The following is a 113,558-nucleotide window of genomic DNA, read 5'->3' as shown; positions in this document are numbered from 1 at the left end:
GTCCGCTTGGGAGCGGTTGCCTGCTGCCGATGCAATGATCGTCGCTGTGCCTCATCAGGCCTATCGCAGCAAAGCCATGGCCGCGATGCATGAAAAGCTGCTGCCCGGTGCTTGTGTGGTCGATGTCAAATCGGTGCTGAATCGCAACGAGTACGAGGCTCAGGGTTATCACTTCTGGCGGCTGTAGCCGAGCGGGCCTCCGGCGGCTGCAATAAGCCCGCTGGCGGCGGCGGTACCGACCGCCTGTTGCCGGCTGACCGAGCCGAGTTTGCGTTGGGCATTGAGCAAGTGAAAGTCGATGGTTCGCTCGGAGCAAGTAAGGATGTGGCTGATTTCCCAGCTGGTTTTGCCGGCACTGGCCCAGTACAGGCATTCCATCTCTTTGGGCGTCAAGTCCTGGCGCACCGATGTACCAGCGTGCAGTTGGTAGCGCAAGCCGGCCAGCAGGTAGGGCACCAGCATGAACAACTGGCTTATTGCCGGGTTGGAGAGGTCTGTTTGTTCTGCGGCTTGGCTGTCGTCGAATGCCACGCTCAAGGTCCCTCTGAACAGTTCGTAGCGCAGCGGTATGCTCACGCCGCTGCGTAGCCCGAACTGTTCACGCTGTTCCCAGAAATGCCGCGATCGGCCGCGTGCCCGTCGACGTTCGGCTGTCCAGAAAATCGGTATCAGTTCCCGACGGCAGTGCTTGAGTATAGGGTCTATTTCGATGAGCCCCTCGCTGCAGTAGTGCTCCAGCCATTGCTTGGGAAACGTCGTGATAACGCCGTGCAACGGGTTTGCGTCCAGTGGGCGGGCAGGACCCAGGCTGATCAAATAGCTGGCGAAACCCAGTTTGCGTAATACCTTTTTCAGTAGGCGCTCCCAGTCACAGTGATTGGTATCCTTGGCGAGGCTCATGAAAGTGGTCAATGATGAAGAAACCTCGGCCTGCCCGAGGGCAGAAACCGATGCGGTGTATTTGTCCATAAACATTTCGCTCCTGTTGATACCGCATTGGTCCGGCTCCCACATGGATATCGCCCAGTTACACGGCGTGTCCTGCGTCTGCGGGAATGCCATGGTTCGACAGGGCGGCATCGACCACTGCACGAACCATGGAACACCGTCTGGTTTTCCGGGGAATGGGGCAGGTCCGGCCCTCAGGCAAGAGGCACCAGAGCCTGGCCGTTTTGCAGGTCAGCCCAGGTACTGCCTGATGAAGCTTCGGAACAAGTCCAGGCCGTTTTCCGTGAGGATGCTTTCTGGGTGGTACTGAACGCCTTCGATTGGCAACGTGCGATGACGAACGCCCATGATGTAGCCATCGTCGGTGGACCTTGAGGTCACTTCCAGGCACTCGGGCAGGCCTTGCTCTTCGATCATGAGGGAGTGATAGCGTGTTGCCTTGATCGCACGACCATGGGTATGGGCGTACACCCCTTTGCCATCGTTTTCTATCTCGCTCACCTTACCGTGCATGACATGCGCAGCGCGGCAGACTTGGGCGCCGAACGCCAGCCCCAGGGCTTGGTGGCCGAGGCAGACGCCGAGTAGCGGCAGGCGCCCCTGAAAATGCTCGATCACTTCGATGTAGCCAACATCCGCAGGGTGCCCAGGGCCGGGGCCCAGTACACAGAAGTCCGGCGCGAAGGCCTCGATCCGCTGGATCAGGTCAGGCTGGTCATGGCGCTCGACGCGAGTTTCCAGCCCAAGCTGTTCAAGGTACTGGCTGATGATGAAGACAAAGCTGTCGTAAGCATCGATCAAAAAGACTTTCACAGTGCAATCTCCTTGCCGGTCACTGCGCGGTAAACGGAACCCATCTTGTAAAGCGTTTCCTTCCACTCCATTTCGGGCGTCGAGTCGGCTACCACGCCTGCGGATGCACGCAGGTGGTAGGTACCCTGGTCATGTACGGTTGAGCGAATGCACAGTGCCGTGTTGACACTGCCATCGAAGCCGATCAGGCCCAGGGCGCCTGCATAGATACCCCTACGGTTGCTTTCCATGGCTTCGATCAGTTCCATCGCCCTGACCTTGGGGGCGCCTGACATGGTCCCGGCCGGGAATGACGCCTTGATCACGTCGTAGGCATCCAGGCCAGGTCGCAGGAGCCCGCGTACATTCGAAACCATGTGGTACAGGTGCGAATATTCTTCCACCAGCATGAACTCATCGACTTCCAGCGACCCTGCCTGGCATACCCGGCCAATGTCGTTGCGGCACAAGTCGATGAGCATCAGGTGCTCCGCACGCTCTTTTTCCGAACGGGTAAGCTCCAGAACCAGCTCGGTCGGTTCGACACCGGGTTTCTTGCCCACCGTTCCGGCGATGGGGCGCATTTCAATCAGGTCGTCCTTGATCCTGACGAACAGTTCGGGGCTGGCGCCGATCAAGTCGATACCGCCGACATGTGCCAGGTACATGTAGGGAGACGGGTTGCGCGTGCGCAGGCTCTTGTAGACATCAAACGGTGTGACCTGCGAGCGAATGCGGATCTCATGGCCCAGTTGGATCTGATACACGTCCCCGGCACGGATATGCTCCATGGCCACTTCTACCCGCTGGTTGAACTGTTCAGGGGTGACTGTTCGGGTCTCTTCGAATACTTGCGGGTAATGGGGCTGCTCCTGCGAGCTGGCAGGTGCAGGGGCCTGCAGGAATGGATAAGCCCCCAAGCTGCGTGCAGGCCACAGCGGGTTGTTGTTGATCAGGGTTTCAACCGTGCCATTGCTATGGAAGTAGACCAGTGTCTGGTAAACCGATAAGGCTATGAGCGGATAGTCATGGGTCTGTTCGGCCAGATCTGGCAGGCGCTCGATGAGACGTACACTGTCGTACGAGAAATAGCCGAAATAGGCGAGGCTGTGGGCCGCGCCCGGGGAGGGCAGGAACAGGTTCTGGATGTAGCGAAGCAGATCCCAGGCGGCTTCGCGGTCCTGTAATTCGATCTGCAAATTCGGGCTGATATTCAGGCCGTGCTGGCGCAAGCAACCATACAGATGTTCGCAGAGTTCAGGCTGGCCGCGAAGGTAGGCGTGCCGTTCGTCGATACAGACTTCAAATAGTGGTTCCAGGCCAATGATGGTAGCGCGTCGGTCACGGCTAGGGCCGGAGAGCGACTCAAGAATGAACACCGATTCACGACCGAGTTGCGCAAGGGCATGCGCATAAATACCAAGTGCATCGGTAACACGACGTTCTCCATGCCGAAGAGTAGTCACGCGGAGCAAATTATTATTCACGGTTATTACCATTTTCAGGGTGCAGTGGTTCAGGCGTTTTCAATAGAAAACACCAAGGGATATAAAGTGCTAGGGCACTTTAAATGGGTTTGAAAGTTATGTTCCGGATACCAGGCGGCCGCTGTCGCTGCCACGCGTCGCGCAGCCTGTCAGGCACGTGGACGAATAGCCGGCAGGGCTAAAATGCGGTTGCCAGGGTTCGGAAGAAAAAGATCAGAGGGCGGCTGTCAGACAGCAGGCACTGGTCTTCGCTGTATTAGCGACGCCAGGTATTGCTTTTGAAAATGGCCAGGACGGCGCGAGAGCAGCTAATTGGGTAGCTGTGGGAGGAGCGGATAGCAGAAAGGTGATAGTACATGTTTAGACATCCCAGTCTTGGCTAAGCACTGCGGTAGAAGACCACAGTGCGTTGAAACTACCAGCGTGTTTGTACAGTGTCAACTGTTGCCTCATGAATCATCAGGCAGGCCGAAACTATCGAGCCGAAATAATTGGCGCAATAAATAATTCCAGGTCGCGTATGGCACGGTGCCATACCAAGATTCGAACGTGCGCGCAACTGTGGAATAGCGCAGCTGGGTAACTGCAAGTTCAACCACTAAGGTACCGGTCGCTGAGTTGCAGTCCCCCTCAACCGGAGCGCCTGAGATGAAAGAACAGCTGGACACCTTCAAGAAACGCTACGACCCGATTCACCACGCCTACTGGACCGACACCCTGACCGATGCCGCCTTGGCCGAATGGCATCAGCAACAGCTGCGTGAGGTAGTCGATCACGTCAAGCGTAACTCATCTTTTTACGCCCGGCACCTTGCCCAGGTCGATGCTTGCAACCTGTCTTTGGACGAGTTGACGACCTTGCCTTTCACTACCAAGGATGACTTGCGCGAAGCGGGCTTCGATATCCTCTCGGGGCCACTTGAAGATGCGATCTTCTATTACGAAACCACCGGCACCACCGGCCCGGCGACACCATGTCCGCGGGATCGGAAAGAAAGCCATGCCAGCAACCGTCAATTGGCCATGGCCTATCAGGCCGTGGTGGAAAAGCACTTTCCGGGTGAGAAAACTGTGGTTGGCATCATGGGGCCGACCGAAGTCCACTCCTTTGGCGATACCTTGGGCGATGTCTGCACCCAACTCGACCTGTGTAACGCCAAGCTCTGGCCACACTCGCCGGTAATCGGCTGGCCCAAGGCATTGCAGTTGTTGAAGGATCTGCGCATCGGTGTGCTCGCTTCGGCGCCTGGCCTGTTGTTGGCCATGGCCAAGGAGGCCGAGCGACAAGGGTTGAACCCGCGTGAAGACTTCAGCCTGCGCGCTTTCATGATGAGCGGCGAACTGTGCACACCGGCGCTGAAGAACAACCTTTTCAGCCTGTGGGGAGCAGAAGCCTACAACAGCCTGTACGGCTCGCAAGAAGCGATGATCATAGCGGCTTGCAACGCCAATGATCAGTTGGTGCCGCATCGTCTGAACTACCTCATCGAGGTGCTGGACCCGGTCTCCGGCCAGAGTCAGGGTGCGACCGGGGAGGGAGAACTGTGCGTGACCATGCTGATACCCGGCAGCAAACCGCTCATCCGTTACCGCACCGGTGACCTGGTATCGATCCAGTCGCGCCCGGGCTTTGCACAGTCCATGCGCCAGGTCATCAAGGTGGTCGGGCGCGTCAAGGATGCAGTGCAACTGAATGACCGCGCGTTTTCCGCTGCGCAGATTGAGCAGGCCCTGCTCGAAGGGGTCGAGCAGTGCCTCGGCTACCAGGTCGTCCTCAGCCGTGCCAATGATCGCGATACCGTCATTGCCAAACTGGAAATGTCGCGTTTCTTCGAAGGCGATCGGGGGCGCTTGGTACTGCTTGTCAAAGAGCGGCTGCGCGAGCGCCTGGGGGTCGAAGCCACAGTCATGGTCGTCGATGACCTGGCCGAGCATGTGAACCTGGGCAGCTGGTTCAGCTGGAAAGAGGCCCGCATTGTTGATCAACGCAAAGGTCGGTGAGTGCAGCCATGGGCCTGTCCGTACGTGTGATCGATTCCGCCAGCGAGTTGTTCGAAGCCGTCAGGCAGCTTCGGGCGCGCTATCTGGGGGAAAACCCTGCGCAAGAAGACGATTACGAGCGGCGCGAAGCGCTGCGCGACGCACTTTCCTACCACCTGGTGTATCTGGATGACGGCCATGTGGTCGGTACGCTGCGGGCCACCCCGTTGGGCCATGGCCTGAGTTTTGCCGAGCGGGCGGTTGATGTGCGTGCGCATTTCCCGATGCCCACTGACGCCTTCGACGCTAATCGCCTGGTGCTGGACGAGCGTTACCGCGGCGGCCGGCACCTGCGCATTTTCTTGCTGCAAGCGGCGATCTGGCTGAAGGCCAACACTCACTTGCGATTCATTTCGGCGCTATGCCGTGGCCAGTTGGCTGCGCTGTATGTCGGGCTCGGCGGGCGAGTGCTCGTGAATGACGTCACCTGGGCCACGGAGCAGGCCGAGCGCCGCTACAGCCTGGTTTACCTGGAACTCGAACATGTTTACCACACCGTCAAAGGAGTCAATTGAAATGCAGGCATTCTTCAAGGAACTCGACGCCATCGTCGAAGCGGGCTGGGCCCAGATCAAGCAAGGTGATTACTGGAAGTTCAGCCTGGCCAATGCCACGCCGCCAGCGCTTTACCAGCAGGTGATGCTGCAGGTGTTCCACTACACCCGCTACAACTCGGTAAACCAGGCCGCCTGTGCATTCAGCGCCGACCCGGAGCAAACCACCTTACTTCGTTTCGTCTACAAGCATGCGCTGGAGGAGCTGGGCCATGAGCGCATGGTGCTGCGTGATCTAGAGGCTGTCGGGCTGTTGCCACAGCAGATGCCGGCGCCGCTGGCACCCACCCAGGCACTGATCGCATTTCTCAACGACGTGGCGATCCGCAAGGGCCCGATCGCCCGACTGGGCTACAGCTACTGGGCCGAGGACGTCTATGAGCATATCCAGCCGGTGCTTGAACGCTTCCGCAACGACTTGAAGCTCAAGGACGAGCAGATGACCTTCTTTGTCGCGCATTCGACCATCGACGAGAAGCACTCCGAGGAAGTTCGCGTGGCCATGGAGCGTGCGGTGAAGACCGAGGAAGACCGCCGCCAGATCAAGGAGGTTGCCCGTGTCACCTTGTGGCTGACCGGGCAACTGCTGGAGGAGGCCCTGCGTGCCTATCTGGCGGGCGAGGACAACATGAGAGAGGCTTCCTGAGTGATGAAACTGGCCGTCATAGTCGGGTCAAGCCGGCCTTGTGGTGTCAGTGCACGGGTGGTGGCGCTTGTGCGCCGCCATTTGGGCGAGGAGGCTAAGGTCGATGAAATCTGGCTGAAGGATTATCGCATCGACTACTGCGATGCGGATAACGCCTGTTCCATAGAGGACTGCGCCGTACCCGATGATGTCGGGCAACTGGTGGCGCGACTAGACAGTGCGGACGCATTGCTGTACGTGCCGGTCATGCATGCCTATGGGCTCAACAGCCGCTTTCAGGCCTTTCTCGAGCGGGTGGGGTATGGCTTCATGCGGCCCCGTGAGCGCCCCTTGCGGGACAAGCTTGCCGCCATTGCGGTGGTCGGGCGCCGCTATGGTCATACGGCAGTGTTTTCGCAGGTCGTGCTCAACGTACTGCTGAACAAGATGATCCTGGTCGGTTCGGGGTTCCCGCCATGCTTCCAGACCCAACTCGCACATGACCCTGAAGCCGAACAGGCGCTCTGCGAAACCCTTGACCGGCTTACTGAACACTACCGCAGGCTCAACTCCGCCTGGCGCCCGCAAGGCAGGGTGCCAGGCGTGGTACGCCCGATACAATTCTTGAAGGGATGATCGTCATGTCATTGAAAGACTCCATGCTCGCCTTGCTGGTCGCCTTCCTCTGGGGAGCGCAAGTCACTGCGGTCAAGATCGGCGGTGCCGAGTTGCCGCCGATCCTCATGCTCGCCATGCGTTACGCCATCATGGCCCTGTTTCTATTTCCATTTCTGCGACGTTGCAAGCGTGCGCAAATGGTGCCGATGACGGTGATTGCCACAGTGACGGGCACGTTGCACTTTGGCCTGCTTTACTGCGGTATTGCTCGCGTCGATGCTTCGACTTCAGCGATCATCTATCAGTTGGCCACGCCATTCACCTTGATCCTGGCCTGCGTCCTGCTTGGTGAGGCCCTGAAACTCAAAGTGGTGGCCGGTATTGCCTTGGCATTCTGCGGGGTGCTGGTGCTGCTCGCCAGCGATGCCACTACGGCCTCGCTGACCGGCATGTTGCTGGTGGCGTTGGCGGCATTGGCTTTTGCCACTGGTTCGGTTTTGACCAAGCGCATGGGGCCGCTGGACCCGCTGGGACTCAGTGCCTGGACGGCTGTGGTCGCGGCGCCCCAGTTACTGGTCTGGTCACTGGTCCAGGAAGGGGGGCAGTGGTCGGCGGTGGCCAATGCGAGCACCGAGGCCTGGTTGGCCATGATCTACACAGCGCTCAGTGGTGGCTTGCTGGGGTTCGGCCTGTGGTTCTGGTTGCTGGGTCGCAACAGCATGCAACAGTTGACTCCGTACCTGCTGCTGGTACCAGTGTTTGCCATCGCCGTAAGCCAGGCACTGCTTGCCGAGGGCCTGGGGCCACGCCTGTTGCTCGGGGCCGTGTTGACGTTGCTGGGTGTTGCGCTCTGCCAGGTGCGCCTGCCAACCCGTAATATCCTGGCGGTCGCAGGCAGCGCGGAGCGGGAGGCGGTCGATGAACGTCGTTGATCATTTGTTGCTCGCTGGCCTGCGCAACCTCAATCGCTGGCGCTTTGCCCTGAAACTAAGGCGCCACGGCCGCCTGGCCTATCTGGAGAGTGCTCGGCAAGAAGGCCCGAGCCTGGTGTTTCTGCATGGCCTGGGGGCTAGTAAGGATCAATGGGGGCCAGCGGTGTACCAGCTCGCCCGCAAGCACCATTGCCTGTTCATCGACCTGCCAGGGCATGGCCAGTCCACGTGCACAGCCCTGCAGGGGCTGGGGCCGCAGGCAATGCTGGCCGAGGTTGAAAGCTTGCTTGATCGGCTGTCGGCACGCCCTGTTGTCTTGATTGGAAGTTCGTTGGGCGGTTGCCTGGCAGCGCTTTATGCTGCCATGAAGCCGGAACGGGTCGAGCGTCTGGTACTCCTGGCACCGGCCGGGCTGGGTGAGGCAGCATTGGGACCGGTGTTCCAGGCCAGTCTGCGGGACGGCCAGGACGGTAGCTTTGGCTATCGAACGGTCGAAGAGATGCAGCGCTTCTGGCGCTTGTTGTTCGTACGACCGCCCCAGGTTGCCGGCCGGCTTGCCTGTGCACTGGCCGCCAGCGGCCGTGCCCGCTACGCGACCTTGCAGAAGGTGGTAGCCGATACCCGGCACGAAGGGCTGGACGTGCTGGTCGGACAGTTACCGAGCATCGCTTGCAGGACACTGGTTATCTGGGGCCGCGACGATCAGGTGTTTTCCATCGCCGTGCTTGCGCCGCTGTTACGTGCCTTACCCAACGCCAGCAGCCATGTGATCGAGGGCACCGGACATGTGCCGTACCTGGAGCGTGGCGGCGAGGTGGTAGCAGCCATCACGCGCTTCATGGGCGGGCCCTGCGCGCTGGAGGCAGGCCGATGCTCGAAGTGATTGTGGGTAATCGCGGGCAGATGTGCCCCTCAGTGTTTTCGGCGTTGACACGATACCGCTATGAGGTGTTCGTCGAACAGATGGGGTGGGCCTTGCCCTGTGCCAAAGGGGAGGAAGTGGACCAGTTTGATCGGCCAGACACTGTCTACGTGCTTGCACGGGATGCCAGTAGGGAAATTGTGGGATGCGCACGGTTGATACCAACCGATCGCCCGTTTTTGCTGGGTGAAGTTTTCCCCTACTTGATGGGTGACACGCCTCTGCCATCCTCCAGGCGGGTTTGGGAGTTGTCGCGTTTTTCCAGTCGGCGCTTGTTGCCCCGTCGCGTGAAGTCGGTCCAGGTTTGGCATGAGACCACATCGTTCGTACGCAGCGTAATGGGTGTGGCAAGCGCGCTGGGGGCCAAGCGCCTGATCGCGTTCAGTGCGCCCGGCAATGAACGCTTGCTCAAGCGTATGGGGGTCAGCACGCAAAGAATTGCGCAGCCTCAGCTGGTACAGGATCTGCCGGTGGTGCCATTCTGGATCGACATCGACCGGCATTCGCCTACCAGGGCTTGACGGCAGCGATATAACCATTGTGGAAGACACGGTGTACTCCATCATCCCAGGCATAGGTAGATCACCCGTGGGTTCACCATCAATGGTAACAATGTCCGCTTCGCTCGGTGGTAGACAAACCTGCTCTCCCGGTCTGCCCTGAACTTTCGTAGGTCGCGGCGCATCAAGCCGTCGACCGCGCCGGTGATCACAGCAAGGAGGAACAGTGGGGTGGGTGAACAACTCGTTCACTCGGCTACGCAACCTGAGTCGCTCAACGTCTGGTGTTCGCCGCCTGAGACGATGTGCGTAGTAGCCCGAACGGGCGACCTCAAATGCCTTGCACAAGCAGTCAACAGGCTCATGGACGCTTAGCTGATTGATCAGCGCGTACGCTCGAGATCTTCCGACATCAAGAGCGCGGTAGCCTTCCTAAGAAACACCGTAAGCGTCCATCGTAAGGAGACGACCCTACATGAAGGATATGCCCAGCATCCCACTGATTATCCTCGATGTTCAGGATGCTATCGATCAGCCTATTTGGAATGGTAAAAGCCACCCTGGCTATTTGTCCGTAATCCAACGCCTTCTGCGGCACTGGCGATCAAATGGCTGGCCTGTCCTTCATGTGAAGCATGATGAAGAGAATCCCACCTCCACACGTGTGTAGACGTTAGCTACACGTGCTGGTACCGTCGCTGTGTGGAGACCGCTCCGCAGCTATGGAGAAATCGTCATGTCGGCTCAAATCAAAGAGCGTGAAAAGCCCGTACCGATCAACATGCGAGTGGATACCAGGAAACGCAGCCTGATCGACGCGGCTGTAGAGCTACTGGGAACGGACAGAACCAGCTTCATCCTGGATGCCGCCTGCCGCCGAGCAGAAGAGGTGATCATGGACCGCCAGCTGTTTCTTCTCAGCGACGAAGCCTTCGACCGCTTCGAGCAGGCACTGGAGCACAACGCGTTGAAGGATAACAAGTGCCTACAGAAACTCATGTCCAAACCCGCTCCGTGGAGCTGAGCAAGCCCGTCAAGCTGAGTGAAGTTCATGACTTTACTGGTTTTGACTGTGGTGAACGCTCTATTAACGAGTACCTGCACAAGCAGGCAAGGAAGGCCCAGCAAGAAAAGCTGGCTGTGGTGTATGTGACGTGCTTCAAGGGTACCTGCCAGGTGGCAGGGTTCTACACCTTGTCCAGCGGCTCGATTGCGCGGCAGTCTGTGTTGCCCCGGAGACTGCAGCGCAATACGCCGACTTCACACCCGGCTACCATTTTTGGTCGGATGGGGGTGACCCTTGTGGCTCAAGGCTACGGGTTTGCCGAAGGATTGCTGCAGGATGCGATTATTCGGGTCATGGCGTCTACGGAGGTGGTGGCTTCTTCGGCGATTCTGGTTCATCCGCTTGACGAAGCGCTTGCCGATTTCTACGCCCGTGGGGCCGGTTTTGTTCGCTGTCCCGATTTATCGCCGCTGACAATGATGTTGTCCTTGCGCTAGGGCGCAGCAAGCGGGCAGGCCAAGGCGCACGACTTCGGCACTGCCTAGCGACCCGCCGCCGATACCCAGTCGTCCGACGTCAGCAGCGCTGGCTAGATAGACCCTGTCCCCGGCGTGGTGGCGCCGGGGCTTCGTGAGGTGCCAGGCAATTCCCTAGAAGCTGTACTTCACATTGACCATCAGGTTACGCGGCGCCCCCCAGAAAACCGTACCGTAGTTGCCAATGCCACTGTAGTAGTGCTTGTCGAACAGGTTATTGACGTTGAGGGTTGCCTTCAGATTGCGGGTAAAGTCATAGCCACCCACCAACCCCACCAGCGCGTAGGACTTCTGTTCAAACTTGGCAGTCGGGTCGTCGATCGCGTACCAGTCCTCATCGCTTGGCTTGAAGAAGGTCGCACTCTGCCAATACGCATTGCCGCCCACGGTGAACTTGTGCCAATCGCCCTGCAGGCGGTAGTTGGTCGCCAGCTTGAGCAGATGCTGCGGTTGGTTGGTTGCCACGCGCTGGTCATCAGCATCGTGGGATTCGGCGAAGGTGTAACCCGCCATCACTTGCAGGTCCTTCATCAGTTCGCCGTTTACTTCCAGCTCGACGCCGCGGGTGGTGACGCCTTGCGCCGCCCGGTAGGCGCTGCCGCCACTTGGCGTGGTGCCGCCGGTGAGCACAGCGAAGTTGTCCTGCTTCAGCTCGAACAGGGCCACGCTGGCATTCAGGCGGTTTTCGAAGTAGGCGCCTTTGATACCGATTTCATAGCTTGCACCGGTAAGTGGGTCGATAGGCTTGCCGTCCGCGCCGAGGCTATACGCCTGCGGTTTGAATACGTCGGTGTAGCTGGCATACACGGTGTGGTACCGGTCCAGGTCGTAGGTGACGCCAGCGTAAGGCACGATTTCGCTGGAGTTGGTGGCGCTGGCCGGGAGGCGGCGACCGATGGCGTTGATCGTGTCGATGTCCCATTTGTAGTCGACGATCCGTGCCCCCAGGATGACGGCCAGCGCGTCGGTAGGTTTCAGGATGGTTGCCGCAAAGCCCACCTTCTGCCGCGCCTCGATATCGAAGGTGGACCACCATTCGAAGTTGGTCGGGGTATCGCCGTAGCCGTCCCACTGGAATACATCGTCGATGACGCCATTGGTCACGCCATCATCACGCTTGGAGGTGGATTTGGTGTGGGCGATGCTGTAGCCGAACACGGCTTCATGCACGCGCCCACCCAGCGAGAACGGGCCGCGAGCATACAGGTCCAGGCCTTTTTCCTTGCTGGTGGTGTTGAATTTGCTCGCGGTGCCGTTGTTGTTCACGGCGCCGGTTTCGGGGTCGATGTTGCCGCCGACAAAGCCATGAGAAATGCTGCCGTCTGCCTGAATGGCCTCGCTGCTGATGCCCGAGATCAGCTCGCGCGAGCGGTAATCACGGCTGCTGAGTACGCCTTTGAGTACCCAGTCGTTATCGAAGGTGTGGGCAAGTTCTGCAAAGGCGCGCTGGGTTTCCTGATTGCGCCAGGTCCAGCGGTCGGCGGCGTTGGTGTCACGGTCGAACTTGACGGTACGGCCATCGAGAAAGAACGCGGGCAGTGCGCCGGTGGTGCTGCCGTTGTCGTAGTTTTTCTGCACGTCGTAGCCAAGCGTGAACAAGGTGTTCTCGCTGAGGTCGGCCTCCAGCACGCCATACATGGTGTTCTGCTCGCCGGTCAGGTACTCGACGTAACTGTGTTGGGATTGGGTGCCAGCCACCATGCGGCCACGGATATTACCGCTGTCGGTCAATGGGCCGGCAAGATCGAAGTCGGCCTGGTATTTGTCCCAGGACCCGGCGCCTGCGCCGATACGGCCCTGCAGTTCGGCAGTGGGGCGCTTGCGCACCAGGTTGATGACCCCAGAGGGGTTGCCGGCGCCGTTGACCAGGCCGGTTGCGCCCTTCAGTACTTCGACCCGGTCATAGACCAGGCTGTTGCCGATGCTGTAGTTGTCGCGCAATGAGCCGCCGTCGGAGGACAGGCTGGGCACACCATCGAACTGGTAGTTATCCAGCTTGAAACCGCGCGAGTAGAAGGTAAAGGCTTCGGAGCTTTCCTGGTTGACCGTGACACCGGGCGTTTGCTTCAGGACTTCGGACACACTTTGCAGGTTCTGGTCGTCCATCTGCTGGCGGGTGACCACGCTGATCGACTGCGGGGTTTTGCGCAGGCTCAGGTTCAGCCGCGTGGCGGCGGCGGTTTCGCCGGTGGTGTAGGAGCCGCTTCCCTCGGTGGTCAGGCCCAAACCTTCTCCCGTGATGCTGGTTGCGCCCAGCTGCAGTGCCGAGCCAGCATCAACCTGGCTCACCAGCACATAGTCGTTGCCCACACGCTGGGCCTGCAACCCACTACCGGCCAGAAGTTGGGCAAACCCCTGTTCGATATTGAAGCGGCCGTGCAGCCCGCTGCTCTGCCGACCCTGGGTCAGCGCCGCATCGAACGACAGCAGCACCCCGGCCTCGCGGGCGAAGCGGTTCAAGGTCGTCATCAACGGCCCTGGGGCGATGTCGTAGACGCGGCTGGCCTGTTCGGCGTGGGCCTGGGCGCCCGGCGACAGCAGCGGGGCGAGTAGCCCGGCATGCAGTGCGATGGCGCTGCCAAGCAGCAGGGACGTGAGGTGTTTTTGGCGTGGGTGTGGGCAGCTTGTTGTTCTAGGCATGACAGCTCCTTCAAATGCCTGTTTGGGCGGTTTGCAGGAGAGCTCGAACGAGAGAGGCCAATCCGACAATGCGGCTGAGAAATATTTTCACCTGACGCTGTTACGTGGCAGGCATCAGCCTGACCCAGTAGCGCGTCCAGGTGCTGATCTTCAGCTGCAGCGCCTCGGCGATCGCTACCAGGGCGCGGTCGGTGTCGTCCAGTGGATACACCCCAGCCAGACGCAGCCCGGCCACATCGTCACTGCAACTCAGCACGCCGGGGCGGTAGCGCTGCAGTTCGGCCAAGGCGCGGCGCAGCGGCCAGCCGTCGAGCACCAGCTGACCATCACGCCACGCCGTGCGAGCCAGGTCGGCTGGGCGTGGCTCGGGCAGCGGGCCGTTGTCGAAGGCCAGGGCCATCCCTGCGTCAACCCGCACCTCGCGGGCGCTCGCAGCGTTGCGCACCGCAACGGCGTGTTCGATAACGGACAGCTCGGTGCAGTCGGCATGCAGGCGTACGGTGAAATCAGTGCCCAGGGCGCGCATGTCGCCATGCACCGTGCGCACACGCAGCGGGCGAGAGTCAGCGGCGGTGTGTACGGCGATTTCGCCTTCGATCAGGACGATCAGGCGCTGCTCTGCACTGTAGCGGATATCCACCACAGAGGCTGTATTGAGCGTCAGCCGCGTGCCGTCCTGCAGGGTCAGGCTGCGGCGTTCGCCGGTCGCAGTACTCACATCGGCCAACCAGATGGGGGCGTTGCGGTACCCGGTCCAGGCTACCCCGGCCAGCCCCACCCCGAGCACCAGCGTCTTGAGCACCGTACGCCGTCCCGTCCCGATCTGGCCTGCGGCAAGGGTGTGCCGTGCCAGCGGGCCATGCACGCCGGCAAGGCCTGCCTGCAACTGCTCCAGCCGCCCCCAGGCCCAACCGTGCAAGGGTGACTGCTCGAGCCAGGCTTGCCACTGTGCCCGGGCTTGCGCGCAGTCAGGTGCTGCCAGAAATCGCGCATGCCAGTGTGCCGCTTCGCGCAGGGCCTGGCGCTGGTCGGAGGGGCTCACAGTTGTGCATCGAAAGCGAACAGCAGGCAACGTTCGGTGGCCTTGGCCATGTACTTCGTCACCGAACTGACCGACACACCCAGGCGCTGTGCGACCTCTGGGTAGGTCAGGCCATCGAGTTGCACATACAGGAAGGTATCGCGCACTTTCTGGCCCAGCCCGTCGAGCATGGCGTTCAACTGCATCAGGGTTTCCAGCATCAGCAGGCGTTGCTCGGGCGAGCACTCTTCGAGTAATGGCTGGCTGCCGAGGAACTCCAGGTAGGCTTGCTCAAGGTTGCGTCGGCGCAGTTGGTCGATCATCACCCGCCGCGCCACGGTGGCCAGAAAGCTGCGAGGCTCTGCCAACGGCTGGCGTAGCGCGCTGCTGATCAGGCGCAAGAAAGTGTCCTGGGTAATATCGGCCGCCCGGTCTGCATTACCCAGGCGCCTACGAATCCAGCCTTGCAGCCATTGGCTGTGGTCGCGGTACAGGGCGTGCATCTCATCATGCCGGGCTGATGCGGGCGGCTGCGGGTAGGGCACCTGGATCTTCCTGATTATAAAGTGCGGATAAGAATTGATCGCAATTATAGGGCTATCAGGATGCTTTGCAATGTCAGTGATTTTGAGGAACTGAGCTGCAGGGGGCGTACCAAGGGGCAGCAGAATCGACGTGCAGATGTTGCTGCTTCTTGGGCAGGAACGGTGTATCAAGCGTGCCCAGTGCTATCGAAACCCAGTCGGCAAACTCACCTTCGGAGCGTGACCAGAACAAGGTCGAGCCGCACTCTACGCAAAATTCCCGCACCACCGTCGGCGAAGACGCATAGGTCTTGATACTGGTGGCGCCACGAAGGATGCGCAGCATGCTACGCGGAACGCTGCCGTATGAAGCGAATGCTGCCCCGTGCCCTTTGCGGCACTGGCTGCAATGGCAGTGGCTCACAGCTTTTGGCGTGGTAAGCAGCAGGTAACTGACCGCTGCGCACAAGCAGCTTCCTTGGTATGACTCTTTCACTGGCGCTTCCGTGCAGGTGGAAAACGCCAGCGTAACCGCCCCGGCGTGATCAGTCGACCGTGGCACGCCTGCTTCGCTGTCAGCACGGTATTGATAACGAGCATGCAAAATTATTGTTGAGCCGGTGCATCCAGAACGGCACCCGATGGGTAGTTCTTATCAGGCAGTCGGTGATTGCCTGACCCATGACCCCCACGGAGTTCGCCCCATGATCATCAAGCCCGCTTTCTCCCTGCTCGCCGCCTGTCTTTTACTCGCGTCTGCACCCGCCCATGCCCAGTCGGGCGTCCCGGAGGCGGTCAAGGTTCCCGATGGCCACGCCATCATGCTGGAAACCGTCGGTGTCGGTGAGATCACCTACGAATGCCGCGACAAGGCCAATGCGCCAGGCCAGACAGAGTGGTTTTTCGTCGGCCCCAAGGCGGTGCTCAACGACCGCAGCGGCAAGCCTGTGGGTGACTATTTTGGTCCTCCGGCCACCTGGCAGGCCAAGGACGGTTCGAAAGTGACCGGCACCCAGCTTGCCGTCGCCCCGGCGGCCAAAGGCGATATCCCGTATCAACTGGTCAAGGCCAACCCTGCCGAGGGCAAGGGCGCAATGCAGGGGGTCAGCTACATCCAGCGCCTGGCGACGCGCGGTGGGGTAGCGCCTTCCATGGACTGCACGGCACAGAGCAAAGGGGCGCAGCAGACAGTCAAGTACCAGGCGGATTACGTGTTCTGGTCAGCCAAGTGAGGAGGGCTTGAGCAGCACACCAGCGATTGATCATCTACGCTGCTGGACGTGCCCCAGGCCGGTAAGCCAGGGCACCGTCCAGGTTTCATGATGAAGGAACGCCCCATTTTGAATTCGCCCGTTGTTCCATTTGATTTCGAGGGCTGTCTTGCCGCTTGCGCCCAAGGAGACCGCCACGCCTTGCAGGCGCTCTATGAACATGAGGGGGCACGTTTGCTGGGCGTCGCACGGCGCATCGCGCGCGACCAGGCGAGCGCGGAGGACATCGTTCACGATGCCTTTGTGCGTATCTGGACACGTGCTGCCAGCTATGACCCAGCGCGCGGTTCAGCACGGGGCTGGGTGTACAGCATCACCCGTCACCTGGCGCTGAACTTCGTGCGTGACAGCCGCTGGGAAGCCGAGCTGGACGAGCCTGGCATGGGCGCGGCTGTCACACTGGCCCCGGAGCTGGACGACCTGCAACTGTGGTCAGGCTCGGCGAAAATCTATCGCTGCCTTGAGCAACTGCAACCCGCTCCCCAGCGTTGCATCCTGCATGCGTATGTGGACGGTTGCAGCAATGCCGAAATCGCAACCCTGCTGGGTGCGCCGTTGGGCACTGTTAAGGCATGGATCAAGCGAAGCCTGAAGGCCCTGCGGGAGTGCATGACATGAAGCGTACCCCAGGTGATGACAGCGCCGATGACCTGGACGACCTGGCAGCCGAGTATGTGCTGGGTACCTTGAGTGGCGAGCAGCGTGCTGCCATGCAGGACCGTTTGAAAACGGAGCCGGCCGTACGAGCCGCGGTTGATGCCTGGGAGGCGCGACTGCTCGAACTGACCACGCAGGTTGAACCCATCACCCCAAGCCACCGCTTGTGGGGCCGGATCGAGCGCAGCCTTGCAGAGGCTTACCCGCCCAGGCATCCACGCGCTGGCTGGTGGCAGCGGCTTGGACTCTGGCAGGGCTTGAGCGCTGCGGGGCTTGCAGCGAGCTTGCTTCTGGCCTTTGCGCTGTTGACCAAGGCGCCGCCTGTGACCACCTACATGGTGGTGCTCGTAGCGCCGTCGGGCCAGGCCCCGGGGTGGGTAGTGCAAGCCAACGATGCGAGCATGATCGAACTCATCCCGCTTGGCGTGGACGATGTGCCCGAAGGCATGACCTTGCAGTTCTGGACCAAGGGCGAGCAGTGGCGCGCACCTGTTTCGTTGGGCTTGGTCAAACCGGGCGAACAGTACCGCGTGCCGCTGACGCGCCTCCCTGCGCTTGAGCCCAATCAGTTGTTCGAGCTGACCCTTGAGAAAGCGGGGGGCTCTCCCACGGGGGCGCCAACGGGCCCGGTGAAGTTCATCGGCCGCGCAGTGAAAGTAATATGACGTAGGCGGGCCCCAGGCAATACTGATTTGCTTGGCCGACCGATGACTCCAGCTTTAAAGTCAACTCAGGGTCGATAGCATTTTTAGGGGGTGGGTTATGAGAATAGGTGAACTGGCGAAGATCAGCGGATTGGCGCCGTCACGCATCCGCTTCTACGAGGCCAGCGGCTTGATCAGATCTGTCGAGCGCAAAGCAAATGGCTACAGGGACTACGCGCCTGATACCCAGTGGGTTCTGCAGATCATCACCGGGGCGCAGGCGGCGGGTTTTTCATTGGAAGAAATCCGCCAACTGATGCCGATGAATGCCAGCGGCTGGCAGCACGATGAGTTGCTCAGCGGCCTCAAGCAGAAGGTTGAGGAAATCGGCGTTCTACAGCAACGGCTAGCCCAGAACAAAGCGCAACTTCTGCTCGTCATCGAGGGTATTGAGGGTAAACCTCAAGGTATGGCGTGTGCGGAAAATGCGCAAATGTTGATGAATCGTTTACGTGAAGAAGGGGTTGGCCAAGCTTCAGGCAAGCGTTCGGTGAGTCCTTCCTTGAGAAAAAACGCTCGCCAAGGTTCCGAGGCCTGACAGTCTGCCCCCCAAAAAAAAGGTCTTGACCTTAAAGTTCACTTTAATCTTATGGTGGCCTCATACCCAGTTGAGGACTGCTCCATGAATGTGTTCGACACCCTGATACTTCCCAACGGTTCGACCATCAAGAACCGAATCGCCAAAGCCGCCATGGAAGAGAACATGGCGGACGCCGATCAGGCGCCTTCCGAAGCACTGATGCGCCTCTATCAAGCATGGGCCGACGGTGGTGCCGGCCTGATCATCACCGGCAACGTGATGGTCGACGGCCGCGCCATGACCGGACCGGGCGGCGTGGTGTTGCAAGACGATCAGCACCTGAACAAGTTCAAGCGCTGGGCGCGTGTGGGGCGATCCGGCGGCGCGCAGTTCTGGTTGCAGATCAATCACCCAGGCCGGCAGATGCAGGCCAACCTTGGGCAAAAAACCTGGGCACCTTCAGCCGTGCCGCTGGAGCTTGGCAAGCTTTCCAAACGTTTTGTCACGCCGTATGCAATGACCCCTGGCGTGATCGAAGAGGTTATCCAGCGCTTTGCGAATACCGCACGCCTCGGCGAACGCGCAGGGTTCACCGGCGTGGAAATCCACGCTGCACATGGCTATTTACTGAGTCAGTTCCTGTCGCCGTTGACCAACCAGAGGACGGACGAGTGGGGCGGGGCTCTGGAAAACCGGGCACGCCTGTTGCTCGAAATCGTCAAGGCGGTCAGGGCTGTGGTTTCTGCGGATTTTGCGGTGGCGGTCAAGCTCAACTCTGCAGACTTCCAGCGCGGAGGATTCACCGCCGATGACGCAAAAAGGGTGGTTGGGTGGCTCAACGACCTGGGCGTGGATATGGTGGAGCTGTCGGGAGGCAGCTACGAAGTACCGGCCATGCAAGGTGACGCGCGCGATGGCCGGACCCTGGCTCGCGAAGCATATTTCGTCGAGTTTGCCCGTGATATCCAGACGGTCGCCAGGATGCCGGTGATGGTCACCGGCGGTATACGTCGCCGCCCGGTGGCCGAAAGCGTCGTGCAGCGGGGTGTGGACATGGTGGGCATCGGAACCGCGTTAGCCATCGACCCGCATTTGCCTCGTGACTGGCTGCAGGGCAAGGACAATGCCCCGCAGTTGCCGCCGATAACCTGGAAAAACAAAGCCCTTGCCGCCTTGGCGAACATGGCAGTAGTGAAGTATCAATTGCGCAAACTCAGTCGAGCCAAAAAGCCCGACCCCAGCGTTTCACCGTTACGCGCGCTGATCCTTCAACAACTCGCCATGGCCTTTCGCACTCGTCAGTATCGGAGATGGATAGAAAAGGCTTCGCGTAATGGCTTGGGAGACGCAGGGTGAGCATGCGATAGAACACTCCCCGATGGCCTCAAAATGCGACTGACCTACGATGCTCAGCCGTTGCAACCACCTTGCCGCGCTTGAGCACCATCAGCCGTGTCGGCAGGTCGAGAATGACATCGGCCACAGCCCGGCAATCGATCATCACCAGGTCGGCATCATTGCCCACCGCCAAACCGTGGCGTTTCAAGCCCAAGGCTTTGGCAGGGTTTGTCGTGAGCATCGCCAACACGGTGGCCTGATCATCCGCGCCGCCCAAGTGGCACGCGGGAATGGCCAGTTGCGCAATGTGCAGCAGGTCGCCAGTGCCATACGGCGTGAATGCGTTGCGTATGTTGTTAGTGGCCAGGCAAACCGTCACACCGCCGTCGCGCAGCGCACGCACCGGTGTCAGGGTGCGTCTTACATTGTGACTGTCACCCCGAGCCCCCAGGTGCAGGTCGGTGGCGGGCAGGCACATCACGCTGATGTCGGCCTCACGTAGCAACGCAATCACCTGTGCCTGTCGCGCTGGCGAGGCGGCGGCCAGGCTGGTCAGATGCCCAACGCAGACCCGTCCTTGGTAGCCTTCGGCAATGGTGCGACGTGCCACGTACTCGATGGTCATGTGCTCGGCGTCATCGGCGAAATCCTGGTGCAAGTCGATGTCTTTGCCGTAACGCTTGGCCAAATCAAAGACGAAATCAATGTGCTCCAGCGGCGACACGTCGTTGTAGGGAATGCCGCCCACCACATCGGCGCCCATCTCCATTGCCTGGGCCATCATGGCCTGCATGCCAGGCAGCTTGAGAATGCCTTCTTGCGGAAAGGCCACGACCTGGATGTCGATTGCCTCTCGGAACTGCTCGCGCAACTCCAGCACCACTTCGAGCCCGGTGAAGCCTTGGGCGGGGTCGAACTCGGCATGGGCACGTACATGCGTGGTACCGGCCTGAACCAGTGCACGCAGCACCTGGATCGAACGTTCGCGGATATCCTCACGGGTCAGTGTGGGCTTCAGTTCGGCGGTGACGGCGATCGCTTCCTTCAAGGTGCCGGAACGGTTGGCCTTGCGGTGCATCACGTTGGCTTTTTCCAGGTGCAGGTGGCCTTCGACAAACCCGGCAACAAGCACTTTGCCGTCGCCTTGGATTTCGTGCGCTGCGGTGGTGGCGATGTGTTGCGCGATCTCGGCGATTCTGCCTGCTTGCACGGCCACATCTACCAGTGGCTGGGTGTCGTCAATGCGTACATTGCGAAAGATAAGGTCCATCAACTTCAGTCCTCATATAGAGTGCTGCCGCGCTGCGAAGGCCGGGCTCAGTTATTCGAGCAACCATTGCCCATCACGCGGTACTCAAGCACATGCTCATTGCCTTGGGAGTCTTCGTACGTCATGCGAGCGGGTACCACCTCGCAGACATCAGGTACCTGGCTCATGGAAATGACGCGAGCGATATCGAGGTGCCGGGAGTAGCTGTATTGTTCAACCGGTGCCTGCTCGACCTGTTGCTCGACGTCGGTCGCCATCGCCACGTTGCACAGCCCGCCTAGTATCAATGCGAACAACGCTTTCAATTTTGATCACCTTCAGGTTGTGGCTCGGCCGCAACATTGCGGCCGAGCCCATGTGTTGCAGCCAGATCAGAACGGTTTGGTGGGCAGGTATTTGCCATCCAGGGTGATCACCGCGCGCGAGCCACCCTCGGGGTCTTCGACTTTCTGGATGTCCAGCTTGAAATTGATGGCACTGATGATGCCGTCGCCGAACTTTTCATGAACCAGCGCCTTCAAGGTGGTGCCGTACACCTGCAACATCTCGTAAAAGCGGTAGATGGTCGGGTCGGTCGGGACGCCATTTTGAATGCTGCCGCGCAGTGGCACGGTCTGCAGCATTGCGATGCCGTCCGCGTCGAGGCCGAGCTTGTCACCTACCACCTGGGCGGCGCTCGCCGGCAACGGGTGCTGGCCCAGCAGTGCTGCGGTGACGAACGCTTCGGACAAGCCGGTGCCTTCGGTGATCTGGGAGAACGACAGGTCTTTGCGGGCTTTGGCCAGAAGGATGACTTCGCTCAGGGCAAGGCGGGCGTTCTGGCTGATTTGCGATTGGATCATGTTGTTTCTCCTTGGTTGAAAGATGTTCAGGCAACACGCTTGGGTTGATGGGAAACGGCGTGTACTTCGGGGTTGTGGGCAAGGGATACGAATGTGCCGGTACTGCCATCGAAGGCTTCGATCAGCCCGCTTTCGATGTCGTAGATCCAGCCATGCAATGTCACGCGGCCTTCTTCCAGGGCCAGGCGCACCGAGGGGTGGGTCTGGATGTTGGCAAGCTGGGCGATCACGTTTTCGCGCACCATGGCCTCGACCTTGGCCTGCGGGCCGAAATGGTTGCGGGCTTCGTTTACCACTCGTGCGGAATCGGCGTAGCGCAGCCAGCCGGCCACTGCGGGCATGTGGTCCAGGCATTTGCAGGTGGCGATGGCCGTCATGGCACCGCAATCGGAATGGCCGCAGATGACGATGTCGGAAACCTGCAGGGCCGCCACAGCGTATTCCACCGAGGCCGATACGCCTCCAGGCTCGGGGCCGTAGGACGGCACGATGTTGCCTGCATTGCGGATGACGAACAGGTCTCCGGGTTCACGCTGGGTGACCAGCTCCGGCACCAGGCGGCTGTCGGAGCATGAAATGAACAGGGCACGTGGGCTTTGCTGGCTGGCCAGGTCCTTGAACAGTTTGACGCGCTCGGGGTAGGCCTCTTTCTGGAACTTCAGAAACCCGTCGATGATGTCTTTCATGGTTGACTCCTTGAATGACGCGATGTGTTGAAGCAAAGGTTACGCAGCCCTTTAAATAAGGTAAAAGTCTGATTTATGATCTGGTAGATCAGTTAATCTTATAGGTGCGTCCATGCTTGCCCGACACATCCAGTACTTCATCGCAGTGGCAAACCATCTCAGTTTCACCCGCGCCGCAGCGGCGCTGCATGTGTCTCAACCGGCCTTGTCGCAGCAGGTCCGGCAGCTGGAAGAGAGCCTCGGCACAACCTTGTTCGATCGCTCCGGCCGTACCACGCGGCTGACGGATGCCGGCGAGGTGTATCTGCGCTATGCCAAGCGGGCCGCGCAAGAACTGCAGGAGGCAAAACGAGCCATTGATGACCTCGGCGATCTGAGCCGCGGGTCACTTAGGGTGGGGGTAACGCCGACATTCACCAGCTATCTCGTGGGCCCGCTGGTTGAAGCGTTCCATGGCCGCTACCCGAACATCACGCTGGTGGTGCGAGAGATCGCCCAAGAGGCGATGGAAGAATTGTTGTTGGCCGACGAGGTTGATGTGGGCATAGCGTTCGACAACGGCCATCATCTGGACCTGGACGCCCAAGCGCTCCTGGTCGAAACCCTCGCGCTGGTGGTAGGCAAGCAGCATCCCCTCGCCACGACGGCCAGTATTGGCCTGGAGGCGTTGAACTCAGAATCGCTGATACTCTTGAGCGCCGAATTTGCCACGCGTGAGCAGATCGACAGCTATTGCCGCCAGCACAACATTCGGCCTCACGTACAAGTGGAAGCCAATACCATCAGTGCGCTTATCGAAGTGGTTAGCAGGACCAAGCTCTCGACCTTGTTGCCGGCCACTATTGCCCTAGCTCACTCGCAGTTGGTCGCTATCGAGCTTGACCAGCAGCGCTTGCAGCGCACTGCTGTTCTGATGCAACGAAAAGGGGTTTATCAAACGGCTGCAGCGAGAGCCTTTGTCGAACTGGCAATGAAAGTGGCCAAGCAACTTGAGGCGCCCGGCTGCTCCGCCCGGTTGATGTAGAAGGGCGCGATTGGCTGTTATCGACCCCAAGCAGACATCCGGCTGCTTCTTCAACTGGGAACCTAATAACGGAAAGCCAACACTTCTCCTGCTGCGATGCGTGAGAAAACAACGTGAGGATCTGTTTGGCACCAGTATCTAAAGAAAAAAAGGAGAGGTTCATCCTCTCCAAAAACCTGCGTCACTGGGCTCTCAATTGGTAACACCAGTTTGGGCGCCTCCCATTGCTGTGCGAGAACACCAATTGGTTGGCCTGACGCGCAGATAATCCAGGTAGCTTCATCTCCACTGATGCTGGGCAGGTAGTGCATGGTCTGTATGGCTTCTAACGCTGTACGCAATGTTGCAGTCGGATCCAGCTTGACTGAGTTGGCATGGCTGATCAGATCGTCACCCGCGTGGACGCTCTCTCGATCAATGGCAAGTATCAGCATCATCACCCCCTGAGAAAATTGTATTCAGACTAAACAGCGTATGGGGCTGAACGGGGAGCTGTCCACAGTCTGCTTTTGGCCGTTTAGCGACCGTTGCTCAGACAAGCCATCCTTTTCCTTCCAGACATGGAGGATATGTCATGAGCATCATTGCTACCCGCAGCCGTCAGCCCTGGAACAAAGGAAAATTGGTCGGGCAGAAACCCCCGCTAAGACTGAGAAATATCTGGTCTATCCGGGTAAGGCTTCACATTGCAGAAAGAACTCGGGATCTGGCTCTCTTCGATCTGGCCATCGACAGCAAGCTTCGAGCTTGCGACTTAACCAAGCTCCGCGTGCGCGACGTCGCCAACGGCGAGCACGCATCATCACGAGCCATGGTCATGCAGCAGAAAACGCAGCGGCCTGTGCAGTTCGAGATTACTGAACAAACACGGTCTGCTGTCGCAGCCTGGATACGTCAGGCCAAGCTACGCAGCGAGGACTGCTTATTCCCTAGCAGACTGCATACCTCTGACCATCTATCCACTCGGCAGTACGCTCGTATAGTCAAAGGCTGGGTGAAAGCCATTGACCTTGATCCAGCCATGTACGGCACTCATACGATGAGACGTACGAAGGCATCACTGATCTATCGCAGGACGAAAAACCTGAGGGCGGTTCAACTGCTGCTCGGCCATACAAAGCTGGAGAGCACCGTTCGATATTTGGGTATTGAGGTCGATGACGCTCTGGAGATGGCGGAACAGACTGAGGTTTGACAATGCATAGCGACGGTCGAGATCAGACCGTCGCTAATCGACCCATTGCAGACATTCATCCGGCATCCTCATCATTGCGAATGATTCTCACAGTCAGTATGCTCACTCCACAAAAAATGGATGTCACCTCTCTCGGAGCGCGCAGTGGCCGACAAAATGGAGCAGTTGTTTCGCCTTTACCACCGCGAACTCCAGCAACTCGCCTACCGTCGTCTCGGTGATCGTGATCTGGCTGCGGACCTGACCCAAGACACTTTCCTGCGTTATGTGAGCCTCGACCGCCAAGCACGGACTCAGAGCATCAGCAATCCGCAGTTCTTCCTGATCCGGGTGATGCGCAACCTGATCATCGACTTTTGTCGCAGCCGTTCGCGGCGTGGTACTCAGGCATCGTTGCACGATCTTCAGGATGAGTTGCTCGACTCCAGTCCGGGGCCAGCTGAGCTTCTGCTTTTGCGCGAGCAGTTGCGCCTGCTGCACAACGCTTTGGACGAGTTGCCCGAAAAATGCCGCCACGCACTGTTGCTCAACCGCATCGACGGGCTGGGGCACACGGAAATTGCCGAACGGCTTGGCGTTTCACCGAGCATGGTCAGCAAGTACATCATGCGGGCGTTGAGTCACTGCGCCAGCCGCCTAGTGCTGATGGAAGACTAAGTGAACGTGCCTGATTTTCAAGCCACACAGTCTGCCCTGCGCGAACAAGCCTTGCAGTGGCTGGTCGACCTGCACTCGGGCGACAAGCAGAAGGTCGACTGGGAGGGTTACCTGCAATGGTGCGAAACCTCGCCGGAGCATCAGCGGGCAGCACAGGCGGCTGAACGGCTGTGGGAGCAGTTGGGTAGCGCCCTACAATGCCCCGTATCACGCCCCCAGCGCCTGCCGGTTTTGGGCTTGGTGCTGGCGGTGGGACTTGCCTGCGGGCTGACATGGCATGCAGCTGAGAACGGCTGGATGGCGGACCAGCGCACGGGAGTGGGTGAACGCCGTACGCTGCAACTGGCGGATGGCTCGCGCCTGGAACTGGCACCGCAGACGCGAGTGGACGTCGATGTGGATGGATCGCGGCGAGTGCTGCGACTTTATAGCGGCGAGCTGTACGTGCAGGTCGCTGCTGATCCAAAGAGGCCTTTCGACGTCGAGGCGGGCGAGGGGCGCATGCGCGCATTGGGCACCGCTTTCGATGTGCGTCGGCAGGACAGCAGTGTCCATCTGGTGGTCACTGAACATGCGGTGCGGGTAGACGTGCAAGCCAACGATGCCGTGCAAACGGCTGAGGTTCAGGAAGGGCAGGCGCTGGACTATGACGACAACGGCGTGTCCCAGCCATACGCAGTAGACGCGAGTGCCGAAACTGCCTGGCTGCATGATCGTCTCGTCTTCAACAACCGCACGCTTGGTGATGTGCTTGACGCCATGAAACCTTATCACTCAGGGCTGATCTGGATCCGCGACGCAGAGCTGCGCCAATTGCCGGTGACCGGCATCGTCGGCACCAATGACTTGCCGGCACAGTTGCAGCTGTTGCAACGCTCGCTCCCTGTGCGGATTCGCCAACTGCCCTGGCTGACCGTCATCGAACGCGACAACACCAGGGTGCGTGTGTCTCGCTGAAAATTTTTTGCTATCGCGCTGTCGGCTTTTTGCAGCCTGTCGTCTTTTCCTGTCGAGAGTGATTTTTATTTCGCTGATTTCAGCAAGGGGAGACACATGCAGCACTTGATTCGCCGGACAGCCCTGAGCCTCGCCATTACCACCATTGCCGCCTTTGCCATGACTACTGCGACGCAGGCGGCCGAACGCACTCAGAGCACGCTCCACACCTTTAACATTGCTCCAGGTTCGCTGGACCAAGCTTTGACGCGTTTTGCCGACCAGGCAGGTCTGAGGCTGATGGTGGCCAGCGAGGTACTGAAGGGGCAGGAGAGCAAGGGATTGAGCGGGCAGTTCAGCGCCGGTGAAGGGGTTCAGCGTTTGCTCGGTGGAAGCGGACTGAAGGCGAGTTTCAACGGTGACATCCTTTTGATCGAAAAAGTCCAAGTCGGCGACAAGGCCCTGGAGCTGGGTTCGACCATCATCCAAAGCCAGGGCCTTGGACTGACGACAGAAAATACCGGTTCCTACACCGCAGGCGCTGTATCGGTTGGGGGTAAAACTCCCGTGGCGCTGCGTGAGATTCCCCAATCGGTCTCGGTGTTGACCCGGCAGAACATCGAGGATCAGGGCATCACCAACATGGAACAGGCGCTGGATAAACTGACCGGCATCACCGTGGTAGGCGGCAACGGCGTAGATACCAAGTTCTACTCCCGTGGTTTCGAGGTCACCAGCGTGCAGACTGACGGCGGTGCTCCGGCGATCCGCCAGCAGAACTATCAGTCGTTGCCAGACATGGCCATGTATGACCATATCGAGATCCTGCGAGGCTCTGATGGCCTGTTCAGCGGGACCGGTGAGCCTGGCGGCACCCTCAATCTGGTGCGTAAGAAGCCATTGGCGTTCAACCAGCTCAAGACCACTACCTCGGCGGGCAGCTGGGACAACTATCGCCAGGAGGTCGATGTCACCGGGCCGCTCGGTTTAGATGGTCGCTTGCGTGGGCGAGGTGTGGTCGCCGTCGAAGATCGCGATTATTTCTACGACACCACCAACAGCAAGAAAGAAATCTACTATGGGATCCTTGAAGCCGACCTCACACCGGATACGCTGCTGACGTTTGGCGGCAGTCACCAGTGGCGCAAGATAAAGGGTTACTGGGACAGTGGACTGCCTCGGTACAACACTGGCGACGACATTGGTTTGTCCCGCGACACATCACTGGGCGCGGACTGGTCCACAGCAAACTACGAAACCAACGAGCTGTTCGTCAAACTGGAGCACGCCTTCAATGAAGACTGGAAGGTCAACGGCAGTTATACACGTTACAGCCAAGACATCACCCAGAACATCGGCCAGGCAACCGGTACCCTCGACAGCACGACTGGAAGAGGCTCGCTGTTCTCACGCTGGGGGCGCAATTACACCATTGACCAAGACCTTTACGACGCCAACGTCTCCGGGCGTTTTCGTGCATTCGGCCTGGAGCACGAGGTGCTGTTCGGTATCGACCATCAGGAAACCCGGCGCGGTTTCGAGTCATTCCGTCTAGGCATGGCCAACATCCCGGTCGACCCACGTCAGGACGACATCAGCAATCAGCCTGAAGGTGCCATGCCTGGGATGTACATCAACTTCCCCGCATGGAACCAGCGTAAGAGCGGCGCCTACGCTACCCTGCGCGCGCAGCTGGCCGAGCCGTTAAAACTGATTGTTGGTGCGCGTTATTCGGACTACGACGACAACATCACCAGCGTGACGCCATCCGATGGCCAAGTTTACCCTACCGGCGGCAAGGAAAGCGGGGTGATCACCCCGTTCGGTGGGCTTGTCTACACTCTGAACGAGCAGTGGTCGGTCTATACCAGCTACAGCCAGATTTACACCCCGCAGACCAACTACTTGGGCACCGATCACCAGTCGCTCAAGCCTATGACGGGTGATACTTATGAGGTGGGCACTAAAGCCGAGTTGTTCGACAAAAAAGCCAACCTCTCGCTGGCGGTCTACTACACCAAGCGCGAGAACGAGGCCATGCTGCTCAATTCCGAAACCGTGATCGGCAACCCATGCTGCTACGAAGACGGTGGCAAGATCGTCAGCAAAGGCTTCGATGCCGAGATCACCGGCGAGCTTCTGCCGAACTGGCAAGTCGGGGCAGGTTACACTTTCAATATCAACGAGCAGGTCAAGACCGGCACAGCGTCCAACCGAGGCAAACCGCTGAGCACTCAAACACCGAAGCATTTGCTCAAGCTGTTCACCAGCTATCGCCTGCCAGGGGATCTGGACCACTGGAAGCTTGGCCTCGGCGCCAATATCCAGAGCCGAAACTACGTCAGCGGAACCTCTTCTGTAAAGGATGCGTTCGGAAACACCGTCACCACCGTGAATCCATTCGAGTACGAGCAGCCAGGCTATGCCGTGTGGAACGCTCTGGTCGATTACGAAATCGACAAGCACTGGACGGCATCGGTTAACGTCAACAACATCTTCGACAAGAAGTACTACCAGACCGTGGGAACCAACGCGATGAACAATTGGTACGGTAACCCCCGTGAATACCTGTTGACCTTGCGTGGTACGTTCTAAGCCCGATCTGTAGGCCTTAATGCAAGCGTTTGATATGGGGCGATACTGCCGGTCGACAATGACCACCATCTACCCATAGTGGACGCTTGCTACGCTGTCGAGTCATTCATTCATTCTTGTTAAAGACCCTTCTTGCAGCGCACTCCCTAGCGATTCCCATCCATATGTCCTTATTGGGTTTCAGCTCCGGATAAGTCTGTACCGCAACATCCACTGTGCCCGCCAGAACGCTTGCCATCATATTGCCGAACGTTTTTTTAGCCCAGCATGGTCCTCTTCAGATGAATGCAGCAACGCCACTGTTAAGGGCAGCAGTGGCGTCGATACCTGCGTCAAGAAGAGCCTTCGCCGCGTCTCGAGACAAATCCATCAGCATTTCACCCTCTTTTGGAATGTATGAACGACACGAGACGCAGAAGCCGCGCTTTTTTTCAGAATTGTCGGTGCATTGCACGTGCAGATGAAAGAGAAAGCTTTCTAGCGGCAAGAAGGTGAAATCGGAGCGACAGTCCGCTTTGGGTCGATAGCAGCCCTGACCGCTAACGCCCCATAGCGCAAATCCGGTGACGTTCCATGACCTGAATGCCCTGTTCTGTCAGCGTTTGGCGCACACCCACCTGGTAGCTTTCTATCGCGCCACGCAGCCAGATTTCAAACTTTTGGCTCGCGGGGGAACTTGGCCTTTTGGGTTTGAAGAGGGTGTAGTTCTGCGCGCTAACCAGGCCGAGTGGGTAGGGCACGATCAGCTCACCTGCGCGAATGGCAGGCATGGCCAGGAAGCTGTCGCCGATGGTCAGGCCACCCCCAGATGCCGCGACGGACAGGCACAGGGTGGTTTCGTTGAACATCGTCTGCTGGCGTCGTGCGCCGCCGGGGTCGAGCCGGGTCAGGGCGCACCATTCCTCCCAGATGTCGTAGTTGGCATCGATCAGGTACGGCGCATCGCAAGGCTTGCGGCCTTCGCCTAGGTAGGTCTGGGCGAAGTCGCGGGTGCAGACCAGCAGATCGATCCAGCGGCACAGCTCGGACGCTTCCAGCCCGCCACCGACCTTGGCGCCATGCATGCCATAGAAAATACGGAAGTCGAAATCTTCGTCGAGGCGGAAGGTCGCGTTTTTTTCTGCGGTGATCTCCACGGATATTCCAGGGTTGGCGACCAGGAACTTTCCGACCTGGCCGGCCAGCCAGCTCGAGGCGAAGTCACGGCATACCAGCACCCTCAGCTGTTCGCCCTGGCGTGCCCGGCGACTGATGGTGTCAGTGGTCAGCTGGATCAGCTCGAAGGCTTGTTGCAGGGCCACGAACAGCTCGCGACCGGCCGGTGTCAGGCGGATCACATTGCCGGTACGCATCAGCAGGGAGCAGCCCATGTCGCTCTCCAGTTGCGCAACCTGCTTGGACACTGCGGGGCGTGTGACATGCAGTTCTTGTGCGGCGCACGAAATGCTGTTGAGCCGGGCAACGGCCTCGAAGGCTCGTAGCGCGGTCAGGGACTGGTGCTTTCTCAAGGAGGTGGCTCCGTAACCTGAGGTGACGCAGGCAGAAATCTTGTCACTTGTCTGCATGGAAGCCCGACCCTAGCCTGACTGTCAATCTCAACACGCAAATCCGAGGCTCCATCATGCTCCTTCCGATCCGTTTTTCTTCCACTGGTCCCGCAGGCTGGCAACAATTGCCGAACCAAGCCCTTGAGCATGCCGAGCTAATCGAAGGCCGGCCGATGGGCCTTGACCATGCCTACTTCAGCCGTGGCGAACCGCCGGTGAAATCGGGTATCTGGCGCTGCGAGCCGTATACCGAGCGCTACGAAAGCTACCCGGCCGACGAGTTCATGGTGGTGCTGGAGGGCGAGGTCACGCTGGAGGCGGAAGGCTTCTGCGAAACCTATACCCAAGGTGACTCCTTCCTGGTGCCCAAGGGCTTTCGTGGCACCTGGCGCCAACCAGTGCCGATGCTCAAGTTCTACGTGATCGTCGGCTAGCCAGCCCAGGCCACGCCGCCACGCCTTCAACCCAACCCAGACCCCGAGCCTTGGGCCGGCATTGCCGCGCGAGGTGGGCGGGTCTGTCTCCAGCTATACGACGGTGGGGATCAGTACCATGTCGAATCCTGAGCAAACAGCGTTTTCCAGCCCGCACGACGAAGGGCGCTATGACTACATCATCGTGGGCGCCGGCGCCGCCGGCTGCGTGTTGGCCAATCGCCTTGGCGAAGACCCTGGTGTGCAGATACTGGTGATCGAAGCCGGTGGCAGTGACAACTCGGTCATCGTGTCGATGCCCGCCGCGCTTTCGATCCCAATGAACACCAAGCGCTTCAACTGGGGCATGAAGACCGAGCCGGAGCCTGGCCTGGATGGCCGACAGGTGAACCTGCCCCGTGGCAAGGGGCTGGGCGGCTCCTCGTCGATCAACGGGATGTGCTGGGTGCGCGGCAACCCGATGGATTACGAACTGTGGGAAGCGCTGGGGGCCGAGGGCTGGCGCTGGTCGAACGTGCTTCCTTACTTCCAGCGGCTGGAAAACGTCGAGGGCGGTGGGCTGCTACGCGGGACCCAGGGGCCGATGCGCATCAGCCGGGGGCTTCAGACCAACCCGCTCTACCAGGCCTTCGTCGAAGCCGGCAACGAGGCGGGGTACGCCGTCAGCGACAACATGAACAGTCGCCAGCACGAGGGCTTCGGCCCGATGGAGATGAACGTCGGCGACGGACGTCGCATGAGCGCTGCGCGTGCCTATCTGCGGCCAGCCATCGCCCGCGGCAATGTGCGTGTGATCAAGGGCGGCCTGGTCGACCGGGTGATGTTCGTAGGCCAGCGCGCCAGTGGCGTGGTGTTCTCGGTGGCCGGCAAGCCCGCCAGCGCCATGGCCACGCGGGAGGTGATTCTGTCGGCGGGCGCCATCATGTCCCCGGTGATCCTCAAGCGGTCAGGCATCGGCCCGGCGCAAGAGCTGGCGCAGCATGGCATCGCGGTGATCCACGACGCGCCTGAAGTGGGCGAGAACCTGATGGACCACATGGAACTCTACCTGCAAATGGAGTGCACCCAGCCGGTCAGCCTGTTCCCTACCCAGAGCCTGCTGGGCAAGGCCAGGATCGGGATCGAGTGGCTCGCCACCCGGCGCGGGCTCGGGGCGACCAACCACTTCGAGAGCGGCGGACATATTCGCAGCCGGGCGGGCATCGTTTATCCGGACATCCAGTTTCACTTTCTTCCGTTGGCCATCTCCTATGATGGGCAGACGCTTGCCAAAGGGCATGGTTTCCAGGTGCATGTGGGCACCAAGCGCTCCAAGAGCCGGGGTTGGGTCAGGCTGCGTGACGCCCTCCCGCAGAGCATGCCGCGGGTACGCTTCAATTACATGACCCATGCCGATGATTGGGCGGAGTTCAGGGCGTGCGTGCGCCTGACACGGGAGATCTTCGCCCAGCCGGCCTTCGCGCCCTATCGGGGCCGGGAACTGGCGCCAGGCGCGGCGGTGCAGGACGATGCCGCCATCGATGCGTTTCTCAAGCAGAAGCTTGAAAGCGCCTACCACCCTTGCGGTACCTGCCGCATGGGCAGCGACGCCGCCGCGGTGACCTTCCCGGATGGCCGGGTACGCGGGGTCGACGGGCTGCGTGTGGTGGACGCCTCGCTGATGCCGGCAGCCACCGCTGGCGACTTGCAGGCACCCACCCTGGTGCTGGCCGAGCGATTGTCCGACCTGATCCGAGGTCGTCACCTGCCGGAGGCGCAAGGGGCCGCGTTGTTGGCCGATCCGCAATGGGCCACCCGGCAGCGCGGGCCTGATATCTCCCGCGACTATGCCCGTGAACGCGACCGGTTGGCCGCCGCGCTGCTGGCCAATGCCAAGGGGCAACCGCTGCCGATGGGCGCCGGTTGAGTCAAGGCACCTGGCCCATTACCGCCATCGAGCTGTAAGGGAGACCAACGAGCGCTCGATAAATGCAGCATCAATGATGCACCCCTGATCAATCTCACCCAGGAAAACAAGAAAATGAGAATGACATCCAATGGGCAAAGTGCCTCGGTGAGGCCCGCGATCGCGCGGGGCCGGTCCGATGGTGCGGAACGGCGCTCCGTAGATTTCGTGCCGGTGTCTGAGCGTCACGGCAGCGTGCGACATCTCGGTGCGGTGTGGATCGTTGCCAACATCAACCTGACCGCAATGGCGACCGGCGTCACGACACTGGCGCTGGGTGGCCCCCTGTTCTGGACGTTGGTCGCGACCGTGTGCGGCTCGCTGTTCGGCACGCTTTTCATGGCGCTGCATTCCTCGCAGGGGCCGCACTTGGGCCTTCCGCAGCTGGTTCAGTCCCGGGCGCAGTTCGGCTTCTTCGGCGCCGCGATCACGGTATGGGTCTTCGCCCTCGTCAACTACTTCAACTACAACGTCGCCGACGCGATCCTGGCGGGGTCAAGCCTGCATTTTCTACTGGGGATTCCAACCGCCTGGGGGTTCCCGATCGCAGTACTGTTCGCCGGCACCCTGGCGTTGTATGGCTACCGCTGGATCCACCGGGTCAACCGTTTCCTGGTCGTTCCGCTCGGTCTGACGATCGTGGTGCTGACCTTCGCCGCGGTGGCACGCAGCACGATTCCTGCGGGTGTGTTCGAGCCTGGCCCTGTCGAATGGCATGCCTTCGCCACCACCTTCGTCATCGTGGCGGGCTTCCAGCTTGGCTGGGCGCCCTACGTGTCCGACTACTCCCGCTACCTGGCCCCCAGCGTTTCCACGCGCTCGTCGTTCCTGTGGACCTACCTGCCGTCGGCGATCTCGGCGCTCTGGGTGATCGGCCTGGGCTCCTTGCTCGCGGCGGCCACGCCCGGCGCCACAGTCATCATGGCGATCGCGCACGGTGGCGATAGCCTGTTCCCAGGGGGCGGGCACCTTGCGGTCGCGCTGCTGTTCCTCGGCTTGCTGGTGGTGATGGCGCTCAATGCCTATGGCGGCAGCCTGACCCTGATCTCGATCGTCGACTGCTTCCGCCGGGTGCGGCCGTCGCTGGCCATGCGAGCTGTCACGATCGTTGCGATGACGCTGTCGGTATGGGTTGTCGCGGCAATGGTCGGAGAGGACCGGTTCAACGTGTTCTACGGAAACGTCCTGGTATTCCTTGCCTACCTGTTCACACCCTGGACGGCCATCAACCTGGTGGACTTCTACCTCGTGCGCAAGGGGTGCTACTCGATCCGCGAACTGTTCAACCCCGCAGGGATTTATGGGCGATGGGGATGGCAAGGCAATGTCGCCTACCTCGGCGCGCTGGTGGTGATGGTCCCGTTCTTCGTCACGGCGCCCTATACCGGATGGATCGCACGGCAAATGGGGGATATCGACCTCTCGATGTTTATAGGTCTGGTGGCTGCCAGCGCATTTTATCTTCTTACTTCTCGAACCCTTGATCTGGGCAACGAACGTCGCCTGGTGGAAAAGGAACAACAGGACAGCGAGCGATGAACATGAAAACAACCGGCTGGATTTGGGACGAACGCTTTACCACTCACGATACCCGGGCCTGGAGCCTGCCTTGGCAGGAGCCGATCGACCATCCCGAGAAGGGCGATACCAAGCGCCGCTTCGCAAGTCTGGTCACGCGCAGCGGCCTTGAGCAGCAGCTTGTTTCGCTGCCCTTCAGTCCGGCGTCGCAGGCCGACCTGCTGCGGGTGCACACGCCGGCGTATGTCGATCGGATCCTGAATCCGACCGGCCCGGCCTGGAGCGATGCGGGCGATGGTGAGACGCCTGTGGGGCCTGGTTCGGCGGACGTCGCCAGGCTCGCGGCAGGTGCTGTGATCGCGGCGTGCGAAGCGGTCGTGGCGGGTACCGTGAGCAACGCCTACGCACTCATTCGCCCGCCAGGGCACCATGCGGTTGCCGACCAGGGTATGGGTTATTGCATCTTCCACAACACCGCGGTCGGCATCCGCCATCTCCAGCACACTGGCGCGGTGGCACGTGTCGCGATCATCGATTGGGATGTTCATCACGGCAACGGGACCGAGACCCTGTTCTACGACGACCCGTCGGTGTTGACGATCTCCCTTCACCAGGACGGTCTCTACCCCATCGGGCGGGGGAAGGTTGACGACATCGGCGCAGGCGCAGGCATCGGCGCCAACCTCAACATCCCGCTTCCGGCAGGATCTGGGCGAGGTGCATACGTGGGCGCGTTCGAGCGTGTGGTCATCCCTGCGATCCGCCGCTTCCGGCCGGACCTCATCGTGATCGCGAGCGGCTTCGACTCGGCGGCAATGGACCCCTTCGGGCGCCAGCTGCTGCACTCTGAGGCCTATCGTGAGCTGACGACACTGGTGATGCGCCTGGCCGATGAGGTGTGCAAATCGCGGGTTGTGGCCGTGCACGAGGGCGGCTACGACCCGCTCATGGGGCCGTTCTGCGGGCTCGCCGTGGTCGAGACTCTTGCCGGGCGACGCACGGCCGTCGAGGACCCTTGGATCGGCACGGTCGTGAACCTGCCGGAGCAAGCCTTGTTGCCCCACCATGACGCGGCAATACGCGCGTGCGAGCCGCTTCTGGCGGGAGTTCCGGCTGGTTGCGAACCTGCCCGATGAGACTGAGCGTAGGTGCCTGAAGTAGGATCAACGGATGTGTCATCACCCCTGCATGAGATCATGCAGGGGTGTTGTTCCATAGCGAGGTTCCCCTCCCCAAAATCAAAATGACGCGGCGTGGCATCAGACGTTGCAACGAGTTCGCCATCGACCCTGGCGAGCACGCCTGCGCCGATGATTTCGCTGACGCTCATGGCCGACCCTCGGGACATCGAGCCTGGCACTTGAAGCGCTATGCTCAGTGCGAACGGATGGACGCCTGGGTACGTATGCTGCGCCTGATGGACAAGCCTGAAGAGATAGCGGCCCTTGCCCGCGTCTATGAGCGCGAGATTCTGTACCGCGTGTTGCAAGGCCCGCATGGCTGGATGCTGCGGGAGATAGCCGCGCCGGATACAGCCCTGGCGAGGGTAAGCCAGGCTATTCAGTTCATACGCCGTGACTTTGCGCAGGCGATCAGAGTTGAAGAGCTTGCACAGCGGGCGGCCATGAGTGTTTCAGCGTTCCACCGGCACTTCAAAGCCGTCACCAACCTGAGCCCGCTGCAGTACCAAAAGCGCGTGCGCTTGCTTCAGGCCCGCACCCTCATGGTGGCCAATGCCAAAAGTGTGATGGCGGCGGCGTTCGAGGTTGGGTATGAGAGCCCCACGCACTTCAGCCGGGACTACGTGCGCCTGTTCGGCTTACCTCCGGCCAAGGACGCGGCACGCATCATGGAAGTGAGCAGGTCTCCAGGTCATTGACCAGTGGTGGATCAGGTGGATCCCGGACGCAGCTCTCACAAAAAGTGCGCTGTGACCGTCTGCTTTGGTCGAAAGCAGCCACACGTGGCTGCTTCCAATCCCGGTCAGTGCTGCGCGCTATCTACCGCAATGCTTTCGCCGGACACTTCCTGGTACCTGGCGCTGCGATTGGCAAGGGCGTAATGAATCAACCCGCCCAAACCAGCTCCGAAGAACCAGGAGAACTGCGACAGCGTCTCGAACGCCGGCACCAGTGCCAGCACGATGGCGATCAGTGCAGCGGGTATGAACGCCGCCACGGCGCGCAGGTTGATCCCGCCGCTGTAGTGATAGGCGCCCTCTGTGCTTTCGCTGTACAGCTGCGGCAGGTTCACCCGGCTGCGCCGTACCAGGTAGTAGTCGGTGACGATGATGCCGTACAGAGGGCCGAGCAGGGCGCCCAGGCCGCCGAGGAAATACACGATCACGGACGGGCTGTTGTACAAGTGCCAGGGCAGGATTACCACCGCGATCGCGGCGCTGAGCAAGCCTGCGCGGCGGAAGTTCAGCAGGTTCGGCGCCAGGTTGGCGAGCACGTAGGCCGGGGCGACGAAGTTGGCCATGATGTTCACTGCCACGGTGACGATCAGGAAGGCCAGGCAGGCCAGTACCAGGCCGGCGGTGTTGGGGATGGCGGCGACGATTTCGGTCGGGCCCTGCACCAGCTTGCCGTCGATGCTGAACTGCGCACCGGCGAGCACTACGGCGATCAGCGCGAAGCCGAGCATGTTCACCGGCAGGCCCCAGAAGTTGCCCACGCTGATGGTGCGCCGGTCCGGGCAGTTACGGGTAAAGTCGCAGAAGTTGAGAATCATGGTGCCGTACAGCGAGACCCACAACGCAGCGGCGCCAAGCACCTTCAGCCACATTGTGGAGCCGGTTGGTGCGTTGCCGCTCGACCAGGCAATCGACAGGCCACTGCGCCAGTACATCCAGCCCGCCAGGCAGGCGAAAGCCACCAGGATGATCGGCCCTGTGATGGACTCGAAGCGGCGCACCATCTCCATGCCGTAGGCGAAGATCGCCACCTGTACGCACCAGATGCCGAGGAAGGTGAGCCAGCCCAGGGTCGACAGGCCGAGGATCGAGTTCTGGTCGTAGGCCTTGAGGTCCGGTGCGATGGCGGTCAGCAGCACGCGCAGGACGACCGAGGCGAGGTAGGTCTGGATGCCGAACCAGGCGATGGCGATCACCGCACGGATCAGTGCCGGAATCTGCGCCCCATGAATGCCGAAGCTGATCCGGCACAGCACGGGGTAGGGCAGGCCGGTCTTCTGGCCCATGTAGCCGGACAGGTTCATCAGGCCGTAGATCACCAGCGCGCCGAGCGCGAAGGCGCCGAGGATCTGCGCGCCGCTCATGCCCAGGGCGAACAGGCCGATGGCGAAGGAGTAGTTGGCGATGTTATGCACATCGTTGGTCCACAGCGCAAACAGGCTGTAGCGCCCCCAGGTGCGATTTGCCGCGCGGGTGGGCGCCAGGTCGGCGCTGTACAGGCGGGGGCTCAACGCCAGCTGACTGGGCCCTGCCGTGTCGGCCGGGAGAGCATCGAGCTGGTCAACATCGGAACGTGAAATCGACGCCATCGGGACTCCGTGATGGTTGTGTACTTTTATTTTTGGTCTTGTATACAAACAAGATTCATACCAGCCCGCGCTTAAGGCGGGCTCCACGGATCTCTGGCCTTCGTTCGGCTTTTTTGCGGGATGATTTGCACGTTGAAGTGGGTATTTTGTGCACATTTAGTGTGCAAATTTGTTACCAGGCGCACCGGGTATGGGCGCGTGCTGGCCCTACAGCCTGGGCCGGCGTGTTGAACGGTTGGCTTTGCGGGGAGTGTTCCGACTAAGCTGGCGGCAGGGTTCTATGGAGGGCAATAGGATGTTGCATGTATCGCTTGGACTGGGTCTGTTACTCAGCGCTGCCTTGGTCGAAGCGGCTCCACTGCAGGTGCCCACACCGGCCGCACTCAGGAGCCAGCTTGAAAGCCTCAAGCCTGGCCAGTTTCTCTGGTACCCGCAGGTCTCGCCGGTGGGGCCGGTGACCGTAGTGGTCAGCCTTACCGAGCAACGTGCCTACGTTTATCGCAATGGCATTGCCATCGGCGTCAGTACCGTGAGCAGCGGCAAGCCAGGGCGGGAAACCCCCACCGGGGTATTCAGCATTCTGCAGAAGAAGGTCGAGCATAAGTCCAGCCTCTACAACAGCGCACCGATGCCCTACATGGAGCGCCTGACGTGGGACGGCATTGCCCTGCACGCAGGCCATCTACCGGGGTACCCCGCCTCGCATGGCTGCGTGCGGCTGCCGATGGACTTTGCCAAGAAGCTGTACGAAGTCACCGGTTTCAGTTCGACCACCGTCATCGTTTCCGATACCAGCAGTGCCCCGGTGGAGGTCTACCACCCCGGCGTGCTGGCGCCCACGGTCAGCGACGGCAAGGCCCAAGGCCCGCTGATGCTGAGCAACCAGCAGTTCTGGAACGACCCAGACCCCACGGCAGGGCCCCTGTCGATCCTGATCAGCCGCGCCGACCTGCGTGCCTACGTGTATCGCGGTGGCCAGTTGGTCGGCTCGGCGCCAGCATTTGCGCCTGCAGGCAGCCAGCACCGCAGTGGCATGGCGGTGTATTCCCTGCTGCAAAAACCATCCGCCCTGGCACTCGATGGCGCGCTACCCTTACGGTGGTCGGTGGTGGGCCTGAGCAACCCGGAGTACGGGAATACGCCCTATGAACAACTGGGGCAACTGAACATCAACCCGGAGTTTCGCCGTCATTTACGCACGGCGATGGACGTCGGCACGATGTTGGTGATCACCGACTGGGCGTCGACCCGGGAAACCCGCACCGAAGGAAAATTCACGGTGATCAGCACCGAAGGCAGTGAAGCATCCAAACCATTGGTCAAGAAGTGATCGGCTTTCCTGAGGTAATCAAGCAAAGTAGCCGCTTTTGGCTGCAAACAAGGCAACAAAAGACAGGTTTTCAACAGGGTATTCCATGTCGATGTTCGAACCATTGCGGGGAGCCTTGCGGCTCTCAGCGGCCAGTATTGGCCTGTTTTTCCTCAGCGCTTGGCATGCTGCCTACGCGCAACCCCTGCCTAGCGCTGCCGAGCTGCAGCAGTTGGCGCCTAACGCCAGCCTTTCGACCCTGGCCCTGGCACTCACCGCCTACGCGTGCGCCAGTCACAGCGACGCGGACAAGTTGCTGACGGTGATCGATTACTCCAAGGCTTCGCGTGACAAACGCCTGTGGGTGTTCGACCTGCGCGCCAGGAAGCTGTTGTTCGAGGAGTGGGTCGCCCATGGCAAGAACAGCGGCGCTGATGTGCCGACCACGTTCTCCAACGCGCCGAACAGCTACCAGTCCTCCATCGGCCTGTATGAAACCGGTCAGACTTACAGCGGCAAGCACGGCCGCTCGCTGCGCCTGCAGGGGCTTGAGCCGGGGTTTAACGACAACAGCATGTCGCGGGCGATCGTGATGCATGCCGCTGCGTATGCCGACCCCAAGGTGGTGCCCGGCCTCGGGCGCTTGGGGCGCAGCCAGGGCTGCCCAGCCGTTCGGCCGGCAATTGCCGGCAAGCTGATCGAGACGCTGCAGCGCGGCAGCTACGTGTTTGCCTATTATCCCCAGCAAGACTGGCTGAAGAAATCGCGTTTTCTTAACGCCCAGAGCTGTCCGCTCGTTAATCAATCGGTCGCCAGCAAGTAACTTGTCTCATTCCCTGGCTTGCGCGGCCCCTCGCAGGACCGCAGCAGCGCACACCACGGCCACAGGCATTTACACGCTGCGCGTCAGGCCGCCGTCTACCTTGATGTTCTGCCCGGTGATGTAGGCAGCGCCTTCGCTGGCCAGAAACGCGATGGTGGCGGCGATTTCCTCGCTGGTGCCATAGCGTTTGAGCGGCACGCTGTCGCGGCGTTGTTCGGTGGCCGGCAGGCTGTCGATCCAGCCGGGGAGCAGGTTGTTGATGCGCACGTTATCCCCGGCAAAATTGTCGGCGAAGATCTTGGTGAACGCGGCCAGGCCCGAGCGGAATACAGCAGAGGTCGGGAACAGCTCATTCGGCTCGAACGCCCAGGCAGTGGAAATGTTAATGATCACGCCCCCTTTTTGGCGCTGCATGTAAGGCGTGACCAAGCGGGTCGGGCGGATGACATTGAGCAGGTAGGTGTCCATGCCCTTGTGCCAGTCTTCGTCGCTGATCTCCAGGATCGGCGCGCGCGGGCCATGGCCAGCGCTGTTGACCAGCACGTCGATGCGGCCCCACTTTTCCACCACGGCGTCGACCAGGCGTTTCAGGTCATCAACTGACTGGTTGCTGCCGGTTACGCCAATGCCGCCAAGCTCGGCAGCCAGTGCTTCGCCCTTGCCCGAAGAGGAAAGGATGCCAACCTTGAAGCCGTCAGCGGCCAAGCGCCGTGCTGCTGCCGCGCCCATACCACTGCCACCGGCCGTGATAATCGCTACTTTTTCTACTGACATGCTGCCTCCAACGTGAACGGCTGATTGCTTAGGTGCAATCACCTTAGCAGCAGCCCCAGCGGTGAGGGAGGCACCCAAACTTTACCGTGGCAGTAGATTAACTATTGTCAGCCTGTTGCTTGAGCCAGCGCTGCACAACGCCTAGCGACTCAGGCTGCTGCAGCTTGCGTGGCCACACCAGATAGAACGACTTATCGAGCCTGAGCTGCTGACCGAAGACCTGCACCAGCCTGCCTGCAACGATTTCATCGCTGACGAACGCCAGGCTGGCCAAAGCAATGCCTTGACCACTGATGGCCGCGTCGATGGCCAACGAGGTCTGATTGAACCGCAGGTTTTTCGCAGTCGGTTGGGTGTGTTGCGGGAACACTGCAGCAAGGTACTGAGGCCAGAAATTATGGGCATCGTGCAGCATGATGAATTCTTGAAGCTGGGCAAAACTGGCAGGGGCATGAGTACCTTCAAACAGCTTTGGGCTGGCCACGGCGACGATGCGCTGCTCCATCAGCAGTTCGCTGTTCAAACCCACGCCGATTTCGGGCTTGCCATAGCGCACTGCGATATCCACGCCATCGGTGCTGAAGTGCGACAACCGATCTGTGGCCAGCACACGCAGATCGATGTCTGGATAGCTTTGCGCAAAGCTGCCCAGCCTGGGAATAAGCCACTTGGAGGCAAAGGTAGGGGTAACGCTGACGGTCAGGTGAGAGGTTTGTGGCCGTAGCAGGCGTGTTGCCTCATCGATCATCGCCAATGCGCTGCGAATGCTGGTGCTGTAACCCAGGCCCGCATCGGTCAGCGCCAGGCCCCGGGGCAGGCGCTCGAACAGGCGAAGGTTCAGGTTCGCTTCCAGCCCGCGTATCTGTTGCGCGACTGCTGCCTGGGTCACACCCAGCTCCTCGGCAGCCAGGCGGAAGTTCAGGTGGCGGGCAACCACTTCAAACACGCGTAACGCGTTAAGCGGGGGCAGTTCTGGGAAACCGTTTGGCATGACGAGGGCAATGGCCGGGCTGGGAAGATTCACCGCCGAGGCTACTCCCTGAGCACCTTTAAAGGAACCCGCGGCACCGTTGCCGATCCGGATCCTTGCCCCCAAACCCTCTGTTCGCTGCTGCACAAATTCAGGGTTCGGCTTGACTCGTGAAAATTTTCATGTAATTTTTCATGAAAAATAACTCTAAAAATTTCACGGCAACCCAATCGATGAAGATGCACGAAGAGGTTGAAGCCCTCGCGATCCTTATTCACGACCTGCGCAAATTCAAGAACCTGACCCTGGGCGAGCTGGCCGAGCGCATCAACCGCTCGGTGGGCTTTCTCTCTCAGGTTGAACGCGGCGTCTCGCGCCCTACCGTGGCGGACCTCACTGCCATCAGCGAAGCGCTCGGCGTATCGACCGCGTACTTCTACAACCTGAGCAAGCCCCGCAGCATTGGTTGGGTCACGCGCCCCCACGAGCGGCGCACGCTTTACCTGGAGTCGGGCATTACCGATGTGCTGGCTTCGCCCACCATTGCCGGTGCCTTCGCCATGCTCGACAGCCATCTGGAGCCTGGCGCCACCAGTGGCGAGGCGTACTTGAGTGACCGTTCCGAGCAAGGTTGTTTCGTGCTTGAAGGCGAACTCACGGTATGGCTGGACCAGGGTGAGGCCGTGACCCTGCAGGCCAACGACTGCTTCCAGGTGCAACCCCACGCGCAGTTCCGTTACGCCAACCTGACGGCAAAACCCACCCGCGTGCTCTGGGTCTTCAATTGAATTCGTTCACCTCACAAGGATAAGAAGATGAGTGTCATCTTTGCGGATCTGCTGGCTGAAGTGCGCTCGTTCCGAGCGGAGCACCCAGAAATTCGTTATGTCGACCTGATTGCGCTGGATATCCCCGGGCACTTCTACGGCAAGCGCTACCCCATGGACATGCTGGAAAAGGTTGCAGCCGGTGCGCCACTGAAGCTGCCGCAGAACTGCGTGCTGCTGGGCACCCAGGGTGGCCTCTACCCGATTGGTGACTACTGCTTTGCCGACGGTGACCCGGATGCTGCCCGGCGCCTGGTGCCGGGTACCCTGAAGCCGGTGCGCTGGGAAAATGAAGTGATTGCCCAGATGCTCATCACCTCCGACGGCACCGCCAAGCCTATCGAGTTCGAGCCCCGTGAAGTGCTGGCCCGCGTGATTCAGCGCCTGGCCAAACGCGGCATCCGCCCGGTGGTGGCCTTCGAGCTGGAGTTCTACCTGTTCGACCGCAAGCTCGACAACGGCCTGCCACAGTACCCACGCGACACAGCGACCGGGGACGAGGACGACCAGCCGAACATGCACATCGAGCGGCTGTCGCGCTTTTCGTCGGTGCTGCACGAGATGGTCGATGGCGCCAACGAGCAGGGTGTGCCGGCAAACGTCATTACCGCAGAGCTGGGCCCCGGCCAGTTCGAGATCAACTTTTCCCACAGCGACGATGCCCTGAGCGCGGCGGACTGGTCGGCGCTGTTCTGCCGCAGCACCCGTGGTATCGCGATGAAACACGGCTACCGTGCCAGCTTCATGAGCAAGCCGTACCTGGACGCGCCGGGCAGCGGCATGCATGTGCACGTCAGCCTGTATGACGCCGCCGGCAACAACATCCTGGCCGGCGCTGAACAACGCAAGCTGCGCCATGCGGTGGCGGGGTGCCTGGAGCTGCTGCCGCACTGCATGCCGATCTTCGCCCCCAACCACAATGCTTACCGGCGCTACGGCGCCATGGTGAACGCGGCGAGCAAGGCCAGCTGGGGCTTCGAAGACCGTGATGCGTGCATTCGCATCCCCGAGTCCGACCCACGCAACCTGCGCATCGAACACCGCATCGCCGGTGCCGATGCCAACCCGTACCTGGTGTTGGCGGCGATCCTGACCGGCATGGAGCATGGCCTGGACCGCGGCGTCGAGCCCATCGCCCCGCTGAACGAAAACCGTCAGAGCGGCATCGACTTCCCCAAGGATGCCCTCAGCGCCCTGGCCGCCATGCGTCACCACCCGGTGGTCAACGAAGGCCTGGGCAGTGAGTTCGTGATGGTCTATTGCGAAAACAAATACCAGGAGCAACTGGACTTCATGCGCCACATCGATGCCCGCGAATACCGCTGGTTCCTGTAGGTGCCGAAGTTCGCACTGCGACGCTGCACCCTCCCTTTCAACACAACGCGCAATATGGATTTGCCGGAGGAAGATATGCCACGTGTGCCCGTTATCGGCATTACCGCATGCACCAGCATGATCGAGCTGCATGCAACCCAGACCATCAGCGAGAAGTACGCGCGTGCGGCGGCCAAGGCGGCGTGTGGGCTGCCCATCGTGATTCCCAGCCTTGGTGAGTTGATGGGCAGCGCCGATATTCTCGACGTGGTGGATGGGCTGATCTTCACCGGTTCGCCGTCCAACATCGAGCCGTTCCACTACAACGGCCCCGCCAGTGCAGAGGGCACCCATCACGACCCGCTGCGTGATGCCACCACGTTGCCGCTGATGCGTGCGGCCATCGCCGCCGGCGTGCCGGTGCTCGGCATTTGCCGTGGCTTCCAGGAAATGAATGTGGCACTGGGCGGCACCCTGCACCAGAAGGTCCACGAGACCGGTGTGTTCATGGACCACCGCGAAGGCAAGGGTGAGCCCCTCGACAAGCAGTATGGGCCGCGCCACACCATGCATGTAGAGCCCGGCGGCCTGCTCGATCGCATGGGCTTGCCGGCGGTCTTCGACGTCAATTCCATCCATGGCCAGGGCATCGATGTACTGGCCCCGGGGCTACGGGTGGAAGCGCTGGCACCCGATGGCCTTGTGGAAGCGATTTCGGTCGAGAACGGCAAGGGCTTTGCCCTGGCCGTGCAATGGCACCCCGAGTTCCAGGTCATGGACAACCCGCATTACCTGACCATCTTCCAATCCTTTGGCAAGGCCTGCCGGCATCGCTCGGTACTGCGCCAGAGGCTGTTGCTGTCGGCCTGAACACCGACCGTTCCCAACTATAAAAAGTACCCGCGCAGCCTGGCTGCGCAACTTGATGGAGTAGAAGTCAATGAGTGATAAGAATTCGCAGACCCTTGCCTGGCAATCGATGAGCCGCGACCATCACCTGGCCCCGTTCAGCGATGTCAAACAACTGGCCGAGAAAGGCCCACGCATCATCACCTCGGCCAAGGGCGTGTACCTGTGGGACAGCGAGGGCAACAAGATTCTCGATGGCATGGCGGGCCTGTGGTGCGTGGCGGTCGGCTACGGCCGCGATGAGCTGGCCGACGTTGCCAGCCAGCAGATGAAGCAGCTGCCTTACTACAACCTGTTCTTCCAGACCGCGCACCCGCCTGCGCTGGAGCTGGCCAAGGCAATCGCCGACGTGGCGCCGCAAGGCATGAACCATGTGTTCTTCACCGGCTCCGGTTCCGAAGGCAACGACACCGTGCTGCGCATGGTGCGCCATTACTGGGCGCTGAAGGGCAAGAAGAACAAGAACGTCATCATTGGCCGCATCAACGGTTACCACGGGTCTACCGTGGCGGGCGCAGCCTTGGGTGGCATGAGCGGCATGCACCAGCAGGGCGGGGTGATCCCGGATATCGTGCATATTCCGCAGCCGTACTGGTTCGGTGAAGGCGGCGACATGACCGAGGCCGACTTCGGCGTGTGGGCGGCCGAGCAGTTGGAGAAGAAAATCCTCGAGGTTGGCGTGGACAACGTTGCCGCCTTCATCGCCGAACCGATCCAGGGCGCCGGTGGCGTGATCATTCCCCCGCAAACCTACTGGCCGAAGGTCAAGGAAATCCTGGCCAGGTACGACATCCTCTTCGTCGCCGACGAAGTGATTTGCGGCTTCGGCCGCACCGGTGAGTGGTTCGGTACCGACTACTACGACCTCAAGCCCGACCTGATGACCATTGCCAAGGGCCTGACCTCTGGTTACATCCCCATGGGCGGGGTGATCGTGCGTGACGAAGTGGCCAAGGTCATCAGCGAAGGCGGCGACTTCAACCACGGCTTCACCTATTCCGGCCACCCGGTGGCGGCTGCGGTGGGCCTGGAGAACCTGCGGATTCTGCGTGACGAGCAGATCATCCAGCAGGTGCACGATAAAACCGCGCCATATCTGCAACAACGCCTGCGTGAACTGGCCGACCACCCTCTGGTAGGCGAAGTGCGCGGCCTGGGCATGCTCGGTGCGATCGAGCTGGTGAAAGACAAGGTCACCCGTGCCCGTTACGAAGGCAAAGGTGTCGGCATGATCTGTCGCCAGCACTGCTTCGAAAACGGCCTGATCATGCGCGCCGTGGGCGACACCATGATCATCGCGCCGCCGCTGGTGATCAGCATCGAAGAGATCGACGAGCTGATGGAAAAAGCCCGCAAGTGCCTGGACCTGACCTACGAGGCTGTCCGCTGAAGACACCGGGGCTGCTGCGCAGCCCATCGCCGGCAAGCCAGCTCCCACAGGGACCGCGCTGTTCTTCAGACATGCGCTCTACCTGTGTGGGCTTTAGCCGTGAACACCGGCAAAGCCGGTACCATACACCGGGTTGGATTCTTCGCGGGTGAACCCGCTCCCACAGGGCCAGCGCAATGCTTGAGGTTGGCACCGTACTTGTGGGAGCCCGGCTTGCCGGCGATGGGCCGCAAGGCGGCCCCAGATTGCTTGCCTCACAGGCAGCAAATCCTTCAAGCAATTTGCTTTGTGAGATGAATCATGTACTTTTCAGGGCATTATTTTCCCGTCCGAAAGTCGCGATTCAACTATGAAAGTGCACGAAGAAATCGAAGGCCTGGCAGTACTGATTCGCGACCTGCGCAAGTTCAAAGGCCTGACGCTGGGCGAGCTGGCGCAGCGTATCGGCCGTTCGGTGGGTTTTCTGTCCCAGGTCGAACGCGGCGTATCGCGCCCAACCGTGGCCGACCTCACAGCCATCAGCGAAGAACTCGGCGTCTCGACCGCCTACTTTTACAAGCTGGACAAGCCCCGCGAGCTCGACTGGGTTACCCGCCCTCACGAGCGACGCACGCTGCACCTGGCCGGTGGCATCACCGATGTGCTGGCATCCCCCACGATAACGGGTGCCTTCTCCATGCTCGATAGCCACCTGGAACCGGGCGCCAGCAGTGGCGAGGAGTACCTGGACGACAGCTCGGAGCAGGGCTGCTTCGTGCTTGAAGGCGAGTTGACTGTGTGGCTGGGTGGCGGCGAGCCGGTCACGCTGCGCGCCAGTGATAGTTTTCAACTGCAACCCCACGCCAGTTTTCGCTACGCCAACCTCACCGACAAGCCTACCCGCGTGCTTTGGGTGTTCAGCTGAGAGGCGTTTGGATGCAGGTCACATAGGTAAGCTGTTGTCCCGCTCGACAAGAAACGACCCATCGCAGACTATCAGAAGCTTCCACAAGGATGCCCAGGAACGAATGCCATGGATTGCCTGCCGACGCTGTATACCGATCGCCTTGTACTCACGCCCCTGCGGCTGGAGGATGCACCTGCAATCCAGAAATTGTTCCCGCAATGGGAAGTTGTCCGCTACCTCGATCGTCGCGTCCCATGGCCATATCCGGAAGACGGTGCGCTGGTCTATGTGCGGGATATCGCCCTGCCTGCCATGGCTGCGGGCCGTGAATGGCACTGGATGATCCGCCTGCGCAACGAGGCTGAGTGCACCATTGGCAGCATCAGTTTGTATGAGCAGCCTGGAAACAACAGAGGCTTCTGGCTTGCGCCGCAGTGGTGGGGCATGGGCTACATGCGCGAAGCCTGCAGGGTCATCAACGCCTATTGGTTCGAGGCGTTGTCACGCCCGCTCATGCAGGTTCCCAAAGCCGTTGCCAACCATGCCTCGCGCAAGGTTTCAGAGCATGAGGGAATGCGCAGGGTGAGTACCCGCGATGGATATTCTGTTTCTGGGCCAATGCAGGTCGAGGTATGGGAGCTGACACGCAGTGAATGGTTCGACGGGTCGAAAAACCGCTCACTAGCTTGAGCATTCTGGTCACTCGACCAAGACAAGCCATCACTGGATGCCGTTCAGTGCGCCGCTACACAGGACGGGCGGGGTCAGTACTTCCAGGTCACCGAAGCCGTCAGGTTGCGGGGTGCACCGTAGCTGGCGGTTGTCGCGTTGTTGTACAGCGACAGCAGGTATTTGCGGTCGGTGACGTTGTTCAGGTTCAGCGACGTGCTCCAGTTGCTGTCAATGTCGTAGCTGGTCATCAGGTCAACCAGGCCGTAGGCGTTCTGGTGGATGGCGCTGTTGGTGTCGTTCTCGACGCCGGTCTGCCAGCTAACACGGGCGCCAACCTTCATCTGTGGCAGGGTCGGCAAGCGGTAAGTGACCATGCCGCGCAAGCTGTGGGCCGGCACATATTTGCGCGCACGCTCGCCGTTGTCATCATCAATACGTACATAGGTGTAGCCGGCGAGCAGGTCGAGGCCTGGCGCCACTTCTCCGGACGCCTGCAGTTCTACGCCGTGGCTCTTGAAGTCGCCCGGAGTGTAAACCTCCTGAACCCCGTCGAACCCGGCATCCACGGCCACGTTGCGCTGCTCGGTCTTGAACAGCGCAGCGGTCAGGTGCAGGCGCTCGTCCATCACGCTGCCTTTTACGCCCACTTCCATGCTCTTGCCTTCCAGTGGGTCGAGCAACTTGCCGTCGGTACCGACCACGTTGTACTGCGGGTTGTAGATCTTGGTCCAGCTGCCGTAGATGCTCCATGCCTCGTTCAGGTCGTAGACCAGGCCGGTGTAGGGCGTGACCTTGCCATGGGCGCGCGTGGAGTGTTCTGAACCGTAGCTCTCACCCTTACCGTCGGCGCTGAGCATGCGTGCACCGGCTATCCAGTGCAGGTTATCGGCCAGGCTGAAGCGCGCACCGGTGAATACGCTTTTTTGCGTGTCCTGGAAGTTCTGCGCCAGGTCGTCACTGGTGACGCCAAACGAGGGCATAGGCGTATTGCCCGCCAGGATGTCCGAGAACGAAGTGTTGAAGAAACTGCCATGCTCCAGGTCTTCGTCGTACTCCTGGCCTTTTTGGTGCGTGCGCCCGTACGCGGCCCCGAAGGTCAACTGGTGCTCGCGACCGAACAGGCTGAACGGGCCTTGCACCTTGGCCTCGCCCAGCAGCTGGTGAGCCTCGCTGCGGGTGTGGTTGGCATACGCGTCGGCTACATCACCAGAGACGCCACCTACATAAAGCATGTTGGTGTTCTGCTTTTCCTGCTGCCCGGTGGCCGTGAGCGTGGCGTTCCAGTCATTGCCGAAATCATGCTTCAGCTCGACGAAGGCTCGCTGGGTGTGCAGGTTCCAGTAGGTCCACGGCTGGCCGATGCTGTTGCTGCGCCCGCTGTAGTGGATGGCATTGCCGTCGTTGTCCACCAGTGGCAGGTTGCCCCAAGTGCTGCCGTTGGAATCACTGTTGTGCTGGGAGAAGCCCACAGTCACGGTGTCGGCGTCGGACACATCGAACGCCAGCAGGCCCGCAGCAACGTTGCGCTCGTGGCTGTAGCGGTCCATCCATGAGTTGCCCTTGTCGTGGGAGTAGATGAAGCGCCCGCGCACATTGCCGCTGTCGGTCAGCGGGCCCGCAACATCGACGTCGATACGGCGGCTGTCCCACGAGCCGACGCTGGTGTCGACCTGCGCCTGGAAGGTATCTGTCGGGCGTTTACGCACGAAGTTGACCGTGGCCGACGGGTTGCCGGCACCACTCATCAAGCCATTGGCGCCGTGCAACACGTCAATCTGCTCGTACTCGGCCAGGTCCTGGTCCCCTACCAGCGTGCTGCTTACGAAGGGCATGCCCATGCCGTCGTACTCGAAGGTGTCGATGTCGAAACCGCGCGAAGTGAATTCGGTACGGTCGGTTTCGGTTTGCTCGACGGTTACCGACGGTGCTGCGCGCAGTGCGTCCTTGATACCGGTGATCTTGAAATCGTCCAGCGCCTGGCGGGTGATGGTTGTCACGCCCTGCGGGGTCTGCTTGTCGGTCAGGCCCAGTTTGGTGGTGCTGGATGAAGCCCTGCCTTCGTAGCCCTGGCTCACGCCATCCACCACTTCGCTCGTGCTGTCGATCTGGGTCGCGGGCAGGGTGAGGTTGTCGGCGGCATGAACGACAGGCATGGCGCTGCATGCGCCGACCAGCAGGAGGCGGGCAGGGAGATGACGTTTCACGGGAAATTCCTGAGGCGGGGACTGGTAAAAGGGTTACAGATTTCGTGCGAATGAGAATCTACGTCAAATGAGAAGGTATATTGATAAATAATGTTTCATGCTTCTTCACTCTCGCGCGGTTGGGCCTCAATGGATGGCACATGGGAGTGGCGACCCCGGACCTTGCGCCGTAGCTGTGGGAGCGGGTTCACCCGCGAAGAATGCGACGCGGTGTATGACATCGGGTTGCCTAACGCAGACGCGTATATGGGCAGTCGCCAGCAACCATAAAAGCGTTGAGTCTTCGCCTGAACCCGTAGGCGTGCCGCTGGTCGCTTTGGCTTCGCAAACGGTAGATTCCATTCCGGTTTGTACGATAGTTTTCGTACTGGCAGCAATGATGTATGACAATCGGGTTCAGAGAGGCCCGGTGCGCAGAGATAGCTGCGCTTGAATCAGCGGGAGTACCCAGACCATGAAGATTCTGTTCGAAGGGGATAGCGGAAAAGCACTGTGCGAGCACTGCCAGGCAGTGGTGACCACTCGCTATGCCCGCCGGGATGTACCGTTCAGCGATGGCAAGGGTGTGGCCAGGGACATATTGGTGGGCGTGTGTACCCGTTGCGATGGCGTGGTCGCGCTTCCACCGCAATCCACACCAGCCATTCACGAGGCGCGCAAGCAGCAGCTCAAGTCTATCGAGGCACGTTTACCAGCGGTCTACCTGGATGTGCTGGATGCGGCTATGCATGCGGTCAGTCGCGAGGCGGGCGCCAATCTGCGCAAGGTGTTTCTTGCGTACTATTTTCAGCAACTGGCGCAGGTGCAGCAGGGTGGGCAATTGCAGGCTGCGCATCAAGCATTCGTCCAGGCCCTGGATGAACAGCGAGAGCAGCGTGGGCTCGCGCGTTCCAGTGCTACTCGACGGTTGTCGATGAAGGTCAACCCGCACATGGCGCAGGACATGCTTGCGCTGCAACAACGAACAGGCGTGAACCAGACCGAGTTGTTGAAGGCTGTAATCGCTCTTATCCAGGCGGATGTACTGGAAGAGCGGGACGAGGAAGTGATTCTGGCCCTGCAGCGGCTGGCGCGGTTGGCTTTGTAGTCAGGGTTTGATTGCGATCAAGGCCCTGATGCATGACGCTCACATCGGCATGCGCAAAAAACCGCTGAGCTAGTCGCAAGCGGCGATGTTGCGCAGGCAACAGTGATCCGACAGCGTGTTTGACCACATGCAGTCAACATCGGCGACCAATTCCACTAACCCGTTGAAAGTAAAGCAATCCAGCCGATGGCACGCTTGCTGCTCCTGCCTCCTTGCACCCCAAGGATTCTCAAGGAGCCTCCCCATGAGCCACGCCCCACTCAAGTTCGCCTACTGGGTCCCCAACGTCAGCGGTGGCCTGGTGGTCAGCACCATCGAGCAGCGCACCAGCTGGGACATCGACTACAACCGCAAGCTTGCGCAAATCGCTGAAAAAGCCGGCTTCGACTACGCCCTGTCGCAAATCCGCTTCACCGCCGGCTACGGCGCCGACAACCAGCATGAGTCGGTCACCATCAGCCATGCGCTGCTGGCGGCCACGGAAAAGCTCAAGGTCATCGCCGCCATCCTGCCAGGGCCGTGGAACCCGGCGCTGGCGGCCAAGCAGTTGGCCAGCATCGACCAGTTCACCAATGGCCGCATCGCCATCAACGTGGTGTCGGGCTGGTTCAAGGGCGAGTTCCACGCCATCGGTGAGCCGTGGCTGGACCACGACGAGCGCTATCGCCGTTCCGAGGAGTTCATCCGCACGCTCAAGGGCATCTGGACGCAAGACAACTTCACCTTCAACGGCGACTTTTATCGCTTCCGTGACTACAACCTCAAACCCAAGCCACTGCAGCAACCGCACCCCGAGATCTTCCAGGGCGGCAGCTCGCGGGCGGCGCGGGACATGGCCGCGCGGGTGTCGGACTGGTACTTCACCAACGGCAACAGTGTGGAAGGGATCAAGGCCCAGGTCGATGACATCCGCGCCAAGGCCGCAGCCAACGGCCACTCGGTCAAGGTTGGGGTGAATGCCTTCATCATTGCCCGCGACACAGAGGAAGAGGCGCGCGCGGTGTTGCAGGAAATCATCGACAAGGCCAACCCCGAGGCGGTGCGTGCGTTCGGCAACGAGGTAAAGCACGCCGGGGCTGCCAGCCCGGAAGGCGAGGGCAACTGGGCCAAATCCAGCTTCGAGGACCTGGTGCAGTACAACGATGGCTTCAAGACCAACCTGATCGGCACGCCGCAGCAAATTGCCGAGCGTATCGTTGCGCTGAAGGCAGTAGGGGTGGATTTGATCCTGTCCGGCTTCCTGCATTTCCAGGAGGAAGTGGCGTACTTCGGCGAGCACGTGTTGCCGCTGGTGCGTGAGCTGGAAGCCGGGCGCAGTGTAGACAAGGCAGTGGCCTGAGGCCTGTACCGAATGGCCGGGGGCGCTTTGCGCCCCTTTCCGGCCGGTACGGCGCCCGGCAAGGCTGCTCTCGCGGGGCATTAGCCTGGCTTATGCAGGGTAAGCAGATATCACTTTTCCAACGTCAGCTTTCAGCGGCATTCTGTTTGCTCCATACCCCGCACGAGCCTGCCAATGCCCTCCGTCACCCCGTCCATTGCCCCTGCCATTTCAGAACTTGCACCAGGCTTTCGTGCCCTGAGCATCGTTGCGCACGCCGCACCGATCCAGCAGCCACAGGTTGCCAGCCAGGCACTTGAGCAAGCTTGCACGACGGTGCTGGCGGGTGGTCCTGCATGGGCTGATGCGCACCTTGCGGCCTGGGCCGAAGTGTTCCAGGCCTTTGGCGCCAAACCCAAGCGTACACCGTGTTCTGCCGATGCCCTGCGCAAGCGTGTGCTGCGCGATGGCAGCATACCGGGCATCGACCCGGTGGTAGACCTGTACAACGCCATCAGCCTGCAGTACGCGGTACCCGTCGGTGGCGAGAACCTGGCGGCTTATTCAGGTGCGCCACGGTTGCTGGTTGCCGACGGCGGCGAGTTGTTCGACTGTTACAAGGATGGCGTGCTGGCCAACGACCCGCCTGCACCGGGCGAGGTCGTATGGCGTGATGACCATGGCGTGACCTGCCGGCGCTGGAATTGGCGCCAGGGGGTACGCACGCGGCTGGATGCCGATGCGCAGCAAATGTGGTTCATTCTCGAGAGCCTGCCGGCGATGCCGCTTGCTGCCTTGCATGAAGCAGGGGAACGGTTGGTGGATGGGCTGCGGCAGATGATGCCTGGGGTAGTCATCGAAGCACCTGTACTGCTCTGAAACCTCGCATACCGTGCAGGGGCCATAACACTTGGCGTCGGTTTCAGGATGCGCCTGGTCGTTCGCACGCAACCCCCTGGCGCCACAAGTGCCATGCTTGCAGGATGCCTTCGGACCAGCGTGCGCAGATGCGCGGCCGTGGGCAAGGAGGCCGTCGGCGCTGCGCAACCGTGACGTGGCCGACGCGCCGCAGCAGAACACGCTGGATACCTGCCCTCACAATAATTCAGGCGGGGTCCGTGATGCCGAGGTCCGCTGTATGCCTGATGAACTGCTCCACCTGCCTGTGATCCACCGTATTCTGGCCCGTGACAAGGCTACCCCCGGCGCCCTGTTGCCGATCCTGCATGCCATCCAGCACGACATCGGCTTCATCCCCGATGCCGCTGTGCCGGAAATTGCCCATGCCCTGAACCTCAGCCTGGCCGAGGTGCGCGGGGTGATCAGCTTTTACCACGACTTTCGTACTTCGCCGCCGGCGCGCCACACCCTGCGCCTGTGCCGCGCCGAATCGTGCCAAAGCCGTGGCGCCGAGGCACTGGCCGCGCAACTGCGTGATCAGCTGGCACTGGACGACCATGGCACCAGCGCCGACGGTGCCATCAGCCTGCGCCCGGTTTACTGCCTGGGCGCCTGTGCCTGCTCGCCAGCGCTGGAGCTGGATGGCCAGGTGCATGCGCGGCTTACCCCTGAGCGCCTGCGTGCATTGGTAAACGCTTGCCGGGAGGACGCAGCATGCTGAAGCTCTACATTCCCTGCGACTCGGTGGCCCGTGCCGTGGGGGCCGACCAGGTTGCCGATGCCTTGCAGCGCGAGGCCGAGCGCCGCCAGCTGCCGCTGGACATCCAGCGCACCAGCTCACGCGGGCTGTACTGGCTGGAGCCGCTGATCGAGTGCGACAGTGCGCAAGGGCGCCTTGGTTTCGGCCCGGTTACTGCGCAAGACGTGCCGTCACTGCTCGACGCCCTGGCCGGTGACCCCGGGGGCCATTCGCTGGCGTTGGGGCTGGTCGAAGAAATCCCTTACCTGAAAACCCAGCAGCGGTTGCTGTTCGCCCGCGCCGGCATCACTCGCCCGTTGTCGCTGGACGACTATCGCGCCCATGGCGGTTTTGCCGGCCTTGAAGCGGCCGTGGCCCTGAACGGTGCCGAGGTGGTCGCTGCCGTGCTCGACTCCGGCCTGCGTGGCCGTGGCGGTGCGGCGTTCCCCGCCGGCATCAAGTGGCGCACCGTGCGCGACGCCGGGGCTGGGCAGAAGTACGTGGTATGCAACGCCGACGAGGGCGACTCCGGTACCTTCGCCGACCGTATGCTGATGGAAGGCGACCCCTTCCTGCTAATCGAAGGCATGATCATTGCCGGCCTGGCCGTGGGCGCCGACAAGGGCTACATCTATGTGCGCTCGGAATACCCGGATGCCATTCGCGTGCTGGACCAGGCCTTTGCCATTGCGCGTGACGCCGGCTACCTCGGTACTGACGTCGCCGGCAGCGGCCAGGCGTTCGACCTTGAAGTGCGGGTGGGTGCCGGCGCCTATATCTGCGGCGAAGAAACTGCGCTGCTCGAGTCCATCGAAGGCAAGCGCGGCATCGTCCGCGCCAAGCCGCCACTGCCTGCGCTGCAAGGCCTGTTCGGCCTGCCGACGCTGGTGCACAACGTGCTCACCCTGGCTTCGGTGCCCATCATCCTGGCCAAGGGCGCGGCGTTCTATCGCGATTTCGGCATGGGCCGCTCGCTGGGCACCATGCCGTTCCAGCTGGCCGGCAACATCCGCCAGGGGGGACTGGTGGAACGTGCCTTCGGCCTGACCCTGCGCGAGCTGGTGGAGGGTTATGGCGGTGGTACGGCCAGTGGCCGGCCGCTGAAGGCTGCGCAGGTCGGCGGCCCGCTCGGCGCCTGGGTACCCCCCAGCCACTTCGACACCCCGCTGGACTATGAAGCCTTCGCCGCCATGGGCGCGATGCTCGGCCACGGCGGTGTGGTGGTGGCCGACGACACCCTGAACATGGCCAGCATGGCGCGCTTCGCCCTGCAGTTCTGCGCCGAAGAATCCTGCGGCAAGTGTACCCCGTGCCGCATCGGCTCCACCCGGGGCATGGAAGTGGTCGAGCGGTTGATCGCATCGACTGATTTAACCGAACGCCACGACCAGGCCCTGTTGCTGCGCGACCTCTGCGACACCATGCAGTATGGCTCGCTATGCGCCATGGGCGGCATGACTGCTTACCCCGTGGCCAGTGCCCTCAAGTACTTCCCCGCCGATTTTGGGCTTACCACCACGGAGGCCGCGCAGTGATCAATTTCTTCGACCCCGCTTCTGATAAATGCAGCGACCTCGGCACCCCGGCCCGTGACAGCGACGTGCAGGTCAGCCTGAGCATCGACGGCCGTGCCATCAGCGTGCCTGCCGGCACCTCGGTGATGCGCGCCGCGGCCATGCTCGGCACCAGCATCCCCAAACTGTGTGCCACCGACAGCCTTGAAGCCTTCGGCTCATGCCGCATGTGCATGGTGGAAATCGAAGGCATGCGCGGCTACCCGGCGTCCTGCACCACGCCGGTCAGCGAAGGCATGGTGGTGCGTACCGAAACGCCACGCCTGGCCGGCCTGCGCCGCAACGTGATGGAGTTGTACATTTCTGACCACCCGCTGGACTGCCTGACGTGCTCGGCCAACGGCAACTGCGAGCTGCAGACCGTGGCCGGCCAGGTGGGCCTGCGCGAGGTGCGCTACGGCTACGACGGCGCCAACCACCTGGCCGAGAAAAAGGACGTATCCAACCCGTATTTCGATTACGAGCCCAGCAAATGCATCGTCTGCAGCCGCTGTGTGCGCGCCTGCGAAGATATCCAGGGCACCTTCGCCCTGACCATCACCGGCCGCGGTTTCGAGTCGCGGGTGGCGGCAGCGGGCGGCGATAACTTCCTCGCTTCCGAATGCGTGTCGTGCGGCGCCTGCGTACAGGCCTGCCCAACCGCGACGCTGACGGAAAAGAGCCTGGTGCAGCTTGGTCAGCCTGAGCGTTCGGTTATCACCACCTGCGCCTACTGCGGCGTCGGTTGTTCGTTCCGCGCCGAAATGAAAGGCGACCAGCTGGTGCGTATGGTGCCGGACAAGAACGGCGGGGCCAACCACGGCCACGCCTGCGTCAAGGGCCGCTTCGCCTGGGGCTACGCCACCCACCCGGATCGCATTACCAAGCCGATGATCCGCAAGCGCCTGGAAGACCCGTGGCAGGAAGTGAGCTGGGACGAAGCGGTGGCCTACGCTGCTAGCGAGTTCCGACGCATCCAGCTCAAGTACGGGCGTGATTCCATCGGTGGCATCACCTCCAGCCGCTGCACCAACGAAGAAGCCTACCTGGTGCAAAAACTGGTACGCACGGCGTTCGGCAACAACAACGTCGATACCTGTGCGCGGGTGTGCCACTCGCCCACCGGCTATGGCCTGAAACAGACCTTGGGTGAATCGGCCGGCACGCAAAGCTTTGATTCGGTGATGCAGGCCGACGTGGTGCTGGTGATCGGCGCCAACCCCACAGACGCCCACCCGGTGTTCGGCTCGCAGCTTAAGCGCCGCCTGCGTCAGGGCGCGCGGCTGATCGTGATAGACCCACGGCGCATCGACCTGGTCGACTCGCCGCACGCCCGCGCCGAGCTGCACCTGCAATTGCGCCCGGGCACCAACGTGGCCATGCTCAACGCCCTGGCCCACGTGATCGTCACCGAGGGCCTGCTGGCCCAGCGCTTCATCGATGCCCGCTGCGAAACCGAAGACTTTGCCCGCTGGCGCGACTTCGTCAGCCAGGCAGACAACGCCCCCGAGGTGCTGGGCCCGGTCTGTGGCGTGCCCGCCGAGCAGATCCGCGCCGCGGCGCGCCTGTATGCCACCGGTGGCAACGCGGCCATCTACTACGGCCTGGGCGTGACCGAGCACAGCCAGGGCAGCACTGCGGTGATGGGCATCGCCAACCTGGCCATGGCCACCGGCAATATCGGCCGTGAAGGGGTAGGGGTGAACCCGCTACGTGGGCAGAACAACGTGCAGGGTTCGTGCGACATGGGCTCGTTCCCCCATGAGCTGCCCGGCTATCGGCATATTTCCAACGAGGGCGTGCGCGCCGAGTTCGAGCGCGCCTGGGGCGTGACCTTGCAGCCCGACCCGGGCCTGCGCATCCCCAACATGTTCGAGGCAGCGCTGGACGGCAGCTTCAAGGCCCTGTACTGCCAGGGCGAGGACATCGCGCAGAGCGACCCCAACACCCAGCATGTCACGGCGGCCTTGCACGCCATGGAATGCGTGGTGGTGCAGGACATTTTCCTCAACGAAACGGCCAAATTTGCCCATGTGTTCCTGCCGGGCTGCTCGTTCCTGGAAAAGGACGGCACCTTCACCAATGCCGAGCGGCGCATTTCGCGGGTGCGCAAGGTAATGGAGCCGCTGGCCGGCAAGGCCGACTGGGAAGCGACCGTGGCCCTGGCCAACGCCTTGGGCTACCCGATGACCTACCGTCACCCGTCCGAGATCATGGACGAGATCGCCCGCCTGACGCCGACCTTCCGCCGCGTCAGCTACGCCGAAATCGACCGCCATGGCAGCCTGCAGTGGCCGTGCAACGACGCCGCGCCCGACGGCACGCCGACCATGCACATCGACCAGTTCGTGCGTGGCAAGGGCCGCTTCATGCTCACCGGCTATGTGCCCACCGACGAAAAGGTCAACAACCGCTATCCGTTACTGCTGACGACCGGGCGCATCCTCAGCCAGTACAACGTCGGCGCCCAGACCCGGCGTACCGGCAACGTCGCCTGGCATGACGCCGACCGCCTGGAAATTCACCCGACTGACGCCGAAAGCCGAGGCATCCAGGACGGTGACTGGGTTGGCATTGGCAGCCGCGCGGGGCAGACCGTGCTGCGCGCCAAGGTCAGTGCGCGGGTAGCGCCGGGGGTGGTGTACACCACGTTCCACTTCCCCGAGTCGGGGGCCAACGTGATTACCACCGACAACTCCGACTGGGCCACCAACTGCCCCGAGTACAAGGTGACAGCAGTGGAAGTGGTGAAAGTGTTCCAGCCATCGCAATGGCAAAAGCGCTACCAGGACTTCAGTGACGAACAGCGGCGCCTGCTGCAAGAGCGCCGTACAGCAGAGCAAGCCGAGGTGCGCCGATGAGCAGCGACAACCTGGTCAAGATGGCCAACCAGATTGCCCATTACTTCGACAGCGAACCAGACCGGGCGCTGGCGGTGCAGGGGGTGCGCCAGCATTTGCTAAGCTTCTGGACGCCGGCCATGCGCCGGCAACTGGCGGAATGGATCGAGGCCAATGCAGGAGAGGGGCTGGACCCGAAGGTTCTGGAGGCGATGCCGTAGCGGATTTGCGCGGTCCTACAGGGACCGCGCCAATTGCGCCAATCGTGTCAATCGCATCAGCCGCGGGCTAATTCGGCCTGGTGGGCGATGGCTTCCTCGCTCTTGAGCACCAGCACATCTCCCTCAAGGGCATCCAGCACCACCTCCGAAGTATTGCCAATCAACGCCCCGGAAATCCCCGTGCGGCACACCGTACCAATCACCGTCACCACCGCCTCGAGCTTCTTCTCGGTATGCGGAATCAGCACATCCGCCGGCCCTTCGGCCACATGCAGGCATTCTTCGCTGATGCCGTACTCGGCCTGGAACGCCTTGCACGCTTCGCGGTAGCGCTGTTCGATGGTCTCGCTCAGCTGGTAGGTCGGGTCGGAGGCCGACAGCATTGGCGACGGGTGGGCGCTGATGACATGCAGTTCGCCCTTGGCCAGTTTGGCAATCTCGAAGCCATGGTCGATGATGCTGGCATGCAGGCGGCGATGGTCTTCGTCCTGGTTGCCCACGTCCACCGCGGCCAGAATCTTGCCACCGGTCCACGGCCGTTCGCTCTTGACCATCAGCACGGCACACGGGCATTGACGCAGCAGCTTCCAGTCACTGGGGGTGAGCAGGGCCTTCTTCAGCGGGTTGTCCGGGCGGTGTTCCTTGATTACCAGATCGCAGCCCTCGGCCTGCTGTACGTAGATGATGGTGTCGTGCAGGTTGTCGCGCCAAGCCGCCTCATGGGTGATGTTGTCGTAGCCGTCATCATGCAGCTGGCTGCTCAGCAGGCTCAGCAGCGCAGTGTGATCATGCCGTTTATCGCACATCAGCAGGTGCAGGCGTGCGCCGGTGACGCCGGCGATCAGCTTGGCCCGGGTCAGCGCCCGGCTGTGGGCGTGCTCAGGGTCGAGGACGACGAGGATGCTGCGGACGGCTTGCATGGGCGTTAGCTCCCTTCAAAGGTGGCGACCGATGCCTGACTATAGACAGGGCGCGCCTAGCTGGCGCTTGATGTACATCAACAAGCATAGTCACTGGCGCCGCCCGCCGCCGCCGGTATAATCGCCGGCCCTGCCTGTTCTGTGTGGTTGCACGCTTATGTCCCTGATCCCCGAAATCGATGCCTTTCTTGGCTGCCCGACGCCAGACGCCTGGATCGAAGCGGCGCTCGCCGACCAGGAAACCCTGCTGATCGACCACAAGAACTGCGAATTCAAGGCCGCGAGCACGGCCTTGAGCCTGATGGCCAAATACAACACCCACCTCGACCTGATCAACATGATGTCGCGCCTGGCCCGCGAGGAGCTGGTGCACCACGAACAGGTGCTGCGCCTGATGAAGCGCCGTGGCGTGCCACTGCGGCCGGTGTCGGCGGGGCGCTATGCCTCGGGGCTGCGCCGCTTGGTGCGCGCCCACGAGCCCGTCAAACTGGTGGACACACTGGTTGTGGGGGCGTTCATCGAGGCACGCAGTTGCGAGCGCTTTGCGGCGCTGGTGCCGCACCTGGACGAAGAGCTGGGCCGCTTCTATCACGGCCTGCTGAAGAGCGAAGCGCGCCATTACCAGGGCTACCTGAAACTGGCGCACAACTATGGGGATGAGGCAGACATCGCCCGCCGGGTTGAACTGGTGCGCGCTGCAGAAGTGGAGCTGATCCAGTCTCCGGACCAGGAACTGCGCTTCCACAGCGGTATCCCGCAGGCGCTGGCCGCCTGATTTGCACCAGGCGGCCAGGTTTCAGTTGCGCCGGCCCAGCAGCAGCCCCACCACCAGCCCCAGGCCGGCGGAAATGGCTACGGTCTGCCACGGGTGGCCGCCGATATAGTCCTGGGTGGCGTCCACCACCGGTTGCGCCTTGTCCCGCACATTGCCAGCGGCCTGGCGCGCCTGTTTCAGTTTCAGGCTGACCTGCGCTCGCAGGGTTTCTGCTTCTTCACCCACCAGGGTGGCACTGTCGTTCAGCAGTTTTTCCGATTCTTCGATCAGCGATTGCAGTTCGCTGAATACCTGGTCCTTGATCTGATCGCTGTCGGTCAGCGTGGCGTTTTTACGGGCCATGAACTCGTCCTCGTTGATGGGTAGTGTGAACAATGGATGCCGCTGCGTCGGGAAAGTTGCGGTGGCTTTCCGATGTTGCGTTGCCTGGGTGTAAGATAGCGGCCATTTTCAAACCTGCAGGTACCTTCATGAGTTTCAATCTGGCCAACATGAGCTTCGAGGAACGGGCGCAGATCGAGGCAGAGAAGGCGCGGCTGTTCGAGATGTGGCAAAGCAACCTGGGCAAGGCCAAGGGCGATGCGGCCCGGCTGATTGCCGAAAAGCCGCGGCGCAAGGGTAAATGGGCCGAGTGGGTACGCGCCGAACTGGACGCCATGTCGCCGCCCGAATACGCCAGCATGGTGCGCAGCGAAGTCAACAAGCTGATGGCCGCCGCCAGCGCCAGCCGCTGAACAGTCCCGACGGGCGCTTACCAGTAGGCGCCTTTGGGCAGGTCCAGCTTGCCCTCGTCAGTAAAGCGCACCGTCCCCAGCAACCCGCCTGCCAGCTTGCCGCGTAGCTTGTAGGGCAAACCCTTCAGCGAGTCCACCGTGCCCAGCCCATAGGCCTGCCGCAGGAAGGAAAATGCCGTGATGCTCACCGGCACCACGATCACCGCTTCGTCATAGCGGCCAATGTGCCCCTGCTGGTCGCTGACCCCAGCGGCCAGCGGCTGGCCGTTCACCTCCAGGTTAAGGGCGATGCCGTTGTAGTCGATCGGCGACTCGTTGGGGTTTTGCACCCGCATTTTCACGGCCATGCGCAGTTCCAGTTCCTGCCCGGGCAGCGGTTCGATGCCGATCACGCTGATGTTGACGGGGTCGCGTGGCTGGAACAGTGCGCAAGCGCCCAGGCCATAAGCCATCAGCAGGACGAGAAACAGGCGGGTACAGCGGTACAGGCGGGCAGTCATTGAGGGCGACCTTGCCGGAGTGGGCGAGTAGTCAGTGTGGCAAATGCGCGTCGGCGTTGAAAGTCTCCTTGCAGATGAAAGATACTGTTTCTCATTAACGCCCGATAACTCATCCCACTGGCTGTTCCCAAACCCATGCTGACGTCACCCGTGTCGGGCCTGCTGGCGACTTTCCAGGAGCATTACGACGACCTGTTGCAGTTTCTGACCCGGCGCATGAGCGACCGCCAGCGCGCCGCCGACGTGGCGCAGGAAACCTACCTGAAGCTGGTGAAAGTCGATGCCCAGGCGGTGCCGGTGCTGCACGCTCGCAGCTTCATCTTCCGCGTGGCCGGTAACCTGGCAATCGATGCCTTGCGCCGTGAGCAGCGCCTGGCTGCCAGCCATGACGACTGTGACGCAGCGGGTGAGCTGGCCTGCCCGGCGCCAGCGCCCGAGGCGATGTTGCTGGCCCGGGAGCGCCTGCAGATCCTTGACGATGCGCTACTGAAACTGCCCGACAATGCCCGCCAGGCATTGTTGCTGAACCGCGTCGAAGGCCTGACCCAGGCGCAGATTGCACAGCGGCTGGGGGTTTCCGAGAGCATGGTGGCCAAGTATATCGGCCAGGCCCTGCGCCATTGCCGCGACTGGCTCAAGCAGGCGGGTGTGGCGGCCTCTGTGGTGTTGCTGGTTGCCGCTGTGGCGGGTTGGCAGCAAGCGCCGATGTTGCTGGCCGACTACCACACCGCGGTGGGTGAACGGCAGGTGGTTACCTTGGTGGACGGCACGCGGGTGACACTGAACAGCGCCAGTGCGTTGAGTGTGGTGTTCAGTGAGCACGAACGCCGGGTGGTGCTGGATGCCGGTGAGGCCCTGTTCGAGACCACGGATGATCCGCGGCCGTTTGTGGTCGAGACGGCAGGTGAGCGGGTGCAGGGTGGTGCCGCCACCTTCAGCGTGCGTCGCGATGGCCGCGTGGTGTTGGCACGCGGTGAAGCCAAGGTCGGCGAACATGAACTGGCGGTGGCGGCCGATGCCGGTGCGCAGATGGCCTGGCAGCGCGGCAAGCTGATCTTCAACGGCAAACCGCTGGGGCAGGTGCTGACGGAGCTTGAGCGTTACCGGCATGGGCGCATCGTGCTGTCCGACAGCAAGCTGGCGGCGATGGAGGTGAGCGGGGTGTTTGACCTGGACGAGCCTGAAGCACTGCTGCGCACACTTGAGCAGCGGTATGGGCTGAAGGTGACCTACCTGCCGTGGTTGGCTGTGGTTCATTGATCAGCCTTGTGCTGCGAAGAGGTCGGCACAGAAATAAAAATATTTTCCATTTGGTACTGCAAGTTCCTGCAAGCCAGATCGTCGTAGTGGGACTGATCAGCAACCCATTCTCATTTACGACTTGTCAGGAAGCTCATTCGTGCCTCTGATGCTCAAGCCTTTGCACCGCCGTCGCGGTTCATTTCACCACGCCCTGGTGTCCTGCAGTGCCCTGGCCATGCTGGTCGGCCCCCTGCATGCGTGGGCCGCGACTACTGCCGAACAGCCCCACATGCAAGCTCGCCAGGTTCAGCTCGACCTGCCAGCGCAGCCGCTGGACCAGGCCCTGACCACCTTTGCCGACCAGGCCGGCCTGCACTTGCTGTACACCACAGGTGACGTCGCAGGTATTGCCAGCCCGGCGTTGCACGGCAGCTACAGCGTCGAGCAGGCGCTGCAGCAGTTGCTGGCCGGCAGCGGCATGAGCTGGCACTTCAGCGATGCGCGCACCGTAACCCTGCGCAAGGCCCAGGCAGCGCCGCAGGCGGTTAACCTGAAGCCGATCGAAGTCAGCGTGGCCTCGCGCACCAGCACCGCAATCAGTGAAATCCCTGGCACTGTCTGGGTGGTCGACCAGCAGCAGCTGCGTGAGCAGATCGACAGCGGCGTCAGCCTGAAGGAAGCCATCGGCAAGCTGGTACCTGGCCTGGACCTGGCGCCAGAAGGGCGCACCAACTATGGCCAGAACATGCGCGGGCGCAGCGTGCTGGTGATGATCGACGGGGTCAGCCAGAACAGCTCGCGCGGCCTGTCGCGCCAGTTCGACAGCATTTCGCCTTTCAACGTCGAGCGCGTCGAAGTGCTGTCCGGCGCCAGCGCCATCTACGGCGGTGGTGCCACTGGCGGCATCATCAACATCGTGACCAAAAAGGGTGAACCGGGCCCGGCACGCTTCGAGACCCAGCTCGGTGCCAGCAGCGGCTTCAACAACAGCGATGACCTCGCCACCCGCTTTGCCCAGTCGATCAGTGGCGGCAACGAGCGGGTCAATGCCCGCCTGGGTATTTCTGGTGAGCAGAATGAAGCCTTCTACGACGGCGCCGGCGACCAGATTTTCATCGACAACACCCAGACCGACCTGCAATACAACCGCACCATCGACGTGCTCGGCTCCCTGGGCTTGCAGTTGAACGACCAGCAGAGCCTCGACCTGTTGGCCCAGTACTACGATTCGGGCAACCACGGCAGCACGGGTATCTACTTCCCCAACCTCAACTACAACGCACCATCCGACCTGGAAGACGCCGAGCTGCGCAGCGGTTATTCGTCGGACCTGGAGCCGCGTACCCGGCGCCTGTTGCTGAACGCCAATTACCACCACAGCGACGTGCTGGGCCAGGACTTCTACTTGCAGGCCTCGTACCGCAAGGAAGACGACAACTTCTACCCGTTCCCGTACTACAACCGCGCCACGCCTACCGGCTCGCGCGGGGTGTACTTTGCTGCCTCGCAGCAGAACTTCGAGGTCACCAGCCTCAAGGGCCTGTTCGCCAAGCAGTGGGACACGTTGAAGTTGACCTACGGCGTTGACCTTGACCGCGAGCGCTTCAACGCCGAGCAGACCACGTTCAACGCCTTGACCTCGTCCGAGTCGGGCGGCCTTGAGTTGGAAAAGGACAGCAAAGCGGCGCGCTACCCCAGCTACCGGGTCGATGGTGTGTCGGTGTACGCCCAGCTGGATTGGCATGCCACCGACAACCTGACGTTCTCCGGCGGTGCCCGTCGCCAACAGATGGACGTGGACGTCAGCGACTTCAAGGGCGTGCCGGGCGGTAGCAACGATTATCAGGTCAACCTGTTCAACGTCGGCGCCATCTACGACTTCAAGAACGGCCACCAGGTATGGAGCAACTATGGCGAAGGTTTCGACCTGCCGGACCCTGCCAAGTACTACGGCAAGCCGGGCCTGAGCGTGGCCGACAACCCGCTGGCTGGCATCAAGAGCCGCCAGGTTGAACTGGGCTGGCGCTATGCCGACCTGGACTGGGATGCCCAGGCGGCGCTGTACTACATCTGGTCGGACAAGATCATCAACGTCGATTCGCAAACGCTGACGATCAACGTGCAAGAGCAGAAGAGCCGCGACTTCGGCTTTGAAGGTGCGTTGACCCGGCACTTCCAGACGGGCTGGGAGGCGGGCGGTACCCTGCACCTCACCCGCTCCGAGGAAGAGGCCGCTGACGGCGGCTGGATCAAGCGTGATGCGCGCTATGCATCCTTGTCCAAGGCCACTGCATTCGTTGGCTGGAAAGGCGATGGCCGCAGTGCGCGGTTGCAGGCCAACCATGCGTTCAGCCTGAAGGACGATGCCGACCACGAGATCGACGGTTACACCACCTTCGATTTGCTGGGCAGCCAGGACACCGGCTTCGGCACCTTCAGCGCCGGCATCCAGAACCTGCTGGACAAGCAATACAGTACGGTCTGGGGCCAACGCGCGACGCTGTTCTATTCGCCGACTTACGGCCCGGCCTACCTGTATGACTACCAGGGGCGCGGGCGTACCTACACCCTGACCTGGAGCATGGCTTACTAACCCTTCTCCAAGGCGTGCCCGGCCCCTTGTAGGAGCGGCCTTGTGTCGCGATAGGGCCGCAAAGCGGCCCCGGCGAACTATGCGGCGACGCTGAAATCGTGGGGGCGCTTCGCACCCCATCGCGACACAAGGCCGCTCCTACAGGGGTAGCGCATCAGGCAAACGCCGCGATCAAATCCTCGGCAAACGCCTGCTGCGCTTCACCCGTCACCTGCGCCCGATGCCGGGCCAGGGTAAATGGCACCACAAAATCCAGCCCCGGGTCCAACGCCCATAACAACCCCTCGGCCTCCCACGCCTGCGCGCAGTGGCAGGGCAGGTAACCCATATGCCGCCCCGACAGAATGAACGTCAGCACGCTCTCGATCTGCTCCGCTACCGCCATGCTGTGCCGGCTCTGGAACGGCTCACCGCCTTTGAGAAACCGGTAGGGATGGCGCACCTGGTCCATCTCCAGCAACCGCTCAAGCTCAACACCCGATTCGCCGAACAGCACATGCCCCTTGCCGCAATACAGCCGTTGCCGCTCCTGGAACAATGGCTGGTAATCAAAGGCCGCCTGCTTGCCGGAGAAGTAGCTGATGGCGTAATCCAGCCGCTGCTCCAGCAACAACCGCTCCAGCTCCGCTGGCGGTGCACTGATCAGCTCCAGCTGCACTGATTCCTCTCGTGTGCGGAACGCCGCGATGGCCGCCGCCAGTTTCAGGCTCACTGCCTTGTCCTGGTTTTCTGCCATGCCGATGCGCACGGTCCCCAGCAGCCGACCGGCAACACCGTTGGCCTGCTGGCGGAACTGCTCGATGTTCAGAAGTAGCCCACGCGCTGCATCCAACAGCAACGCGCCTTTCTCCGTCAGGTGAAAGCCACCCTTGCCTCGGCTGCACAGGCGGTAGCCCAGGCGTGTTTCCAGCTGCGCCATGCGCTGGCTGATGGTGGGCTGGCTCAGGCCCAGCACGCCTTGCGCGGCGCTGAAGCCCCCGGCCTCGACTACAGTGACGAACAGCCGCAGCAGGTGCAGGTCGGGGTCGTGCACTTGTCCGAGCATTACATTGCTCCTGATGAATGTCAGCTTTGCAAACTTGCCATTCCTGCAATGTAACCCGGCTGGCATGCTCGCGGAATCCACCCATTTGCCGAGGTGTCCGTCATGCGTCGATCGTTGTGCCTGTTGTCCCTGTTTCTGGCCCTGCCGCTGCAGGCCGAAGAAAAGGTCGTCAACCTCTACAGCTGGGCCGACTACGTCGCCCCGCAAACGCTTCAGCGTTTCGAACAGGAAACCGGCTACAAGGTGCGGTATGACACCTTCGACACCACCGAAGTGCTGGAGACCAAGTTACTCACCGGTGGCAGTGGTTACGATGTGGTGGTGCCATCGTCGACCGTGCTGGCCCGGGCGCTCAAGGCCAATGCCCTGCAAGCGCTCGACCCCCAGGGCATGCCCGGCTACAGCAACCTCGACAAGGACCTGCTGGCCAAGCTGGCCGAGGCCGACCCCGGCAACCGCCATGCCGTGCCGTACACCTGGGGTACGCTGGGCCTTGGGGTGAATGTGGAGGCGGTGCGCCAGCGCCTGGGCGACGTGCCGCTGGACAGCCTCGACTTGCTGTTCAAACCCGAATACGCCAGCCGGTTGAAGGACTGTGGCATCGCCATGCCCGATTCGCCGCAGGAAGTGATTGGCGTGGCCCTGAACTACCTGGGCAAGGACCCTTACAGCCGGGACAAGGATGACCTGGCCGCCGCGCAGCAGCTGCTGAGCCAGCTGCAACCCTCGATCAGCTATGTCGCCAATGGCCGGCAGATCAGCGACCTGGCCAACGGTAGCGTGTGCCTGGCGCTGACCTACAACGGCGATGCAGCGATGGCTGCCGACCAGGCCCGTCGTGCCAACAAGCCTTTCGAGCTGATCTACCGCATTCCGCGCGAAGGCACGCTGGTGTGGCAGGACAACCTGGTCATCCCCAAGGACGCCCCGCACCCCGAAGCCGCGCGGGCGTTCATTGCCTTCATGCTCAAGCCCGAGTCGGTGGCTGCGCTGACCAACACCTTGTTCTTTGCCAACGCCAACCAGGCAGCCACGCCGTTGGTGGACGAGGCGGTGCGCAATGACCCGGACATCTATCCGCCTGCCGAGGTGCGCCAGCGGCTGTTTGCCGACCGCAGCATGGCCCTGGCCGACCTGCGCCAGCGCAACCGCCTGTGGACGGCCTTCCGCAGCCGCCAGTGACTGATAACAACCAAGGAGCCCGACCGTGGAGCAAGCCGCAAGCAACGACCAGGCGATGACCCGCGACAGCCTGTATGGCACTGCCGCAGAAAGTACCTACGCCGGCATTACCAGTTTCTCCCGCCGCCGCTACAGCCGCGATTTGCGCGGTGTGGATGTGGTGGTCAGTGGAGTGCCGTTCGATACCGCCACAAGCAACCGCCCAGGCGCGCGTTTTGGCCCACGGGCTATTCGCGCCGCCTCGGTGCAACAGGCCTGGGCCCGGCACTGGCCGTGGGCGTTCGACCCGTTCGACCACCTGGCTGTGATCGACTATGGTGACTGCGCTTTCGACAGTGGCACGCCGCAGTCGGTGCCAGACAGTATCGAGGCCCATGCCGCGCATATCCTTGAAGCAGGCTGCGCCATGCTTACCCTTGGCGGCGACCACTTCATCAGCTACCCGCTGCTCAAGGCCCACGCCCGCCGGCATGGCCCGCTGGCGCTGATCCACTTCGATGCCCACAGCGACACCTGGCCGGACGAGGAGGGCAAGCGTATCGACCATGGCACCATGTTCTGGCATGCCGCCCGTGAGGGCTTGGTGGACCCTGCCTGCTCGGTGCAGATCGGCCTGCGCACCACCAATGACGACAGCCAGGGCTTTGCCATCCTTGACGCCCGCCAAGTGCACCGTCAGGGCACCGAGGCGGTGATTGCAGCGATTCGCCAGCGCGTGGGCGAGCGGCCGGTGTACCTGACCTTCGATATCGACTGCCTCGACCCGGCCTATGCGCCTGGCACCGGTACCCCGGTGTGTGGCGGGTTGAGCACGGTGCAGGCGCTGGAAATTCTGGGCGGGCTGCGCGGTATCAACTTGGTGGGCATGGACCTGGTGGAGGTGGCACCGGCATATGACCATGCCGACATCACGGCGCTGGCGGGGGCGACTTTGGCGATGGAGATGCTGTGCCTGTATGCGGCGCGGCACAAGGTAGACAAGGGCCAGTGATCCGGGGCCGCTTTGCGGCCCATTCGCAGCACAAGGCTGCTCCTACAGGGCCTTGCGTCGCAATGGACTGCAAAGCAGCCCCACGAGCACATACTGAAACATCAGGAATCATCTCCGCCCAAATTCACACTTTTGTCTCGAACCCCTCGCGCCTTAGGCTATCAAACCCACCAGGCGCGGCATTTTCGTACAGGAGGTGAAGCATGAACCCGACATTGCCCATCCTGGCCCTTGGCCTGGCCTTGTGCCTGCCTGCGCACGCTGCCCCGCAACAGCCTTTGCAGCTTGCCGCTGGCAACAACAACCCCTACAACAGCCCGATCCAGCGCGCCAACCCCAACAGCCGCCAGGGCAGCATGCCGGCAACGCCCCCGGTGCGCGGCCCGTCCACCGACCCGTACCAGCGCACGCCCAGCCTGGACAACCGCGGCATCGGCAACGGCGACAACCTGCGTCGGCAGCAACAAACCCCAAACCTGGAACCGACCCGGCCGCCCCGCGACAGCACGCGTGCGCCGTGAGCCCATACGAAAGGAATCCTGCATGCCCAGAGCAACCTGGCTAGCCACCCTGACTGCCGCTGCACTCATGCCCCTGCTGGCACAGGCGGCGGCAGAGCAACAGTTTCGCAGCGAAGAAGGCACGTTGACCGTAAGCACCCTGGCGGACGGCTTGCGCAACCCTTGGGCCCTGGCGTTTCTGCCGGGCGGCAAGGACATGCTGGTAACCGAGCGCGCTGGCAACCTGCGGGTGGTCAACGCTGAAGGCAAGGTCGGCCCGCCGATCAGCGGCGTGCCCAAGGTGTGGGCCGAGGGCCAGGGCGGCCTGCTGGATGTGGTGTTGTCGCCGGCGTTCGACAAGGACCGTACCGTGTACCTGTCCTTCGCAGAGGAGGGCAGTGACGGCAAGGCCGGCACCGCCGTCGGCCGTGGCCAGTTGTCCGAAGACCGCGCCCGGCTGGATAACTTCAGCGTGATTTTCCGCCAGCAACCCAAGCTGTCGGTGGGCAACCACTTCGGCTCGCGCCTGGTGTTCGACCGCGAGGGCTATCTGTTCATCGCGTTGGGCGAGAACAACCAGCGCCCCACCGCCCAGGACCTGGACAAGTTGCAAGGCAAGATCGTGCGCATTTTGCCGGATGGCGAAGTGCCCAAGGACAACCCCTTCGTCGGCAAGGACAACGTGCGGCCGGAGATCTGGTCGTTCGGCCACCGCAACCAACAAGGTGCCGCGCTGAACCCCTGGACCGGCAAGCTGTGGACCCACGAGCACGGCCCGCGCGGTGGCGACGAAATCAACATCCCCGAGCCCGGCAAGAACTATGGCTGGCCGACTGCGACCCATGGCATCAACTACTCGCTGCTGCCGATTCCCGAGGCCAAGGGCAAGCATGTGGACGGCATGGTCGACCCACACCATGTGTGGGAGAAGTCACCGGGTATCAGCGGCATGGCGTTCTACGACAGCCCGACATTCAAGGCCTGGGACCACAACCTGTTCATTGGTGCACTGGCGACACAGGAGCTGATCCGTTTGCAGCTGAAGGGCGACAAGGTGGTGCATGAGGAACGATTGCTGGGTGACTTGAAGGCGCGTATCCGCGATGTACGGGTTGGGCCGGACGGCTACATCTATGTGCTGACCGATGACAAGGACGGCGCATTGCTGAAGGTAGGCCTGGCCGACTGACGCGGTCCCTGTAGGAGCGGCCTTGTGTCGCGATGGGCCGCGCAGCGGCCCCAGGATTTCAGCATTGCCGCATAGACTGTTGGGGCCGCTCTGCGGCCCATCGCGACACAAGGCCGCTCCTACAAGGACCTGTGTAGAATGCGGCCATGGCCATCACTCCCCAATCCCTTTACCAGCAAGCCCTGAGCACTCAGGGTTACGCTAACGACCCTGCCCAGGCCAGCGCCGTGGATGCCTTGCAGGCCTGCTTCCGGGGTGTCGAGCAGGGCCTCCCCACCCAGGGCATCTACCTCTGGGGCCCGGTCGGGCGGGGCAAGACCTGGCTGATGGACCAGTTCCACCGCTGCCTGTGCATACCCAGTCGGCGTCAGCACTTCCATCACTTCATGGCATGGGTCCACCAGCGCCTGTTCCAGCTCAATGGCACCGCCGACCCGCTGCTGGCGTTGGCCCGGGAACTGGCCGGGCAGATCCGCGTGTTGTGCTTCGACGAACTGTTCGTCAACGACATTGGCGACGCGATCATCCTCGGCCGCCTGTTCCAGGTACTGTTCGACCAGGGCGTGGTGATTGTCGCCACCTCCAACCAGCCACCCGAACATCTGTACCGCGACGGTTTCAACCGCGAGCGGTTCCTGCCGGCCATCGCCGCCATTGAGCGGCACATGCAGGTACTGCCGGTGACGGGCGAGCAGGACCACCGCCTGCACCCCGGTGCAGAGCGGCAGCGCTACTGGGTGGCAGCGGCAGCGCAGGCCAGCCCGCTGGGCGAGGTGTTCTGCCAGCTCAGCCCGGATCACACGGGTACTGATCAGCCCTTGATTATTGGCTCCAGGCAGGTGCAGGTTGTGCGGCGCAGCGAGCAGGCTATCTGGTGCCGCTTTACCGACCTGTGCGAACAACCGCTGGCAGCCACGGAGTTCATGGCGCTTTGCGACCGTTTTCCGGCCATCCTGGTGTCGGGTATTCCGGCGCTGGGCGGTAAGCAGCAGGCCGGTCGCATTGCGCGTGGCACTGAAGATGGTGCGGCGCGGGTGGTGGCAGGCGACCGCGAACTGCCGGCGCTGTCGCCCAAGGACGATGCGGTACGCCGCTTTATCGCCCTGGTCGATGAGTGCTACGACCGCCGTGTGGCACTGTACCTCGAGGCCGAGGTGCCGCTGGATGAGCTGTATACGCAGGGGTATCTGGCATTCCCGTACCAGCGGACCTTGAGCAGGTTGCGGGAGATGCAACTGCAACGGTTTGGCTGAACGGTGCAGGGGGCCGCGGTGCGGCCCATCGCGACGCAAGGCCGCTCCCACAGGTACCGGGCTGGTCTCGGGCCGCCGTTTTACTTGGCCAGCCACTCGACCAGCGTGCGGTTGAACCGCACGGGCTCTTCGATCTGTGGTGCATGCCCCATGCCTTCGAAGGTGATCAGTTCACCTTTGGGGATCAGCTTGGCCACCTGTGGTCCCAGTACGTCATACTTGCCCAGCTTCGCCTTCACCTCCGGCGGTGCGATATCGCTGCCAATGGCCGTGGTGTCCTTGTCGCCGATCAGCAGCAAGGTCGGCATTTGCAGGTCCTTGAACTCGTGGTACACCGGTTGGGTGAAAATCATGTCGTAGATCAGCGCCGAGTTCCACGCCACAGCTTCATGCCCCGGCCCCTTGTTCAGGCCCGCCAGCATCTGTACCCAGCGCTCGTACTCCGGCTTCCAGCGCCCGGCGTAGTAGGTCTTGCGCTCATACTCGCGCACGCCCTCGGCATCCAGCTTGAGCTCGCGCGCATACCACTGGTCCACCGTACGGTAGGGCACGCCCAGGGCTTTCCAGTCTTCCAGGCCAATCGGGTTGACCATGGCCAGGCGTTCCACCTGCTGCGGGTACATCAGCGCATAGCGGGTGGCGAGCATGCCGCCCGTGGAATGCCCGAGCACGATGGTTTGCCTGATACCCAGCTGTTCGAGCAAGGCATGGGTGTTGTCGGCCAACTGCTGGAAGCTGTACTGGTAATGCGCGGGCTTGCTGGAAGTGCAGAAGCCGACCTGGTCGGGGGCGATGACCCGGTAACCGGCCTTGCTCAGCGCGTCGATGGTGGTTTCCCAGGTGGCGGCGCAGAAGTTCTTGCCGTGCATCAGCACCACGCTGTGGCCGTTGGCCTGGCCTTGTGCGGGGACGTCCATGTAGCCCATCTGCAGGGACTGGCCCTGGGACTTGAAGTCAAAGTGCTTGAGCGGGTGGGGGTAGCTGAAGCCTTCGAGCTGGGGGCCGTAGGTAGGCGTTTCGGCGGCGATGGCCGGGCTGCCGGCAAGGCAGGCCAGGGCAAGGGCGGTTGCGCGCAGCATGGGGCACTCCGTGTAGGGCCATATAGGAGAGGGCGACTTTAGCAGCCAGGCGCGCGCCGGGAACGTGAAAGGTGTTACCAGGCGTGAAACCAGCCCAGGGTAATCATCGCCAGCACCGCATAACGGCCAGCCTTGGCCAGGGTCACCAGCAGCAGGAAGCGCCAGAAGGGTTCCCGCATGATCCCGGCGATCAAGGTCAGCGGGTCGCCGATCACCGGCATCCAGCTGAGCAGCAACGACCACTGCCCCCAGCGCTGGTAACGCCGCTGCGCGCGCTGCAGTTGGGCAGCGCTGAACGGGAACCAGCGTTTGTCGCGCAGGTGCTCGACGGCGCGGCCCAGCAGCCAATTGACGACCGAACCCAGCACATTGCCCAGGGTGGCCACCAGCAGCAGGGTTGCCCAGGCCTCGGGCTGGCGGAGCAACAGGCCGACCAGCACGGCCTCCGATTGCAGCGGCAGCAGGGTGGCGGCGCCGAAGGCGCTGAGAAACAGCGCCCACAAGCTGAGCATCAGTAGTTGGCCACAACGGTGTCCTGGCCATCCTGGGTTACGCCGATGACCTGGTAGGCATCCTTGTGGTCACCCATTTCCATGCCGGGCGAGCCCATGGGCATGCCCGGTACGGCCAGGCCCTTGAGGTCGCTACGCTTTGCCAGCAGGCGCACCTGCTCGGCCGGCACATGGCCTTCGACGAACTTGCCGTCGATCACCCCGGTGTGGCACGACGCCAGGCGCGGCGCCACGCCCAGGCGCTGCTTGACCGCGCTCATGTTCGGCTCGACGTGGTCGTTGACGGTGAAACCATTGTCACGCAGGTGGCTGATCCAGGCCTTGCAGCAGCCGCAGTTGGGGTCGCGGTAGACGTCGATGGTCTCGGCGGCCTGGGCCAGACCGGTGATGGCCAGCAGGCCCAGGGGCAGCAGGTGTTTGCGCAGCATGGTGAGGCACTCCTTTAGAAACGCAGGCGGATACCGGCAACCAGGCGGGTCTGGCCCAGGTCTTCGCCGTCTTCGCGGGCCTGGTCGGCACGCGTGCCGTACAGGCGATTGAAACTGACCCCGATGTAGGGCGCGAAACCGCGCGTGATCTCGTAGCGCAGCCGCAGGCCCACTTCGCTGTCGGCCAGCCCGGCGCCTTGCTCGCGCCTGGCGTCGTTGCGGCCGTAGAGGTTGGCTTCCAGGTTCGGTTCCAGTATCCAGCGGTTGGTCAGCAGCATAGCGTAAGCGGCCTCCAGGCGCAGCGCGGTCTGTTGCCGCTCGCCGGCGTAGGCGGTGGCTTGCAGCTCCAGGCCATACAGCGGCGTGCCTTGAATGCCGAAGCCGGCCCAGGTCTGGCCGCTGGCGGGCTTGAAGTCCTGGCGCACGCCGACCACCAGCTCCCACCACGGGCTCACGGCATGGCCCCACAGCGCCTGCACTTCGGCCTTGTGTGTCTTGCCTTGCTCGCGTTCGCCTTCCGTGCGCAGCCACAGGCGGTCGATATCGCCGCCGACCCAGGCCGTGGCGTTCCAGTTCAGGGCACTGCTGCTCTCGAAGTTCTGGTACTCGAGCTTGTCGACGATCACCGCCCAGTTCAGCGCCCGGTCGTGTACCTGGTGCCCAGGCAGTGGCGGGAAGGCGGCGCGGCGGTCGGCGTCGGTGATTGCAGGCAGGGGCGTGCGCGGCGGGCTGGGCGTAGCCGGGCCATGGCCCATGCTTTCATGGTTCATCTGGCCATGGTTCATGTGCGCCATGCCAGCGGCCAGCACACGTTCACTGGCGAACAGGGTCAGCAGGGCCACGCCTGCGACGACGCTGCGGTTGCGGGTGTCATTCATCGACGCGTACCTCGCGGAACATGCCGGTCTCCATGTGGTAGAGCAGGTGGCAGTGGTAGGCCCAGCGGCCAAGGGCGTCGGCAGTCACCCGGTAGGAACGTCGGCTGCCGGGCGGGATGTCGACGGTGTGCTTGCGCACCAGAAACTGGCCGTGCTCGTCTTCCAGGTCGCTCCACATGCCGTGCAGGTGGATGGGGTGGGTCATCATGGTGTCGTTGACCAGGGTGATGCGCACCCTCTCGCCGTAGATCAGGCGCAGCGGCGCGGCGTCGCTGAACTTGATGCCGTCGAACGACCAGGCGAAACGCTCCATGTGGCCGGTCAGGTGCAGCTCGATGTCGCGCGATGGCGTGCGGCCGTCCGGGTCGGGGTAGGGGCTGCGCAGGTCGGCGTAGGTCAGCACGCGCCGGCCATTGTTGCGCAAGCCTATGCCGGGGTCGGCCAGGTTTGCGCGCGGTGCCATGGTCTGCATGTCCACCAGCGGGTTGCCGGTTTCGCTGGCCGGGTGTTGCTGCATGGCCGGCATGGCAGCGTGGTCCATGCCGGCCATGTTGCTGTGGTCCATGCCCGCCATGGCGCCCATGCCGCCGTGGCCCATGTCGTCCATGCTCAGCACCGGGCGCGGGTCGAGGGTAGGCACGGGCGCCTGCAGCCCGGTGGCGCGGGCCAGGGTGCCGCGGGCGAAGCCGGTACGGTCCATGCTCTGGGCGAACAGGGTGTAGGCAGGTTGGTCGCCCACGGTCACCAGCACGTCATAGGTTTCGGCCACGGCAATGCGCAGCTCATCCACGCTCACCGGCTTCACCGGCAAGCCGTCGGCGGCGATCACCGTCAGCTTCAGCCCGGGGATACGGAAATCGAAATAGGTCATGGCCGAGGCGTTTATCAGCCGCAGGCGCACGATTTCGCCCGGTTGGCACAGGCAGGTGAAGTTGCCGTCCGGCGGCTGGCCGTTGAGCAGGTAGGTGTAGGTGGCGGCGCTGATATCGGCGAGGTCGGTAGGGCTCATGCGCATGCGCGCCCATGCCGTGCGCTCGGCGACGGTGGGGCTCCAGCCGTTGTCGGCCACGTCATCGATGAAATCGCCGACCGTGCGCTTGTGATAGTTGTACGCGTCGGACTGTTTCTTCAGGGTGGCCATCAGCTGTTCCGGCGCCTGGTCCGACCAGTCGCTGAACAGCAGCACGTGGTCGCGCTGGTAGTGGTGCGGTTCGGGCTCGCGCGGCTCGATCACGATGGCCCCGTACACCCCGGCCTGTTCCTGCAGCCCAGAGTGGCTGTGGTACCAGTAGGTACCGCTCTGGCGCAGGGTGAACTGGTACAGGTAGTCGCCGCCGGGTTCGATGCCGGCGAAGCTCAGGCCTGGTACGCCGTCCATGTTGGCGGGCAGGAGGATGCCGTGCCAGTGGATCGAGGTGTCCTGGGCCAGGCGGTTGCGCACGCGCAGGGTCACGGTATCGCCTTCGCGCCAGCGCAGCAACGGGCCTGGCAGGCTGTTGTTGAGGGTGAGTGCGGTGCGCGGGCGGCCGGTGATATTGACCGGGGTCTGGCCGATGAACAGCTCGAAGTGCTGGCCGGCCAGGTCCTGGCCATCGGCGGCCTGGGCCAGCGGGCGCCACAGCCCCAGGCCCGCCAGTGTGCTGGCGGCGCCCAGGCCTTTGACAAAGGTACGGCGGGTGGGGTTGCGCAACATGGCGTGGCCTCTGTGGGGGAGCCACGATGTTGGCTGGAGGCGCCTGTCAGGCAGCTGAGGCGCACATTACAGCATTGTCAGCTTGCCACCTCGTCGGTGCGCAGGTCGCGCATCAGCAGGGCGTTGTCCAGTGCGACCTGTTCCGGGATGGGCAGGTACACCACATGGCCGTCGCCTGGCGCCACGTCGATGGCCTGCTGTTGGCGGTTGCACAGGCGGTGCAGGTCGAAGTGGTAATTGCCACGCGGGGTCATCAGCTCCAGGTGGTCACCTACGGCAAAGCGGTTCTTCACCTTGACCTCGGCCAGGCCTTCGACCCGCACGCCGGTCAGTTCACCGACGAACTGCTGGCGCTCCGAGACCGAGTTGCCGCGCTGGTAGTTCTGGTATTCGTCGTGCACGTGGCGGCGCAGAAAGCCTTCGGTGTAGCCGCGTTGCGCGAGGGATTCGAGGTTGCCCATCAAGGCTCTGTCGAACGGCCGCCCGGCCACGGCGTCGTCGATCGCCTGGCGGTACGACTGTACGGCACGGGCACAGTAGAAGTGCGACTTGGTGCGGCCTTCGATCTTCAGCGAATGCACGCCCATGCCGGCCAGGCGCTCGACGTGCTGGATGGCGCGCAGGTCCTTGGCGTTCATGATGTAGGTGCCGTGTTCATCTTCGAACGCCGGCATTTCGGTGCCTGGGCGGTTGCTTTCCTGCAGCAGGAAAACCTGCTCGGTAGGGGCGCCCAGGCCAAGGGTGGGCTGCACTTCGCGCACGATATCGCCGGTGGCGTTCTCGGTGGCCGGCGTGGCGTCGTACTTCCAGCGGCAGGCGTTGGTGCAGCTACCTTGGTTGGCGTCACGCTTGTTGAGGTAGCCCGACAGCAGGCAACGGCCTGAATAGGCCATGCACAGCGCGCCGTGGACGAACACCTCCAGCTCCATGCCCGGTACCTGCTGGCGGATTTCCTCGATCTCTTCGAGGGACAGCTCGCGCGACAGGATCACCCGGCTCAGGCCCAACTGCTGCCAGAACTGCACGCTGGCCCAGTTGACCGTGTTGGCCTGCACCGACAAGTGCACCGGCATCTGCGGGAAGTGCTGGCGCACCAGCATGATCAGGCCGGGGTCGGACATGATCAGCGCGTCCGGCGCCATGTCGATGACCGGTGCCAGGTCCTTGAGAAAGGTCTTGAGCTTGGCGTTGTGCGGGGCGATGTTGACCACTACGTAGAAGCGCTTGCCCAGGGCATGCGCCTCCTGGATGCCCAGCGCCAGGTTGGCGTGGTCGAATTCGTTGTTGCGCACCCGCAGGCTGTAGCGCGGCTGGCCGGCGTAGACCGCGTCGGCGCCGTAGGCAAAGGCGTAGCGCATGGTCTTGAGGGTGCCGGCGGGGGCCAGCAGTTCGGGCTTGGCGGTAGTGTTCATGTGCGCACCGGGGCAAAAAGGCCGGGATGCTAGGGGCGATGGACAAGGTGCGTATTGATTTGCGTCAAGTGAGCGCGGCACTTTTGCCCAAGTGCCATGCACTAATCTCTCACAAGCCATGAGAGGAACTGCAATGAACGAAACCGCGTTACAGAACAAAGCCCTGGCAGTACTCCTGGCGCTGGTGACCATTGCCTTCTTCTGGATCCTGTTGCCGTATTACGGCGCAATCTTCTGGGCGGTGATCCTCGGCATCCTGTTCGCCCCGCTGCAGCGCCACCTGCTGATCCGCTTCGGGCGGCGACGCAACCTGGCCGCGGCCACGACCACGCTGGTGTGCCTGCTGGTGGCGATCCTGCCGGTGATCATCACCAGCGCGCTGTTGGTCCAGGAGGGCGCCACGCTGTACCAGCGCATCGAAAGCGGGCAACTGGACATCGCCGGTTACGTCGAGCACGGCAAGGACCTGCTCCCGGCATTCGCCCAGCATGGCCTGGACAACATGGGCATGGGCAACCTCGACGGGTTGCGTGACAAGATCACCAAGTGGGCAACCCAAGGTAGCCAGGTATTGGCCAGCCAGGCATTCAGCTTTGGTCAAGGCACGTTCGAGTTCGTGGTCAGCTTTGGCATCATGATGTACCTGCTGTTCTTCTTTTTGCGCGACGGCCCGGAAGTGGCCCGCCGGGTGAGGCAGGCCGTGCCGCTGCCCGAGCACCAGAAACGCCGTTTGCAGCTGAAGTTCAACCGTGTGGTGCGGGCGACGGTGAAAGGCAACGTATTGGTGGCCATTACCCAAGGGGCGCTGGGCGGGTTCATTTTCTGGGTGCTGGATATCCCCAGCGCACTGGTGTGGGCGGTGCTGATGGCGTTTCTGTCGCTACTGCCGGCGGTGGGTGCGGGCATCGTCTGGGCGCCGGTGGCCGCGTATTTCCTGCTGACCGGGGCGATACTGCCGGGGATTATCCTGACCGCGTTCGGGGTGCTGGTGATTGGCCTGGTGGATAACGTGCTGCGGCCGATTCTGGTGGGCAAGGATACGCGCATGCCGGACTACCTGATCCTGGTGTCGACGCTGGGTGGGCTGGCAGTATTCGGGCTCAACGGCTTTGTGATCGGGCCCTTGATCGCGGCGCTGTTCGTGTCCAGCTGGGCGATCTTTGCGGCGACCAAGCCGCAGGTGCAATTGCCACAGTAGGGGTTTACCAACGCGACAGGGTTGGGTTCAATGCCGTCACAGTCGCCGCCATGGACAACAGCCAGATCGACAAGCCCAGCTACACCTACCAGGCGGTCTACCGCTACTTGCTCGACAGGATCGAGGCAGCGCCCTGCGATGTGGAGCAGCGCTTGCCGTCGCTGCGCGAGCTGGCCCAGCGCCTGAGCGTTTCGGTATCCAGTACCAAGTACGCCTATGCGCTGCTGGAAGACGAAGGGCGGGTGTATGCGCGGCCCAAGCAGGGCTACTTCAGCCGAACCCGCGCGCCCGCGATGCGTGGCCAGCATTCACCGAGCCTGCTCGACACGGTGTTCGCCAGCGCTCGTCAGCCGGGCATGCTGGCCTTGGGCAGCGATGCGCCGGCCATGTTGCTGTCGCTGCAACAGCCGCTACTGATGATCGAGCGCGAACTGGCGCGCCAGTACCCGCACTCGTTGGCACCGTTGTTCCAGCCGTTCGGTGAGCCCGAGTTGCGCAGCGTGCTGGCCGACCGCTACACCCGCTCGGCGCAGCATTACTGGAGCGCCGATCAGGTATTCATCGGCGCGGACCTGCGCAGCATCCTCGATTTGTCGTTACGCGCGCTCGACCTGGAGGGCCAGGTGGCGCTGGTGGAGTCGCCCTGCAACTGGGCGGTGCTGAGGCAGTTGCAGGCTGCACGCATGACCATCATCGAAGTGCCATTGGGTGATGACGGGCGTTTCGACCTGCAGCAGTTTCACCGGCTGCTGTGCGATCAGCCTGTGCGCCTGGCAGTGCTGTCGTCTGCGGCCAACGTGCCGCAAGGTGGCTTGATGCCCGCGGCGGACAAACAGCAGATTTGCCGCTGGCTGGCCGAGCACGCGGTGTGGCTGTTTGAAAACGATGCCTACGGCGAGCTGTGTTTCCACGCGTCAGCGCCGCGCTACCGGGACTTTGCCGACCCTGACCGGCTGCTGGTGTTTTCGACCTTCGACAAGCTGATCGGTGCAGAGGCGCCCTTTGGCTACCTGCTTTGCCGGCAACATACCGAGCGGTTGCAGCAGCTGTCTATGGAACGTGCTTTTCGCTTGTCACCGATTCGCCAAAAGGCCATCGCCAGGCTGTTCACCTCACGTCGGGTCGAGCTGCATGTACAGCGCTTGCGGCCCATGCTGCGCCAACGCCTGCAGCAAATTAAGGCGCTACTGGACGTCTACAGTCAGGGCTGCCTGCGCATTACCGAGCCCCAAGGCGGGGCCAGCCTGTGGTTGCAGGCGACCCGGCCGGTGGATATGCGCCGGGTCTTCGAGCGGTTGCTGGCGCAGGGCATAGTCATCGCCCCCGGGGAGCTTTTCAGCCAGTGCGGCCTATGGCGCAGCCACCTGCGGCTGTGCTGCACAGTGGACTGGAGCAAGAATATTGCCTTCGCACTGCAATGCCTGGTCGAGGTGATTCAGGCCGAAGCTCAAACCCCGTAGCAGTGGTGCAAGGCAGGGAACGCCCCGTCGCGCACTTCGTCTGCATAGCGGGCGCACGCCTCACGGATCACCTGGCCGACGTCGGCATACTGCTTGACGAAGCGTGGCACGTGGTCACCCCCCAGCCCCAGCAGGTCTTCGGTGACCAGCACCTGGCCATCGCAGGCGGGTGAGGCGCCAATGCCAATGGTCGGTTTATCGCTGGCCTGGGTGATGGCGTGGGCCACGGGCTCCGCCACGCCTTCGAGCAGCAGGCTGAAAGCACCTGCATGCAGGTTCGCCTGCGCATCGGCGCGCAGGGCTGCAGCGCTGTCAGGGGTCAGCCCCTGAGCCTTGTAGCCGCCCATGGCATTGACGAACTGCGGCATCAGGCCGATGTGCGCCATGATCGGGATACCCCGTGCGACCAGGAATTCGACGGTGCTCGCCAACGCCTGGTTGGCCTCCAGCTTGAGCGCGTCGCAGCCGGTGCTGGCCAATACCCGGGCGCAGTTGCGAAAGGCTTGTTCGTGGGATTCCTGGTAGCTGCCAAACGGCATGTCGGCGACCACGCAGGCCAGGCGGGTGCTGTCGACCACAGCGCGGGTGTGGGCGATGGTCTCGTCCAGGCGCATGCCCAGGGTGGACGGGCGGCCGTAGCCGACCATGGCCGTGGAATCGCCGACCAGGATGAAGTCGACCAGCGGGTCGATCACCCGGGCAATGGAGCTTGAGTAGGCGGTGAGCGAAACGATCTTCTGCCGGCCTTTCATGGCCACCAGTTGCGGGACGGTAAGGCGGCTGGTGCGGGTGTGTGTGCTCATTGGGGGCTGGGCATCTCAGGACAGGGATGGCCCATTTTTGGGAAGTTGCAGCGGCAACTCAATGTACAGATCCAGGCTGAAAAGCGACCCAGATTACCTGCGTGGATTGGCCGGCTGGCGCGGTCCCTTGTAGGAGCGGCCTTGTGTCGCGATCGGGCCGCAGAGCGGCCCCTCGGGTTCAGCAAAAAAGGTCTGGATTGCTGGGGCTGCTGCGCAGCCCGATCGCGACACAAGGCCGCCCCCCACAGAGAAGGTGCACGGCTTCAGAAGGCTTGTGGCATCTCGCCTTTGGCCAGGCGCCGGTTGATGTCGGCAATCACTTCGGGCAGTTCGTTGATGGTGTCGATCAGATAGTGCGGGCGCGAGCCGGCAAACAGCGCATGGATGCGCTGACGCTCGCTTTCCAGCTGCTCGGCGCTCAGCGCCCGGAAGCCTTCCCAGGTCAGCCCCAGCGCGTTGCCCGAGCACACCAGCGCCACGGTCCACATGCCGGCACGGCGGCCTTCGAGAATGCCCGGCACGGTGTCGTCGACCTTCACGCAGGCCGCCACATCGTCAATACCCAGTGCAATCACGTTGGCCAGGGCCTGGGCCGGCCATGGTCGGCCGTTAGGGGTTTCGTCGGTGGCCACCACGTGGTCGGCCACGTAACCGTTCTGCGCCGCCAGTTCTACCACCTTGTCCATCACCACCTTCGGGTAGCCCGAGCACGAGCCGATCTTCAGGCCGTCCTGGCGCAGCCCGGTAAGGGTGTCCAGCGCACCGGGGATCAGTGCCGAGTGCACGGCAATCTTCTCGATCTGCAGCGGCATGAAGCGGTTGTAGATGGCGGTGACGTCATCGTCGGTCGGCGTGCGGCCGAACACCTTGCGGTAGCGCTCGGCGATTTCCGGTACGTCGCACAGGGTGCGGATGTGGTCCCACTTGCCCATGCCCATCGGGCCACGGGCTTCTTCGATGGACACTTGCACGTCGAACTCGGCAAAGGCCTCGACAAAGATCTGGGTGGGGGCGAAAGAGCCGAAGTCGACCACGGTGCCGGCCCAGTCGAGGATGGCGGCTTGCAGCTGGGTGGGGTTGCTGTAGTTCATGTGCGCTAATTCCTGAATTCGGGTGGGCAAAGGGTCAGATGTCCAGCACTTCCATTTCCCGCAGCACTTCGGCCACGGCATTCACGGCGGCCTGCATGCCATCGGCACCGACCACGCCAATGCAGCCGACGCGGAAGGTTTCGACCTGGGTCAGCTTGCCCGGGTAGAGGATGAAGCCCTTGGCCTTGACCCGCTCGTAGAAGTCCTTGAACTGGTAGCGAGGATCGTTTGGTGCGTGGAAGGTGACGATGATCGGCGCCTGGATGTCGGCTGGCAGGAAGCTGCGCAGGCCGATGGCGGCCATGCCGTCGAGCAGGGTCTTGCAGTTGTCGGCATAGCGTTGGTGGCGCGCAGGCAGGCCGCCTTCCTCGTTGTATTGCTGCAGTGCTTCGTGCAGGGCCGCGACCACATGGGTGGGCGGGGTGAAGCGCCACTGGCCGGTCTTGGCCATGTAGGCGTGCTGGTCGTACAGGTCCATGGCCAGCGAGTGGGCATTGCCCTCGGCGGCAGCCAGGGCGGTTTTTTCGGCGAAGACGAAGCCCATGCCGGGTACGCCTTCCAGGCACTTGCCGGAGGCGGCGATCAGCGCTTCGAAGGGGATTTCGCGGGCATCGATCGGCAGCGCGCCGAACGAGCTCATGGCATCGATGATCAGGCGCTTGCCGTGACGTTTGATCACCTGGGCGATCTCGGGCAGCGGATTGAGGATGCCGGTGCTGGTTTCGCAGTGGATCAGCGCCACGTGGGTCACGGCCGGGTCGGCAGCCAGCAGCCTGTCGACATCAGCGGCAGTGGTGGGCTGGTCTTCGGCGGTTTCGAAGGTGCTGTAGGTGCGGCCCAGCACTTTGCAGATCTTTGCCAGGCGTTGGCCATAAGCGCCATTGATCAGCACCAGGACCTTGCCGTCGCGTGGCACCAGGGTGCCGATGGCCGCTTCCACGGCAAAGGTGCCGCTGCCTTGCAGGGGCACGCAGTGGTGGCTGGCGGTGCCGTCGACAATCGCCAGCAGTTGCTCGCAGACGCTGGCAGTCAGCTGGTTGAAATCACGGTCCCAGGAGCCCCAGTCCACCAGCATGGCTTGGCGGGTGCGGATTGATGTGGTCAGGGGACCGGGGGTCAGCAAGATAGGGGCGTTGCTCATTCCGTTTTTCCTCACAAGCGGTGGAGTGAAACTACGGGGCCTAGGTTGCAATTCGGGCTGCTATCAATCAAATTGTTTGTTGTTATCTCAGCTATAAGTCAGGCCGATAAATATGAACCTGTTCCAGCTACGCGCCTTCGACGCCGTGGCCCGTGAGGGCAGCTTTACCCGTGCTGCCGAGCGCCTGTTCATCAGCCAGCCGGCAGTGACCGGGCACATCAAGGCCCTCGAGGAGCACTACCAGATCACCTTGCTGCGGCGCACCGCGCGGCGTGTGGAGTTGACCGAAGAGGGCACCCGGCTGGCGGCCATCACCCGGGCCATGTTCGGCCTGGCTGAGGAGGCGCAGGCGATGCTCGAAGCCAACCGGCAGTTGCTGACCGGGCGCCTGGAAGTGGCTGCCGATGGCCCGCACCGGGTCATGCCCATGCTGGCGCAGTTACGCGAGCGCTACCCTGGCATCACGGTCAATTTGCGACTGGGTAACGCCCAGGAGACGCTGGCTGCGCTGTTGTCCGAACATGCCGACGTGGCGGTGCTGACCGAGATCGAGCCACGCAAGGGCCTGTACCTGCAGAACCTGTGCGAATCGCGCTTGTGCGCGTTGTTGCCAGCGGGCCATGCCTGGGCTGGCGGCGAAGGTGACTTGCCCCTGGCCGAGTTGCACCAGCAGATCATGGTGCTGCGCGAACCCAGCTCGACAACCCGGCGCACCTTCGACAAGGCCTGCGCTACTGCCGGAGTGCAGCCACGGGTGCTGCTGGAGCTGGACAGCCGTGAGGCGGTCACCGAGGCGGTGGCATCGCAGCTGGGCATCGGTGTGGTGTCGTCCACGGAAGTGGCCAACGACCCCCGGGTGGTGGCGCGACCGCTGGGCGGGCAGGGGCTGGTCAACCAGCACATGGTTGGCTGCCTGGAGCGGCGCCGTGAGTTACGCTTGATCCAGGCATTCCTGGGCCTGGCGGCCAGCCTTTGAGCCGGCCTGAGATGCCGGCATAACCTGATGGACAGCTGATGAGCGAGAAAGACACCATTTCAATGCAACTGGTGCGCGAAGCCTTGTTGCAGACCTGTCCGGCGGGTGAGCCGGATGTGGGGTTGCTGGCCCGCGCCGGTATCGATGCGGGGCAGTTGCAGGCCCCGGATGCACGGGTCAGCGCCGAGGCCTATGCCCGCCTCTGGCGCTTGCTGGCGCGGCGTTGCAACGACGAGTTCTTTGCCATGGACCCGCGCGGCCTGCGCAGCGGCAGCCTGGCGTTCCTGTGCCGGGCGAGCATGGCCCAGCCAACCTTGGGCGAGGGCCTGGAAACCGCTCTGGCGTTTCTTTCGCTGATGCTCGAAGACTTGCAGCCGAGCCTGGTGCGTCAGCAGGGCCTGGCCGAGATTGTCATCAATGAGCCGCGCGATCTCCCACGGCGCGCGTTCACCTATTTCACCTTCTGGATGATCGTGCATGGCGTGGCCTGCTGGCTGGCCGGGCGACGCATCGCCATCCTGGCCATCGAGTTGCGCTGTGCCGAACCACCGTACTGCGACGATTACCGGGTGATGTTTTCGGAGAACCTGCAGTTCGATCGGCCCAGCACCCGCATGATCATCAGTGCAGATTGCCTTGACGTGCCACTGCGCCGCAGCCCCGAGGACCTGCAGCGCTTTCTGGCCGAGGCGCCTGGCAACATCCTGGTCAAGTACCGTGATCCGGCCAGCCTGGCGCGGCGTATCCGCGCCGACCTGCTGCAACTGGACCCGTCGCGTTGGCCCGATGCCGATGCCCTGGCACGTAAACTGTGCCTGTCTTCGTCAACCTTGCGGCGTCGGCTGGCGGAGGAAGGGCAGAGCTACCAGGTGCTCAAGGATAGCGTCCGGCGTGAGCTGGCCATTGCGTGGTTGAGCCAGGTCGAGGCGCCCATGGGGGAAATTGCCGAGCGCCTTGGCTTTGCCGATGGCAGTTCGTTCTACAAGGCGTTTCGCAAGTGGTTCGGCTGCAACCCTGGCCAGTACCGTGCGCTGATTCAGGCCAGGGGCACGGCAGGCTAAAGGGTGGTGATTCCCACTGCCGCTGGCGGTGGTGTGTAGGCAGGTTGTCGGTCGTCACCCATCCAGGAAACCGACCATGGCACAGACTGAAACTGACACCCGCGTGCAAAATGCCGATGCTGAATTCACTGCCCAGCGCCTGCCCACTTGGCTGAAGAATGCCAGCGGCTTGCAAATAGAGAACCTGCGCGCCAAGGTCAGGGCGCATCTCGCCAGCCAGCGGCGGCTGTCGGCCTTGACCCGGCAACTTCAGCCATTGCCCACGTTCGCCAAGCATCTGCTTGAGCCGGCCATCAAGGCCAGGATGGGCGTGACGCTTGATCTGGACACAGCGCTGTGGCGGGAAGAGCGCCGGCGGTTGGACATTTCGCAAGGGACGATACGCGAATTCACGTCTTACTTTGTCAGGGGCCCTGCGCTGCAGAAGCTGGTGCAAAACTTCGAGGAGGCTGAATCGTTCTTTGCCCATACCGCCGTGGTGCAAGCTGCGCAGGCGGGCGCGCAAAGCGAACAGGTACTGTGCAGTGACATCGATGGCCTGGTCAGCCTGTGCCGCAGTACCGATGTTGGCGCAGCCTACCAGCGGCACTTGGCGCAGGTGTACACCGATGACTTCGAACGCGCCTTGGCCGAGGACAAGCGCCTGGAGCTGGCAGTGGCGGCCGAGACGGCGAGCATGAAGCGGCAATTGACGGAGCATGATCTGCGGATGTTGCAGCAGGCGATTCGCGGTGTTGCAGTCAGCCATCCACGAAGCCGGCAAGTGGTAGTGGGCGGCCTCAAGGTATTGGGGTGCCAACTGGATGGCGTGCTGGCATTCGAGCTGCTGGGGTCGTGGGAACTGCCCAGCCACCCTGTCCCTCTACCGCAGGCAACCCGGGGCGTGTGGCTTTACCTGCCGGATGATCCACAGCAGCCGTTACGCTTTTTCGATGACTGGTCAGCGGCCAACCGGGGGCTGGTTGCGGCCCTGGCAGACGACAGTTTCCGCCAGGCTTTCGCGCAGCGGACAACACTGCATGATCGGGTTCGCTACCTGACATTGCTCACGACGCGCCTGGGCGATGACCAGCCCGACCTGCAACCCGCGCTTGTACCCGGTTCGCAAGGCGCTTTCAGGGGGCTGGCCGCCTGGCATGTGCAGCGGGTCAAGCGCGACGCAAGCTTTTTGGCCGTGCCCACGGAGCAGGCGGATGCCGCAACTGCAGCACGGCGACAGAGCGAACTGGAAAGCGCTGGCCTTGCGATGCTCAGCCTGGCGGGCTTGTTCGTGCCAGCGATTGGCGCGCTGTTGCTGATCGACTGGGGACGGCAGTTGCTTGGCCACGTCTATGAAGGGGCCAAGGACTGGAGCCAAGGGCATCAGCACGAAGCCCTTGAGCACCTGTTGCAACTGGCGGCCAGCCTTGCTGCCACAGGTCTGGTGGCAGGAGGCGTCGTCGCGGCCCGCAGTGCGTTCTTCGATGTGCTGGAACCTGTCACTACCGAAGCGGGTGCGCAACGCTTGTGGCGGCATGACCTGCAACCCTACCGCCAGCCCGCGCCCAGCGTGCCACTGGTGGAGCTGGACAGCGGGCTGTATAGCGATGGCCACGGGCACTGGTGGCGTGATGGGCAAGGCTATTATCGGGTGGCGCAGGATGCCCGAGGTACCTGGCGCCTGCTGCATCGAGAGCGGCCCGACACGTTCGGGCCGTGCCTGCAAGGTAATGGCGAGCGTGCCTGGCGTCTGGCCTTGGAGCGCCCATTGGAGTGGGAGGGCGAAGTCGAGTTGTTGAGCCGGTGTTGGCCATCGGCCAGGGATCTGGACAGCGAGCGCGTAGGGCAGATCCTCAAGGTCGCCGATGTCGACGAAGCACACCTGCGTGGTTTGCTGGTGGAGGGGCGGCGTTTGCCGGTCCGCTTGCGCGACACCCTGGAGAGGTTCTCGGTGGATGCGCGTATCCAGCGGTTTTTCCAGGCTGCCGCGCCGAGCGAGGCCGATACCGGCATCTGGCACTGGTGTGTCGATAACCTGAGGTTGGCAGGCAGGGTACAGGATGAGCAGGCCGCTTCGATCCGCGCCAGTGCTGCCAGCTTGCGCCCGCGCTTGCTAGAGCATTTCTCCACGCGGTACCTCGTCGAAGACGAGGCGCTGAGCCTGGTGCAAAGAGACTTCCCTACGCTCCCTGACGCCTATGCACTCGAGGTATTGCAACCGGCCGATGAAGCGATGCGTCTGCGCATGCGCGCCGAAGCGCGGCTGCCACTGGCGTTGGCGGAGCGCGCACGCAGCTTGCTGCAGGAAGCCCGTCTGGTTCGACTACGCGAGGCGCTGTACCTGCGGGGCAGCTACCGTGCCGATGTGGTTGAACTGGTTTTTGCGCTATTACGGCACCATGGGCTTGGCCGGCCTTCTTTCAACCTGATAGTGCGTGACGGGTCCGAGTTCGGCCCGGTGCTGGCGAGGCTGTTTCCCGAAGCAAGTGGTCAGCCCAGCCTTGTACTGGTATGGCGGCAAGGCGCTTTCGATCTCTACGACGAACACGGGCTGCACAGCGAGCTGGAAGTCGCCGAGCCGCAAGGCATATTCGAAGTATTGGCAGCGTGCCTGCCAGAAGCCTATCGGCAGCGTCACGGCTGGCTGGGTGAAGATGCCCCAGCACGCATTCGGGCGTCGATGCAGGCCTGGGTCCCAGCACAACGGCAGGGGGTGCTTCGATTGCTTGGCTGGCGTGAAGCACGCACGCTTCCTTCTGCCCTGAAGCGCCTTGCTGACGGGCGGGTTGGCTACTTGCTCAGTGGTCGGGCCGCATCGTCCGTGTCTTCAGGGCAGGTTTTGCGTCAGCGGATTCGCAGCCTTTACCCGGGCTTCAATCAGCATGAAGTCGAGCGCGTCCTGCAGATTCTGCTGCGTGTTCCTGGCTCGGTCTACTCGGGCCTGCTGCGCATGGAGCAAGAGTATCAGCGCCTCGATGAGCACTTGCAAAGCTGGACGGCGGCGGTGTCGGGTCGCGCGAGAAATGCCCGGCGGGAGGTCGCCGACGCTTTCCGGCGTGCCTGGCGGCTTGAGGGCGAGCAGGTAGTCGATGGCAGCGGGGAAGCGACCGGCTTGCGCTTGAGTCTCGTCGGTTGGCCGGTGGGAGAGCTGCCAACCTTACCCGCCGGTACAGACTTTGCCCATGTGATCGAGTTGCGGCTGGAGGGGCTGCGTCTGGAAGCCCTGCCGGCCGCTTTTCTGCGCAGCTTCCCGGGCGTGCGAAGTCTGAACCTGAGTCACAATAGCTTGGCCGCCTTGCCTGACCATTTGCGCGGGCTTCCTCTGTTGAGGCACTTGAACCTGCGGCGCAACCGCATACGGGTAACGGCAAATCAGTCCAGCGCCCTGACCGAGCTACCCCAATTGCGAACGCTTGACCTGAGTGAGAACCCGTTGGGTGCGATCAGCCTTCAGTTCAACCAGTTGTCCGGCCTGCGTGACTTGCGGTTGTTCCGCTGCGGCTTGTTGCGGGTGCCGGCAGGGCTGGAATGGTTGGGGATGCTGGAACATGTAGACCTGCGCAACAACTTGCTCAGCGATCTGCCAGAAGCATTGCTCGATGCGCCGGAGCCTCTGCGTCGCGTGATAGCCGTACAAGGCAATGCATTGTCCGCGCACGTCACCGAGCGCCTGTATGCCCAGGCTCCGCACGTGCACGTGGGGGGCGAGGCAGCGGAAACCGTTGATGGCAAGGCCTGCTGGCTTGCTACCCTGGAGGAGGCGGATATTGAACGTTCACGCCGCCAATGGGACGCATTGCTGCAAGAGCCGGGAAGCACGGCGTTCTTCCAGTTGCTCGACGAGCTTACCGGGAGCTCGGACTATCGTCTGGTGCGCACTGACCTGAGCCGGCGTGTGTGGACCATGATCGAGGCGCTCAACCAGGACACGCGCATGCGCCAGGAACTGTTCGAACTGGCGGCTGATCCGCGTACTTGCGTGGACAGCGTTGCCAGTTGTTTCGGTCACCTGGAGGTGCGCCAGCAGGTGCTCCTGGCTACCCACGGCGGTGACCCACTGACCACGCGTGACGCACGGCTGCAGTTGGCTCGGCGCCTCTTCCGGCTGGACCGTGTGGAAGCGTTCGCACGTCAGGACTTCCAGGCCCGGCCGCAACCCGGTGATGGTGAAGCGGTGGACGAGGTGGAAGTCAGCCTCGCCTACCGCACCGGGCTGTCGGTGCGGCTCGATCTGATCGGCCAACCACGTACCATGCAGTTTCGCGCGATTGCCGGGGTGACCCGCCATGACCTGGACAGGGTGTACCGCGCCGTGCAGGCAGCTGAAGCCAGCGACGAACTGGCGGTCTTCATCAGCCAGCGTGATTTCTGGTTGCCGGTGCTGCGGGTGCAACATGCAGAGGCTTTCGAGGCGCTCGAGCAACAGTTCGACACCCGATTGCAGGCACTCGATGAGGGCAAGGAGGCCCTAGGCAGCGCAGCGTACGTACAACAGGCCAACCAGATAGGCAAGGACCGTGATGCGGCGCTGGAGGCATTGGCCCTGCGCTTGACCCGCGAAGCGCTGCTGGCGCCGTCCTGAAGGCAGCCGGGGGGCGAAGCACGGGCACGGTTGTATTTCCGTGTGCCTTGTCCAGGGCAGGTTGGCGAGCATGCCAACCTCACCTCTCGCTCCCGGGGCATCCATGACTTCCAGCACCTCCAACCCTGTGATCAACCATGAAAAAGCAACCGATGATTTCATCGCTGCCAGGCTACCCGACTGGCTGAAACGCGCTAGCCAGGCCCAGATAGCCGGCCTGCGCGCCAGCCTCAATGCCCACCACGCCAGCCAGGCCCGTCTGCGCGGGCTCACGCTGACCCTGCAACCTCTGCAGGTGTTCGCCGAAAAGCACCTGCTGGGCGTGCTGGTGAAGCCACTGCCGGAAGGCATGACCCTCGCAGGGCTGGAATGGCTGCAGGTATCACCACGCGTTGGGACATTGCCCGGCACGTTTCAGCAGACTTACCAATACTCGTCGGTCCGGCAGGGTGGTTTGCTGAGGCTGATGGGTAATTTCGGCCCTGATGAATCGTTTTATGTGGGCACCGGGCTGGTATGCCCTGGTCGTGATGACGTGTTGACCGGCACGGCCACGCAACTAGTGGCGACATGCCGTGCACTGGATGTGGGCCGGCTCTACCAAGTGGAGCTTGAGCGTACGTTCAATGCCACCACCGAAGACATTCTTGCCCAGGACAAACGTTCAGGCTTGGCACTGGCTGCGCAGGTCGCGGCGCTCAAGGGCGACATCGACGAGCAGGTGCAGCAGGCCTTAAGCAAGATGGTAGAGGGTGGGGGCGCCCATTCCGACACTGGCCTGCATGGCTACCCCGGCTTGCTGGAGGTGTTGGGCCAGCGTGTGGCTGACGGGCTGTTCATTCGCTTGCGAGACAGTATTGGCCAGGACCGTGGCGTGGTCCTTTATCTGCCCAGCGATCCCGTGCAGGCTCTGCGCCGCTTCGATACCACAGAGGCCATGAACGCCGCGATGGCTGCAGCTTTGCAAGGGAAGGCCTACCGAGACTACTTCATTCAGCTGATCAGCTTGCGACATCGGGCAAGCACCGCAGGTGTGCTGATTAGCCGTCTCAAGGACGCGCAGCCCGATCTGGCGTTGAAGGGCGCTACAGCGTCTGGGGACCTGTTCGCCGCGCTGGCCGCGCAACAGCTGCAGCGGGTCAAGGACGACGCCCGGCTGTTGCTGGTACCCACCGCGGACGCCGATGCTGGCGCCGCCCGCGCTCGCCATGCGGCCTGGCATGCCGCGGGGCTCGACTTGCTCAACCTGGCGGGGCTTTTCATCCCTGTCGTAGGCGCGCTACTGCTCGGCCAGCTGGTGGCGCAGACGCTTGGCGAAGTCTTTGAAGGCGTCAAAGACTGGGCCCGGGGGCACCAGCACGAGGCGCTGGAGCACATGCTGGGGGTTGCCGAGACGGTGGCTGCGACAGCAGTGACCGTGGGCGCTGTGAGCTTTCTGCGCAGCACCTTTGTCGATAGCCTGCAGCCTGTGAACGTGGGTGGGCGGCGTGGCCGGTTGTGTTCGGATGACATCACGGCCTACGAGTCGAACCCAGGCACCATCGCCCTGCGTGATGATGGGCTCTATGGTGACGAGAGCAGGTGTTGGCTGCGCAGGGGCCAGCGTTACTATGAAGTCCAGCGCAGTGAGCCGGAAGCCCCTTACCGCCTGCGTCACCCTGGCGGCAACACAGCGTACGGGCCGACGGTGCTGCACAACGGCGAGCGCGGCTGGCGCCTGCTGCAAGATCAACCGCAACGCTGGAGCGACGTGCGCCTGATGCTCGACAGCCTGTGGCCGCAGCATCCTGCCATTGATGCACAGCGCGCCGCGCAGGTGTTGCAAGTGGCCGGTGTGGATGCCGAGGAGTTGCGGGGTGTGCTGGTAGAAAACCGCCCGGCGCCTGTCAACCTGCGCGAGACCTTGCGGCGCTTCGAGGCCGATGCACGCATCGAGTCGTTCTTCACTCGCCTGAACAGCTACTCGCTTGCCACGCAAGACCGTGCATTGCTGGAGTGGTGCCAGGCGCGTTCTGGCAGTACCGACAGCGACCTCCTGCTGCACCAGCGAGCTGCACTGCAGGGGCCTCTTCTCGAGCACCTTTGCAGTTCACCAGCTGCCGATGACGCTCTGCTGAGCTTGATAACACATGACTTTGCCGGTTTGCCGCAAGCTTATGCACAGGCATTGGTGGCGCAGGCGAGCGAACGCGAACGGTTCCTGGCAACGTCCGGCGGGCGAGTGACGCTGGGGCTTGCGAGCAAGGCCCGCTCCCTGCTGCGCTTGGCTAGATTGAACCGTACGCTCGAGGGGCTTTACCTGCCCGCTAGCTACTGCAACGAAACCGGGCAACTGGCTTTCGCGCTACTCCAGGGCGAGTTGGAAAGCAGCGCAGCCGTGTCTTGCGAAGCGCTCAGCGTGGAATTGCGCGACAGTGGACCGGACGGGCGTTTGCTAAAGGCCGTGGGCACCGCTGTCGACCCCCTCGTGCGCAGGGTAGTGGTGCACAACGCGGGACGGTTCCAGCTTTACGATGGCCTGGGGCGTGGGCTGCCGTTCGGCCCTGGCAACCCGGCAAGCCTCTACGACATGCTTGCGGCTGCCTTGGCGCCTGAGCATCATGCGGCGCTTGGCATGGTTCAAGGCGCTGCCGGGGCTCAACTATGCCAGCGGCTGCTGGCCAGGCTGCCTGCCACGCACCAAGGGGTCGCCGAGCTCTTGCAATGGCCGACGCAAATGCAGTGGTTGAACCCTGGGCGCCGCTTGGCAGACGGCCGGGTTGGCTACTTGCTCAGTGGCCGTACCGCGGGTGACAGCCGTTCTCTGCCAGCGCGTGTTCGTGAGCGTTTACGCCAGCTTTATCCCGGGCTGGACGAGGGGCAACTGGATCAGGAACAGGCACTTTTGATGAATGGGCAGCGGCCTGCCTATGAGCGCCTCGTCGAACTCGAGGACGACCATGACCAGTTGGTTCGCCACCTCAATTCCTGGATCAGCGCCGAACTGAGCGAAGGGCGCCAGATGATTCGCCGGCGAGTGTCCGATGTCATCGTGCGGGCCTGGCGCCTGCAGGGAGACTGGATCTACAACCCTGCGGGTACGCCGACAGGTCAGCGCCTGTCGCTGGGCGGCATGCTGCTCACCACTCTGCCGGAGCTACCGGTTGCCATCGATTTCCACCGTATTTCCAGCCTGCGATTGCAGGAGTCGGCGGTTGACACGGTGCCAGTAAACTTCTTGCGCCCGTTTACCACGCTGACTGAGCTGGACCTGAGTTTCAACCGGCTGCGCAATCTTCCGCTCGGGGTCGCTTACCTGCCGCAACTGCAGCGTTTGCGACTGGCGCACAATCAGATCCGCCTCAATGCCCAAGCAGTCGGGGTCCTGCAGGCAATGCCCGGCTTGTCCCATCTTGACCTGAGCTATAACCGGCTGGAAAACCTCGACCTGAGCTTCAACCATCTCTCTGCCCTGACTGACCTGAACTTGCGCCATTGTCGGCTGGGTAGCTGGCCCAGCCGGATCGAGCTGTGCGGCCTGCTTATGCACTGTGACCTGCGCGACAATCAGTTGCCGGCACCACCGCAGGCGCTGATGGCAATGCCCTATGCCTGGCGCCGGGCGCTTGTCGTCGACCGCAACCCGCTAAGCGGAGTTCAGCTGCAACGGTTGTTCGCGCTGGACGCAATCGAGGAACATGGACATTTGCCAGAGTCGATGGGCAGGGTCGACTTGTCATATGCCCGATCATTGTGGCTGCAGCATGTTGTCCAGAACGACCGTGCTGCGCGTGAAGTGCTATGGGACGGCCTGCTGACTGACCCAGGCAGCGCAGGCTTGTTCCGAATGCTGGCGTGGCTGGAGCATACGGCTGACTATGCTTCGGCAGGTCCCGGCGGTGGCCGCGAAGCGCTTGCGAGTGACGTGTGGGCCTTGCTGCAGGCGATCGAGGGCAACCCGGCGCTGCGGTTACGCGTTTTTGAGGAGGCCAATCAACCGGTTTCCTGCTCGGACATGGTCAGTGATCGTTTCAGTAACCTGAATGTGAGGGTATTGCTTGCCAAGGCTGAAACCGACGCGCGGGACCTGACGCAACGGGCACAGTTAATGGCATTCGGTCGGCAGCTGTTTCGGCTTGATCAGGTATGGCAGCAGGCCAGCCGGGCTATCCTGCGCCAGGGCGGCGAGGGTGAACAGGTGGGGCGGTCGGCCTTGTCACTGGCATACCGTGTGCGCCTGCGCGAGCGCCTTGATCTGCCCGGCCAACCACGGGCTATGCGTTACCCGGGCTCTGTTGCCTTGAGCGACCAGCATGTCAACGGCGTGGCCGCGGTTGTGCTCGCCAACGAGACGATTGAGGCGCTGACTCAAAGCCTGCTGAGTCGATTGTTCTGGCAAACCTGTCTTCGTGAGCAGCACCGCGCGTTGTTCGAGGCACTCAGGACCGACTATCTCCAGCGCAGGGCAAACTTGCGCGCTATCCAGCCACCCGTCACGGTCGACCACCTGCGTTCGCAGCTCGCTGATCTGGACGATCAGGAGCTACGCGATACAGAGCGACTGATGGCAGGGTTGACCGAGTCTTACTTGCATAGTCTGCGCCGGGGCGCCGCCTGATCTGCAGGGCGGCCAAACCAGTCATCCAGATTGACAGCTTTGGCCATTGCCGCCGTGCATGAGCGGCGCGAACATCGTCAGACCGATGGTTAACTCCAAAAACAAGAAACCAGGAGTCTGACGATGCGCGATTACACCGAGGCTGCTCGTGCGTTCGACCATGGCCAGGCTGCTGCGGCGGCGCTGCATGGCCACCTCGAAGCCCTCAATGCCTGTGTCGAATGCTGTGACCGCCATGCCGGTGACGGCAAGCTGGCGCTGATCCACGAAGACCGCGATGGCAACACTGTGCGGTACAGTTTCGACCAGCTCAAGGCGCAGGCTGCCCGTTTTGCCAATGTGCTCAAAGCACAAGGCGTGGGCGCCGGTGACCGGGTGGCTGGGCTGATGCCACGCACTCCCGAGCTACTTGTCACCATCCTCGCCACCTGGCGCCTTGGCGCCGTGTACCAGCCTTTGTTCACTGCGTTCGGCCCCAAGGCCATCGAGCACCGCCTTGAGCAGTCGCATGCCCGCGTAGTGGTTACCGACAGCCTCAACCGGGGCAAGCTGGACGACGTGCATGCCTGCCCGACCATCATCACGGTCAAGGCCCGCGTCGGCGAGCTGGACTTCCAGCAGTGCCTGGAGCGTGCCGCGAGCGACTGTGAGCCGGTAATGCGCTCGGGTAACGACCCGTTCTTGCTGATGTTCACGTCAGGCACCACCGGCCCGGCCAAACCGCTGGAGGTGCCGCTGCGTGCCATTGTCGCGTTCCAAGGCTACATGCGCGACGCCATCGACCTGCGCAGCGAAGACAACTTCTGGAACCTGGCCGATCCGGGCTGGGCCTATGGCCTGTATTACGCTGTCACCGGCCCATTGTCGCTGGGCCATGCCACCACGTTCTACGATGGCCCGTTCAGCGTCGAAAGCTGCGCGCGGGTGATCGACAAGCTGGGCATCACCAACCTGGCAGGCTCGCCCACCGCCTACCGTTTGCTGATTGCTGCCGGCAGTGCGTTCTCGGCGCCCGTCAAAGGCCGCCTGCGCGTAGTCAGCAGTGCCGGTGAACCGCTCAACCCGGAAGTGATCCGCTGGTTCGCCGACGAGCTGGGCGTGACCATCCATGACCACTACGGCCAGACCGAACTGGGTATGGTGCTGTGCAACCACCATGGCCTGTCACACCCCGTACACTTGGGGTCGGCTGGTTTCGCCATCCCCGGCCATCGCATCGTGGTGCTGGACGAGCAGGGTAACGAACTGCCGCCTGGTCAGCCGGGCACCCTGGCCGTCGACCGCGAGCAATCGCCCCTTTGCTGGTTCGGCGGCTACCACGGCCTGCCGACCAAGGCCTTCATCGGCAAGTACTACCTCAGTGGCGACACCGTCGAGCTTAACGCTGATGGCAGCATCAGTTTCGTTGGCCGCAGCGATGACGTGATTACCACGTCCGGGTATCGCGTGGGGCCGTTCGACGTCGAGAGCGCGTTGATCGAGCACCCCACGGTGGTCGAGGCCGCAGTCATCGGCAAGCCGGACCCGGAACGTACCGAACTGATCAAGGCGTTCGTGGTGCTGGCCCAAGGCGTCGACGGGTGTGCCGAGCTTGAAGAAACGCTGCGTCAGCATGTACGCCAGCGCCTGTATGCCCATGCCTACCCCCGCGAAATCGAATTCGTCAGCGAGCTGCCCAAGACCCCGAGCGGCAAGCTGCAACGCTTCATCCTGCGCAACCAGGAAGTCGCCAAACAACAAGCGCAACAGGCCACCCCTGCCAGCGCCTGAAAGGAAACCGATCATGCACATAGCCAATAAACACTTCATCGTCAGCGGCGCCGCCTCCGGGTTGGGTGCTGCCACGGCGCAGATGCTGGTCGAGGCCGGCGCCAAGGTCATGCTGGTCGACCTCAATGCCCAGGCCGTCGAGGCCAAGGCCCGTGAGCTGGGTGGCAACGCCCGCTTCGCCGTGGCTGACATCAGCGACGAGCAGGCTGCCCAGGCGGCCGTCGATGCAGCCGTCAGCGCCTTTGGCAGCTTGCAAGGGCTGGTCAATTGCGCCGGCATCGTTGGTGCCGAGAAGGTGCTGGGCAAGCAGGGCCCGCATGGCCTGGCCAGCTTCGCCAAGGTCATCAACGTCAACCTGGTCGGCAGCTTCAATTTGCTGCGCCTGACCGCTGCGGCCATGGCCGAAGGGCCTGCCGATGAGGCGGGCGAGCGTGGCGTGATCATCAACACCGCCTCCATCGCTGCCTATGACGGCCAGATCGGCCAGGCTGCCTACGCTGCCTCCAAGGGCGCCATCGCCAGCCTGACCTTGCCGGCCGCGCGCGAACTGGCACGCTTCGGCATCCGCGTAATGACCATTGCCCCGGGCATCTTCGAAACGCCGATGATGGCTGGCATGACCGAGGAAGTGCGTGCTTCGCTGGCTGCCGGCGTGCCGTTCCCGCCACGTTTGGGCCGCCCGCAGGAATACGCTGCGCTGGCCCGTCACATCATCGAGAACAGCATGCTCAACGGCGAGGTGATCCGCCTCGACGGTGCACTGCGCATGGCTGCCAAGTAAGGAGAGCGAACATGACCCTCGCCAATGATCCGATCGTAATCGTCAGCGCCGTGCGCACGCCCATGGGCGGCCTGCAGGGCGACCTGAAAAGCCTGACCGCGCCACAACTGGGTAGCGCGGCCATTCGTGGTGCCGTGGAACGTGCCGGCATCGATGCTGCCAGTGTCGAGCAAGTGCTGTTCGGCTGCGTGCTGCCGGCTGGCCTGGGCCAGGCGCCGGCACGCCAGGCGGCGCTGGGGGCCGGGCTGGACAAGCACACCACCTGCACCACCCTGAACAAGATGTGCGGCTCGGGCATGCAGGCCGCGATCATGGCCCATGACCTGCTGCTGGCCGGCACCGCAGACGTGGTGGTAGCCGGCGGCATGGAGAGCATGACCAATGCCCCGTACCTGCTGGACAAAGCCCGTGGCGGCTACCGCATGGGCCACGGCAAGATCATCGACCACATGTTCATGGACGGCCTGGAAGACGCCTATGACAAAGGCCGTCTGATGGGCACCTTTGCCGAAGACTGCGCCCAGGCCAATGTTTTTAGCCGCGAAGCCCAGGACCAGTTCGCCATCACCTCGCTTACCCGCGCCCAGGACGCGATCAGTAGCGGCCGCTTTGCCGCCGAAATCGTGCCGGTGGAAGTCACCGAGGGCAAGGAAAAGCGCGTTATCAAAGATGACGAGCAGCCGCCCAAGGCGCGCCTGGACAAGATTCCGCAGCTCAAGCCCGCCTTCCGTGAGGGCGGTACGGTGACCGCAGCCAACTCCAGCTCGATTTCCGATGGCGCTGCGGCGCTGGTACTGATGCGCCGCTCCGAAGCCGACAAGCGCGGCCTCAAAGCACTGGCGGTGATCCACGGTCATGCGGCCTTTGCCGACACCCCGGCGCTGTTCCCGACCGCGCCGATCGGCGCCATCGACAAACTGATGAAACGCACCGGCTGGAACCTGGCCGAAGTCGACCTGTTCGAGATCAATGAGGCCTTTGCCGTGGTCACCCTGGCGGCCATGAAACACCTTGACCTGCCCCACGACAAGGTCAACATTCACGGCGGCGCCTGTGCCCTTGGCCACCCGATCGGCGCTTCCGGCGCACGCATCCTGGTGACCCTGCTGTCGGCCCTTCGCCAGAACAACCTGCGCCGCGGTGTGGCGGCCATCTGCATTGGCGGTGGCGAGGCCACGGCCATGGCCGTCGAATGCCTGTACTGAGGTGAACCATGCTGGTAACTGACGAGCAACAACAGATCGCCGATGCGGTACGCGCTTTTGCCCAGGAACGCCTGAAACCTTTTGCCGAGCAGTGGGACAAGGAACACCGCTTCCCCAAGGAGGCCATCGAGGAGATGGCCGAGCTGGGCCTGTTCGGCATGCTGGTCCCGGAACAGTGGGGCGGCAGCGACACCGGTTACGTGGCCTACGCCATGGCCCTGGAAGAAATCGCCGCTGGCGATGGTGCCTGCTCGACCATCATGAGCGTGCACAACTCCGTAGGCTGTGTACCGATCCTGCGTTTTGGCAGCGAGCAGCAGAAGGCGCAGTTCCTCACCCCCCTGGCAACTGGCGCGATGCTGGGTGCCTTTGCCCTCACCGAACCGCAGGCTGGCTCCGATGCCAGCAGCCTGAAGGCCCGAGCGCGTCTGGACGGTGACCACTATGTGCTCAATGGCAGCAAGCAGTTCATCACCTCCGGGCAGAACGCCGGGGTGGTGATCGTGTTTGCCGTGACTGATCCCGAGGCCGGCAAGCGCGGGATCAGCGCCTTTATCGTGCCCACTGATTCGCCGGGCTACCAGGTGGCGCGGGTCGAGGACAAGCTCGGGCAGCACGCGTCCGACACCTGCCAGATCGTCTTCGATAACGTGCGTGTACCGGTGGCCAACCGCCTGGGCGCAGAAGGCGAGGGCTACAAGATTGCCCTGGCCAACCTGGAAGGCGGGCGCATCGGTATCGCTTCGCAGGCTGTGGGCATGGCCCGTGCGGCGTTCGAAGTGGCGCGTGACTACGCCAATGAGCGGCAAAGCTTTGGCAAGGCGCTGATCGAACACCAGGCCGTGGCTTTCCGTCTGGCCGACATGGCGACGAAAATTGCCGTGGCCCGGCAGATGGTGCTGCACGCCGCCGCGCTACGTGACGCCGGGCGCCCGGCGCTGGTGGAAGCGTCCATGGCCAAGCTGTTTGCCTCGGAAATGGCCGAAAAGGTCTGTTCGGATGCCTTGCAGACCCTGGGCGGTTATGGCTATCTGAGTGACTTCCCGCTGGAGCGGATCTACCGCGACGTTCGGGTTTGCCAGATCTACGAAGGCACCAGCGACATTCAGCGCATGGTCATTGCGCGCAATCTTTGAAGGAGCAGACTGCATGGCATTCGAAACCATCCTGTTGGACATTCACGGCAAGGTCGGCCTGATTACCCTCAACCGCCCGCAGGCACTGAATGCGCTGAACGCGCAGATTGTTGGCGAGATCAACCAGGCCCTGGACCAGCTCGAGCGTGACCCGAACATTGGCTGCGTGGTGCTGACAGGTTCGGCCAAGGCCTTTGCCGCGGGCGCCGACATCAAGGAAATGGCCGACCTGCAATACCCGCAGATCTACGTCGATGACCTGTTCAGCGATGCTGACCGCATTGCCAACCGACGCAAGCCGATCATTGCTGCGGTATCCGGCTTCGCCTTGGGCGGCGGCTGCGAGCTGGCGATGATGTGTGACTTTATCCTTGCTGCGGACAACGCCAAGTTTGGTCAGCCGGAAATCAACCTTGGTGTGCTGCCGGGCATGGGCGGCACCCAGCGGCTCACCCGTGCGGTGGGCAAGGCCAAGGCCATGGAACTGTGCCTGACCGGCCGCCTGATGGGCGCCGAAGAGGCCGAGCGTGCTGGCCTGGTGGCGCGCATTGTGCCGCAGGCGGAGTTGGTGGAAGAAGCACTGAAAGTGGCGGCGACCATTGCCAGCAAGTCGATCCCGGTGAGCATGATGGTCAAGGAGAGCGTCAATCGCGCGTTCGAAGTTACCCTCAGCGAGGGTGTGCGCTTTGAGCGCCGGGTGTTCCATGCGGCGTTCTCTACCGAAGACCAGAAAGAAGGCATGGCCGCATTCATCGCCAAGCGCGAGGCGCAGTTCAAGGATCGTTGATCAGACTCGGTTCGTGCTGTTGCCGTTGCCGTTGCCGTTGTTTTTGCTTCTAAGCGCGCGGTAGTTCAGGCGACGCAGATTGCGACTTCAGGAGGCCGAGCGCAGGGCTTGCGAAGGGAGGTGACGGGCATGGATGCCCGTCAAGCGCTGGGCCCCAGGATGGGGCCTGCAGCGCGGTCCTCCCGGGAGCAAGCCCGGAGCGAGGGAACCCCGGAGCGTAGCGCAGGGGCCGGATGATGGGAGCGGACGGCTTTGGTTACTTTGGCCAAGACCAAAGTAACCCGCCGGAAGGGCGGAAAGGTGACTCAGCGCCACCTGCGCGAACGAATGTCTACACTGTGTTGAGGCCCACCTCGCAGGAAGCTACAAAGCGGATATGGCTGTTTTGGTGCGGCGAACAGTCCGTTTGCGATGGCGACGCTGACTCACCTTTTCGCCCTTACGGCGAGTCACTTTTTGTCAAACGCGACAAAAAGTAACCAAAAAACGCTGCGCTCCCATCATCCGGCCCCTGCGCTGCGCTCCGGGGTTCCCGCACTCCGGCCTCGCTCCCGGGAGGACCGCGCTGCAGGCCCCATCCTGGGGCCCAGCGCTTGACGGGCATCCATGCCCGTCACCTCCCTCCGCAAGGCCTGCGTTCGGCCTCCTGAAGTCGCGAAGATCAAGATCAAGATCAAGATCAACAGCCGCTGGGGCGGGCGGGGGCGCGGTTGGAATTACAGTTTACTGCAGGCACAGAAGCGCAGCCGCAGTGCCGACCGGCGGATTGTAAGCACTGGAAGCAAATTTGCACCCGATTGCAGTTGCTCCACGCGACGTGGCGCCTTAGACTGCCGCCCCCTGTAAAAGAGTGCCGGTTGGCGCTTGAAAATTTCCGCTGCCGATGCCAAGGCGTCGGCGGCACCCGAATCGCCCCAATGCACATTTTTTCATAGAGAAATCGATGACCAAGGAACAGTTGCTGGCCATGTCGGCCGATGACTACATGAACGCTGACCAGCTGGCTTTCTTCACTGGCCTGCTGCAGTCGATGAAAGTCGAAACCCATGAACGCATCGAGCTCAGCCGTGCCACCATCGAAGGCCTGGACACTCCGTCGGACCCTGCCGATGTGGCTTCGGTCGAAGAAGAGCGTAGCTGGCTGGTCAATGCCATCGACCGCGACCAGCGCTTGCTGCCTCAGCTGGAAATGGCTCTGGACCGTATCTCCGACGAGAGCTTCGGCTGGTGCGATGACAGCGGTGAACCAATCGGCCTGAAACGCCTGCTGATCAGCCCGACCACCAAGTACTGCATCGAAGCCCAAGAGCGCCACGAGCAGCTCGACCGCCACCAGCGCCAGGTATAACCCCGAGCGCGGTGCCAGGCCCCACGGAGCGATCCCTGGGGCTTTTCGCGTTTGTTGCGGGTACAGGTTTTGTTGCTCCGGACGTAATACTGATGTACCGCGAAGCGCTGTTTTCTCCAGGCAGGCAGGCGTATCATGGCTTTATCGTTAGGGTGCTAACTAAGTGCCGGAGGGTATGATGAATAGCCGGGTCGATGTAGCCGTGATGATAGGTTCGGGTGTGCCAGCCACCTTGCAGGCGCTGGGCAAACGCATCTGCTGGGTGGTGCTGGTCAATGGCGAGCGTCGGGGCACCGCCTTCGCCACGCGTGAAGAGGCACTTGAGTGCCAGGCTGCCTGGCAGCAGCAACTGAAGAGAGGCCTGGCTGCCTGAAATTGTTTATTGCCTCTCGACGGGTTTCGGTGTTTTCGGGCATATTTGTCCTACAGTAATGCGCACATGGATGCTAGGGCTTGTCTTCTTGCAGGCTCACCCCCATGGTTGCGTTTTCTGGTAAGTGATCTCAGGCATCACGCTTCCCAAACCGGGAATGAGCCAAACGCTTTCGTTTGAGGGCGATTCTGGCAGACCAGAGTAAAGATTCCTGCACGCTGCATCGTCAGCGGGCACAGACATTTCGCATATCGCTTTATTACTCTTTTCGCCTATCGATAAGAAATGGCCGTGCCTCCCCGAGCTTGGGAGAGGGCGGGTTGTAACCGGTTGAGGATTACTTCATTGGCAGTCAGCACACTTGATACCCATGCGTTATTCGCCCTGGGCGACTTGCGCGGTAAATTGGCCCAGCTGTTCCAGGGTCGCTTTATCTACGTTACCGAACAAACTCCCGAAGGCCTTTACATGGCCGAAATCGACACCGAAAACGCATTGGTGGTCGATGACAAACAGCGTCTTGAACTGAAAGTCGGCGACCACTTCCGCGCTGCCGTGTTGCCGAGCCGTGAAGGCGGCAAGCTGGAAATGCGCTTTCGCGAAATCAAACTGAATGTTTATGGCGTGGGCGATTATGCCTTCGTGTCTGTACCCGAAGGCGAGGGCATCGTCCTGCGCGAAGGGCATGGCGTGATGCTGGTTTTCGCCGCGCAACAACAGGTTCAGGAAGGCCTGGGCAAATTACTCAAGGCGGTGACTGGCAAGGTTGCCAAATGGCGCAAAGGCGAGCTGACCACCTTCAAGGCCAGTGAATGACCGACAGTGACAGTGCACCTGTCACGCGTGTCGAGTTCCATCGGCAGCACCAGGCGGATGCATTGGCCGAGGCGGAACGCTTGCTGGCCAGGCGTGGGGAGCTGCAAGGCGCCTGGTTGAACTGGGTAGCGGGAGAGCTTTACCGGCTCGGCCCGCCCCCTTATGTCGCCATGGTGCGTCGGGAGCTGCAGCGCCTAAGCCAAGGGTGAGGCGGTGGCTCTTCAGTTGCCCCGCTTGTGGCCGCTGCTGACTTCTTCTGGCACTGGCTCTTTCGACATGCGTTTGCGAAACAACGCCGCCCGGGCCAGCAATAGGGTGGTCACGGGCACGGTGATCGACAGCAGGATGGGAATTAGCCAGGCGTGCAGTACCGGTGCTTCCTTGAGCCACGAGAAGTAGATGATCGAAGCCAGGGCCACGCACCAGGCGCCAATGGTCGAAGCCAGCGCCGGCGGGTGCATGCGCTGGAAGTAATCCTTCAGGCGCACCAGGCCTATTGCACCGACCAGCGCGAATAGGCTGCCGGTCAGCAGCAGCGCGGCGGTAACCACTTCCAGCCAGAAGGGCAGTACCAGGGTTTCGGTCATTCGATCACCTCACCGCGCAGCAGAAACTTCGCCAGGGCAAACGAGCCGACGAAGCCGAACAGCGCAATCAGCAGTGCACCTTCGAAGTAGGTGTCACTGGCATAACGGATCCCCAGCACCAACATGGTCAGCATGGCCAGGATGTACAGGTAGTCCAGCGCCAGCACCCGGTCCTGGGCGGACGGGCCACGGAACAGCCGGACCAGCGCCAGGCCCATGGCCAGGGCGAAGATGAACAGGCTGGCGAGGACAGCGTTGGCGAGCAGGCCTGTCATTGGAATATCTCCATCAGCGGGCGTTCGTAGGTTTCCTTGAAGTGCTGGATAAAGGCTGCCTCGTCCTCCAGGTCGAACACATGCAACAGCAATACGCTGCGGTCCAGCGCCAGCTCGGACCAGACCGTGCCGGGCACTACCGTGGTGATCATCGATAATGCCGCCAGCCCATGCGCGTCGTGCAGGGCCAGCGGGATGTGCACGAACGCCGAGCGTGGTGGTTGCTTGCCAGCCCGCAGCACGCCACGGGCCACCAGCAGGTTGGACATGATCACATCGATGCCTACCCGGCAGATCAGGCGGGCGATGATCATTGGCCGACGTACGTGGGCATGCTGTGGGCGCAGCGGCGCCATCAGCAATGGCGCCAGCACGCCAAGTGCGGCACCCAGCAGCAGGTTGCCTGGGCTGACCGAGAGGTTCAGCAGCAGCCATAGGCCGAACAGCGAAACCGATAGCAGCGGGGCGGGGAACAGTCGGTTCATGGCTGCACCTGTACGTCGAGCGAGGTGGGGCCAGGAATCGGCCGGGCGGCCATCACGGCTTCGATATAGGCCTCTGGGGCCTGCAGGCTGGCAGCGGTGTCCTGGGTGTAGCGCAGCAACGGCTCGGCCTTGAGGCTGAGGATGATGCACAGGCCGAGCAGGATGACGATGGGCAGGCACTCATAGCGGCGTAGCACTGGCGACGGGCGCTCCTCGGGTTTCCAGAAACGCTGGATGCCGACGCGGCCGAAGGCGATCAGCGAGGCCATGCCAGACAGGATCAGCAGCGCCACCAGGGCCCAGCCCGCCGCACTCAGCGGCTGCTCGGCCGGCACCCCCAGCCCCTGCGGGTTGAACAGTGCGCTGATCAGGTTGAGCTTGCCGACGAAGCCTGACAACGGCGGCATGCCGATGATCAGCAAGGCGCAGGCGATGAAGCTGAGGCCGAGGAAGGCCATGGTCCACGGGATGATCTGGCCAATCACCACCTTCTGCTCGTCGTCGAGGTTGATGCCCTTGGGCGGGTGCAACGACTCCAGCGGTGGCGGCATGGCGTCTTCTTCTTCGTCCAGCGGCACTTCGTTGGCCGAGCGCGAGCGTTCGACCAGTTCGGCGAGCAGGAACAGTGCGCACAGCGCCAGGGTCGAGTTGACCAGGTAGAAGAGCGCCGCACCAGTCAGCGCCGACTGGGCAAAGCCGACGGCGCCGAGCAGGGTGCCGGCCGAGACCAGGATGCTGAGTGCCGCCATGCGCTCCAGGCGCTGTGCGGCCAGGATCGACACTGCTGCCACCGCCAGGGTGACAAGGCCACCGTACACCAGCCACTTACCACCGAAATGCGCCGAAGCGCCGGCCTGCCCGGAGAACAGCAGCGTCCACAGGCGCAACAGGGCATACAGGCCGACCTTGGTCATGATGGCGAACAGCGCGGCCACTGGCGCGCTGGCTGAGGCGTAGGCCGGCACCAGCCAGAAGTTCAGCGGCCAGATACCGGCCTTGACCAGGAAGGCCGTGGCCAGGATCGCCGCACCGGCATGCAGCAGGCCGCGGTCGGCCTCCGGTACCAGCGGGATCTTCAGCGCAAGGTCGGCCATGTTCAGGGTGCCGGTTACCCCATACAGCATTGCCGCGCCGACCAGGAACAGCGACGAGGCGAACAGGTTGATGGCGATGTAGTGCAGGCCGGCTCGTACCCGCGCACGCCCCGAACCATGCAGCAGCAAGCCATACGAAGCTGCCAGCAGCACCTCGAAGAACACGAACAGGTTGAACAAGTCGGCGGTGAGAAAGGCGCCGTACAGGCCCATCAGTTGAATCTGGAACAGCGCATGGAAGCTGGCCCCGGCACCGTCCCAGCGGGCGCGGGCAAACAACAGGGCGCTAAAGCCGATGATGCCGGTGAGGGTCAGCAGCAGTGCCGACAGGTGGTCCACCACCAGGACGATACCGAACGGTGCCGGCCAGTTGCCCGGCAGGTAGACGCCGATCGATTCCGCCTGGCCCTGGGTGCGTACCCACAGCAGCAGGCTGACCGCGATGGCCAGGCCGGCGAAGGTCGACAGCAGGTTAAGCCGGGCCTTGATATGGCGATGTTTCTCGCCCAGCAGCAGCATCACTGCTGCCGTCACCAGTGGCAGCAAAATGGGCGCGACAATCAGTTGGCTCATGCCATTCATTCGTCACGCTCCCGGCCATCCACGTGGTCGGTACCGGTCAGGCCGCGCGAGGCCAGCAACACCACCAGAAACAGCGCCGTCATGGCGAAGCTGATGACGATGGCCGTAAGTACCAGGGCCTGGGGCAACGGGTCAGTGTAGTGCAGCAGGTCTTGGGTGACGCCATCCTTGATGATCGGTTCCTTGCCGATGAACAGGCTGCCCATGCTGAAGATGAACAGATTTACGCCGTACGACAGCAGGCACAGGCCCATGATCACCTGGTAGGTTCGCGGGCGCAGAATCAGCCACACCCCCGAGGCGGCCAGCACGCCGATGGCAACTGCAATGACTTCTTCCATCAGGCGGCTCCTGCTTGGCTGGTTTTCGATGAATTGCCCGGGCGGTAGGCGCGTACCGACTGATGCGCCAGGGCAGTGAGGATCAGCAGGGTCGAGCCGACCACCACGGTGTACACGCCAACATCGAAGAACAGCGCGCTGGCCACGTGCACATCACCGAGCAACGGCAGGTGCAGGTGGGCGGTATGGGTGGTCAGGAACGGGTAGCCCAGCAGCATGGCGCCGACCCCGGTCAGGGTGGCGCACAGCAACCCGGTGCCCATCCAGCGCAGTGGGCGCAGGCTCATCTGCGCCTCCACCCACTGGGTGCCGGCCACCATGTACTGCAGGATGAACGCCACCGACATCACCAGGCCGGCGACGAAGCCGCCGCCTGGCTGATTGTGGCCACGCATGAACAGGTACATGGACACCAGCAGGGCGATTGGCAGCAGCAGGCGCACCAGCACCGCAGGCACCATCATGAAGCCCATGGCGGTGTCGGTGGCATGCCTCGGGTTGATCAGGTCGGTGACCACGTCACGCGCCAGCTGGCGTTGTTGCGCCGGCAACTGCATGCTCTCTTTCGGCGGACGGAAGCGCCGCAGCAGGGCGAACACGGTCAGCGCCACGGCCACCAGTACAGTGATTTCACCGAGGGTATCGAAGCCACGGAAGTCGACCAGCATGACATTCACCACATTGGTGCCGCCGCCTTGGGGCAGCGCCCGGCTCAGGTAGAACGAGGAAATGTCGTTGGGGGTCGGCCGGGTCAGCATGGCGTAGGACAGCACGGCCATACCCCCGCCTACCAGCACCGCCAGCAGCAGGTCGCGCAGGCGGCGCATGCGCGCACGCTCCAGGCTGCCCGGTAGCGGCGATACGCCTTCGATACGCCGTGGCAGCCAGCGCAAGCCAAGCAGGATGAGCACGGTGGTTACAACCTCCACCACCAGCTGGGTCAGGGCCAGGTCGGGAGCGGAGAACCAGACAAAGGTAATGCAGGTCATCAGACCGCAGACACTGACCATGATCAGTGCCGCCAGGCGGTGGTACTTGGCCTGGTAGGCGGCGCCGATGGCACAGGCGATGGCGATCAGCCACAGCGCGACGAACACGCCAGAGCCCGGAATCTTGGGCCGGTCACCCCAGCTGAGCCCGCTGTAGAGCATGGGCGTGAGGCCTGCGAGGAAGGCAGCAACTACCAGCATGAACAGCTGCGACTGAAGGCGCCGGGTGGTGAACAGGCGCTCGATGCGCCGCGCCAGCAGCATCAGGTGAACTTGCCCGTGCTCGAACAGGCGCTTGCCATTGAAGCGCTCGATCACCGGTGGGTAAGGGAAGCGGCCCAGGCGCAGTTGCTTGCGTAGCAGCAGGTACAGCACGATGCCGCCGCTCATGGCCACCAGGCTCATGATCAGGGGCGCATTCCAGCCATGCCAGATGGCCAGGCTGTACTCCGGCAGGGTACCGCCTACTACCGGGAGGGCTGCGGCGGCCAGCAGCGGGCCGACCGACTGGGCGGGGAAGATGCCCACCACCAGGCAGGTGAGCACCAGCAGCTCGACCGGAGCACGCATCCAGCGTGGCGGCTCGTGCGGGGTGTGGGGCAGGTCCTGGGCGGTGGGGCCGAAGAACACATCCACGGTAAAGCGCAGGGCATAGGCCACGCTGAAGGTGCCGGCCAGGGTGGCGATCACTGGCAACGCTGCTTCGACCCAGGCGGTGGAGCTGATGAACACGGTTTCGGCGAAGAACATTTCCTTGGACAGGAAGCCATTCATCAGCGGCACGCCGGCCATCGAGGCGCTGGCCACCATGGCCAGGGTGGCGGTGTACGGTACCAGGCGGATCAGCCCGCTGAGGCGGCGGATGTCGCGGGTACCGCTTTCGTGGTCGATGATGCCGGCGGCCATGAACAGCGAGGCCTTGAAAGTGGCGTGGTTGAGAATGTGGAACACGGCGGCTACTGCGGCCAGCGGGCTGTTCAGGCCCAGCAGCAGGGTAATCAGGCCCAGGTGGCTGATGGTTGAATAGGCCAGCAGGCCCTTCAGGTCGTTCTGGAACATGGCGGCGAAAGCGCCGAGCAGCAGGGTGAGGGCGCCGGCACCGCCGACGATCCAGAACCACTCTTCGCTGCCCGATAGCACCGGCCAGAAGCGCGCCAGCAGGAACACCCCGGCCTTGACCATGGTGGCAGAGTGCAAATAGGCCGATACGGGGGTGGGCGCTGCCATGGCGTGAGGCAGCCAGAAATGGAAGGGGAACTGTGCGCTTTTGCTCAGGGCGCCGATGAGGATCAGGGGCAGCAGCACCGGGTACAGCGCATGCTGGCGGATGGTGTCGCCGGCAGCCAGGACCTTGTCCAGGTCATAGCTGCCGACCACATGGCCGAGCAGCAGGGCACCCACCAGCAGGCACAAGCCACCCGCGCCGGTCACCATGAGCGCCATGTAGGCGCCACGCCGGGCATCTGCGCGGTGGTGCCAGTAGCCGATCAGCAGGAAGGAAAACAGGCTGGTCAGTTCCCAGAAGAACACCAGCTGGATCAGGTTGCCGGAGATAACAAGGCCGAGCATGGCGCCCATGAAGGCCAGGAAGAAGGCGAAGAAGCGCGGGACCGGGTCTTGCGGCGACATGTAGTAGCGGGCATACAGCGACACCAGCGTGCCGATGCCCAGCACCAGCAGCGAGAACAGCCAGGCAAAGCCGTCCATGCGCAGTACCAGGTTCAACCCCAGGCTGGGCAGCCACAGGAATTCTTCGCGAATCACGCCCCCGTGGGCAACTTGAGGGTACAGCAGTGCTACCTGGACGGTGCCGACCAGGGCCACGAGCCCGGCAAGAATGGACTCGGCGTTACGTGCGTTGTGCGGCAGCACGGCTGCCAGGCAACTGCCCACGAACGGCAGAAGCAATAGCACTATCAATGACATAGGGGCCTATTCTGGAGAAATTTGCAAAGATCATACGTGCCGGGGGGGTGATCACCAACACGCAACCTGTCGCAGAATCCTACAAATAGGCTGTGACAAGCTGTTTTTTTATAACAGTTTTTTACAAAGCATAGTCGCTGTTGTCATCTTTACAGGCCGGTCTGGCGTTCGCCTTCATCCAGGACGTCTGGTGCTTCGGCGGGTTCGCGGGGGCGGCGTACCTTGAGTTCGCTGACCACGACCGCAACCACGATCAGCAGGCCACCGAGCAGTGCCACACCCGGCAGACGTTCGCCGGCGATGCGCCCGACGACCCCTGCCCACACCGGTTCACCGGCATATATGAGGGTGGCGCGGGTGGGTGAGACCGACTTCTGCGCCCAGTTCATTGCCACCTGGATTACCGCGCTCATGGCACCCAGGCCTATTGCGCTGGCCAGCAGCAGCCAGGAAAAATCGGGGATGCGTTCCTGGGTCGGTACGATCATAAGGAACGCCAGCAGCGAAGCGGTTGCCAGTTGCACCACGGTGACCCGGCGCACATCCACCTGGCCGGCGTAACGGCTGATCAGGATGATTTCGGCGGCGATGGCGACGGCGCTTATCAGGGTAACCACCTCGCCCTCGCTGAAGTGCAGGCTGCCGCCTTCCGGCCCGGCCAGCAGCATCAGGCCAATGAATGCCAGGCAAATGCCGATGCTGGGCATCAGGCCAGGCCGGCGGCCCAGCACCAGCCACTGCAACAGCGGCACAAACGGCACGTACAGCGCAGTGATGAACGCTGACTGGCTGCTGCTGATAGTTTGCAGGCCCATGGTTTGCAAGCCATAGCCGAGCATGATCGACACGCCGATCAGCATGCCGGCCTTGAGTTCGGTGAAGGTCAGCCCGGGCAACGCCCGCGCCGAAACCACGCCAACGAACAGTGCGGCGGCAGCAAAGCGCAGGCCGACGAAGAACATCGGGCCGCTGACGGTCATCACGTTATGTACCAGCAGGAAGGTACCGCCCCACAACATGGTGATGAACACCAGCACCAGTTCCGCCTTGCTCAGGCGGAAGGTAACAGCAGAGGTCGGTTTGTTGCGGGCCTGGCTCATGGTCTTGCGCACTCGGAGGGGGCGGCGCACAATCGCCGCAAAGTGGGCAGTATACTGCGCAATCTCGACCAGTGAGCAATATAGTGCACAAAGATACTTCGCATCGGGCATCGGTGCTGCAACATGTCAGCCTCAACGTACGCAGCCTGCGCAACGCTGCCGGGCTGAGCCAGACGGCGTTGGCCGAGCGCTCAGGGGTCAGCCGGCGCATGCTGGTGGCGATCGAGGCGGGCGAGAAGAACGTCAGCCTGACCACCCTCGACCTGATCGCCGAAGCCTTGGGGGTGGCTTTCAGTACTCTGATTCAGGCACCTGATCAGCGCGACCCCGGCCGCATCGAGGAACTGGCCTGGGCCGGTGAGTACCCCCAGAGCAGGGCAGTGCTGCTGGGTAGCAGTGCGGCACGCCGTGAGGTGGAGCTTTGGGAATGGACCCTGGCACCGGGGGAGTGCTATTCCAGCGAGGCTGATGCCGAAGGCTGGAGTGAGCAGATTTATGTGGCCGAAGGGCAACTGACGCTGATCATCGAAGGGGCCGAGCATTGCCTGCAGGTGGGGCAGTTTCATGTGTTCCCCAGCAACTGCCGCTACGCCTACCGCAACGATGGGGCGGTGGCGGTACGGTTTGTCCGCAATGTGGTGATTTGAGCCGGCAGGCTTTGGGGCTGCTGCGCAGCCCATCGCGACACAAGGCCGCTCCCACAGGGATCGCTTACGGTTCATGCTTGCGCGGTAGCGGCGGGAGCGGCCTCGCCGGGGCGCCGGACCGGTCGGAAAGGGGCGCAAAGCGCCCCCAAAGATCTGAAACCAATCAGTTTTTCAGCAGCTCATCGGTCTTTACCACCGACGCATAGGCAAACGCCAAGGCCGCCATCGCCGAATCATGCACCTGCGCCGCCGGCACCTGCTTGCCGTCGAACTCCAGCGGCAAGGTAGCGCAGGCATCGTGCGCCACGGTCACCGTGTAGCCGAGGTCGGCTGCGGCACGGGTAGCGGCATCGATGCACATGTGGCTCATGCTGCCAACGATGGTCAGGGCTTCCACGCCATGTCGGTCTAGCGTGTTCTCAAGGTCGGTACCGAGGAAGGCGTTGACCTTGTGCTTGAGCACCACCGGCTCACCTGCCACCGGCTCGACCTTGGCGTGGATGTCCGCACCCTGCGAACCGGGTGCGAAAAATGGTGCATCGGCGCTGTCGAATTCATGCCGCACATGTACAACCAGATCGCCGCGCTGGCGCGCCGCCGCCAGCAGCCGGGCGGCGTTGTCGGCCGCCTGCTCAGCGCCATCGAGGACCCACTTGCCGCCCGGGAAATAGTCGTTCTGGATGTCGATGATGATCAGCGCCTGCTTGCTCATGCTGCCTCCTGTGGCAGTAGTCGTTGGGAGACGTTAGTTATAGGCTGTTTGCACAGACTTGGGGATTGGCACGAACGGCGGCAGCGGGCAGAAACCACTTGACCTTGACTTCACTTGAGGTTTTACCCTGCTCGGCATCGCGAAGCATGTGTCCGTAACCAGGAGAACGTCGATGTCGGCAATCCCTCATGCCCTGTGGTTCACCCAAATGATCGAATACGAAGTGCCCAGCCTGTGCCAGCAAGCGCTGGCCCAGGCGCTGGTGGCGCGCAGCGAGGCACTGGCCGCGCGCTGCGAAGGGCTGCAGGGCGTCAGCATCCAGGCCAGTGATGATGGCTGCCGGGTGCTGCAGTACCTGCAATGGCAGTCACGCCAGGCCTGGGCGGCCGCGGCCGAGTACTTCGTCGAGGAGCCCTTCCTTGAACTGCTGGGTCAGCATCAGGCGCGTGGTGTCAACTTTGCTGCCTACCAGACCCTACGCAGCCTGGTGCGCGGCGCCGATGGTGGTCTGCAGTGCGAGGTGGGTGAGCCTCAGGCATACCAGGGGGCGTAGTGTGGGTAGCGGTCCAGGCGGGCACCGATCACCATTTCGCTGATCCACGCCGCCAGGATCGAGCTGTAGGCCTTCTGGCTCGCTTCGCTGGACAACGCGTGGTCGGCGCCGTCGACGATGCGATGGGTGAGCGAGTGGGCGCTGACAAATGCCGAGCGGTAGCTCATCAGCGTGCTGTGCGGCACATAGTCGTCATGCTCGGACTCCACAAGCAACACATCCCCGCCGAATTCGGCGCAGGCCGCCAGTGCGCGATTATCTGCCGGGCCCAGTGAACGCTGGCGGTAGGCGTTCAGGCGTTGGCGGTCGAGGGTTTGCTTGGGGGTGTTCCATTCGTCGTCCCAATACATGGCGGGGACCCGCAGGGCCAGCCATTTGACTGGCCGTTCGCGGGTCAGCAAGGTTGCCAGGTAGCCACCGTAGCTGCTGCCAATGATGGCGATGGCACTGCTGTCCACGGCCGGATGGCTGAGCAGCCGGTCGTAGGCCACCAGCAGGTCCTGCAGGTTCTGTTCACGGGTGACCGTGAGGCGTTGGCTTTCAGTTTTTTCGTGGCCGCGCAGGTCGAAGGTCATGCACACGCAGCCCAGCCCAGTGATGTGCCGGGCGCGGGCCAGATCGCGCTGCTGACTGCCGCCCCAACCGTGGACGAACAGGATGCCTGGCATCTTGCTGCCAGGACTGACCAGGGTGCCGACAATGCTGTCGTTGTCGACTTGCAGTTCAACGGTTTCACTCTGAACGGCCATGTTCGCGAATCCGTGCAAATTTGCTGAGTTGTCCGAGTTCACTGTCGTTTCCTTGGTAGAAGAGAGTGGCGTCAGCGGGCAGGTCGGGCGTGCCGAATACTTCGTGGGTGGAGGCACGCACCCGTTGCAATGCCGGGTCATCGGCAAAAGCCTGCAGGGCCAGCAGCTCGGCACTGCTAGCACCGCCCAGGCGCCAGGATTGTTCGAGTACACCGCTACGAAGGTGCCCCTTGGGGTTCAGGCCGCGGGCTATGTCGTAGTTGCGTCGCGACGCGATGAAGCCAGGGAAGTGCTGCTCGGCAGCCTGCTCGTAGGCGATTGCCTGGTTGATGGCCAGGCGCAGGTGGTCTTCCAGTGGTAGTTGCAGGAGCGCCTGGTAGTCACCACGTACCACCAGCAGGTCGGAACCGCCGTATATCTCGGTGCCCTGATGGTCGTGGGTCAGTTGCTGGGTGCCGTGATAGCTGCAGGTGAGGCCGGCGACGCGCACCTGGCCGACGCTGAAGGTTTGCACGTCGCTCAGGTCTTCTTCGAGTACCAGCCCCCACAGCGCCAGGTCCTGGTCATCCATGGCGGCCAGCAGTGGCTCCAGCGCGTGCGCTGTGGTGATGACCTGCTGGCCGCGGCCTGCGCAGGCCAGCACCGGCTTGACCCTCAGGGGGCCGTCGAGCAGCAGCAACTGTGCGGCGGTGCGCGCATCGGCTTTGCTGAACACGGTATAGCCGCGCAGCAAGGCGTCGCTTGCCTGTCGAGCGAAGTCATCGGTCCAGCCCGGCGGGAAGCTGGCCCCGGCCGGCAGCGGGTGGGAGATCGCCTTGGTCGCCATGTAAGGGTGTGCGACCAATCCACCGAACAGGTCCTGCTCGGTGCGGATGCCCATGGCGGCATGACGTTTTGGGTCGACCAGGGTTTCGGTAGGCAGGTAATAGTAGCCATCAGCGGCGGTGGGGGAATGGGGTGGGTG

105 protein-coding genes and 4 pseudogenes (1 of these 109 running past the window's edge) are annotated in these 113,558 nt (G+C 62.4%); 67 read left to right on the top strand and 42 right to left on the bottom strand.

Going from position 1 to position 113,558, the window contains the following annotated elements; genetic code table 11:
- Positions 1-187 carry the final stretch of a nucleotide sugar dehydrogenase gene (locus tag JOY50_RS13080; RefSeq protein ID WP_202877132.1) on the top strand. The gene continues 1,106 nt to the left of window position 1, outside the view, so 187 of the gene's 1,293 nt are visible here — the last part of the coding sequence; its start codon lies off the left edge, out of view; the stop codon is at positions 185-187.
- On the opposite strand, the gene JOY50_RS13075 is transcribed toward JOY50_RS13080, so the two are convergent.
- The 3 genes from JOY50_RS13075 to JOY50_RS13065 all read right to left on the bottom strand — a co-directional run bounded on the left by JOY50_RS13075 (position 169) and on the right by JOY50_RS13065 (position 3,227).
- Positions 169-969, bottom strand: a complete 801-nt coding sequence (locus tag JOY50_RS13075; RefSeq protein WP_243055339.1) for a LuxR family transcriptional regulator — start codon at positions 967-969, stop codon at positions 169-171. The genes JOY50_RS13080 and JOY50_RS13075 overlap by 19 nt on opposite strands.
- Before the next feature lie 210 nt (positions 970-1,179).
- Positions 1,180-1,761 carry an aminodeoxychorismate/anthranilate synthase component II gene (locus JOY50_RS13070; protein WP_138737232.1) on the bottom strand — a complete coding sequence of 194 codons (582 nt, stop codon included), beginning with the start codon at positions 1,759-1,761 and terminating at the stop codon, positions 1,180-1,182.
- Positions 1,758-3,227: an anthranilate synthase component I family protein gene (locus JOY50_RS13065; protein ID WP_405045984.1), complete on the bottom strand. Its 1,470-nt coding sequence runs from the start codon at positions 3,225-3,227 to the stop codon at positions 1,758-1,760. Before JOY50_RS13065 ends, JOY50_RS13070 begins: the two co-directional genes overlap by 4 nt.
- A gap of 648 nt (positions 3,228-3,875) precedes the next feature.
- Here JOY50_RS13065 and JOY50_RS13060 point away from each other — a divergent pair.
- The 7 genes from JOY50_RS13060 to JOY50_RS13030 are packed head-to-tail and all read left to right on the top strand — an operon-like array spanning position 3,876 to position 9,439.
- Positions 3,876-5,228, top strand: coding sequence for a phenylacetate--CoA ligase family protein (locus tag JOY50_RS13060; protein ID WP_138737234.1), 1,353 nt, complete (start codon positions 3,876-3,878; stop codon positions 5,226-5,228).
- Between the two features lie 8 nt (positions 5,229-5,236).
- Positions 5,237-5,782 carry an acetyltransferase gene (locus JOY50_RS13055; RefSeq protein WP_138737235.1) on the top strand — a complete coding sequence of 182 codons (546 nt, stop codon included), beginning with the start codon at positions 5,237-5,239 and terminating at the stop codon, positions 5,780-5,782.
- A gap of 1 nt (position 5,783) precedes the next feature.
- A complete protein-coding gene (locus tag JOY50_RS13050) occupies positions 5,784-6,467 on the top strand; it encodes an iron-containing redox enzyme family protein (protein WP_138737236.1) in 684 nt (227 codons plus the stop codon).
- Between the two features lie 3 nt (positions 6,468-6,470).
- Entirely contained in the window at positions 6,471-7,082 is a 612-nt protein-coding gene (locus tag JOY50_RS13045) for an NAD(P)H-dependent oxidoreductase (protein WP_138737237.1), read from the top strand.
- Positions 7,083-7,087: 5 nt separating this feature from the next.
- Positions 7,088-7,996, top strand: a complete 909-nt coding sequence (locus JOY50_RS13040) for a DMT family transporter (protein WP_138737238.1) — start codon at positions 7,088-7,090, stop codon at positions 7,994-7,996.
- Complete coding sequence (locus JOY50_RS13035; RefSeq protein ID WP_138737239.1) at positions 7,983-8,879, top strand: alpha/beta fold hydrolase; 897 nt, start codon at positions 7,983-7,985, stop codon at positions 8,877-8,879. Before JOY50_RS13040 ends, JOY50_RS13035 begins: the two co-directional genes overlap by 14 nt.
- Complete coding sequence (locus JOY50_RS13030) at positions 8,867-9,439, top strand: acyl-homoserine-lactone synthase (RefSeq protein ID WP_138737240.1); 573 nt, start codon at positions 8,867-8,869, stop codon at positions 9,437-9,439. The genes JOY50_RS13035 and JOY50_RS13030 overlap by 13 nt, the downstream gene beginning before the upstream one ends.
- A gap of 47 nt (positions 9,440-9,486) precedes the next feature.
- Here the strand turns inward: JOY50_RS13030 and JOY50_RS13025 are convergent.
- Both JOY50_RS13025 and JOY50_RS13020 read right to left on the bottom strand, forming a co-directional pair.
- Positions 9,487-9,651 (bottom strand): annotated as a pseudogene (locus JOY50_RS13025) (DUF4400 domain-containing protein); the annotation flags it as partial.
- A 1-nt stretch (position 9,652) separates the two neighbouring features.
- A pseudogene (locus JOY50_RS13020) lies at positions 9,653-9,850 on the bottom strand (IS3 family transposase); the annotation flags it as partial.
- Positions 9,851-9,893: 43 nt separating this feature from the next.
- On the opposite strand from JOY50_RS13020, the pseudogene JOY50_RS29275 reads away from it, so the two are divergent.
- The 3 genes and pseudogenes from JOY50_RS29275 to JOY50_RS13005 all read left to right on the top strand — a co-directional run.
- A pseudogene (locus JOY50_RS29275) lies at positions 9,894-10,079 on the top strand (cysteine hydrolase); the annotation flags it as partial.
- Between the two features lie 75 nt (positions 10,080-10,154).
- Positions 10,155-10,442 carry a DUF1778 domain-containing protein gene (locus tag JOY50_RS13010; RefSeq protein ID WP_019472814.1) on the top strand — a complete coding sequence of 96 codons (288 nt, stop codon included), beginning with the start codon at positions 10,155-10,157 and terminating at the stop codon, positions 10,440-10,442.
- A complete protein-coding gene (locus tag JOY50_RS13005) occupies positions 10,400-10,921 on the top strand; it encodes a hypothetical protein (protein ID WP_238342488.1) in 522 nt (173 codons plus the stop codon). The genes JOY50_RS13010 and JOY50_RS13005 overlap by 43 nt, the downstream gene beginning before the upstream one ends.
- Before the next feature lie 153 nt (positions 10,922-11,074).
- On the opposite strand, the gene JOY50_RS13000 is transcribed toward JOY50_RS13005, so the two are convergent.
- The 4 genes from JOY50_RS13000 to JOY50_RS12985 all read right to left on the bottom strand — a co-directional run bounded on the left by JOY50_RS13000 (position 11,075) and on the right by JOY50_RS12985 (position 15,641).
- On the bottom strand, positions 11,075-13,600 hold the full coding sequence (locus JOY50_RS13000) for a TonB-dependent siderophore receptor (RefSeq protein WP_243055337.1): 2,526 nt from the start codon (positions 13,598-13,600) through the stop codon (positions 11,075-11,077).
- A gap of 100 nt (positions 13,601-13,700) precedes the next feature.
- Positions 13,701-14,642: a FecR domain-containing protein gene (locus tag JOY50_RS12995; RefSeq protein WP_138737242.1), complete on the bottom strand. Its 942-nt coding sequence runs from the start codon at positions 14,640-14,642 to the stop codon at positions 13,701-13,703.
- Positions 14,639-15,166: a sigma-70 family RNA polymerase sigma factor gene (locus JOY50_RS12990; RefSeq protein WP_138737243.1), complete on the bottom strand. Its 528-nt coding sequence runs from the start codon at positions 15,164-15,166 to the stop codon at positions 14,639-14,641. Before JOY50_RS12990 ends, JOY50_RS12995 begins: the two co-directional genes overlap by 4 nt.
- A gap of 73 nt (positions 15,167-15,239) precedes the next feature.
- A complete protein-coding gene (locus tag JOY50_RS12985; protein ID WP_243055336.1) occupies positions 15,240-15,641 on the bottom strand; it encodes a GFA family protein in 402 nt (133 codons plus the stop codon).
- 208 nt (positions 15,642-15,849) lie between these two features.
- On the opposite strand from JOY50_RS12985, the gene JOY50_RS12980 reads away from it, so the two are divergent.
- From JOY50_RS12980 to JOY50_RS12960, 5 genes are all read left to right on the top strand, one after another.
- Complete coding sequence (locus JOY50_RS12980) at positions 15,850-16,377, top strand: DUF3455 domain-containing protein (protein ID WP_132846200.1); 528 nt, start codon at positions 15,850-15,852, stop codon at positions 16,375-16,377.
- Between the two features lie 108 nt (positions 16,378-16,485).
- Positions 16,486-17,034, top strand: coding sequence for a sigma-70 family RNA polymerase sigma factor (locus JOY50_RS12975; protein WP_026034612.1), 549 nt, complete (start codon positions 16,486-16,488; stop codon positions 17,032-17,034).
- On the top strand, positions 17,031-17,738 hold the full coding sequence (locus JOY50_RS12970; RefSeq protein ID WP_138737244.1) for an anti-sigma factor domain-containing protein: 708 nt from the start codon (positions 17,031-17,033) through the stop codon (positions 17,736-17,738). Before JOY50_RS12975 ends, JOY50_RS12970 begins: the two co-directional genes overlap by 4 nt.
- Positions 17,739-17,835: 97 nt before the next feature.
- The gene (locus tag JOY50_RS12965) at positions 17,836-18,315 is read left to right on the top strand and encodes a MerR family transcriptional regulator (RefSeq protein ID WP_132846204.1); all 480 of its coding nucleotides are present in this window, start codon (positions 17,836-17,838) and stop codon (positions 18,313-18,315) included.
- An 84-nt stretch (positions 18,316-18,399) separates the two neighbouring features.
- Positions 18,400-19,653, top strand: a complete 1,254-nt coding sequence (locus JOY50_RS12960; RefSeq protein ID WP_132846206.1) for an NADH:flavin oxidoreductase/NADH oxidase family protein — start codon at positions 18,400-18,402, stop codon at positions 19,651-19,653.
- 28 nt (positions 19,654-19,681) lie between these two features.
- On the opposite strand, the gene JOY50_RS12955 is transcribed toward JOY50_RS12960, so the two are convergent.
- From JOY50_RS12955 to JOY50_RS12940, 4 genes are all read right to left on the bottom strand, one after another.
- Positions 19,682-20,905, bottom strand: a complete 1,224-nt coding sequence (locus JOY50_RS12955) for an amidohydrolase family protein (protein WP_138737246.1) — start codon at positions 20,903-20,905, stop codon at positions 19,682-19,684.
- A 47-nt stretch (positions 20,906-20,952) separates the two neighbouring features.
- Positions 20,953-21,210, bottom strand: a complete 258-nt coding sequence (locus tag JOY50_RS12950) for a DUF2790 domain-containing protein (protein WP_049273517.1) — start codon at positions 21,208-21,210, stop codon at positions 20,953-20,955.
- 66 nt (positions 21,211-21,276) lie between these two features.
- Positions 21,277-21,747, bottom strand: coding sequence for a cyanase (gene cynS, locus JOY50_RS12945; RefSeq protein WP_049273519.1), 471 nt, complete (start codon positions 21,745-21,747; stop codon positions 21,277-21,279).
- Between the two features lie 26 nt (positions 21,748-21,773).
- On the bottom strand, positions 21,774-22,433 hold the full coding sequence (locus JOY50_RS12940; protein ID WP_031311695.1) for a carbonic anhydrase: 660 nt from the start codon (positions 22,431-22,433) through the stop codon (positions 21,774-21,776).
- A gap of 112 nt (positions 22,434-22,545) precedes the next feature.
- On the opposite strand from JOY50_RS12940, the gene cynR reads away from it, so the two are divergent.
- Positions 22,546-23,457 (top strand): transcriptional regulator CynR, encoded by a 912-nt coding sequence (gene cynR / locus JOY50_RS12935; RefSeq protein ID WP_132846214.1) that lies wholly within the window; start codon positions 22,546-22,548, stop codon positions 23,455-23,457.
- A gap of 62 nt (positions 23,458-23,519) precedes the next feature.
- Here cynR and JOY50_RS12930 read toward each other — a convergent pair whose 3' ends face one another.
- Positions 23,520-23,891, bottom strand: a complete 372-nt coding sequence (locus JOY50_RS12930; RefSeq protein WP_243055335.1) for a hypothetical protein — start codon at positions 23,889-23,891, stop codon at positions 23,520-23,522.
- A gap of 140 nt (positions 23,892-24,031) precedes the next feature.
- On the opposite strand from JOY50_RS12930, the gene JOY50_RS12925 reads away from it, so the two are divergent.
- From JOY50_RS12925 to JOY50_RS12910, 4 genes are all read left to right on the top strand, one after another.
- The gene (locus tag JOY50_RS12925; protein WP_243055334.1) at positions 24,032-24,652 is read left to right on the top strand and encodes a tyrosine-type recombinase/integrase; all 621 of its coding nucleotides are present in this window, start codon (positions 24,032-24,034) and stop codon (positions 24,650-24,652) included.
- 144 nt (positions 24,653-24,796) lie between these two features.
- Positions 24,797-25,309, top strand: a complete 513-nt coding sequence (locus JOY50_RS12920; protein WP_063425235.1) for an RNA polymerase sigma factor — start codon at positions 24,797-24,799, stop codon at positions 25,307-25,309.
- Entirely contained in the window at positions 25,310-26,266 is a 957-nt protein-coding gene (locus tag JOY50_RS12915) for a FecR family protein (protein ID WP_132846218.1), read from the top strand.
- Positions 26,267-26,362: 96 nt separating this feature from the next.
- Entirely contained in the window at positions 26,363-28,840 is a 2,478-nt protein-coding gene (locus tag JOY50_RS12910; RefSeq protein ID WP_243055333.1) for a TonB-dependent siderophore receptor, read from the top strand.
- A gap of 539 nt (positions 28,841-29,379) precedes the next feature.
- Here JOY50_RS12910 and JOY50_RS12905 read toward each other — a convergent pair.
- On the bottom strand, positions 29,380-30,348 hold the full coding sequence (locus JOY50_RS12905) for a LysR family transcriptional regulator (protein ID WP_081238017.1): 969 nt from the start codon (positions 30,346-30,348) through the stop codon (positions 29,380-29,382).
- A gap of 113 nt (positions 30,349-30,461) precedes the next feature.
- On the opposite strand from JOY50_RS12905, the gene JOY50_RS12900 reads away from it, so the two are divergent.
- The 5 genes and pseudogenes from JOY50_RS12900 to JOY50_RS12880 all read left to right on the top strand — a co-directional run.
- Entirely contained in the window at positions 30,462-30,821 is a 360-nt protein-coding gene (locus JOY50_RS12900; RefSeq protein WP_041167805.1) for a cupin domain-containing protein, read from the top strand.
- 118 nt (positions 30,822-30,939) lie between these two features.
- Complete coding sequence (locus JOY50_RS12895; protein WP_063425241.1) at positions 30,940-32,727, top strand: choline dehydrogenase; 1,788 nt, start codon at positions 30,940-30,942, stop codon at positions 32,725-32,727.
- Positions 32,728-32,841: 114 nt separating this feature from the next.
- The gene (locus JOY50_RS12890) at positions 32,842-34,305 is read left to right on the top strand and encodes a cytosine permease (protein ID WP_081238019.1); all 1,464 of its coding nucleotides are present in this window, start codon (positions 32,842-32,844) and stop codon (positions 34,303-34,305) included.
- Positions 34,302-35,420, top strand: coding sequence for a class II histone deacetylase (locus JOY50_RS12885; RefSeq protein ID WP_063425245.1), 1,119 nt, complete (start codon positions 34,302-34,304; stop codon positions 35,418-35,420). The genes JOY50_RS12890 and JOY50_RS12885 overlap by 4 nt, the downstream gene beginning before the upstream one ends.
- 245 nt (positions 35,421-35,665) lie before the next feature.
- Positions 35,666-36,163 (top strand): annotated as a pseudogene (locus JOY50_RS12880) (helix-turn-helix domain-containing protein); the annotation flags it as partial.
- 104 nt (positions 36,164-36,267) lie between these two features.
- Here the strand turns inward: JOY50_RS12880 and JOY50_RS12875 are convergent.
- Positions 36,268-37,788 carry an NCS1 family nucleobase:cation symporter-1 gene (locus tag JOY50_RS12875; RefSeq protein ID WP_132846223.1) on the bottom strand — a complete coding sequence of 507 codons (1,521 nt, stop codon included), beginning with the start codon at positions 37,786-37,788 and terminating at the stop codon, positions 36,268-36,270.
- 295 nt (positions 37,789-38,083) lie between these two features.
- On the opposite strand from JOY50_RS12875, the gene JOY50_RS12870 reads away from it, so the two are divergent.
- Both JOY50_RS12870 and JOY50_RS12865 read left to right on the top strand, forming a co-directional pair.
- Positions 38,084-39,118 carry a L,D-transpeptidase gene (locus JOY50_RS12870; RefSeq protein ID WP_132846224.1) on the top strand — a complete coding sequence of 345 codons (1,035 nt, stop codon included), beginning with the start codon at positions 38,084-38,086 and terminating at the stop codon, positions 39,116-39,118.
- A 91-nt stretch (positions 39,119-39,209) separates the two neighbouring features.
- A complete protein-coding gene (locus JOY50_RS12865) occupies positions 39,210-39,920 on the top strand; it encodes a murein L,D-transpeptidase catalytic domain family protein (protein WP_405045986.1) in 711 nt (236 codons plus the stop codon).
- 69 nt (positions 39,921-39,989) lie between these two features.
- Here JOY50_RS12865 and JOY50_RS12860 read toward each other — a convergent pair whose 3' ends face one another.
- Together JOY50_RS12860 and JOY50_RS12855 are read right to left on the bottom strand one after the other, a co-directional pair.
- The gene (locus JOY50_RS12860; RefSeq protein ID WP_243055331.1) at positions 39,990-40,694 is read right to left on the bottom strand and encodes an SDR family oxidoreductase; all 705 of its coding nucleotides are present in this window, start codon (positions 40,692-40,694) and stop codon (positions 39,990-39,992) included.
- Positions 40,695-40,791: 97 nt separating this feature from the next.
- Positions 40,792-41,685 (bottom strand): LysR substrate-binding domain-containing protein, encoded by an 894-nt coding sequence (locus JOY50_RS12855; protein WP_132846272.1) that lies wholly within the window; start codon positions 41,683-41,685, stop codon positions 40,792-40,794.
- Between the two features lie 212 nt (positions 41,686-41,897).
- On the opposite strand from JOY50_RS12855, the gene JOY50_RS12850 reads away from it, so the two are divergent.
- The 6 genes from JOY50_RS12850 (at position 41,898) to JOY50_RS12825 (ending at position 47,680) form a co-directional block, all read left to right on the top strand.
- Positions 41,898-42,452 carry a helix-turn-helix domain-containing protein gene (locus tag JOY50_RS12850; protein ID WP_132846227.1) on the top strand — a complete coding sequence of 185 codons (555 nt, stop codon included), beginning with the start codon at positions 41,898-41,900 and terminating at the stop codon, positions 42,450-42,452.
- A 27-nt stretch (positions 42,453-42,479) separates the two neighbouring features.
- The gene (locus JOY50_RS12845; protein ID WP_243055330.1) at positions 42,480-43,826 is read left to right on the top strand and encodes a glutamine synthetase family protein; all 1,347 of its coding nucleotides are present in this window, start codon (positions 42,480-42,482) and stop codon (positions 43,824-43,826) included.
- A gap of 75 nt (positions 43,827-43,901) precedes the next feature.
- Positions 43,902-44,675 carry a gamma-glutamyl-gamma-aminobutyrate hydrolase family protein gene (locus JOY50_RS12840; protein WP_243055329.1) on the top strand — a complete coding sequence of 258 codons (774 nt, stop codon included), beginning with the start codon at positions 43,902-43,904 and terminating at the stop codon, positions 44,673-44,675.
- Between the two features lie 70 nt (positions 44,676-44,745).
- Complete coding sequence (locus JOY50_RS12835) at positions 44,746-46,104, top strand: aspartate aminotransferase family protein (RefSeq protein WP_243055328.1); 1,359 nt, start codon at positions 44,746-44,748, stop codon at positions 46,102-46,104.
- A gap of 349 nt (positions 46,105-46,453) precedes the next feature.
- Complete coding sequence (locus JOY50_RS12830; RefSeq protein ID WP_016485777.1) at positions 46,454-47,008, top strand: helix-turn-helix domain-containing protein; 555 nt, start codon at positions 46,454-46,456, stop codon at positions 47,006-47,008.
- A gap of 108 nt (positions 47,009-47,116) precedes the next feature.
- Entirely contained in the window at positions 47,117-47,680 is a 564-nt protein-coding gene (locus JOY50_RS12825) for a GNAT family N-acetyltransferase (RefSeq protein WP_243055327.1), read from the top strand.
- 74 nt (positions 47,681-47,754) lie between these two features.
- Here JOY50_RS12825 and JOY50_RS12820 read toward each other — a convergent pair whose 3' ends face one another.
- The gene (locus JOY50_RS12820) at positions 47,755-49,815 is read right to left on the bottom strand and encodes a TonB-dependent siderophore receptor (protein ID WP_243055390.1); all 2,061 of its coding nucleotides are present in this window, start codon (positions 49,813-49,815) and stop codon (positions 47,755-47,757) included.
- Between the two features lie 505 nt (positions 49,816-50,320).
- Here JOY50_RS12820 and JOY50_RS12815 point away from each other — a divergent pair.
- The 7 genes from JOY50_RS12815 (at position 50,321) to JOY50_RS12785 (ending at position 58,524) form a co-directional block, all read left to right on the top strand.
- Positions 50,321-50,953, top strand: a complete 633-nt coding sequence (locus JOY50_RS12815) for a hypothetical protein (protein ID WP_132846232.1) — start codon at positions 50,321-50,323, stop codon at positions 50,951-50,953.
- A 244-nt stretch (positions 50,954-51,197) separates the two neighbouring features.
- Entirely contained in the window at positions 51,198-52,292 is a 1,095-nt protein-coding gene (gene sfnG, locus JOY50_RS12810; protein WP_138737253.1) for a dimethylsulfone monooxygenase SfnG, read from the top strand.
- Positions 52,293-52,466: 174 nt separating this feature from the next.
- Positions 52,467-53,150 (top strand): B3/4 domain-containing protein, encoded by a 684-nt coding sequence (locus JOY50_RS12805; RefSeq protein ID WP_243055326.1) that lies wholly within the window; start codon positions 52,467-52,469, stop codon positions 53,148-53,150.
- A 259-nt stretch (positions 53,151-53,409) separates the two neighbouring features.
- Positions 53,410-53,892: a formate dehydrogenase subunit gamma gene (locus JOY50_RS12800; protein WP_026034644.1), complete on the top strand. Its 483-nt coding sequence runs from the start codon at positions 53,410-53,412 to the stop codon at positions 53,890-53,892.
- Positions 53,886-55,445 (top strand): NADH-quinone oxidoreductase subunit NuoF, encoded by a 1,560-nt coding sequence (locus JOY50_RS12795; RefSeq protein WP_243055325.1) that lies wholly within the window; start codon positions 53,886-53,888, stop codon positions 55,443-55,445. The genes JOY50_RS12800 and JOY50_RS12795 overlap by 7 nt, the downstream gene beginning before the upstream one ends.
- Positions 55,442-58,324 (top strand): formate dehydrogenase subunit alpha, encoded by a 2,883-nt coding sequence (gene fdhF, locus JOY50_RS12790; protein WP_132846236.1) that lies wholly within the window; start codon positions 55,442-55,444, stop codon positions 58,322-58,324. The genes JOY50_RS12795 and fdhF overlap by 4 nt, the downstream gene beginning before the upstream one ends.
- The gene (locus JOY50_RS12785; protein WP_132846237.1) at positions 58,321-58,524 is read left to right on the top strand and encodes a formate dehydrogenase subunit delta; all 204 of its coding nucleotides are present in this window, start codon (positions 58,321-58,323) and stop codon (positions 58,522-58,524) included. The genes fdhF and JOY50_RS12785 overlap by 4 nt, the downstream gene beginning before the upstream one ends.
- A gap of 56 nt (positions 58,525-58,580) precedes the next feature.
- On the opposite strand, the gene JOY50_RS12780 is transcribed toward JOY50_RS12785, so the two are convergent.
- Entirely contained in the window at positions 58,581-59,444 is an 864-nt protein-coding gene (locus JOY50_RS12780; protein WP_019473177.1) for a universal stress protein, read from the bottom strand.
- 157 nt (positions 59,445-59,601) lie between these two features.
- Here JOY50_RS12780 and JOY50_RS12775 point away from each other — a divergent pair, with 157 nt between their 5' ends.
- Positions 59,602-60,219, top strand: a complete 618-nt coding sequence (locus JOY50_RS12775; protein WP_016714954.1) for a tRNA-(ms[2]io[6]A)-hydroxylase — start codon at positions 59,602-59,604, stop codon at positions 60,217-60,219.
- Between the two features lie 21 nt (positions 60,220-60,240).
- Here JOY50_RS12775 and JOY50_RS12770 read toward each other — a convergent pair whose 3' ends face one another.
- On the bottom strand, positions 60,241-60,561 hold the full coding sequence (locus tag JOY50_RS12770; RefSeq protein ID WP_019473179.1) for a YqjD family protein: 321 nt from the start codon (positions 60,559-60,561) through the stop codon (positions 60,241-60,243).
- A gap of 128 nt (positions 60,562-60,689) precedes the next feature.
- Between JOY50_RS12770 and JOY50_RS12765 the strand changes: the two genes are divergently transcribed.
- Positions 60,690-60,953 (top strand): hypothetical protein, encoded by a 264-nt coding sequence (locus tag JOY50_RS12765; protein WP_019473180.1) that lies wholly within the window; start codon positions 60,690-60,692, stop codon positions 60,951-60,953.
- Positions 60,954-60,970: 17 nt separating this feature from the next.
- Here the strand turns inward: JOY50_RS12765 and JOY50_RS12760 are convergent, their stop codons facing one another.
- Complete coding sequence (locus JOY50_RS12760; RefSeq protein ID WP_132846239.1) at positions 60,971-61,453, bottom strand: LEA type 2 family protein; 483 nt, start codon at positions 61,451-61,453, stop codon at positions 60,971-60,973.
- A 135-nt stretch (positions 61,454-61,588) separates the two neighbouring features.
- On the opposite strand from JOY50_RS12760, the gene JOY50_RS12755 reads away from it, so the two are divergent.
- Positions 61,589-62,713 carry a sigma-70 family RNA polymerase sigma factor gene (locus JOY50_RS12755; RefSeq protein WP_243055324.1) on the top strand — a complete coding sequence of 375 codons (1,125 nt, stop codon included), beginning with the start codon at positions 61,589-61,591 and terminating at the stop codon, positions 62,711-62,713.
- Positions 62,714-62,861: 148 nt separating this feature from the next.
- The gene (locus JOY50_RS12750) at positions 62,862-65,288 is read left to right on the top strand and encodes a TonB-dependent receptor (RefSeq protein ID WP_132846275.1); all 2,427 of its coding nucleotides are present in this window, start codon (positions 62,862-62,864) and stop codon (positions 65,286-65,288) included.
- 154 nt (positions 65,289-65,442) lie between these two features.
- Here JOY50_RS12750 and JOY50_RS12745 read toward each other — a convergent pair whose 3' ends face one another.
- Positions 65,443-66,333 (bottom strand): LysR family transcriptional regulator, encoded by an 891-nt coding sequence (locus JOY50_RS12745; protein ID WP_132846241.1) that lies wholly within the window; start codon positions 66,331-66,333, stop codon positions 65,443-65,445.
- Between the two features lie 102 nt (positions 66,334-66,435).
- Between JOY50_RS12745 and JOY50_RS12740 the strand changes: the two genes are divergently transcribed.
- From JOY50_RS12740 to zapE, 5 genes are all read left to right on the top strand, one after another.
- Positions 66,436-67,515: a polyamine ABC transporter substrate-binding protein gene (locus JOY50_RS12740; RefSeq protein WP_243055323.1), complete on the top strand. Its 1,080-nt coding sequence runs from the start codon at positions 66,436-66,438 to the stop codon at positions 67,513-67,515.
- A gap of 25 nt (positions 67,516-67,540) precedes the next feature.
- Positions 67,541-68,506, top strand: coding sequence for an agmatinase (gene speB, locus JOY50_RS12735; RefSeq protein WP_051100703.1), 966 nt, complete (start codon positions 67,541-67,543; stop codon positions 68,504-68,506).
- Positions 68,507-68,709: 203 nt separating this feature from the next.
- A complete protein-coding gene (locus JOY50_RS12730; RefSeq protein WP_132846243.1) occupies positions 68,710-69,027 on the top strand; it encodes a hypothetical protein in 318 nt (105 codons plus the stop codon).
- A gap of 22 nt (positions 69,028-69,049) precedes the next feature.
- Positions 69,050-70,195, top strand: coding sequence for a PQQ-dependent sugar dehydrogenase (locus tag JOY50_RS12725; protein ID WP_243055322.1), 1,146 nt, complete (start codon positions 69,050-69,052; stop codon positions 70,193-70,195).
- 146 nt (positions 70,196-70,341) lie between these two features.
- Complete coding sequence (gene zapE, locus JOY50_RS12720) at positions 70,342-71,448, top strand: cell division protein ZapE (protein ID WP_243055321.1); 1,107 nt, start codon at positions 70,342-70,344, stop codon at positions 71,446-71,448.
- 80 nt (positions 71,449-71,528) lie between these two features.
- Here the strand turns inward: zapE and JOY50_RS12715 are convergent, their stop codons facing one another.
- The 6 genes from JOY50_RS12715 to yegQ all read right to left on the bottom strand — a co-directional run bounded on the left by JOY50_RS12715 (position 71,529) and on the right by yegQ (position 77,450).
- Entirely contained in the window at positions 71,529-72,527 is a 999-nt protein-coding gene (locus JOY50_RS12715) for an alpha/beta fold hydrolase (protein ID WP_243055320.1), read from the bottom strand.
- Between the two features lie 74 nt (positions 72,528-72,601).
- Positions 72,602-73,039 (bottom strand): YqaA family protein, encoded by a 438-nt coding sequence (locus JOY50_RS12710; RefSeq protein ID WP_016500649.1) that lies wholly within the window; start codon positions 73,037-73,039, stop codon positions 72,602-72,604.
- Positions 73,039-73,467, bottom strand: coding sequence for a DUF411 domain-containing protein (locus JOY50_RS12705; protein ID WP_016500648.1), 429 nt, complete (start codon positions 73,465-73,467; stop codon positions 73,039-73,041). The genes JOY50_RS12710 and JOY50_RS12705 overlap by 1 nt, the downstream gene beginning before the upstream one ends.
- A 14-nt stretch (positions 73,468-73,481) precedes the next feature.
- Positions 73,482-74,345, bottom strand: coding sequence for a copper resistance protein B (locus tag JOY50_RS12700; protein WP_243055319.1), 864 nt, complete (start codon positions 74,343-74,345; stop codon positions 73,482-73,484).
- Positions 74,338-76,035: a copper resistance system multicopper oxidase gene (locus JOY50_RS12695; protein ID WP_405045985.1), complete on the bottom strand. Its 1,698-nt coding sequence runs from the start codon at positions 76,033-76,035 to the stop codon at positions 74,338-74,340. Before JOY50_RS12695 ends, JOY50_RS12700 begins: the two co-directional genes overlap by 8 nt.
- An 80-nt stretch (positions 76,036-76,115) precedes the next feature.
- Positions 76,116-77,450 (bottom strand): tRNA 5-hydroxyuridine modification protein YegQ, encoded by a 1,335-nt coding sequence (gene yegQ / locus JOY50_RS12690; RefSeq protein WP_243055317.1) that lies wholly within the window; start codon positions 77,448-77,450, stop codon positions 76,116-76,118.
- A gap of 133 nt (positions 77,451-77,583) precedes the next feature.
- Between yegQ and JOY50_RS12685 the strand changes: the two genes are divergently transcribed.
- Positions 77,584-78,648 (top strand): AI-2E family transporter, encoded by a 1,065-nt coding sequence (locus JOY50_RS12685; RefSeq protein ID WP_016500644.1) that lies wholly within the window; start codon positions 77,584-77,586, stop codon positions 78,646-78,648.
- A 50-nt stretch (positions 78,649-78,698) separates the two neighbouring features.
- On the top strand, positions 78,699-80,108 hold the full coding sequence (locus JOY50_RS12680; protein WP_243055316.1) for a PLP-dependent aminotransferase family protein: 1,410 nt from the start codon (positions 78,699-78,701) through the stop codon (positions 80,106-80,108).
- Here the strand turns inward: JOY50_RS12680 and panB are convergent.
- From panB to JOY50_RS12665, 3 genes are all read right to left on the bottom strand, one after another.
- Complete coding sequence (gene panB, locus JOY50_RS12675; RefSeq protein ID WP_243055315.1) at positions 80,096-80,911, bottom strand: 3-methyl-2-oxobutanoate hydroxymethyltransferase; 816 nt, start codon at positions 80,909-80,911, stop codon at positions 80,096-80,098. The genes JOY50_RS12680 and panB overlap by 13 nt on opposite strands.
- A gap of 263 nt (positions 80,912-81,174) precedes the next feature.
- A complete protein-coding gene (phnX, locus tag JOY50_RS12670; RefSeq protein ID WP_132846253.1) occupies positions 81,175-82,002 on the bottom strand; it encodes a phosphonoacetaldehyde hydrolase in 828 nt (275 codons plus the stop codon).
- 34 nt (positions 82,003-82,036) lie between these two features.
- Positions 82,037-83,143 (bottom strand): 2-aminoethylphosphonate--pyruvate transaminase, encoded by a 1,107-nt coding sequence (locus JOY50_RS12665; RefSeq protein ID WP_028614055.1) that lies wholly within the window; start codon positions 83,141-83,143, stop codon positions 82,037-82,039.
- A 112-nt stretch (positions 83,144-83,255) separates the two neighbouring features.
- On the opposite strand from JOY50_RS12665, the gene JOY50_RS12660 reads away from it, so the two are divergent.
- The 13 genes from JOY50_RS12660 to JOY50_RS12600 all read left to right on the top strand — a co-directional run bounded on the left by JOY50_RS12660 (position 83,256) and on the right by JOY50_RS12600 (position 102,763).
- Entirely contained in the window at positions 83,256-84,119 is an 864-nt protein-coding gene (locus tag JOY50_RS12660) for a LysR substrate-binding domain-containing protein (protein ID WP_028614054.1), read from the top strand.
- Positions 84,120-84,157: 38 nt separating this feature from the next.
- Complete coding sequence (locus JOY50_RS12655) at positions 84,158-85,180, top strand: AraC family transcriptional regulator (RefSeq protein ID WP_132846255.1); 1,023 nt, start codon at positions 84,158-84,160, stop codon at positions 85,178-85,180.
- A gap of 76 nt (positions 85,181-85,256) precedes the next feature.
- A complete protein-coding gene (locus tag JOY50_RS12650) occupies positions 85,257-89,741 on the top strand; it encodes an NEL-type E3 ubiquitin ligase domain-containing protein (protein WP_243055314.1) in 4,485 nt (1,494 codons plus the stop codon).
- A gap of 103 nt (positions 89,742-89,844) precedes the next feature.
- Positions 89,845-94,338 (top strand): NEL-type E3 ubiquitin ligase domain-containing protein, encoded by a 4,494-nt coding sequence (locus JOY50_RS12645; RefSeq protein ID WP_132846257.1) that lies wholly within the window; start codon positions 89,845-89,847, stop codon positions 94,336-94,338.
- Between the two features lie 123 nt (positions 94,339-94,461).
- Positions 94,462-96,108, top strand: coding sequence for an acyl-CoA synthetase (locus JOY50_RS12640; protein ID WP_132846258.1), 1,647 nt, complete (start codon positions 94,462-94,464; stop codon positions 96,106-96,108).
- A gap of 13 nt (positions 96,109-96,121) precedes the next feature.
- Positions 96,122-96,889, top strand: coding sequence for an SDR family NAD(P)-dependent oxidoreductase (locus JOY50_RS12635; protein ID WP_138737266.1), 768 nt, complete (start codon positions 96,122-96,124; stop codon positions 96,887-96,889).
- Between the two features lie 11 nt (positions 96,890-96,900).
- Entirely contained in the window at positions 96,901-98,094 is a 1,194-nt protein-coding gene (locus tag JOY50_RS12630) for an acetyl-CoA C-acyltransferase (protein WP_132846260.1), read from the top strand.
- An 8-nt stretch (positions 98,095-98,102) separates the two neighbouring features.
- Positions 98,103-99,230 carry an acyl-CoA dehydrogenase gene (locus tag JOY50_RS12625; protein ID WP_043198528.1) on the top strand — a complete coding sequence of 376 codons (1,128 nt, stop codon included), beginning with the start codon at positions 98,103-98,105 and terminating at the stop codon, positions 99,228-99,230.
- 13 nt (positions 99,231-99,243) lie between these two features.
- Positions 99,244-100,017: an enoyl-CoA hydratase gene (locus JOY50_RS12620; RefSeq protein ID WP_043198529.1), complete on the top strand. Its 774-nt coding sequence runs from the start codon at positions 99,244-99,246 to the stop codon at positions 100,015-100,017.
- Positions 100,018-100,960: 943 nt separating this feature from the next.
- The gene (locus JOY50_RS12615; RefSeq protein WP_016485822.1) at positions 100,961-101,365 is read left to right on the top strand and encodes a TraR/DksA C4-type zinc finger protein; all 405 of its coding nucleotides are present in this window, start codon (positions 100,961-100,963) and stop codon (positions 101,363-101,365) included.
- Between the two features lie 178 nt (positions 101,366-101,543).
- Positions 101,544-101,738 carry a hypothetical protein gene (locus JOY50_RS12610; protein ID WP_243055313.1) on the top strand — a complete coding sequence of 65 codons (195 nt, stop codon included), beginning with the start codon at positions 101,544-101,546 and terminating at the stop codon, positions 101,736-101,738.
- Between the two features lie 345 nt (positions 101,739-102,083).
- A complete protein-coding gene (locus JOY50_RS12605) occupies positions 102,084-102,554 on the top strand; it encodes a hypothetical protein (RefSeq protein ID WP_033692529.1) in 471 nt (156 codons plus the stop codon).
- Positions 102,551-102,763, top strand: coding sequence for a hypothetical protein (locus JOY50_RS12600; RefSeq protein ID WP_132846261.1), 213 nt, complete (start codon positions 102,551-102,553; stop codon positions 102,761-102,763). Before JOY50_RS12605 ends, JOY50_RS12600 begins: the two co-directional genes overlap by 4 nt.
- A 12-nt stretch (positions 102,764-102,775) precedes the next feature.
- Here JOY50_RS12600 and JOY50_RS12595 read toward each other — a convergent pair whose 3' ends face one another.
- The 7 genes from JOY50_RS12595 to JOY50_RS12565 all read right to left on the bottom strand — a co-directional run bounded on the left by JOY50_RS12595 (position 102,776) and on the right by JOY50_RS12565 (position 109,933).
- Positions 102,776-103,141 (bottom strand): Na+/H+ antiporter subunit G, encoded by a 366-nt coding sequence (locus JOY50_RS12595; protein ID WP_019472386.1) that lies wholly within the window; start codon positions 103,139-103,141, stop codon positions 102,776-102,778.
- The gene (locus JOY50_RS12590; protein ID WP_019472385.1) at positions 103,138-103,416 is read right to left on the bottom strand and encodes a K+/H+ antiporter subunit F; all 279 of its coding nucleotides are present in this window, start codon (positions 103,414-103,416) and stop codon (positions 103,138-103,140) included. The genes JOY50_RS12595 and JOY50_RS12590 overlap by 4 nt, the downstream gene beginning before the upstream one ends.
- Positions 103,413-103,901, bottom strand: coding sequence for a Na+/H+ antiporter subunit E (locus tag JOY50_RS12585; RefSeq protein ID WP_132846262.1), 489 nt, complete (start codon positions 103,899-103,901; stop codon positions 103,413-103,415). The genes JOY50_RS12590 and JOY50_RS12585 overlap by 4 nt, the downstream gene beginning before the upstream one ends.
- Positions 103,898-105,577, bottom strand: a complete 1,680-nt coding sequence (locus JOY50_RS12580) for a monovalent cation/H+ antiporter subunit D (RefSeq protein WP_243055312.1) — start codon at positions 105,575-105,577, stop codon at positions 103,898-103,900. The genes JOY50_RS12585 and JOY50_RS12580 overlap by 4 nt, the downstream gene beginning before the upstream one ends.
- Positions 105,574-105,918, bottom strand: coding sequence for a Na+/H+ antiporter subunit C (locus tag JOY50_RS12575; protein ID WP_003250128.1), 345 nt, complete (start codon positions 105,916-105,918; stop codon positions 105,574-105,576). Before JOY50_RS12575 ends, JOY50_RS12580 begins: the two co-directional genes overlap by 4 nt.
- Positions 105,918-108,833 (bottom strand): monovalent cation/H+ antiporter subunit A, encoded by a 2,916-nt coding sequence (locus tag JOY50_RS12570; protein ID WP_132846264.1) that lies wholly within the window; start codon positions 108,831-108,833, stop codon positions 105,918-105,920. The genes JOY50_RS12575 and JOY50_RS12570 overlap by 1 nt, the downstream gene beginning before the upstream one ends.
- Before the next feature lie 149 nt (positions 108,834-108,982).
- Positions 108,983-109,933, bottom strand: a complete 951-nt coding sequence (locus JOY50_RS12565; RefSeq protein WP_243055311.1) for a DMT family transporter — start codon at positions 109,931-109,933, stop codon at positions 108,983-108,985.
- A gap of 83 nt (positions 109,934-110,016) precedes the next feature.
- Between JOY50_RS12565 and JOY50_RS12560 the strand changes: the two genes are divergently transcribed.
- Positions 110,017-110,580, top strand: a complete 564-nt coding sequence (locus tag JOY50_RS12560; protein WP_132846266.1) for a helix-turn-helix domain-containing protein — start codon at positions 110,017-110,019, stop codon at positions 110,578-110,580.
- A 163-nt stretch (positions 110,581-110,743) separates the two neighbouring features.
- On the opposite strand, the gene JOY50_RS12555 is transcribed toward JOY50_RS12560, so the two are convergent.
- Entirely contained in the window at positions 110,744-111,292 is a 549-nt protein-coding gene (locus tag JOY50_RS12555; protein ID WP_132846267.1) for a cysteine hydrolase family protein, read from the bottom strand.
- 172 nt (positions 111,293-111,464) lie between these two features.
- On the opposite strand from JOY50_RS12555, the gene JOY50_RS12550 reads away from it, so the two are divergent.
- On the top strand, positions 111,465-111,845 hold the full coding sequence (locus JOY50_RS12550; RefSeq protein WP_138737848.1) for an antibiotic biosynthesis monooxygenase: 381 nt from the start codon (positions 111,465-111,467) through the stop codon (positions 111,843-111,845).
- On the opposite strand, the gene JOY50_RS12545 is transcribed toward JOY50_RS12550, so the two are convergent.
- Together JOY50_RS12545 and JOY50_RS12540 are read right to left on the bottom strand one after the other, a co-directional pair.
- Positions 111,824-112,594 (bottom strand): S9 family peptidase, encoded by a 771-nt coding sequence (locus JOY50_RS12545; protein ID WP_019472377.1) that lies wholly within the window; start codon positions 112,592-112,594, stop codon positions 111,824-111,826. The two genes, JOY50_RS12550 and JOY50_RS12545, sit on opposite strands and share 22 nt — an antisense overlap.
- A partial coding sequence (locus JOY50_RS12540; RefSeq protein WP_243055310.1) for a DUF3182 family protein occupies positions 112,578-113,558 on the bottom strand: 981 nt, incomplete at its 5' end. The genes JOY50_RS12545 and JOY50_RS12540, both read right to left, overlap by 17 nt.

Source organism: Pseudomonas sp. BP01, from assembly GCF_022760795.1.
Classification (GTDB): Bacteria; Pseudomonadota; Gammaproteobacteria; order Pseudomonadales; family Pseudomonadaceae; genus Aquipseudomonas; species Aquipseudomonas putida_Q.
This window is presented reverse-complemented; position numbering and strand designations above follow the sequence as displayed.

Excerpts from the sequence above, each read along its gene's own strand:
- JOY50_RS12825 (WP_243055327.1), top strand. The coding sequence starts at position 47,117 with ATGGATTGCCTGCCGACGCTGTATACCGATCGCCTTGTACTCACGCCC.
- JOY50_RS12610 (WP_243055313.1), top strand. The coding sequence starts at position 101,544 with ATGAATAGCCGGGTCGATGTAGCCGTGATGATAGGTTCGGGTGTGCCA.
- JOY50_RS12665 (WP_028614055.1), bottom strand. The coding sequence starts at position 83,143 with ATGAGCAACGCCCCTATCTTGCTGACCCCCGGTCCCCTGACCACATCA.
- JOY50_RS12710 (WP_016500649.1), bottom strand. The coding sequence starts at position 73,039 with ATGCTCAGCTTGTGGGCGCTGTTTCTCAGCGCCTTCGGCGCCGCCACC.
- JOY50_RS13030 (WP_138737240.1), top strand. The coding sequence starts at position 8,867 with ATGCTCGAAGTGATTGTGGGTAATCGCGGGCAGATGTGCCCCTCAGTG.
- JOY50_RS12575 (WP_003250128.1), bottom strand. The coding sequence starts at position 105,918 with ATGGAAGAAGTCATTGCAGTTGCCATCGGCGTGCTGGCCGCCTCGGGG.
- JOY50_RS12580 (WP_243055312.1), bottom strand. The coding sequence starts at position 105,577 with ATGAATGGCATGAGCCAACTGATTGTCGCGCCCATTTTGCTGCCACTG.
- JOY50_RS12625 (WP_043198528.1), top strand. The coding sequence starts at position 98,103 with ATGCTGGTAACTGACGAGCAACAACAGATCGCCGATGCGGTACGCGCT.
- sfnG (WP_138737253.1), top strand. The coding sequence starts at position 51,198 with ATGAGCCACGCCCCACTCAAGTTCGCCTACTGGGTCCCCAACGTCAGC.
- JOY50_RS12820 (WP_243055390.1), bottom strand. The coding sequence starts at position 49,815 with ATGCCTGTCGTTCATGCCGCCGACAACCTCACCCTGCCCGCGACCCAG.
- JOY50_RS12845 (WP_243055330.1), top strand. The coding sequence starts at position 42,480 with ATGAGTGTCATCTTTGCGGATCTGCTGGCTGAAGTGCGCTCGTTCCGA.
- JOY50_RS12965 (WP_132846204.1), top strand. The coding sequence starts at position 17,836 with ATGAGAATAGGTGAACTGGCGAAGATCAGCGGATTGGCGCCGTCACGC.
- JOY50_RS12900 (WP_041167805.1), top strand. The coding sequence starts at position 30,462 with ATGCTCCTTCCGATCCGTTTTTCTTCCACTGGTCCCGCAGGCTGGCAA.
- JOY50_RS12570 (WP_132846264.1), bottom strand. The coding sequence starts at position 108,833 with ATGTCATTGATAGTGCTATTGCTTCTGCCGTTCGTGGGCAGTTGCCTG.
- JOY50_RS13075 (WP_243055339.1), bottom strand. The coding sequence starts at position 969 with ATGGACAAATACACCGCATCGGTTTCTGCCCTCGGGCAGGCCGAGGTT.
- JOY50_RS12960 (WP_132846206.1), top strand. The coding sequence starts at position 18,400 with ATGAATGTGTTCGACACCCTGATACTTCCCAACGGTTCGACCATCAAG.
- JOY50_RS12890 (WP_081238019.1), top strand. The coding sequence starts at position 32,842 with ATGAGAATGACATCCAATGGGCAAAGTGCCTCGGTGAGGCCCGCGATC.
- JOY50_RS12770 (WP_019473179.1), bottom strand. The coding sequence starts at position 60,561 with ATGGCCCGTAAAAACGCCACGCTGACCGACAGCGATCAGATCAAGGAC.
- JOY50_RS12750 (WP_132846275.1), top strand. The coding sequence starts at position 62,862 with ATGCTCAAGCCTTTGCACCGCCGTCGCGGTTCATTTCACCACGCCCTG.
- JOY50_RS13000 (WP_243055337.1), bottom strand. The coding sequence starts at position 13,600 with ATGCCTAGAACAACAAGCTGCCCACACCCACGCCAAAAACACCTCACG.
- JOY50_RS12775 (WP_016714954.1), top strand. The coding sequence starts at position 59,602 with ATGTCCCTGATCCCCGAAATCGATGCCTTTCTTGGCTGCCCGACGCCA.
- JOY50_RS12830 (WP_016485777.1), top strand. The coding sequence starts at position 46,454 with ATGAAAGTGCACGAAGAAATCGAAGGCCTGGCAGTACTGATTCGCGAC.
- JOY50_RS12590 (WP_019472385.1), bottom strand. The coding sequence starts at position 103,416 with ATGACAGGCCTGCTCGCCAACGCTGTCCTCGCCAGCCTGTTCATCTTC.
- JOY50_RS13010 (WP_019472814.1), top strand. The coding sequence starts at position 10,155 with ATGTCGGCTCAAATCAAAGAGCGTGAAAAGCCCGTACCGATCAACATG.
- JOY50_RS12885 (WP_063425245.1), top strand. The coding sequence starts at position 34,302 with ATGAACATGAAAACAACCGGCTGGATTTGGGACGAACGCTTTACCACT.
- JOY50_RS13055 (WP_138737235.1), top strand. The coding sequence starts at position 5,237 with ATGGGCCTGTCCGTACGTGTGATCGATTCCGCCAGCGAGTTGTTCGAA.
- JOY50_RS12645 (WP_132846257.1), top strand. The coding sequence starts at position 89,845 with ATGACTTCCAGCACCTCCAACCCTGTGATCAACCATGAAAAAGCAACC.
- JOY50_RS12970 (WP_138737244.1), top strand. The coding sequence starts at position 17,031 with ATGAAGCGTACCCCAGGTGATGACAGCGCCGATGACCTGGACGACCTG.
- JOY50_RS12865 (WP_405045986.1), top strand. The coding sequence starts at position 39,210 with ATGTTCGAACCATTGCGGGGAGCCTTGCGGCTCTCAGCGGCCAGTATT.
- yegQ (WP_243055317.1), bottom strand. The coding sequence starts at position 77,450 with ATGAACACTACCGCCAAGCCCGAACTGCTGGCCCCCGCCGGCACCCTC.
- JOY50_RS12855 (WP_132846272.1), bottom strand. The coding sequence starts at position 41,685 with ATGCCAAACGGTTTCCCAGAACTGCCCCCGCTTAACGCGTTACGCGTG.
- JOY50_RS12595 (WP_019472386.1), bottom strand. The coding sequence starts at position 103,141 with ATGACCGAAACCCTGGTACTGCCCTTCTGGCTGGAAGTGGTTACCGCC.
- JOY50_RS13050 (WP_138737236.1), top strand. The coding sequence starts at position 5,784 with ATGCAGGCATTCTTCAAGGAACTCGACGCCATCGTCGAAGCGGGCTGG.
- JOY50_RS12680 (WP_243055316.1), top strand. The coding sequence starts at position 78,699 with ATGGACAACAGCCAGATCGACAAGCCCAGCTACACCTACCAGGCGGTC.
- cynS (WP_049273519.1), bottom strand. The coding sequence starts at position 21,747 with ATGATCCAATCGCAAATCAGCCAGAACGCCCGCCTTGCCCTGAGCGAA.
- JOY50_RS12875 (WP_132846223.1), bottom strand. The coding sequence starts at position 37,788 with ATGGCGTCGATTTCACGTTCCGATGTTGACCAGCTCGATGCTCTCCCG.
- JOY50_RS12705 (WP_016500648.1), bottom strand. The coding sequence starts at position 73,467 with ATGCTGCGCAAACACCTGCTGCCCCTGGGCCTGCTGGCCATCACCGGT.
- JOY50_RS12980 (WP_132846200.1), top strand. The coding sequence starts at position 15,850 with ATGATCATCAAGCCCGCTTTCTCCCTGCTCGCCGCCTGTCTTTTACTC.
- JOY50_RS12550 (WP_138737848.1), top strand. The coding sequence starts at position 111,465 with ATGTCGGCAATCCCTCATGCCCTGTGGTTCACCCAAATGATCGAATAC.
- JOY50_RS12730 (WP_132846243.1), top strand. The coding sequence starts at position 68,710 with ATGAACCCGACATTGCCCATCCTGGCCCTTGGCCTGGCCTTGTGCCTG.
- JOY50_RS13045 (WP_138737237.1), top strand. The coding sequence starts at position 6,471 with ATGAAACTGGCCGTCATAGTCGGGTCAAGCCGGCCTTGTGGTGTCAGT.
- JOY50_RS12800 (WP_026034644.1), top strand. The coding sequence starts at position 53,410 with ATGCCTGATGAACTGCTCCACCTGCCTGTGATCCACCGTATTCTGGCC.
- JOY50_RS12600 (WP_132846261.1), top strand. The coding sequence starts at position 102,551 with ATGACCGACAGTGACAGTGCACCTGTCACGCGTGTCGAGTTCCATCGG.
- JOY50_RS12715 (WP_243055320.1), bottom strand. The coding sequence starts at position 72,527 with ATGCTGCGCGCAACCGCCCTTGCCCTGGCCTGCCTTGCCGGCAGCCCG.
- JOY50_RS12805 (WP_243055326.1), top strand. The coding sequence starts at position 52,467 with ATGCCCTCCGTCACCCCGTCCATTGCCCCTGCCATTTCAGAACTTGCA.
- JOY50_RS12815 (WP_132846232.1), top strand. The coding sequence starts at position 50,321 with ATGAAGATTCTGTTCGAAGGGGATAGCGGAAAAGCACTGTGCGAGCAC.
- JOY50_RS12565 (WP_243055311.1), bottom strand. The coding sequence starts at position 109,933 with ATGAGCCAGGCCCGCAACAAACCGACCTCTGCTGTTACCTTCCGCCTG.
- JOY50_RS12870 (WP_132846224.1), top strand. The coding sequence starts at position 38,084 with ATGTTGCATGTATCGCTTGGACTGGGTCTGTTACTCAGCGCTGCCTTG.
- JOY50_RS12615 (WP_016485822.1), top strand. The coding sequence starts at position 100,961 with ATGACCAAGGAACAGTTGCTGGCCATGTCGGCCGATGACTACATGAAC.
- JOY50_RS12620 (WP_043198529.1), top strand. The coding sequence starts at position 99,244 with ATGGCATTCGAAACCATCCTGTTGGACATTCACGGCAAGGTCGGCCTG.
- JOY50_RS12700 (WP_243055319.1), bottom strand. The coding sequence starts at position 74,345 with ATGAATGACACCCGCAACCGCAGCGTCGTCGCAGGCGTGGCCCTGCTG.
- JOY50_RS12545 (WP_019472377.1), bottom strand. The coding sequence starts at position 112,594 with ATGGCCGTTCAGAGTGAAACCGTTGAACTGCAAGTCGACAACGACAGC.
- JOY50_RS12640 (WP_132846258.1), top strand. The coding sequence starts at position 94,462 with ATGCGCGATTACACCGAGGCTGCTCGTGCGTTCGACCATGGCCAGGCT.
- JOY50_RS12940 (WP_031311695.1), bottom strand. The coding sequence starts at position 22,433 with ATGAAAGACATCATCGACGGGTTTCTGAAGTTCCAGAAAGAGGCCTAC.
- JOY50_RS12785 (WP_132846237.1), top strand. The coding sequence starts at position 58,321 with ATGAGCAGCGACAACCTGGTCAAGATGGCCAACCAGATTGCCCATTAC.
- JOY50_RS12725 (WP_243055322.1), top strand. The coding sequence starts at position 69,050 with ATGCCCAGAGCAACCTGGCTAGCCACCCTGACTGCCGCTGCACTCATG.
- JOY50_RS12930 (WP_243055335.1), bottom strand. The coding sequence starts at position 23,891 with ATGCTGATACTTGCCATTGATCGAGAGAGCGTCCACGCGGGTGACGAT.
- JOY50_RS13035 (WP_138737239.1), top strand. The coding sequence starts at position 7,983 with ATGAACGTCGTTGATCATTTGTTGCTCGCTGGCCTGCGCAACCTCAAT.
- JOY50_RS12925 (WP_243055334.1), top strand. The coding sequence starts at position 24,032 with ATGAGCATCATTGCTACCCGCAGCCGTCAGCCCTGGAACAAAGGAAAA.
- JOY50_RS12740 (WP_243055323.1), top strand. The coding sequence starts at position 66,436 with ATGCGTCGATCGTTGTGCCTGTTGTCCCTGTTTCTGGCCCTGCCGCTG.
- cynR (WP_132846214.1), top strand. The coding sequence starts at position 22,546 with ATGCTTGCCCGACACATCCAGTACTTCATCGCAGTGGCAAACCATCTC.
- JOY50_RS12850 (WP_132846227.1), top strand. The coding sequence starts at position 41,898 with ATGAAGATGCACGAAGAGGTTGAAGCCCTCGCGATCCTTATTCACGAC.
- JOY50_RS13040 (WP_138737238.1), top strand. The coding sequence starts at position 7,088 with ATGTCATTGAAAGACTCCATGCTCGCCTTGCTGGTCGCCTTCCTCTGG.
- phnX (WP_132846253.1), bottom strand. The coding sequence starts at position 82,002 with ATGAACTACAGCAACCCCACCCAGCTGCAAGCCGCCATCCTCGACTGG.
- JOY50_RS12780 (WP_019473177.1), bottom strand. The coding sequence starts at position 59,444 with ATGCAAGCCGTCCGCAGCATCCTCGTCGTCCTCGACCCTGAGCACGCC.
- JOY50_RS12635 (WP_138737266.1), top strand. The coding sequence starts at position 96,122 with ATGCACATAGCCAATAAACACTTCATCGTCAGCGGCGCCGCCTCCGGG.
- JOY50_RS12760 (WP_132846239.1), bottom strand. The coding sequence starts at position 61,453 with ATGACTGCCCGCCTGTACCGCTGTACCCGCCTGTTTCTCGTCCTGCTG.
- JOY50_RS12585 (WP_132846262.1), bottom strand. The coding sequence starts at position 103,901 with ATGAACCGACTGTTCCCCGCCCCGCTGCTATCGGTTTCGCTGTTCGGC.
- JOY50_RS12650 (WP_243055314.1), top strand. The coding sequence starts at position 85,257 with ATGGCACAGACTGAAACTGACACCCGCGTGCAAAATGCCGATGCTGAA.
- JOY50_RS12555 (WP_132846267.1), bottom strand. The coding sequence starts at position 111,292 with ATGAGCAAGCAGGCGCTGATCATCATCGACATCCAGAACGACTATTTC.
- JOY50_RS13060 (WP_138737234.1), top strand. The coding sequence starts at position 3,876 with ATGAAAGAACAGCTGGACACCTTCAAGAAACGCTACGACCCGATTCAC.
- JOY50_RS12895 (WP_063425241.1), top strand. The coding sequence starts at position 30,940 with ATGTCGAATCCTGAGCAAACAGCGTTTTCCAGCCCGCACGACGAAGGG.
- JOY50_RS12795 (WP_243055325.1), top strand. The coding sequence starts at position 53,886 with ATGCTGAAGCTCTACATTCCCTGCGACTCGGTGGCCCGTGCCGTGGGG.
- JOY50_RS12840 (WP_243055329.1), top strand. The coding sequence starts at position 43,902 with ATGCCACGTGTGCCCGTTATCGGCATTACCGCATGCACCAGCATGATC.
- panB (WP_243055315.1), bottom strand. The coding sequence starts at position 80,911 with ATGAGCACACACACCCGCACCAGCCGCCTTACCGTCCCGCAACTGGTG.
- zapE (WP_243055321.1), top strand. The coding sequence starts at position 70,342 with ATGGCCATCACTCCCCAATCCCTTTACCAGCAAGCCCTGAGCACTCAG.
- JOY50_RS12655 (WP_132846255.1), top strand. The coding sequence starts at position 84,158 with ATGAGCGAGAAAGACACCATTTCAATGCAACTGGTGCGCGAAGCCTTG.
- JOY50_RS12835 (WP_243055328.1), top strand. The coding sequence starts at position 44,746 with ATGAGTGATAAGAATTCGCAGACCCTTGCCTGGCAATCGATGAGCCGC.
- JOY50_RS12955 (WP_138737246.1), bottom strand. The coding sequence starts at position 20,905 with ATGGACCTTATCTTTCGCAATGTACGCATTGACGACACCCAGCCACTG.
- JOY50_RS12765 (WP_019473180.1), top strand. The coding sequence starts at position 60,690 with ATGAGTTTCAATCTGGCCAACATGAGCTTCGAGGAACGGGCGCAGATC.
- JOY50_RS12860 (WP_243055331.1), bottom strand. The coding sequence starts at position 40,694 with ATGTCAGTAGAAAAAGTAGCGATTATCACGGCCGGTGGCAGTGGTATG.
- JOY50_RS12910 (WP_243055333.1), top strand. The coding sequence starts at position 26,363 with ATGCAGCACTTGATTCGCCGGACAGCCCTGAGCCTCGCCATTACCACC.
- JOY50_RS12755 (WP_243055324.1), top strand. The coding sequence starts at position 61,589 with ATGCTGACGTCACCCGTGTCGGGCCTGCTGGCGACTTTCCAGGAGCAT.
- JOY50_RS12630 (WP_132846260.1), top strand. The coding sequence starts at position 96,901 with ATGACCCTCGCCAATGATCCGATCGTAATCGTCAGCGCCGTGCGCACG.
- JOY50_RS12660 (WP_028614054.1), top strand. The coding sequence starts at position 83,256 with ATGAACCTGTTCCAGCTACGCGCCTTCGACGCCGTGGCCCGTGAGGGC.
- JOY50_RS12745 (WP_132846241.1), bottom strand. The coding sequence starts at position 66,333 with ATGCTCGGACAAGTGCACGACCCCGACCTGCACCTGCTGCGGCTGTTC.
- JOY50_RS12685 (WP_016500644.1), top strand. The coding sequence starts at position 77,584 with ATGAACGAAACCGCGTTACAGAACAAAGCCCTGGCAGTACTCCTGGCG.